Here is a 115,343-nt window from a genome sequence, read left to right on the forward strand (position 1 = left end):
TCAGGCCACAGGCGCGGGAGGCGGCTCGTCAGGCAGGGTCGGCTCGCCCGGCTCCATCGGCGGGACTTCACCGGGTTGCGGCGTGTCGGGGGTGTCTGGGTCAGGTTGACCAGGCACACCGCCAGCGTGGGCGATGTGTGGGTGCGGATGAGCCATCAGCGACCAGGCCATCACGCCGACATGGTTGGGCTGCAACACTGCCAGCTTGGCGCTGATGGAGGGATCGAGTTTCATGGGGCAGCTCCTGGATGAAGTGCGCCAGGCCTGTTGCCTGGCGAAACAGTTCACTGCATTAGAGCCTGCCCGCGGCAAGGAATTCCCTCGCCTTGTCGGCTCAGGTGCGTGGCAGAGTGACGCCGCGCTGGCCCTGGTACTTGCCGCCACGGTCCTTATAGGACACTTCACACTCTTCATCGGACTCGAGGAACAGCATCTGGGCGACGCCCTCGTTGGCGTAGATTTTCGCCGGCAAGGTGGTGGTGTTGGAGAACTCCAGGGTCACGTGGCCTTCCCACTCCGGTTCCAGCGGGGTGACGTTGACGATGATGCCGCAGCGCGCATAGGTGCTCTTGCCCAGGCAGATGGTCAGCACATTGCGCGGAATGCGGAAGTACTCGACGGTACGGGCCAGGGCGAAGGAGTTCGGCGGGATGATGCAGACATCGCTCTTGACGTCGACAAAGCTGCCGGCGTCGAAGTTTTTTGGATCGACGGTTGCCGAGTTGATGTTGGTGAACACCTTGAACTCGTCGGCGCAGCGCACATCGTAGCCGTAGCTGGAGACACCGAAGGAGATCAGCCGGTTGTCGCTCTCACCGCGCACCTGGCGCTCGACGAACGGCTCGATCATGCCGTGTTCCTGCGCCATGCGGCGAATCCACTTGTCCGATTTGATGCTCATGGCGGGTGTCCTGAAGTAACGAGGTGAAGAAATTCTGTGGCGCATCTTACCGGGCCGGGCGCCGGGTTCAAAGTTTCATCCACCTCAAGGCAGCGAATCCCCGCCCGACGGGGCTTGTAGCTACCCCACCAACACCGTCAGTCATGATTTGCGCGAAAGCTGAACAAGACCATTGGCACGTTCTGGAAAAAGGGTTAAGGTGACGCCACTGTGCTGCACGTGTCACTGAGAATATCTACCTGATGCAAGATCTCGATCAACCCATCTTCATGAATTTTCTGCCTCTTTGCACTCAGTCTCGGCCAGGGCGTTTCCTGAGCCGTAGTTAACTTTGTCCAAGGAGACAGACCATGTCCAATCGCCAAACCGGTACCGTTAAGTGGTTCAACGATGAAAAAGGCTTCGGCTTCATCACCCCACAATCCGGTGACGACCTGTTCGTACACTTCAAAGCCATCAAGGCTGACGGCTTCAAGAGCCTGAAAGAAGGCCAGCAGGTTTCTTTCATCGCTACCCGCGGTCAGAAAGGCATGCAGGCTGAAGAAGTAGAAGTTATCTAACTTCCGCTTTACAGCTTGAAAAAAGCCCCGCCCTTAACAGGCGGGGCTTTTTTATGCCCTGGATTTGGGGTTTTCGCGGGGCAAGCCCGCTCCTACGGGTAGGAGCGGGCTTGCCCCGCGATGAATACCTCAATCCTCGCTGATGGTGATGCTCGGCATCGCCGGCGCAGCCGCTTCCTGCAATACAATCCGCGCGCCCACCTGGCGAGCCAACTCCTGGTACACCATGGCAATCTGGCTTTCCGGTTCGGCAATGGCCGTCGGCTTGCCGCTGTCAGCCTGCTCGCGAATCAGCATCGACAGCGGCAACGAGGCCAGCAGTTCAACACCATATTGCGCCGCAAGCTTCTCGCCACCGCCCTCACCGAACAGATGCTCGGCATGACCACAGTTCGAGCAGATGTGCACAGCCATGTTCTCTACCACGCCCAGCACCGGGATGTTGACCTTGCGGAACATTTCGACCCCCTTCTTGGCGTCGAGCAGTGCCAGGTCCTGCGGGGTGGTAACGATCACCGAGCCTGCCACCGGCACTTTCTGCGCCAGGGTCAGCTGGATGTCACCGGTGCCCGGCGGCATGTCGATCACCAGGTAGTCGAGGTTGTCCCAGGCAGTCTGGGTGACCAGTTGCAGCAAGGCCCCGGACACCATCGGACCGCGCCAGACCATCGGCGTGTTGTCATCGGTCAGGAACGCCATCGACATCACTTCCACACCGTGGGCCTTGAGCGGCACGAACCACTTCTGGTCACGGATTTGCGGGCGAGTGCGCTCGGGGATACCGAACATCACACCCTGGCTCGGGCCGTAGATGTCCGCATCCAGAATGCCCACGCGGGCACCTTCACGCGATAGCGCCAGCGCCAGGTTGGCGGCAGTGGTGGATTTGCCCACCCCGCCCTTGCCCGACGCCACGGCAATGATGTTCTTGACGTTGGCCAGGCCCGGAATCTGGGCCTGGGCCTTGTGTTCGGCAATCACGCAGGTGATCTCGACTTTGGCCGCCGCAACACCGTCGATTCCCTCGACAGCCGTTTGCAGGACCTGCGCCCAACCATTCTTGAACAGACCGGCGGCATAACCGAGTTGCAGCTGGACATTGACCCGGTCGCCCTGGATTTCAATGGCCTGCACACAGCCGGCGCTGACCGGGTCCTGGTTCAGGTAAGGGTCGGTGTACTGGCGAAGAACGGCTTCGACGGCTGCGCGAGTGACGGCACTCATGGAGACTCCCGTGATAAAGACTGAGCAAAACAGGCGACTATGCTAACCCGCGAAACATCCATAGATACGCACATGGGGTGAAATAAATTTCCCGGCGTTTTATAGTGGCCGATCACCGTTTCATCTCAAGTAGCCGAAAAAAGTAGCCGAGCCCCCATGTCCGAGCCCCGTCAGATTCTCGTCACCAGCGCCCTGCCCTATGCCAATGGTTCGATCCACCTTGGCCATATGCTCGAGTACATCCAGACAGACATGTGGGTGCGCTTCCAGAAGCATCGCGGCAACCAGTGCGTGTATGTCTGTGCAGACGACGCCCATGGGTCGGCCATCATGCTGCGCGCCGAGAAGGAAGGCATCACCCCCGAGCAACTGATTGCCGCCGTTCAGGCAGAGCACAGCGGGGATTTCGCTGACTTCCTGGTGGATTTCGACAACTTCCACTCGACCCACGCCGAAGAAAACCGCGAGCTGTCGAGCCAGATCTACCTCAAGCTGCGTGATGCCGGGCACATTGCCACCCGCTCGATCACCCAGTACTTCGACCCGGACAAGAAAATGTTCCTGGCCGACCGTTTCATCAAGGGGACCTGCCCCAAGTGTGCCGCCGACGACCAGTACGGCGACAACTGCGAAAAATGCGGTGCCACCTACGCACCCACCGAGCTGAAGAACCCCAAGTCGGCGATTTCCGGCGCCACCCCGGTGCTCAAGGATTCCCAGCACTTCTTCTTCAAGCTGCCTGACTTCCAGGCCATGCTCCAGCAGTGGACCCGCAGCGGTACCCTGCAAGACGCCGTGGCCAACAAGATCGCCGAGTGGCTGGATGCTGGCCTGCAGGAATGGGACATCTCCCGTGACGCCCCGTACTTCGGCTTCGAGATCCCTGACGAGCCCGGCAAGTACTTCTATGTCTGGCTGGATGCGCCGATCGGCTACATGGCCAGCTTCAAGAACCTGTGTGCCCGCCGCCCGGAGCTGGACTTCGACGCGTTCTGGAACAAGGACTCCAAGGCCGAGCTGTACCACTTCATCGGCAAGGACATCGTCAACTTCCACGCCCTGTTCTGGCCTGCCATGCTCGAAGGCGCCGGCTACCGCAAGCCGACCGGCATCAACGTCCACGGCTACCTGACCGTCAACGGCTCGAAGATGTCCAAATCGCGCGGCACCTTCATCAAGGCCCGCACCTACCTGGACCATCTGTCGCCGGAATACCTGCGCTACTACTACGCGGCCAAGCTCGGTCGCGGCGTCGATGACCTGGACCTGAACCTGGAAGACTTCGTCCAGAAGGTCAACTCCGACCTGGTCGGCAAGGTGGTCAACATCGCCAGCCGCTGCGCCGGCTTCATCCACAAGGGCAATGACGGTGTGATGGTCGACGGCGACGCCGCGCCAGAGCTGACCGAAGCCTTCCTCGCCGCCGCGCCGAGCATTGCCGAAGCCTACGAAGGCCGCGACTTTGCCCGTGCCATGCGCGAGATCATGGGCCTGGCCGACCGTGCCAATGCCTGGATCGCCGACAAGGCCCCCTGGTCGCTGGCCAAGCAGGAAGGCAAGCAGGACGAAGTGCAGGCCATCTGCGCCCAAGGCATCAACCTGTTCCGCCAGCTGGTGATTTTCCTCAAGCCTGTGCTGCCGTTGCTGGCCGCCGACGCCGAGGCCTTCCTCAACGTCGCGCCACTGACCTGGGCCGATCACCAGACTCGCCTGACCAACCACAAGCTGAACCCGTTCAAGGCCCTGATGAGCCGCATCGACCCGGTCAAGGTCGAGGCCATGGTTGCAGCCTCCAAGGAAGACCTGGCTGCCAGCCAGACCAGCGTCGTGACCGGCAACGGTGAACTGGCCAAGGACCCGCTGTCGGCCGAGATCGACTTCGACACCTTCGCCGCCGTCGACCTGCGCGTAGCGCTGATCCTCAAGGCTGAAGCCGTGGAAGGCGCCGACAAGCTGCTGCGCCTGACCCTGGATATCGGTGACGAACAGCGCAATGTGTTCTCCGGCATCAAGTCGGCCTACCCGGACCCGGCCAAGCTTGAAGGTCGCCTGACCATGATGATCGCCAACCTCAAGCCGCGCAAAATGCGCTTTGGCATCTCCGAAGGCATGGTGATGGCAGCAGGCCCGGGCGGCGAAGAGATCTACCTGCTCAGCCCCGACAGCGGTGCCAAGCCAGGCCAGCGCATCAAGTAAGCCCCACGCCCCGGACGTTTGCGTCCGGGGCGTTCTCTTCCTCCCGTCATTGCCGGATAATGGCGAACAGCCCTGGCATTCGGCACCTCCATGAGCGAACTCATCCTGGCCCTGATCAGCGCCGCGCTGATCAACAACCTGGTCTTGCACCAGGCACTGGCCCTAGACCCGCTGCTACAAGCCCCGGTCGAAAGCGACCGCCGCAGGGTACATGCCCTGGGCCTGGCTACGCTGGTGCTGCTGGTTCTCACCACCAGCCTGGGTCAGTTGCTCTACCGTTATGCCCTGCAACCCTTGCAGCTGGACTACCTGCGTTTGTTTGTGTTCCTGCCCCTGTGTGTACTGCTGATCGAGCCGCTGCTCGGCTGGCTGTCACGCATGTTGCCTGCCCTGCCCTTGCGCGACCTGAGGCCGTTATTGCTGGGCAATGTGGCGCTGCTGGGCTTGACCCTGCAAGTCTCTCAAGACGGGTACGGGGTGCTGCAGACCTTGGCCTGGGGCTTGGGCGGCGGACTGGGATTCTGGCTGGCACTCGGTCTTTTCGACGACCTGCGCCAGCGTAGCGAGCATGACGGGATACCCCTGGCCTTTCGCGGCCTGCCCATCGAGCTGATCGGGGCAGGCGTAATGGCCTTGGCGTTTCTCGGCTTCAACGGATTATTTACATCATGAGTCTGATTCAACGCATCGACGCCCTGCTGCCGCAAACCCAGTGCGGGAAGTGCGGCCACCCTGGCTGCAAGCCTTATGCAGAGGGGCTGGCCAAGGGCGAAGCGATCAATAAGTGCCCACCCGGTGGTAGCGAAACCATCGCTGCGCTGGCCAGCCTGCTGCAGGTTCCGGTCGTTGCCCTGGACCCGGAGCGCGGCACCGCCCCGCCGCAAGTCGCCTACATCCGTGAAGCAGAGTGCATTGGCTGCACCAAATGCATCCAGGCCTGCCCAGTGGATGCCATCGTCGGCGCAGCCAAACTGATGCACACGGTGATCAGCGCCGAATGCACCGGCTGCGACCTGTGCGTGGCACCGTGTCCGGTGGACTGCATTGACCTGCTACCACTGACCGCCACCAGCAACATCGTGCCGATTGTCGGCGGGCTGGCCCAGGACGCCGACACCCTGGCCACGCGTACCCGCAAACGCAACCACGCCCGACGCCGCTTCGAGCTGCGCAACAGCCGCCTGGAGCGCGAAGAGGCACGCAAGCAGGCCGAGCGTGCGGCCCGCAGCCAGCGCACCGCGGTGCCAGGCACTGCCAGCCCCGGCGCGACTGCCGATGACCCGATCAAGGCCGCCATCGAACGGGTCAAGGCGCAGAAAGCTGCCGCTGCCGATGCCGCCCTGAAACAAGCCAAGATCGCCGCTGCCATGAGCCGTGCCCAGCTGAGCAAGGCACGGGCTGCCTTTGGTGCCACGCCAAACGACGCCCAGCAGGCCCAGCTGGCGGAACTGGAGCAAGCGGCCGAACACGCCCAGGCGCGCCTGCACGCCCTGCAACCGGTTACCGACCATGCCAGCCACTGATCCCAGCGAACGCCTGCGCAGCACGATGTCACTGGTGCTGCTGGCGTGCATGCCGGGTGTGCTGGCGCTGCTCTGGCAACACGGCTGGGGGATGCTGTTCAACCTTGCGCTGTGCGCAGGCTCGGCGCTGGCCAGCGAGGCCCTTTCACTCAAGCTGCAACAACGCCCGGTGCTGCCTTCGCTCAATGACGGCAGCGCCCTGGTCAGCGCCTGCCTGCTGGCCATTGCCTTGCCCGCCTACGCCCCCTGGTGGGTGCCGGTCGTCGCCACTGCAAGTGCCATTGCCCTGGGCAAGCAGCTTTACGGGGGTGTTGGCAGGAACCCGTTCAACCCGGCGATGCTCGGCTATGCCGTGGTGCTGCTCACCTTCCCGCAGACCATGACCCAATGGCCCGGCCCACAGTTGCCGGACCTGGCTTCCAGCCTGCACTCGGTGTTTGCCTGGAGCGGTACCGATCAACCCGACGCCTGGGCCCAGGCCACAGTCCTCGATACCCTGCGCAACAACCGCAGCCTGACCCTGGACGAGCTGTTCGCCAGTCATCCAGGCTTTGGACATTTCGGCGGCAAGGGTAGCGAGTGGGTCAACCTGGCGTTTCTGTTCGGCGGCTTGCTGTTGCTGCAACGCAAGGTGTTCACCTGGCATGCACCGGTTGGCCTGCTGGCGAGCCTTTTCGTCATGAGCCTGTTGTTCTGGAATGGTTCGGGCTCGGACTCCAATGGCTCACCGTTGCTGCATCTGCTCAGTGGCTCGACCATGCTGGCGGCTTTTTTCATCGCCACCGAGCCGGTCTCCGGGCCCAAGTCCGCACAGGCCCGATTGATGTTCGGGATCGGGGTTGGGGTATTGATCTACCTGATCCGGACCTGGGGCAGCTACCCCGACGGCACCGCCTTTGCCGTGCTGTTGATGAACCTCTGCGTGCCGGCGCTCGAGCGCTGGGCCGAACGTCGGCAGGCGGTGTCCCCTTGAACATGCCTGCAGCTCGCAAGTGGACACTGCTGGTGCTGATTGGCGCATTGAGCGTCGGCAGCGTCATGATCTGGCATCGCCTGGGCGCTGATGCCATCGACCAGGCGCAACAACAGCTCAAGGCGCAAACCTGGCTCAGTGTGCTGCCGCAAGCTACCTACGACAATCAGCCCTTGCAGGCGCCCCTGGCACTGGACACCGCTCCCCTCGCCCACAGCCGCTTGCTGGCAGGTTATCGCGCCACATTGGCGGGCCAGCCCAGCGCTGTGGTGCTGCACAGCCTGGCACAAGGGTATGGCGGCCCGCTTGAACTGCTGATTGCCATCGACACCCAGGGTCGCCTGATCGGCTCCAAAGTACTGCGCCAGCAAGAGACGCCGGGCCTTGGCGCCGCGCTGGCAGCGCCAGATAACCACTGGCTGCAAGGTTTCATCGGCAACAGCCGGCAGAAAACCCCCGACGCAGCCTGGGCGCTCAAGCGCGACAACGGTGAATTCGATCAGTTGGCGGGGGCTACCATCACCTCCCGCGCTGTCATTCATGCCGTACACGACGCATTGCGCTACTTCGATGAGCATCGGCAGGTGTTACTGGGAGCGCGCAGCAATGAATAGGCAATGGTTCGCCGCCGCAAGCCTGGCGCCGCTACTTGGCTCCACCCAGACGCTATACAACGCCTGCGCCATAGCCGGGTTGAGTGTGTTGGTGATCGCCCTGCATCACCTGGCAATGAGCCCACTGCGCCGCTGGCTTGACGCCCCCGGCACACTGCTTGCCAGCGTGCTGCTGGCGGCGGGGTTGACCACCTGCCTGGAGCTGGGACTTCGCACCTGGGCCCTGCCGCTGTATCTGGCGCTTGGTCCTTATCCGGCGCTGATCGCCGTACAATGCCTGGTGTTTGAACACGCCCGGGGCAACGCCGGAAATTTGCGGCAGTCAGCCACCATGTTGCTCAGCTTTGCTGCCCTGGCCATTGCGCTGGGTGCTGCCCGCGAGCTGCTGGCGCAGTGGGCAGAAATCCGCCTGGCCGCCCTGCTGCCTGGGGCGCTGATATTGATGGGCCTGCTGCTGGCCCTGTACAACCGGGTTTGCCATGGGCGAGCCCCCTCACGTCGTCAAGGAAACCTTTGACCCCATGAATGCCGCCAAACGCCTGGAAATCTTTCGCAGGCTGCACGAAGACAACCCTGACCCCAAGACAGAACTGGCCTACACCACACCGTTCGAGCTGCTGATCGCGGTGATCCTGTCAGCCCAGGCCACGGACGTGAGCGTCAACAAGGCCACGGCCAAGTTGTACCCGGTCGCCAATACCCCCGAAGCCATTTATGCGCTGGGCGTCGACGGACTGTCGGCGTACATCAAGACCATCGGGCTTTACAACAGCAAGGCCCGCAACGTTATCGAAACCTGCCGACTGTTGATTGAAAATCACGCAAGCCAGGTGCCGGAAACCCGCGAAGCGCTCGAAGCCTTGCCCGGCGTAGGTCGCAAGACTGCCAACGTGGTACTCAATACCGCCTTCCGGCAGATGGCGATGGCCGTGGACACGCATATTTTCCGGGTCAGCAACCGTACCGGCATTGCGCCCGGCAAGACGGTGCTTGAAGTCGAGAAGGCATTAATGAAGTTCGTGCCCAAGGCCTACCTGCTGGATGCGCACCATTGGTTGATCCTTCACGGGCGCTATGTTTGCCAGGCGCGCAAGCCGCGTTGCGGTAGCTGTCGGATCGAGGACCTGTGCGATTACAAGCACAAAACCTCCGACGATTGAGAAGATAGAGAAATACGCACCAGGTCGATTGAAAAAATCTTTTTTACCCGTTCAAGGATTCTCGCTATAAGGTGCGCCAAGGGCCATCTTGGCTTGGAGTGACTTATGAGCACCGATAAAGAAGACCTGGATGTAGATGAAGATTTCACGCCGGCAGAAGCCGATGACGTGGAACCCGTTGTTGAAGTGGCAAAGACCAACCTGAGCAAACGTCGCACCATCGACAATATGCTGGAAGAACGCCGGTTGAAAAAACAACTCGCCGAGTTCGACTTCGACCTCTGACACCTCTCCGTCCTCCCCTCAAACACAAAAGCCTCCGTAAAGGAGGCTTTGTCGTTCCCGGGGCATCAGACCAGGCCGTTGCGTTGAGCGAGCTCGATCAGATCCACCAGTGACCGCGCATTGAGTTTGAGCAGCAACCGGGTTTTGTAGGTGCTGACCGTCTTGTTGCTCAGGAACATGCCGTCGGCGATTTCCTTGTTGGTTTTGCCGCGGGCTAACTGCTGCAACACCATCATCTCGCGTCCGGACAGTCGCTCGACCATATCGGCTTCGGTCGCCCCGCCCAGGTTGGAGCGTACGGAATGCAGCGCCTGGTTCGGAAAGTAACTGTACCCGGACAGCACCGCCTTGATGGCACTGAGCAGCTCCGTCAGGTCCTGCTGCTTGCAGACATAGCCGGCGGCGCCAGCCTGCATGCAGCGCATTGAGAAATGTCCGGGCGCTTGCGACGTCAGCACGAGCACCTTGACCCCTGGACAGGTGGAATTGAGTCGGGCGATGACCTCAAGACCATCGAGCTTGGGGATGCCGATATCCAGAATGACGATATCCGGGCCATGCTCGCGCGCCAGTTGCAGCGCATCTACACCGTTGTCTGTCTCCGCGTTGACCTCATAGCCATGTCGCTCCATCAACATGCGTACAGCCAGGCGAATGACAGGGTGATCATCCACGATCAGCACTTTATTCATGGGCAAATCCAATTGTTTGCTGTTCGATATTTTGTCCTCGCACAATAGCCTAGTTACAGGACAAACTGTATTACGCCAATTACGGATAAATGCATACAAAGACACAACCTACAAATTCAGCAGATAATTCCTACAGATGTAACTACCGTACACGGCACCGAAGTGGAACTACCTGCACCAGAAGAGACAATTCCCCTAAGCCCCACAACAAGGTAGCAGCACTCTATATAAGAGGCTCAATCAACAATGCGCTTACCGGCGCAGGAAAAATCATCTTCACACGCTCGATAATTACCAAAACAAACAATTGCTAATTTGCAGTTACGCTTTAAAGCACAATCTTTTCCCCTGACAGAAACCCAACCCCCTACCCGGCCTGTGATGCCCATAGTACATACCCTTGAACTTGATTCAGTCGACGGGAGGAAAGGACATGAGCAGGAGCGAACCGCGAAGTCCGTTAACAATTATTGCGATTTTCGCGGGCATTATTGAGGCGTCTGCCCTGGCCTCATTGCCGTTCCTGGGGGAGGACAGTCAGGGAATCTACACTTGGTTTTTAGTCGGATTTCCGTTCTTCCTTACTGTGCTGTTCTTTCTTACCCTGAACTTCAATTACAAGTCCCTGTGCTCGCCGGACCTGCTCGAGACCGCCGCACCTACACAGTCACCGGCGGAGCCGGAGGATCCCGCCAGCCTCAATCCACAGCCAGCAGAGAACAACGCAAACAGTGTTGTCAGCCCTGCCATGCAGGCCACTGCACAAACCCCGGAACCGCGCGAACGTGATGAAATGCCGGCGACGACAGTCACCATCAGCTTAAAGGGTGCAGGCGCCCAGCAAAGACACGACGCCTTCATTGCCCAGGCACTGCGTCAGCCCAGTGCGTCTTACGACACCTGGATAATCTGCAATCTGGAAGCCGGTACGCAAACCACCCTGGTGACCCAAGTGATCAACCCATAAAAAAACCCCGGACCAGGCCGGGGTTCTTTTTGTTCAAGGCGTCGTTCAGACCAACGAGCGGCCTTTGTTTGCGGCAATACGCATGCGCAAGGCATTCAGCTTGATGAAGCCTGCAGCGTCAGCCTGGTTGTACGCGCCACCATCTTCTTCGAAGGTGGCGATATTGGCGTCGAACAACGAGTCATCGGACTTGCGACCGGTAACAATCACATTGCCCTTGTACAGTTTCAGACGGACCACGCCGTTCACGTTGACCTGCGAGGCGTCGATCATCTGCTGCAGCATCAGACGCTCCGGGCTCCACCAGTAACCGGTGTAGATCAGGCTGGCGTACTTGACCATCAGCTCATCCTTGAGGTGAGCCACTTCGCGGTCCAGAGTGATCGACTCGATCGCCCGGTGAGCGCGCAGCATGATGGTGCCGCCTGGGGTTTCGTAGCAACCACGGGACTTCATGCCGACATAACGGTTCTCGACGATGTCCAGTCGACCGATACCGTTCTCGCCGCCAATGCGGTTCAAGGTAGCCAGTACGGTGGCTGGAGTCATCTCGACGCCGTCCAGGGCGACGATGTCACCGTTGCGGTAGGTCAGTTCCAGGTAGGTTGGAACGTCCGGCGCGGTTTCTGGCGACTTGGTCCAGCGCCACATGTCTTCTTCGTGCTCGGTCCAGGTATCCTCCAGCACGCCGCCTTCATAGGAGATGTGCAGCAGGTTGGCGTCCATCGAGTACGGCGACTTCTTCTTGCCATGGCGCTCGATCGGGATGCCGTGCTTCTCGGCATAGTCCATGAGCTTCTCGCGGGACAGCAGGTCCCACTCACGCCACGGTGCAATGACCTTGACCCCTGGCTTGAGCGCATAGGCACCCAGCTCGAAACGCACCTGGTCGTTACCCTTGCCGGTGGCGCCATGGGAAATGGCGTCGGCGCCGGTTTCGTTGGCGATTTCGATCAGGCGCTTGGCGATCAGCGGACGGGCGATGGAAGTACCCAGCAGGTACTCGCCTTCATAGACGGTGTTGGCGCGGAACATCGGGAACACGAAGTCTCGGACGAACTCTTCGCGCAGGTCATCAATGTAGATTTCCTTCACGCCCATGGCCTGTGCCTTGGCGCGGGCCGGCTCGACCTCTTCGCCCTGACCCAGGTCAGCAGTGAAAGTCACCACTTCACAGTTGTAAGTATCCTGCAGCCACTTGAGAATCACCGAAGTATCAAGGCCGCCGGAATACGCCAGTACGACCTTTTTTACGTCCGCCATGCCATCACTCCACGGGGTTGTACGGAAAGCCGTCGATTCTACCGGCCTTGCAGCAAAATTTACAGTGGGGCGACAGCTTGTGACGACAAAGCGACAGGAACTGTCGAGAGCGCGACGGACGGTCGCAGCTCAGGACTTCACCGCGGGCTTGCTGGTTTCGGCCTGGGCTGCCGGCGCCTTCGTTGCCGCAGGCGTCTCGGAGGCGTTCTCCATCGGCTTTTCCACGGGCGCCACACGGTCCAGCTGGATGTTGACCCGGCGGTTACGCGCACGGTTGGCCGAGGAGCTGTTCTTGGCCAGGGGGTAGCGCTCGCCATGAAAGCGCACGGTTATCTGGTCTTCAGCAATACCGTGGGCCTTGAAGTACTCCATGACGGCCAGTGCCCGGCGCCTTGAAAGGTCGCGATTGGTCAGGCGATTGCCACTGTTGTCGGAGTGACCGTCGAGTTCGATATGGTTGACCGTGGGGTCGGCCTTCATAAAGTCCAGGATCACATCCAGACGGGCCTTGGCATTGGCGTCCAGGTCGATGCCACCGCCGGGGAAACCGACACGCGCCTGGCGTATCTGATCGAAATTCATGGGTAGCAGCTTGGCGGCGCATACCTGGTAGTCGCCGTAGGCCTTGCTGAACTTCACCGGCAACAGGCGCACTTCCATTGCCCGCCCGGCTTCGCCCGCATAATTGCGCACAACAGTGCTGCGTCCATCGAGCAAGCCGTTGATCAGGCGACTGGCCTGGCCCTGGGAGCTGGTGAAGAGCACCCCGCTGCGGGCCATGCGCACCGACCCCAGGTTGATATCCGCACGACCTGGCTGCCAGGGCGCTGCCGCGGCAAACAGGGTCGCGGAGCCGCTACCCAGTACGTTGGTGCTCGAACGCAATTGAAACGTGGCCTGTTCGCCGGCACGGCGCACGAACTCACCGCTGCCGAAATCGGCAATCGGCTGAACCAGGCGGCACTCGAACTGATCGCCTTCGACCTTCCACTCGATATTCTCCAGACGGGTCTGGAACGTGAGTGCCGTTGCGGGCAAGCAGGCAAACACACTGAGCAAGGCAAGATAACGCTGGCGCACGGGAGGCTCCACAGATTTTCACGGTATACCTGCAGGCTATCGGTCAGGTGCGGCAAAACTTGATAGAAAGTGCTCGAACCCGGCTTTTCCGGTAGCATTCAGCTTGAGTTCGACCCGCCTGGAATCCCCAATGTCCGACCGCCTGACCCTCCTGCGTCCCGATGACTGGCACATCCATCTTCGCGATGGCGCCGTGCTGCCCCATACCGTCGGCGACGTTGCGCGCACCTTTGCCCGCGCAATCATCATGCCCAACCTGGTACCTCCGGTACGCGATGCCGCCGAAGCCGGCGCTTATCGCGAGCGCATCCTCGCTGCCCGTCCGGCGGGTAGCCGCTTCGAGCCGCTGATGGTGCTGTACCTCACCGACCGTACCCAGCCCGAGGAAATCCGCGCGGCCAAGGCCACCGGTTTCGTGCATGCCGCCAAACTCTACCCGGCCGGTGCGACCACCAACTCCGACTCCGGTGTCACCAGCGTCGATAACATTTTCGCCGCTCTCGAGGCCATGGCCGAAGTCGGCATGCCGCTGCTGGTCCACGGTGAAGTAACCCGTGGCGAGGTCGACGTATTCGACCGCGAGAAACTGTTCATCGACGAACACATGCGCCGTATCGTCGAGCGTTTCCCGACCTTGAAAGTGGTCTTCGAGCACATCACCACAAGCGATGCCGTACAGTTCGTCAACGAGGCCCCGGCCAACGTTGGCGCGACCATCACCGCCCAGCACCTGCTGTACAACCGCAACCACATGCTGGTTGGCGGTATTCGCCCGCACTTCTATTGCCTGCCGATCCTCAAGCGCAACACCCACCAGGTGGCCTTGCTGGACGCCGCCACCAGCGGCAGCAGCAAGTTCTTCCTGGGCACTGATTCGGCGCCCCATGCACGTCACGCCAAGGAAGCAGCCTGCGGTTGCGCCGGCTGCTACACCGCCTATGCGGCCATCGAGCTGTACGCCGAAGCGTTCGAGCAACGCAATGCCCTGGACAAGCTCGAAGGCTTTGCCAGCAAGCACGGCCCGGACTTCTACGGCCTGGCGCGCAACACCGACACCATTACCCTGGTTCGCGAAAGCTGGACCGCCCCAAGCAGCTTGCCGTTCGGCGAGCAAACCGTTATCCCGCTGCGCGCCGGTGAGCAACTGCGCTGGCGCCTGCTGGAGGAAACTGCGTGAGTGAAGATCTGTACGATGACCAGGATGGTCCAAGCGGTGGCCCCCGCCACCCGATGGCGGAACGTTTTCGTGGTTACCTGCCGGTAGTCGTCGATGTGGAGACCGGTGGCTTCAACAGCGCCACCGATGCCCTGCTGGAAATCGCCGCGGTCACCATCGGCATGGACGAGAAAGGATTCCTGTTCCCGGAGCACACCTACTTCTTCCGCGTCGAACCGTTTGAAGGGGCGAACATCGAGCAGGCGGCACTGGAATTCACCGGTATCAAGCTTGATCACCCGTTGCGCATGGCCGTAAGCGAAGAGTCGGCCCTGACCGACATCTTCCGTGGCGTGCGCAAGGCGCTGAAGGCCAATGGCTGCAAGCGGGCGATCCTGGTCGGGCACAACAGCAGCTTCGACCTGGGCTTCCTCAATGCTGCCGTGGCGCGTCACGACATGAAACGCAACCCGTTTCATCCGTTCTCAAGCTTCGACACCGCGACCCTCGCCGGCCTCGCCTACGGCCAGACCGTACTGGCCCGTGCCTGCCAGAGCGCCGACATCGACTTCGACGGTCGTGAAGCCCACTCGGCGCGCTACGACACCGAGAAGACGGCCGAGCTGTTCTGCGGCATTGTCAATCGCTGGAAGGAAATGGGCGGCTGGCAAGACTTCAACGACTGAGCCTGCCCCTACCACCGCCCATAAAAAAACCGGCCATCAAGGCCGGTTTTTTTGTGGCTCGCTATTACAGCTTGCCAGCGTTCTCGCTCAGGTAAGCAGCAACGCCTTCAGGCGAAGCGGTCATGCCCTTGTCGCCTTTTTTCCAGTTGGCAGGGCAGACTTCGCCGTGCTCTTCGTGGAACTGCAGGGCGTCGACCAGACGCAGCAGCTCGTCCATGTTACGGCCCAGTGGCAGGTCGTTGATGATCTGCGAACGGACAACACCTTTGTCGTCGATCAGGAACGCGCCACGGAAAGCAACGCCGCCTTCGGACTCTACGTCGTAGGCCTTGGCGATTTCGTGCTTCATGTCGGCTGCCATGATGTACTGGACGTGACCGATGCCGCCGGCATTGATCGGGGTGTTGCGCCAGGCGTTGTGGGTGAAGTGCGAGTCGATCGACACGGCGATCACTTCAACGTTGCGGTCACGGAACTCGGACATGCGGTGATCCAGAGCGATCAGCTCGGACGGGCAGACGAAGGTGAAGTCCAGTGGGTAGAAGAACACCAGGCCGTACTTGCCCTTGATGGCCGAGGCCAGGTTGAAGCTGTCGACGATTTCGCCATTGCCCAGCACAGCTGGAACGGTGAAGTCCGGGGCTTGTTTGCCAACGAGTACGCTCATTCGATATCTCCTGATGGTTTGAAACACGGTGCCAGGCAAGCTCCAGCCGACCTGACCACGCAAAGACCGGCCATGATACACGGCCAGGCGCTACACGCCGAATTTCAGGCAGCCTGAAAACGGACCTGCCGTCGGTCGCCCTGGTACGCGTCTGCCTGAATGAGCTTTGACAAGCATTCTCATTAACATTAAGCTTCTTCGCATTGAGCCTTTACCAGCGATGGTCTGCCCTATGTATGTGTGTCTTTGTGTTGGTGTAACCGACGGACAGATCCGCGATGCGATCTTTGAAGGATGCTGCAGCTACAAGGAAGTCAGAGCCGCCACCAACGTGGCGAGCCAGTGTGGCAAATGTGCCTGCCTGGCCAAGCAGGTAGTGCGTGAAACCCTGACCGAATTGCAGGTCAGCCAGGCCGCACTGCCCTACCCTGTGGAATTTACCGCAGCGTAAAAACAGCCCATTTGAAGAACCGGACCCAGCGTCCGGTTTTTTTATGCCTGTAATTCAACAAGTTAGGGCTAAAACGCGGAACACAAACATTCTTATTCCGATTAATTTTCACTTATTATTCAATAACTTAGGTTTGACAGTCGAAGTTGCGAAGCTCAAACTCCTGCTTATAGGCACACTTACAGGGCAGGACCCCATCATGAAAGGCGACGTTAGCGTCATCCAGCATCTCAACAAGATCCTCGGAAACGAGCTGGTCGCAATCAACCAATACTTCCTGCATGCCCGCATGTATGAAGACTGGGGTCTGGAAAAGCTCGGCAAGCACGAATACAAAGAATCCATCGACGAAATGAAGCACGCTGACAAACTGATCAAGCGCATTCTGTTTCTCGAAGGAATTCCCAACGTCCAGGACCTGGGCAAGCTGCTGATTGGTGAACACACCAAGGAAATGCTCGAGTGCGACCTCAAGATCGAGCAAAAAGGCCTGGTGGACCTCAAGGCCGCCATCGCCCACTGTGAAACCGTTGGCGACTTCGGCAGCCGTGAAATGCTCGAAGACATCCTAGAGTCCGAGGAAGAGCACATCGACTGGCTGGAAACCCAGTTGAGCCTGATCGACAAGGTCGGTCTGGAAAACTACCTGCAATCGCAGATGGGCGAATAATCCATCCCATAAAAAAAGCCCCGCAATGCGGGGCTTTTTTTTACCAAACCTGTATTCAGGCCTTGGCCGCCTCAGCCTTGGCTGCAGCTTCCTTGATCAGGGTCTGCAGTTCGCCGTTGGCAAACATCTCAGCCATGATGTCGGAACCGCCGACCAGCTCACCGGCAACCCACAGCTGTGGGAAGGTCGGCCAGTTGGCATACTTTGGCAGGTTGGCGCGGATTTCCGGATTCTGCAGGATATCCACGTAAGCGAATTTCTCGCCGCAACCCATTACGGCTTGCGCCGCCTTGGCCGAAAAACCGCACTGCGGGGCATTCGGCGAGCCTTTCATGTAAAGCAGAATGGTGTTGTTAGCAATCTGCTCTTTGATTGTTTCGATGATATCCATGAAGCACCTCGCGGCTGAACTTTCCGACCTGGTTGTCGGCACGGTGACGCATTGTATCGGAAAGCCAAGCATGGCGCTCGGCCTTGCCGATATCAGGCCGCAACCACTTGTACCGGCACGCCATTGAGCGCCGCATTACCCGACACCGCATCGAGCTGACGTTCATCGGTCAGGTCGTTGGCGCTGGCCCCCGGCTGATGCTGCGCAATCTCCATACGCACCCCGTTACGGGCATGGCCAAAGCCATGGGGCAGGCTCACTACCCCAGGCATGATGTCTGCGCAGGCCTGCACCTCGACCTCGATGCTGCCCACCCGTGAACTGACCCGGACCCGCTGTCCGTCCTGCAATTGCCGGGCACTCAGGTCCTCGGGGTTCATGAGCAACTGATGGCGCGGCTTGCCTTTCACCAGGCGGTGATAGTTGTGCATCCAGGAGTTGTTGCTGCGCACATGTCGACGACCAATCAGCAACAGCTGCTCCGGCGCCGCCGGTTGCTGGTCGGCAAAGCGCTGCAGATCGATGAGAATCTCCGACGGCGCGGCCTGGATGCGCTGGTTGGCGGTTTTCAGGCGCGCCGTCAGATTCGGCTGCAGCGGCCCCAGGTCGACGCCGTGCGGGTGCTGGTCAAGCGTCTCCAGCGACAGGTTGAACGCCGAACCTTGACCATAGCGTCCACTGCGCAAACCAATGTCGATCATTTGCGCTGGCGGCAGGGTCGGCTTCAATGGCTTGTCGCTGAGCCTGGCGAACGCCTTGGCCAAACCCACGAAGATTTCCCAGTCATGCAGCGCCCCATCGGGCTTGGGCAGGATCGCCCGGTTGAAACGACTGACATTACGCACGGCCAAGAGATTGAACGTGGTGTCGTAGTGATCGTTCTCCAGCGCCGAGGTGGACGGCAGGATCAAGTCTGCGTAGCGGGTGGTTTCGTTGATGTAGAGGTCAATACTGAGCATGAAGTCGAGCCCATCCAGGGCGCGCTCCAACTGCCGGCCGTTGGGGGTGGACAGCACCGGATTGCCAGCGACGGTCACCAATGCGCGAACCTGTCCTTCACCTTCGCACAGCATCTCTTCGGCCAGTGCCGCCACCGGCAGTTCGCCGCCATATTCCGGCAAACCGGAAACCCGGCTCTGCCAGGCATTGAAGTGCCCACCGCCCGTGCTGGCCACCAGGTCGACCGCAGGTTGTGTGCACAAGGCGCCGCCGACCCGGTCCAGGTTACCGCTGACCAGATTGATCAGTTGCACCAGCCAGTGACAGAGCGTGCCGAACGCCTGGGTCGAGATGCCCATGCGGCCATAGCAGACCGCCTTGTCGGCGGCGGCAAAGTCACGGGCCAGTTGGCGAATGATCGCTGCATCGACACCACACAACGGTGCCATCGTTTCGGCCGTGAAGGGTGCAATCGCCTGACGCACTTCATCCAGCCCATCGACCGGCAACGCCGTCGAACGCTCCAGACCTTCACTGAACAGGGTATTGAGCAGCCCGCAGAGCAATGCCGCATCACCGCCAGGCCGAACGAACACATGCTGGTCGGCCATGGCCGCCGTTTCACTTCGACGTGGATCAACCACCACCACTTTGCCGCCACGGGCCTGGATGGCCTTCAGGCGCTTCTCGACGTCCGGCACGGTCATGATGCTGCCATTGGACGCCAGCGGGTTACCGCCCAGAATCAGCATGAAATCCGTGTGGTCGATGTCCGGAATCGGCAACAACAAACCATGGCCATACATCAGGTAGCTGGTCAGGTGATGCGGCAGCTGGTCAACCGAAGTCGCAGAAAACCGATTGCGCGTCTTGAGCAAGCCGAGAAAGTAGTTGCTGTGGGTCATCAGCCCGTAGTTGTGCACGCTGGGGTTGCCCTGGTACACCGCCACGGCGTTCTGCCCGTGGGCCTGCTGGATGGCCCAGAGCTTGTGCGCGGCCAGCTCGAACGCTTCGTCCCAGCCGATCGCCTGCCAACTGTCGCCCACGCGCTTGTGCGGCACATGCAGGCGATCAGGGTCGTTCTGGATGTCCTGCAGGGCCACCGCCTTGGGGCAGATATGGCCTCGGCTGAAACGGTCGAGAGGGTCACCCTTGATCGAGCTGATCCGCGGCCCGGTGTCCGGTTCGTGGGTGATTTCGATGGTCAGGCCACAAATGGCTTCGCACAGGTGGCAGGCACGGTGATGCACGGTCTTGTTCATGAGCACCTCTTTCGGGTGTCTGGTAATGCGCCTGACTATGAGCCTGGGGTGCGGTGACCACCAGCGAGTTTTGCCCCGTGAATCTTGCGCCATCAGGCACAGCGATTCGCTCGGGTGTTTGCAAAGCCGCCAGCGGGCAGTGTAAAACCCTAACGCAGTAATAAAAAAATCAGCCGGCCAATGGGTTACGGCACTGGCTGCGCTATAGCCGGTGAACGCCCCACTTGGTATGACGCGACATTTAATTATAGTATTGCGTCTTCCCCTAATTCGTCGCCCCGTGCGGCTTTCGCCGCAGGTCACCTCCGTTGTTTCTGAAAACCGGCACTGTTGATCTGCGGTCTGTTGCAAAAGGTAGTCAAACATGAGCGCTAGGCACTTTCTCTCCCTGATGGATTTCACTCCCGACGAACTGCTGAGTGTGATCCGTCGAGGCATCGAGCTGAAGGACCTGCGTAACCGCGGCGTACTGTTCGAGCCCCTGAAGAACCGCGTGCTGGGCATGATTTTCGAGAAATCCTCGACGCGCACCCGGCTGTCGTTCGAAGCCGGCATGATCCAGCTCGGTGGCCAGGCCATCTTCCTGTCCCCTCGCGACACCCAACTGGGCCGTGGCGAGCCGATCGGCGACTGCGCCATCGTCATGTCGCGCATGCTCGATGCGGTGATGATCCGCACCTTCGCCCACAGTACCCTGACCGAATTTGCCGCCAACTCCCGTGTACCGGTGATCAACGGCCTGTCCGATGACCTGCACCCCTGCCAGTTGCTGGCCGACATGCAGACCTTCCTTGAGCACCGCGGCTCGATCCAGGGCAAGACCGTGGCCTGGATCGGCGACGGCAACAACATGTGCAACAGCTATATAGAAGCCGCCATCCAGTTCGACTTCCAGCTGCGTATCGCCTGCCCGGCCGAATACGAGCCCAACCCGGAATTCGTCGCCAAGGCCGGTGACCGCGTGCAGATCTTCCGCGAACCCAAGGATGCCGTGCAGGGTGCCCACCTGGTGAGCACCGATGTCTGGACTTCCATGGGCCAGGAAGAGGAAACTGCACGGCGTCTGGCCTTGTTCGCGCCTTACCAGGTAACCCGCGAACTGCTCGACCTGGCAGCACCCGATGCCCTGTTCATGCACTGCCTGCCCGCCCACCGTGGCGAGGAGATCAGCCTGGACCTGCTCGACGACCCACGTTCGGTCGCCTGGGACCAGGCCGAAAACCGCTTGCATGCACAGAAGGCGCTTCTCGAATTTCTTGTTGAACCGGCCTATCACCACGCATGAGTCAGCCTTTACTGCTTAACCTGCGCAACCTCGCCTGCGGCTATGGCGAGGCGCGCATCGTCCAGAACCTCAACCTGCACCTCAACGCCGGCGACATCGGTTGCCTGCTGGGTTCCTCGGGCTGCGGCAAGACCACCACCCTGCGCGCTATCGCAGGCTTCGAGCCTGTACACGAAGGCGAGATCCAACTGGCGGGCGAAGTCATCTCCAAGGCCGGGTTCACCCTGGCACCGGAGAAGCGCCGGATCGGCATGGTGTTCCAGGACTACGCACTGTTCCCACACCTGACGGTGGCGGAAAATATTGCCTTCGGTATCGGCAAGCACCCGCAACAGCAGCAAGTGGTCGCAGAAATGCTTGAGCTGGTGAAGCTCGGCGGGCTTGGCAAGCGCTACCCCCATGAGCTCTCCGGTGGCCAGCAGCAACGTGTGGCCCTGGCCCGCGCCCTGGCACCCGAGCCGCAATTGCTGCTGCTCGACGAACCCTTCTCCAACCTCGACGTAGAGCTGCGCAGACGCCTGAGCCATGAGGTTCGCGACATTCTCAAGAGCCGTGGCACCAGCGCCATCCTGGTCACTCACGACCAGGAAGAAGCCTTTGCCGTCAGCGATCACGTCGGTGTCTTCAAAGAAGGCCGCCTGGAGCAGTGGGACACCCCCTACAACCTCTATCACGAGCCGCTGACCCCTTTCGTGGCCAGCTTCATCGGCCAGGGTTACTTCATTCGCGGTCAGCTGACCAGCCCGGAATCGGTACGTACCGAGTTGGGCGAACTGCGCGGCAACCGCGCCTACACCTTTACCCCTGGCAGTGCGGTGGACGTGCTGCTGCGTCCGGATGACATCCTTCATGCCCCGCACAGCCCCCTGAAGGCACTGATCGTGGGCAAGAGCTTCCTTGGCGCCTCCACCTTGTATCGCCTGCAACTGCCCACCGGCAGCCAGCTCGAAGCGATTTTCCCGAGCCACATCGACCATCAGGTCGGGGCCGAGGTCGGCATCGAAGTGGCGGCCGATCACCTGGTGCTGTTTGCGGTACCGGGTAGCGTTGCAGCACAGTTGCCGGTGCCGGAGAACGGCGTTCGCCGGTACAGCTCGGCGGTCTGACACGTAACAGCCATCGCGGGGCAAGCCCGCTCCTACCGTAGGAGCGGGCTTGCCCCGCGATGCTTCAGATGTCAGTCACGGGCGATCTCGGCAAATTTCGCCTGGGTGTGCTCAGCCAGCACCGCCGATGCCAGCTCCACTTCCAGCCCGCGCCTGCCAGCGCTGACGAAAATGGTTTGAAAAGATTCGGCAGAGCGATCAATGAAGGTACGCAGGCGCTTCTTCTGACCCAGCGGGCTGATGCCGCCCAACAGATAACCGGTGGAGCGCTGGGCTGCCGCCGGATCGGCCATCTCGCACTTCTTGACGCCTGCCGCGTGGGCAAGGCCTTTCAGATCGAGACTACCCACCACAGGCACAACGGCCACCAGCAACTCGCCCTTTTCACTGCTGGCCAACAGTGTCTTGAACACCCGCGCGGGCTCAAGACCGAGCTTCTCAGCCGCCTCCAAACCGTAAGAGGCCGCTTTGGGGTCGTGTTCATAACTGTGGATATGATGTTCAGCGCGAACCTTTTTCAGCAGATCCAGGGCGGGGGTCATGCAGAGCTCCAAACAAAAAGTGAATGCCATTTCGCTGGCTACTTTAGGACAAAAATCCTTCCCCCAGCCACTGTGTCACGCCTGCACGAACGCTACGCACCCGGTGAAATTCCAACACCCTGCCCAAGACCAATAGTCAGTTTATGAATACTGGTTCACTTTCGACCTTTGACATAAGCGTTTCTTGTCTATATTTTTTCGATTCTGAATATAGCCATGCCCTGATTAGGTGCATTTTCTGCAGCCAGCCCGACCGAAATGGGGATTTCTGTCGGGTTTTTGTCGAGCGCCCACTGCGACTCACAACAAAAAGAACCGAGGGAACGAATGACGACTGCTCAACGACAACCTACGCTGTCCAGCCAATGCATGGCCGAGTTTCTAGGCACCGCACTGCTGATTTTCTTCGGCACCGGCTGCGTCGCAGCCCTCAAAGTGGCCGGCGCCAGCTTTGGCCTCTGGGAGATCAGCATCATCTGGGGCGTCGGCGTGAGCATGGCGATCTACCTGACTGCCGGGGTGTCCGGCGCCCACCTGAACCCGGCAGTAAGCATTGCGCTGTGCCTTTTTGCCGGTTTCGAGAAGCACAAGCTGCCCTTCTATATCGTTGCCCAGATCGCCGGGGCCTTCTGCGCTGCCGCACTGGTCTATACGCTCTACAGCAACCTGTTCTTCGATTACGAACAAGCCCATGAAATGATTCGTGGCAGCCAGGCCAGCCTGGAGCTTGCCTCGGTATTCTCGACGTACCCGCACCCGGCGCTTTCCACCGGCCAGGCCTTTCTGGTCGAAGTGATCATCACCGCCGTGCTGATGGCGGTGATAATGGCCCTGACCGACGACAACAACGGCTTGCCGCGCGGCGCCATGGCCCCGCTGCTGATCGGCCTGCTGATCGCGGTGATCGGCAGTGCCATGGGCCCGCTGACCGGCTTTGCCATGAACCCGGCCCGGGACTTCGGTCCCAAGCTGATGACATTCCTCGCCGGATGGGGCGAAGTCGCCTTTACTGGCGGTCGTGACATTCCCTATTTCCTGATTCCGATTTTTGCGCCGATCATAGGAGCGTGCCTTGGCGCCGCCCTGTATCGCGGCGTGATCGCTCGCAACCTGCCGGTTGCCCCGAGCGAGACCGCCCAGACCGACGCCAACCCTCAGGGCAAGACCCAGGCATCCTGATGCCGCCCCGGCGAGCCAGGCTCGCCCTGCCCTGATATCTACCTTATTTGAGTGCAAGGCCAACGTTATGACAGACAGCCAGAACAAGAACTACATCATTGCCCTGGACCAGGGCACGACCAGTTCGCGGGCCATCATTTTCGATCGCGATGCCAACGTTGTAGGCACCTCGCAGCGGGAATTCGCACAGCACTACCCGCAAGCTGGCTGGGTCGAACACGACCCGATGGAAATTTTCGCCACCCAGAGCGCGACCATGGTCGAAGCCCTGGCCCAGGCTGGCCTGAGCCATGACCAGGTTGCCGCCATCGGTATCACCAACCAGCGTGAAACCACCGTGGTCTGGGACAAGGAAACCGGCCGCCCGGTGTACAACGCCATCGTCTGGCAGTGCCGACGCAGCACCGAGATCTGCGAGCAGCTCAAGCGTGACGGCCTGCAGGACTACATCCGCGAAACCACCGGCCTGGTCACCGACCCGTACTTCTCCGGCACCAAGCTCAAGTGGGTGCTGGACAACGTCGAAGGCGCCCGTGAGCGCGCCGAGCGCGGCGAACTGCTGTTCGGTACCGTCGATAGCTGGCTGATCTGGAAGTTCTCCGGCGGCAAGGTACACGTCACCGACTACACCAACGCCTCGCGCACGATGCTCTTCAACATCCATACCCTGGAGTGGGATGAGAAGATGCTCCAGGTGCTGGATATCCCTCGGCAGATGCTGCCCCAGGTGCGTAGCTCGTCCGAGGTCTATGGCCACACCAAGAGCGGCATTGCCATCGCAGGTATTGCTGGCGACCAGCAGGCTGCATTGTTCGGCCAGATGTGCGTGGAGCCGGGCCAGGCCAAGAACACCTATGGCACCGGTTGCTTCCTGCTGATGAACACTGGCGACAAGGCAGTGAAATCGTCCCACGGCCTGCTGACCACCATTGCCTGCGGCCCCCGCGGTGAAGTGGCCTACGCCCTGGAAGGTGCGGTGTTCAACGGTGGCTCCACGGTGCAGTGGCTGCGCGACGAACTGAAGATCGTCAATGACGCCCACGACACCGAGTACTTCGCCAGCAAGGTCAAGGACAGCAACGGCGTGTACCTGGTGCCAGCCTTCACCGGCCTGGGCGCGCCCTACTGGGACCCCTACGCCCGTGGCGCACTGTTCGGCCTGACCCGCGGCGTGAAAGTCGACCACATCATCCGCGCGGCCCTGGAGTCGATCGCCTTCCAGACCCGCGATGTACTCGACGCCATGCAACAGGACTGCGGTCAGCGCCTGAGCGAGCTGCGCGTGGATGGCGGCGCGGTCGCCAACAACTTCCTCATGCAGTTCCAGGCCGACATTCTCGGTACCTGTGTCGAGCGTCCACAAATGCGTGAAACCACCGCCCTGGGCGCCGCCTACCTGGCCGGTCTTGCCTGTGGTTTCTGGAGCGGCCTGGACGAGCTGCGCGGCAAAGCGATCATCGAGCGCGAGTTCACTCCGCAGCTCGAAGAGGCCCAGAAAGAGAAGCTGTATGCCGGTTGGCTGAAGGCAGTGGATCGCACCCGGGACTGGGAGCCGCACGAGGAGTAACCAGAGCCTCTTTGTGCGGCAAGCCCGCTCCTGGCGCAGGGGCGGGCTTGCCCCACGATACTGGTGGTAAGTGAAATCCTGCGGCATCATGGCGAAATTTGCCCCGGCAGCCCAGAAGGACCGCCCATGAACCTGCCCCCTCGCCAACAACAGATCCTCGAACTGGTCCGCGAACGCGGTTACGTCAGTATCGAAGAAATGGCGCAGCTATTCGTCGTCACCCCGCAAACCATCCGCCGTGATATCAACCAACTGGCCGAAGTGAACCTGCTACGCCGCTACCACGGTGGCGCAGCCTATGACTCCAGCATCGAAAACACTGCCTATGCCATGCGCGCCGATCAGATGCGCGATGAAAAGCAGCGTATTGCCGAAGCCATCGCCGCCCAGATCCCGGATCACGCCTCGCTGTTCATCAACATCGGCACCACCACCGAATCCATCGCTCGCGCCCTGCTCAATCACAACCACCTGAAAATCATCACCAACAACCTGCATGTGGCCTCGATCCTCAGCGCCAAGGACGATTTCGAGGTGCTGCTGGCAGGTGGCAACGTGCGTCGTGACGGGGGCGTGGTGGGCCAGGCCAGTGTCGATTTCATCAATCAGTTCAAAGTCGACTTTGCCCTGGTTGGCATCAGCGGTATCGACGAGGATGGCAGCCTGCTCGACTTTGACTACCAGGAAGTCCGGGTTTCCCAGGCGATCATCGCAAATGCCCGCCAGGTCATCCTCGCCGCCGACTCCAGCAAGTTCGGCCGCAACGCCATGGTGCGCCTGGGCTCGATCAGCCTGATCGACTGCCTGGTAACCGACCAGGCGCCCGTACCTGCCCTCACCCAATTGCTCAACCAATACAAGATCCGCCTGGACGTGGTCTGAGCCCTCCACCACTGCTGCCGCAATGGCGGCAGTGGAAATGTTCGTTATTTTTCATTTAATTGTCATCCGATCAGTATTTTCTATGGGAAGCGACTGGCAGCAGGCATTCCGTTGCGCTAATATTTTCGTAAATGAACATCAATGTTCAAATTCGATGTTAGAAAAGTTTAAAGGAAGCCGCCCGTGCCCCATCCCAGCCCGTCATCGCCTGCCCTTGCCGATCTCTACGACCTCGCCGTAATTGGTGGTGGCATCAATGGCGTGGGCATCGCCGCCGATGCAGCGGGACGCGGCCTGTCGGTGTTCCTTTGCGAAAAGGACGACCTTGCCAGCCACACCTCGTCCGCCAGCAGCAAGCTGATCCACGGCGGCCTGCGCTACCTGGAGCACTATGAGTTCCGCCTGGTGCGCGAAGCCCTGGCCGAGCGTGAAGTGCTGTTGGCCAAGGCACCGCATATCGTCAAGCCGATGCGCTTCGTGCTGCCTCATCGCCCGCACCTGCGTCCAGCCTGGATGATCCGCGCCGGCCTGTTCCTCTATGACAACCTGGGCAAACGCAAGCAACTGGGCGCCTCGCGCAGCCTGCGCTTCGGCCCGGGCAACCCGCTCAAGCCCAGCATCACCCGCGGTTTCGAGTATGCCGACTGCGCCGTCGATGACGCCCGCCTCGTGGTGCTCAACGCCATGGCGGCCCGCGAGAAAGGCGCGCACATCCGTACCCGCACGCGTTGCGTGAGTGCGCACCGGGTCGATGGCGTGTGGCATGTGCAGCTAGAAAATGCCGACGGCAGCCTGCAGTCGATCAAAGCCCGGGCGCTGGTCAACGCGGCCGGCCCGTGGGTGGCCAAGTTCATCCAGGACGACCTCAAACTCGATGCCCCCTATGGCATTCGCCTGATCCAGGGCAGCCACCTGATCGTGCCCAAGCTCTACGAGGGCGAGCACGCCTATATCCTGCAGAACGAAGACCAGCGGATTGTCTTCGCCATTCCCTACCTGGATCGCTTCACCCTGATCGGCACCACCGACCGTGAGTACACCGGCGACCCGGCCAAAGTGGCGATCACCGACGCCGAAACCGACTACCTGCTCAACGTGGTCAACGCGCACTTCACTCACACGCTCAGCCGCGCCGATATCCTGCATACCTTTGCCGGTGTGCGTCCGCTGTGCAATGACGAGTCCGACAACCCCTCGGCAGTGACCCGCGACTACACCCTGGCGCTCTCTGCCAGCACCGGTGAAGCACCACTGCTGTCGGTTTTCGGCGGCAAGCTGACCACCTACCGCAAGCTGGCCGAATCGGCCATGAGCGAACTGGCGCCATTCTTCACCCAGATGCGTGGCAGTTGGACCGCCACCGCGCCGCTGCCGGGTGGCGAAGCGATGACCACCACCCAAGCGCTGGCCGATGCGATCCTGGCGCGCTGCGGCTGGCTGCCGGCCGAGATTGCCAAGCGTTGGGCGCTGACCTACGGCAGCCGTGTATGGCGCGTGCTCGAAGGCGTGCAAGGCCCTGAAGACCTCGGCGATGCCATCGGCGGCGGCCTGTTCACCCGCGAGGTGGACTACCTGCGCAGCGAAGAATGGGCCATGAGCGCTGACGACATTCTCTGGCGCCGTACCAAGCTTGGCCTGTTCACCACGGCAACTGAACAACAGGCCCTGCGCGACTACCTGCAACGCCTGGAACTGCATCGCGCCGCCTGACGCCTTTAGGAGCGGGCTTGCCTCGCGATTCGCGACTCTCTGGTAGAGCGCATCGCGAGGCGCCCGCCCCACAAGCATTCGGTTTTCCGAATGCCACTCCCCGCCGCATTCGGACATCCGGACGAATCGCCCATCGCTAAACCTTCAGAAAAGATTAATACCTTTATTTTTCAGGACTTTATGATCAAAGTCAGGGCTTGGCATGAGTCATGCTCTACACTCAGTACCCGAATGCGCAAAACGCTTCATTGCAGTGTTCGCTGAACGAAGAGCCCGCCAACGGCTTCATAAAAAAAACAACGTCGAGGAAATTTTGATGCGTATCGTTCCCCACCTGTTGGGCGCAGCCGTCGCGGCTGCTTTGATCAGCATGCCAGTCACCGCCGCCGAGCTGACGGGCACCCTGAAGAAAATCAACGACTCCGGCACCATTACCCTGGGGCACCGCGACGCCTCCATTCCGTTCTCCTACATCGCCGACGCTTCGGGTAAACCCGTCGGTTACTCCCATGACATCCAGCTGGCAATCGTCGAGGCCCTGAAAAAGGACCTGAACAAGCCAGACCTGAAGGTCAAGTACAACCTCGTCACTTCCCAGACCCGCATCCCGCTGGTACAGAACGGCACCGTTGACGTCGAGTGTGGCTCGACCACCAACAACATCGAGCGCCAGCAGCAAGTGGCCTTCTCGGTCGGTATCTTCGAAGTGGGTACCCGCCTGCTGACCAAAGCCGAAGACGGCAAGCCGGAAAACGCCAAGTACAAGGACTTCCCGGACCTGGCCGGCAAGAACGTGGTCACCACCGCAGGCACCACGTCCGAGCGCATCCTCAAGTCGATGAACGCCGACAAGCAAATGAAGATGAACGTCATCTCGGCCAAGGACCACGGCGAATCCTTCCAGATGCTCGAATCCGGCCGCGCCGTGGCCTTCATGATGGACGACGCACTGCTCGCCGGCGAAATGGCCAAGGCCAAGAACCCGAAAGGCTGGGCAATCGTCGGCACCCCGCAGTCCTATGAAATCTACGGCTGCATGGTTCGCAAGGACGACGCACCGTTCAAGGAAGCGGTCGACAAGGCCATCGTGGCCCTCTACAAGTCGGGCGAGATCAACAAGATCTACGACAAGTGGTTCAACCAGCCAGTCCCGCCAAAAGGCCTGAACCTGCAATTCCCAATGAGCGACGAGCTCAAGGCGCTGATCGCCAATCCTACCGACAAAGCTGCAGACGAAAAGAAGTCCTGATCCCCAGCTAGTTAGTGTCTAACCTTTCATCCGAGGGCGTGTTACGCCCTCGGATGCTCGAAGGTGCCCGTGAAACAACTGATCTGAGGGGAGATCCCGATGAATTACAACTGGGACTGGGGCGTATTCTTCAAGTCCACCGGCGTTGGCAGCGAAACCTACCTGGACTGGTACATCACCGGCCTGGGCTGGACGATCGGCATTGCCGTTGCCGCCTGGATCATCGCATTGATGCTGGGTTCTGTACTCGGCGTCATGCGTACCGTTCCGAACCGACTGGTATCGGGTATTGCCACGGCCTACGTGGAACTCTTTCGTAACGTACCGCTGCTGGTGCAGCTGTTCATCTGGTACTTCCTGGTGCCCGACCTGCTGCCAGAAGGCCTGCAGGAGTGGTTCAAGCAAGACCTCAACCCGACCACCTCGGCATTCATCAGTGTGGTGATCTGCCTGGGCCTGTTCACCGCCGCCCGTGTCTGCGAACAAGTGCGTACCGGTATCCAGGCACTGCCCCGCGGCCAGGAAGCCGCAGCCCGCGCCATGGGTTTCAGCCTGCCGCAGATCTATTGGAACGTGCTGCTGCCGCAAGCCTACCGGATCATCATTCCGCCGCTGACCTCCGAATTCCTGAACGTGTTCAAGAATTCCTCGGTGGCCTCGCTGATCGGCCTGATGGAGTTGCTGGCACAGACCAAGCAGACCGCCGAATTCTCAGCCAACCTGTTTGAAGCCTTCACCCTGGCGACCCTGATCTACTTCACCCTGAACATGGGCCTGATGCTGCTGATGCGCATGGTCGAGAAGAAAGTCGCCGTGCCCGGCCTGATCTCCGTGGGGGGTAAATAATGGACTTCAGTGGAATCATTCCCGCCCTGCCGGGCCTGTGGAACGGCATGCTGATGACCCTGCAACTGATGGTCATGGGCGTGGTCGGCGGTATTGCGCTGGGCACCGTCCTGGCACTGATGCGGCTGTCGTCGAGCAAGCTCCTGGCAAACGTTGCCGGGGCCTACGTCAACTACTTCCGTTCCATCCCGCTGCTGCTGGTCATCACCTGGTTCTACCTGGCGGTGCCGTTCGTGCTGCGCTGGATCACCGGCGAAGACACCCCGGTCGGTGCGTTCACCTCCTGCGTCGTGGCCTTCATGATGTTCGAGGCGGCGTACTTCTGTGAAATCGTCCGTGCCGGTGTGCAGTCGATCTCCAAAGGCCAGATGGGCGCAGCCCAGGCCCTGGGCATGACCTACGGCCAGACCATGCGCCTGATCATCCTGCCCCAGGCATTTCGCAAGATGACCCCACTGCTGCTGCAGCAGAGCATCATCCTGTTCCAGGACACCTCGCTGGTCTACACCGTCGGCCTGGTGGACTTCCTCAACTCCGCACGTGCCAACGGCGACATCATCGGACGCTCGAACGAGTTCCTGGTCTTCGCCGGTATCGTGTACTTCGTCATCAGCTTCTCCGCTTCCTTCCTGGTCAAGCGTCTGCAGAAAAGGATAACCGTATGATTTCCATCAAGAACGTCAACAAGTGGTACGGCGACTTCCAGGTTCTGACCGACTGCAACACCGACGTCAAGAAAGGTGAAGTGGTGGTGGTTTGCGGCCCGTCCGGTTCCGGCAAGTCGACCCTGATCAAGTGCGTCAACGCCCTGGAGCCCTTCCAGAAGGGTGACATCATCGTCGACGGCACTTCGATCGCCGACCCCAAGACCAACCTGCCAAAACTGCGCTCGCGGGTCGGCATGGTGTTCCAGCACTTCGAGCTGTTCCCGCACCTGACCATCACCGAAAACCTGACCATTGCCCAGCGCAAGGTCCTGGGCCGCAGTGAAGCCGAAGCGACCAAGAAGGGCCTGGCCCTGCTCGATCGCGTCGGCCTGAGCAGCCAGGCGAAGAAACACCCGGGCCAGCTCTCCGGTGGCCAGCAGCAACGCGTTGCGATTGCCCGCGCACTGGCCATGGACCCGATCGTCATGCTGTTCGACGAACCGACCTCGGCCCTTGACCCGGAAATGGTCAGCGAAGTGCTGGACGTGATGGTCCAGCTGGCCAACGAAGGCATGACCATGATGTGCGTGACCCACGAAATGGGCTTCGCCCGCAAGGTCGCCAACCGCGTCATCTTCATGGACAAGGGCAACATCATCGAGGACTGCACCAAGGAAGAATTCTTCGGTGACCCGCACGCCCGCGATGAGCGTACCCAGCACTTCCTCAGCAAAATCCTGCAGCACTGAGGTGTTAATACTGCCTGTCCGGTGTACGCCGGGCAGGCAGTGCTGTTAGTTACAGGGCCACTGTGATGAAATGCGATCCCACGCTCTTTCGCCCAGCCAAGCCTGCCCTTGCCGTGAAACCCCGTTTGATCCGCCAACTGCTGATTCCACCCCTGATCATCCTGTTGATGATTGGCCTGGGTGTGGCTGGCTTCATGATCAGCGAGCACAACGGCATCCGCACCTTGAGCGAAACCGGCGAGCGCCAGCTTGAGCTGCACGCGCGCGGGGTCGAGAGCGAAATCAGCAAGTACACCTACCTGCCCAGCCTGCTGGAACTGGAAGACAGTGTCTCCAGCCTGCTGACTGAAACCGATGGCGAGAGTCGCCAGGCGGTCAACGAATACCTCGAAGGCCTGAACCGGCGCAGCCGCAGCCGGGCCATCTTCGTGCTCGACACCACCGGCCGCGTGCAGGCCACCAGCAACTGGCGCGATGTCGACAGTTTCCTCGGTGAAGACCTGTCGTTCCGTGCCTATTTCCAGGACGCCGTGCGCGGCCAGCCCGGGCGCTTCTATGGCATTGGCAGCACCAATGGCGAGCCTGGCTACTACCTGGCCCATGGCCTGGAAGAACACGGCAAGATCATTGGCGTGGCCGTGATCAAAGTGCGCCTGGAAGCGATGGAAGAACGCTGGCAGCGCGCACGCCTGGAGGCCTTCGTCAGCGACGAGAATGGCATCATCATCCTTTCCAGCGACCCGGCCCGGCGCCTCAAGTCAGTACGTCCGCTGAGCCCGGAAACCAAGGAGCGCCTGGCCCGCAGCCTGCAGTATTACTGGTGGCCGCTCAACGAGCTGCAGCCCTTGTCGCGGGAAAAATACGCCGACGGCATCGAAAAGCTGAGCTTTCCGGCCAATGCCGAACTCGGAGATGGCAGCCACGAAGTCGCCTACCTGGCCCAGACACGGCGGCTTAACGACACGCCCTGGCATTTCACCCTGCTCACACCGCTGCAAGACCTGCGCCGCGAGTCGACCATCCAGGGCATGCTGGTCGCCGTGGCGTTTGCCTTGCTGACCATCCTGCTGATTGCCTGGAACGAGCGTCGCAAGGTGATCGCCACACGCCTGGCTGCCCGCGAAGCCCTGGAAGAAGCCAACAGCCAGCTGGAGCGCAAGATTACCGAGCGCACCGCCGACCTGCGGGCCAGCAACGAACGCCTCATCGGCCAGATCCGCGAACGCCGGCATGCCGAACAAACCCTGCGCCACGCCCAGGACGAACTGGTCCAGGCCGGCAAGCTTGCCGCCATCGGCCAGATGTCCACCAGCATCGCCCATGAGCTGAACCAGCCGTTGGCAGCCTTGCGCACCCTTTCGGGCAACACCGTGCGCTTCCTTGAGCGCGGTGCCCTGGAAACCGCCAGCACCAACCTGCGCACCATGAACGACTTGATCGACCGCATGGGCCGCATTACGGCCAGCCTGCGTTCCTTCGCCCGGCGCGGCGACGACAGCGGCCAGGCATCGCTGGCCAAGGCCGTGGAGGCCAGCCTGCAAGTGCTGGGCAGCCGCATTGCAGGGTGTCACCTGAAACTGCACAGCCACTTCGATGACCAGCAACTGGCCATCGACCAGACGCGCCTCGAGCAAATCCTCGTCAACCTGATCGGCAACGCCCTCGACGCCATGGCCGCCCAACCCCTGCCCCAGCTCTGGCTGGAAGGCGAACTGCAGGGCGACAAGTACCGCCTGCGGGTGCGCGACAACGGCCACGGCATCGATGACGAAGCGCGCAAGCACCTGTTCGAGCCCTTTTTCACCACCAAACCGGGAGAGCAAGGCCTGGGCCTGGGCCTGACCCTGTCCGCCAGCCTCGCGGCCGCAGCCAAAGGCAACCTGAGTGTCGAACACCCCACCGGCGGTGGTACCGCGTTCGTCCTCACCCTGCCATTGGTCAATGCCCCCACAGAAACTGCCGAGTCCCTATGAACCAAGCGCCCCTTACCGTCCTGATTGTCGAAGACGACCCGCATGTGCTGCTCGGCTGCCAACAAGCCCTGGCGCTGGAAGACATCGCTTGCGAAGGTGTCGGCAGCGCCGAAGAGGCCCTGCAACGCATTGGTGATGACTTCGCCGGGATTGTGGTCAGTGACATCCGCCTGCCCGGCATTGATGGCCTGGAGCTGCTCGGTCGCCTCAAGGCGCGCGACAGCAGCCTGCCGGTGGTACTGATCACCGGTCACGGTGATATCGACATGGCCGTTGGCGCCATGCGCAACGGTGCCTACGACTTCATGGAAAAGCCCTTCGCCCCGGAGCGCCTGGTCGAAGTGGTGCGCCGCGCCCTGGAGCAACGCGGGCTTTCGCGGGAAGTCTTCGCGCTGCGCCGGCAACTGGCCGAGCAGAGCACCCTGGAAGGCCGGATCATCGGCCGCTCGCCGGTCATGCAGAACCTGCGCGAGTTGATTGCCAATGTGGCCGACACCTCCGCCAACGTGCTGATCGAAGGTGAGACCGGCACCGGCAAAGAGCTGGTCGCCCGTTGCCTGCACGAATTCAGCCGCCGCCAGGCGCAGCCGTTCGTGGCCCTCAATTGCGGTGGCCTGCCGGAGAACCTGTTCGAGAGCGAGATCTTCGGTCACGAGGCCAACGCGTTCACCGGTGCCGGCAAGCGCCGCATCGGCAAGATCGAACATGCCAATGGCGGCACGCTGTTCCTCGATGAAGTCGAAAGCATGCCGATCAACCTGCAAATCAAGCTGTTGCGGGTCCTGCAGGAACGCACTCTGGAACGCCTGGGGTCGAACCAGAGCATTCCCGTCGACTGCCGGGTGATCGCCGCGACCAAAGCCGATCTCGATGCCCTGGGCCAGAGTGGACAGTTTCGCAGCGACCTGTATTACCGCCTGAACGTGGTCACCCTGGAACTGCCGCCGCTACGCGAGCGCCGCGAAGACATCCTGCAGTTGTTCGAGCACTTCCTGCAGCTGGCGTCCCTGCGCTTCGATCGGGAGGTGCCGCAACTGGACAGCCAGACCCTGTCGCGGCTGATGGCCCACGATTGGCCGGGCAACGTACGTGAACTGCGCAACGTTGCCGAACGCTATGCCCTGGGCTTGCCGGCCTTCAAGAAAGCCGGTGCCACCCCCAACCAGAGCCTGGGTTTTGCCGAGGCGGTCGAAGCGTTCGAGCGCAACCTGCTCAGCGATGCCTTGCAGCGCACCGGTGGCAACCTCAGCCAGGCCAGCCAGGAGCTGGGCATGGCCAAGACCACCCTGTTCGACAAAGTGAAAAAATATGGCCTGGGATAACCCGCCGCACCAACAGGAAAGCACGTGGACCTGATACTCAAAGCCTGCCTGGGCGCAGCCGTGGTGGTGATCCTTGCCGCGCTGGCAAAAACCCGCAACTACTACATTGCGGGACTGGTCCCGCTGTTCCCGACCTTCGCCCTGATCGCCCACTACATCGTCGGCAAGGGCCGCTCGCTCGACGACCTGAAGACCACCATCCTGTTCGGCATGTGGTCGATCATTCCGTATTTCGTCTACCTGGCAGCCTTGTACTTGCTGGTCGACCGCATGCGCCTGGAGGCTTCACTGGCCCTGGCGGCCGTCGCCTGGCTGGTCGCGGCGACCGTACTGGTCAGCCTCTGGGTACGCCTGCACTAAAGCTGGGCCCAATGGCTCATGTCTTCGCGATGGGCCTTCAAGTAAGGCAGCACGGCGGCCAGCAAGGGCGCCTTGAATTGCTCCTGGAAGCGGTGCGCCAACCCCGGAATCAAGCGTAACTGGCTGCCCTGGATATGGGCGGCCAGATGCACCCCATGCATGACGGGTAGCAACGGATCGGCAGTGCCATGCACCACCAGGGTCGGCAGGCGCAGGTTGTTGAGCAGTTCGACGCGGCTCGGCTCGGCGAGAATCGCCATGATCTGGCGCTTCACGCCTTCGGGGTTGAACGCCCGGTCATAGGCCTGCGCCGCCTGCTCCAGCAATGCCTGGCGATCATCCTTGACCTGGGGACTGCCCAGTGCGGCCAGCAGGTCGGCCTGTTGCTCCAGCGCCACTTCGCGACTGGGCGCCCCGCGCCTGGCCAGCAACTGCACCAGCGCAGGGCTCGGTGCCGGCAAGCCCACAGCGCCAGAGCTGGACATGATCAACGTCAGGCTCTCCACCCGCTGCGGCGCCATTGCGGCCAGGTGCTGAGCGATCATCCCGCCCATGCTCACGCCAAGCACATGAAAACGCTCAACGCGCAGGGCATTCATCAGGCTCAGGCCATCGTCGGCCATGTCACTCAGGGTATAGGGCGCCCCCACCGACAGGCCCAGTTTGTAGCGCAGCAACTCATAGGTGAGGTTGGCGCCCGGCGGCGCCTGGTTCCAGGACGACAGGCCAACGTCGCGGTTGTCATAACGAATCACCCTGAAGCCCTGCTGGCACAGGGCGACCAGCACCTCATCGGGCCAATGGATCAATTGCCCTCCCAGGCCCATGACCAGCAACAAGGCAGGGTCCGAATCACGGCCGATGCTCTGGTAGGCCAGGCTGACCTGCGCCAGCCGTGCCTGCTGCACCGGCGCATGGACGTCACAACGCGCCGCCGTCGCAACGTGAGTGCATAAGAACAGGAAAAAAAACAAAAAAGCCCGCATGAGTGAAACACCAGAATGCAAATCCCCAGTAGAGCGCGAGTCTGATGAAATTCATTCAATCGCGCTGCCACAGTTGCGTGACAGTTTGATGAATCTGGCCCAGCGGTCACCTCACTAACTATCTACCGCCTGCCCCCACAGGATCGGCCGCCCAATGGGATTGCCACTCTCGGCATCACCCCCTTTCGGAAAGCCTTTTCATGAGCGAGCCATCTGAAACCTACGTACCGAATGCCCTTTCCCCTGTCGTACTGATCAGCGCCACCCCCTTCGACATCGAACGGTCGAACCAGGCCACCCGACGCTGGAAGCACCATTTCGACGCCTTCAATGACCTGCTTGCCCACGCACCGGGGGTGTACCAGGCGCTGCGCAGCGCGTTGCACAAGCAACTGCACACCGACCCTGATATCACTGGCCTGCGGTTTCATGCTTCAGGCACGTTCATCAATCTCATTGCACTCGCGGCATTCACCCGCCACCACCCTCGGGCAGCCGCAGAACTCGATTCACACGCTCAGGTCGTCGGCGTTGACGCCCAACACCCGATCCTGAGGCTGTCTGCGACGCAACTGATGGCCAAACTCGCCCCCCTGGAGTTGCCGGCCGTTGTCAGCCAGCACTGGCATGACTATTGGGCAGCGCGTGCCAAAGGCACTGCCGTCAGCCGACTCAGCCACGCCCGACAGCACTATCAGGGCTACCTGCGCGCAAGCCGGGACGCCACCCTGGCAAGTGCTGACGGTGATGTGCAGGCGCTCGACCCGGTCGACGATGACCACGATTCGGCAGGCTTTGACGCCTTGTTCGAGAGCCTCCTGCAGGCTCGACTCCAGGCCCTGGACCACAATCCCGGCAATGATCTTCAAACCCATGCCGAGCTTGCCCTGACCCTCGTCCACCGGGTCGATGCCAGGCAATACAGCCCGAGCGTCCTGAACACCCCGCCCACGCTCGAAAACGAAGAAGAGGAGCAGCCTCCAGGCCGCTCGTTGTTCGACTTTGGCAGCCTGGGCATCGACACGCCCTATGCCATTCGTCGGCAACAGATCAACCTGCAATACAACCTGCTCACCGCCCTGAGCGACGACAAACTGCAGGCGTTCAAGCGTGAGCACGCAGCGCTGGAGGCCGCCTGTGCCGGCGCCGAGCGGGCCATCGAGCGGTACCTTCAGGCCCCACCCCAGCCCCCCGTCGTCAGCGACGTTCTACTCAACTTCCACTATCAAGGGCTGCATGCCCATGCCCGTATCCAGCACCTGCTGGGGCAGATCAACGACGAACACCTGCGATGGGTCGAGGGTCTGGTGGGCTTTCCTGAATCCTTCCCGCCAGCCGATTCAGCGGTCATCGCCGCCCATCCGCACCTGCACCTCAAGGGTACCGACACCGTCGTGCGCGATTGCGTGGTGATCACCCTGGGTGACCCGCAGCCATCACCGGGCCTGTTGCTGTACTGGCCTGGCGATCCGGGCGGGCTGCTGCACTGCGCCAACCTGGACGAACTGGCACGCTGCTTCGACGTTACTGACTCGAGCGATCTGTCGTTGAGCCTGGTCCCGCTCAGCGGCAATGTGCTGGCGCAGGTCCTGACGTATCACCTGAGGCGCTGCGCGCCTGAGGCCCAGCCTGTCCAGGCCAGCAACGATGCGCTGGAGCGAGCTGCAGAAACACTGACGCACTCCTGGAGCGTGCCTCGCCACGCGGCCCGCGACTTTGCGTTCAAGCAGTTGCAGGAGCAGGAACACAGCGCGGCCTTGAGCCAGGTGTCCCCTCCCTGGCTGAAAGACCTGCAGGCGCCTGAACGCCTCGCCCTCAAAACCAGCACACTCGACTACATCACCGCCATGCGTCGCGCCCAGGCGCTGATCGCCCGTGACCTGCCCAACCGCGCGCTGTTCTGCCGCCAACACATCAGCACGTACCTGAGGCAGGACTTCCCCACCTACGATGGCAGCCCGATTACCCTGGACCTGCCGCAAGACACCGCCTGGAAAAAAGATGTCATCGCTGGCAGCGGTGCGCCTGGCGTACCCGTCAAACCGGTTCTGGTCGCCAGCAGGGAACGCGAAACCGTGACGCTGGAAACCCTGCTGCTGGAGCACATCGACGACAGGATAAAAGACCGCCTGCACTTCATGGCGTTGCGCCTGCAAACGGCCGACACGGCGCTTGAGCAAGCCCTGCGTGATCGCATCGACAAAGATTATCTGCTGGGCATGGCCAGCAATCTTGATCTTGCGCGGCAGTACGAAGACAAGATCCGTGCGGCCTATGCCGGCATCGACGAAGGCCCCTTCGCTCGCGAGTTCCGGCGCGAGGTACTCGGCGATCCGTTGCGCCTGATGCTGAAGATGCACTGCGCCATGGCCAAGGCTAAAGGCGATCTGGACGATAAGGCCCAGGCCATCCTGGACATCGCCATCGACGCCGACAACGCCGCAGCCTACCGACACGATGGACACGACATCCGCCTGATTCCCGCCATGCTCACCACCGGCGGTGCCGATACGAACCTGCACGGCACGGTTCTTTCTGGCGTGACCTTTATCACCGACCTGAGCAGTGGCCTCACGGTACTGTACCGCCCTGAGCATCCCACGCGCCCCCTGCGCCAATACCCCAGCCTCGAAGCGGCCCGCCTGGACCTTTACAGGCTCGGCAAGCAAACCGGCGAGATCGAGTACCTCGCCGCACGTGCCTTGCTGGGTAATCCCGACGCCCACTGCGCGCGGATGCGCGAAGCCATCAGGCTTGAGTTCGACGGCATCATTGGCCTTGGCACTGCCTGGCCCGCCACGACCTCACTTGCCCAGCACTTGCTCGATGCCCATCAGGGCCGAATGCTGGAGGCCCATCGCGCAACGTCACGCTCGAACGACCAACTGTGGCTGGAAAACTTCGCCTACCAGAGCGGCATGGTCTTCAACCACATCAAGATGGCCCTCGGCTTTTTACCGGTGATCGGCACCGTCATCGGCATCTATGACTTCTTCGAGGCCAGCGCCAAAGCCGCCAATGCACTGGTGAACGGTCAGATCGGCAGAGCACTGGATGAACTGGAATACGCGCTGCTGGCGTTCATCGACGCCGCGATGGACCTGGTGCCCGGCGCCATGGTCAATCCCGGCGCAGCCAGCCAACTCACCCGTCTGCGTCAGTGGCACCAGCTACAAGGCGGCCCTGCATCGGGCTTCAGGCCGGGGACGCCCAGTGCCAGTCAGCGACTGTCCCGTTTCGACGGCTATGAGTATCAAGCCCCCCTGTCGCTGGAGGGGATCGAACCTGGCGTCCAAGGCAAGTACCGCGGTATCTACCGGCACCCCGACGGTGACTTCATTCTGGTCGAGGACCGCCCGTACCATGTGCAGTGGCTTGAGACAGAACACACCTGGCGCCTGCGTGGGACCCCGCTCAAGACGTGGCGAAAAAATCTCGCACTGGACGAAAATGGCCAGTGGGACACCCACTTCGCACTCTACGGTGTGCACCTGCTGGGAGGTGGCGCTGGAGGGGGCCAGATCATCGGACACCTGGCCGAGCGACTGGACCCCTACTGGCCTGCGGCTATCCGCGATCAGCTTCCACGCTTTCTGGTAGACAGCGTCCATCGGCGCCGGCGCATGCTGGAATCGCAATCCCTTGTGGACGAGCGTACGTTTCAGGCGTCTGTACAACGCACGAACACTCAATACATAGCATTCTCAAGCGCAACGCCTGAAGTTCAAATGTCCTCGATACCGCAAATGAAACAACGCTTTCGTGCCGACATAGACGCGGCCAAAAGGTCATACAGCGCTTGGGACGAACGGCTGAAAGTCGAAGTCCCGGCGTTGAAACATACCTGTACCACGCAAAAATCCCGTGTGGCCCGAGCCCTGTGTAACCGGCTGATCGGCCTGATGGAACTGACAACGAGCCAAGCCCAGCACCACCTGTACCAACAACTGGCAACCTCCCTGCTGCTTGATGACCTGACCGATCTGGCGGAGCGAGCCCCATTGCTGCAGATCATGCGCAAACACGCGCTTCACGTCCTCGACAGCAAAGCTCAACTGCTCGCCCTGAAACAGGACCTCGATAGCTGGATCCCGCTCACGAGCCCTCCCCCACAGCCTTCCTTGCGAACAGGCGCTGCCGAGTTCAAGAGCAAACTGTCCGCCCTGAAAACAGCCCAGACGGATGAAAGTGCCGCGTTGCGAAACACCGTGACGGACCCCGATCAACTCATCGAAAAGGCAACTGACGTTCAGAGCCGATTCAAGGAAGGGCTACTGGCCCTCGGCGAAGCCTTCCCGCGTGCCAAACAGTACCTGAGCGAAGTCAGAGACTATGAGTTTCTCAAGCTGGCCCATCAGCTGAGGGAGCAATACCTGAATCAACTCTATTTCGTTTTTCACAACACCCGCCACCTGATGGTCGCGGCGCAGAAGTACTCCAACACCTCTGTTCTGGCCGAGTTCTACATCCGTCGACTGAGCACCATCGAAGACGAGGTGCATCAGATGCGCAGTACCTTGCTCGATCTGAAGGAAGTGTCTACCAATGCTGCCCAGCGCCGGGAAATCCATACCCAGGCCCGGCACGTCTTCCGTCAATACAAGCTCGATCTGCAAAGCACCTATGCCAGCATCCCGGAGCTGTTTGATGCCCCCCATCTGAAGATGCTGTATCAGAACCTCGACCTGCTCATCGAGCAGGCCGACAAGTCCATTCAACGCCTTCCCGGCCAACCACGGGTAAACAAAGGCGCCCATGCACCTCGATTGTTCCAGGTCGAAGATGGCAGCTTCTACATCGGCGACTATCTTCCCGCGGGGAGCACGGCGGGCGAACAGATTGTTGTGCGCAACGCCGAGGGCGGCACGGTCAGTACGTTCGAGCCGTCGGGGGACCGTTGGAGAAAGCAGGCCGCGCCGCCAGCGGTTCGTCCCCACGAACTGCGCGATCTCAAGCAGACGGCCAGGCAGCTACTGGCCGATCTGGAAAACTTCCGAAGCCGCGTCCGCAGGTACATGGGGCCCGCTACCGTGCCGGCTGATCTTGAAGACATCATGAACCTCAAGGCCGTGGAGCTGGAGAGCTGCGCCGATCGTATCGAGCTCCTTGGCGCCAGCAACGCCGACACCTCCGAGCTGCGAACCCAGGCCACCCAACTGCGGCGGCAAGGCACCCAACTGCGGATCGACCTGATCAAGCTCAGCCACCGGCCGAATGAAGGGCAGTTGATGTACTTGTACGAGCAACAACACATCGGCATCCAGGCAATAGGCGAACGGCAGCGACTCAAAGATCGTGACTTTCTTCAGGAGTATGAAGTTCGCGACCTGGCGGCGCCCAATCGCCCCGTGATGTGGTACGCCCACTTTCATTACCGTGGCCTTGAAACGCCGTTCGAGAGTTTCAGTGCGGCGCATCTCAAACGCCTGGAGGACCGCTACTTGCGCACCGACGATGTCTGGCGCGGGTCGATCAGACTCGATACCGCCAGGGCGTATTTTGCCTCCCGCTAAGAAGCAACAACGGCGAACCCCAGGGTTCGCCGTTGTTTTTTTACGCCAGCTCGCTGCGCAGCTGTCGCGCCGCCGCCACCATGTTCACCAGCGCGGCTTCCGTCTCCGGCCAGGAGCGAGTCTTAAGGCCGCAGTCAGGGTTGACCCACAGGCGTTCGGCCGGGATGCGCTTGACCGCCTTGCTCATCAACTTGACCATTTCTGCAGTGTCCGGCACCCGCGGGGAGTGGATGTCGTACACGCCAGGGCCGAGATCATTGGGGTACTCGAACGCCTCGAAGGCCTCCAACAGTTCCATGTCCGAGCGCGAGGTCTCGATGGTGATCACGTCGGCATCCATCGCCGCAATGGCCTCGATCACATCGTTGAATTCGCTGTAGCACATGTGGGTGTGTATCTGGGTTTCGTCGCGCACGCCACTTGAGCACAGGCGGAAGGCGTGCACGGCCCAGTCCAGGTACTGTTGCCATTGCGCCCGGCGCAGGGGCAAGCCTTCGCGGAACGCCGCTTCGTCGATCTGCACGATCTTGATCCCGGCCGCTTCCAGGTCCTGCACTTCGTCGCGAATGGCCAGAGCGAGTTGTTCGGCCTGGACCTTGCGCGACACATCCTCGCGCGGGAACGACCACATCAGCATGGTCACCGGCCCTGTCAGCATGCCCTTCATGACTTTGCTGGTCAGGCCCTGGGCGTACTCAATCCAGGCCACGGTCATGGCCTGCGGGCGGCTCAGGTCACCGTAGATGATCGCAGGCTTCACACAGCGCGAGCCGTAGCTCTGCACCCAGCCAAAGCGGGTAAAGATGTAGCCGTCGAGCTGCTCGGCAAAGTACTCGACCATGTCGTTGCGCTCGGCCTCGCCGTGCACCAGCACATCCAGCCCCAGACGCTCCTGGATCTGCACGGCATGGCGAATCTCGCTGTGCATGGCATCGGTGTAGTCGTTGGCCGACAGCTTGCCTTGCTTGAACGCCTGGCGAGCCAGGCGGATGGCCGACGTCTGCGGGAACGATCCGATCGTGGTGGTCGGGAACGCCGGCAGCTGCAAGCGCTGGCGCTGAGCGTCGATACGCTGGGCGAAGGCCGACTGCCGCTGGCTGTCGGCGGCAGTGACCGCCGCCAGACGCGCCTGAACCTGGGGCTTGTGGATGCGCGGCGACTCGGCACGGCTCTTCTGCACCGCGCGGCTGTTGGCCAGGGCGTTCTGGACCCGTGGCAGGTGCGGCGCATCCAGGGCCTTGGCCAGTACCGCGATTTCTTCGCACTTCTGCACGGCAAAGGCCAGCCAGCTTTTCAGCTCGGCATCCAGCTTGTCTTCGCGGGCCAGGTCCACCGGGCTGTGCAACAGCGAGCAGGAACCGGCGACCCACAGATTGGCACCGAAACGCTGGCGCGCCTGCTGCAGTTGCTCAAGGGCGGTGTCGAGGTCGCAACGCCAGACGTTGCGCCCGTTGACCACACCCAGCGACAGCACTTTGTAGGTAGGCAGGCGGTCGAGTACCGCCGGCAGTTGATCCGGGGCGCGGACCAGGTCGACGTGCAAGCCATCCACCGGCAGGCCCACGGCCAGGCCGAGGTTGTCTTCCAGGCCGCTGAAGTAGGTGGCGACCAGCTTCTTGAGCGGCGAGTACTGGAGAATGTGATAGGCACGCTCAAAGGCGTTTTTCCATTCCTGCGGCAGGTCCAGGCCCAGGATCGGCTCATCGATCTGCACCCACTCCACGCCCAGGCGGGACAGGCGGCTGAGGATTTCACCGTAGACCGGCAACAAGCGCTCCAGCAAGTCGAGCTTGTCGAACTCAGCGCCCTTGGCCTTGCCCAGCCACAAGTAGGTCAGCGGGCCGATCAGCACCGGTTTGACGGCATGCCCCAGGGCCTGGGCTTCGGCGACTTCTTCAAACAGCTGCTCCCAACTCAGCAAGAAGCGCTGGTCGGCGCTGAATTCCGGCACCAGGTAGTGATAGTTGGTGTCGAACCACTTGGTCAGCTCCTGGGCGTATTGCGCCTGGCCGTGCTCACCGCCGCAGCAGCTCGTGGTAGCACCACGGGCCATGGCGAACAGCGTGTCCAGGGTCGGCCGGCCATCGCTGTCCAGCGCGTTGGCGAAACGCTCAGGAATAGCGCCGAAGGCCAGCGAGTGGGTCAGCACCTGGTCGTACCAGGCAAAGTCGCCCACCGGCAACAACTCGATGCCGGCATCTTTCTGCAGTTGCCAGTGACGGGCCCGCAGTTCACGGCCAACCGCTTGCAGACCGGCCTGGTCGAGGTCGCCTTTCCAGTACGCCTCCTGGGCTTTTTTCAGTTCACGGTCAGCGCCAATGCGCGGAAAACCAAGGTTGTGGGCCAGTGCCATGACAATCGTGCTCCCTGTAAAAGATGGCGCTATTGTCGACAGCCAGGGCATCATGAGACAAACTCAATAAATTCGTGTTCATCTCAAAATTTATTCATGGAGCACCCCGTGCTGGAAATTCGCCACCTGAAAACCCTGCACGCCCTGCGCGAAGCCGACAGCCTGGTGGAGGCCGCCGAACGCCTGCACCTGACCCAGTCCGCCCTGTCCCACCAGTTCAAGGAACTGGAAGAGCGCCTGGGGATGCAGTTGTTCATGCGCAAGACCAAGCCGATCCGCTTCACCAGCGCCGGTCTGCGTCTGCTGCAACTGGCCGACGCCACCCTGCCGCTGCTGCGCGGCGCCGAGCGGGACATCGCCCGCCTGGCCGGCGGCACCGCCGGGCGCCTGCACATGGCCATCGAATGCCACAGCTGCTTCCAGTGGCTGATGCCGACCATCGACCAGTTCCGCGACGCCTGGCCTGAGGTCGAGCTGGACCTGGCTTCGGGCTTTGCCTTCGCCCCGCTCCCGGCCCTGGCCCGTGGCGACCTCGACCTGGTGGTGACGTCCGACCCGCTGGAGCTGACCGGCCTGACCTATGTGCCGTTGTTCACCTACGAAGCCATGCTCGCGGTGGCCAACCAGCACCCGCTCGCCAGCAAGCCCTACATCGTGCCGCAGGACCTGGCCTGCGAGACGCTGATCACCTACCCGGTGGAGCGTGACCGCCTGGATATCTTTACCCGCTTCCTGGAGCCGGCCGACGTGGAGCCTGCCCAGGTACGCACGGCCGAACTGACGGTGATGATGATGCAATTGGTGGCGAGCGGACGGGGTGTCTGCGGCATGCCGCACTGGGCATTGCACGAGTACAGCTCGCGCGGCTACGTGAAGGGCAAGCGACTGGGCGAGAAAGGTCTGTTTGCCACGCTGTACGCGGCGGTGCGCACCGACATGCTCGATGCGCCGTACATGCGCGACTTTTTGCTGACCGCCAAGGACACGTCCTTCTCCACCCTCGACGGTGTCAGCGCGGTGCGTTGAGGCTCACGCCAGTTTGCGCTGCTCCTGCACCAGGCGCAGCGCCAGCCCTGCCAGCACGAAGCCCATCACATAGCGCTGCACCATCAGCCACAGCGGATAGCGCACGAACCAGGCCGAAAGGCCTGCCGCGAACAGCGCGATCAGCAGGTTCACCGAGAAACTCACGGTGATCTGGGTCAGGCCCAGCGTCAGGCTCTGAGCCAGCAGCGAGCCATGCTCCGGGGAGATGAACTGCGGCAGGATCGAGAGGTAGAACATCGCCACCTTGGGGTTCAGCACACTGGTCAGAAAGCCCATCATCACCAGCCTGGCCGGAGAATCCGGGCTCAGCTCACGGGCCTCGAACGGCGAGCGCGCCCCCGGTTTCACCGCTTGCCAGGCCATCCACAGCAAGTAGGCGGCGCCCGCCCACTTGAGCAGGTCGTAGCCCAGCGGCACCGCCATGAACAACGCCGTCAGCCCCACTGCCGCGGCCGTCATGTGCACCAAAAAGCCGGCGACCACACCCACCAGCGAGGTGATACCGGCCATGCGGCCCTGGCAGATCGAACGCGAAATCAGGTAGATCATGTTGGGGCCGGGCGTCAGGACCATCAGCAGGGCCGCACCGGTGAACAGCAGCCAGTCTTGAACGGGGATCATGGGCATTCCTTTGCGAAGTTGGGATCAGGCAGGCTGGCTAGTTAATCGCCGGTACAGGGGCAGAATCAAGTCCCGCGTCAGCGGCGCCAGCTCGAGGGTCAGCGGCTTGCGCGCCGAGACCCACACCACCTCTTCGATCTCGGCAGCAGGCTCGACCGGGAGTGCGGTATGAACCTGAAAAAGCTCGGCCTGAACGACATAGCCTGGCTCGTTGGCAGCAGGGGCAGTGAATCGCCCCAGGTAACTGGCCTCCTGGGGGTCGATCACCAGGCCCAGTTCCTCGAACAGTTCTCGGGCCAGCGCACTGACCGGCTGCTCATCGGCCTCGATCTTGCCCCCGGGCTGCATGAACGCCTGGGTACCGCGCTTGCGTACCAGCAAGGTACGGCCCTGTGGGTCAAGCAGCAGGGCGGCGGCGATGCGGATGGTTTTGCTCATGGTGAGCCTCGTGACGGAAAAGCGCGCAAGGATCACATGTCCCGAATACCCAGACAACTCCCGCACAATCTGTACACGAGCGCTTCCCCGCCTGACGAACGCACCTTGCAACCCTGCCCGCTTGGCCGCATAAACAGGCCATGAACCTACCCGCCATGAACCACCCGGAACTGGACGCCTTCCACCCCGCCGTCCGCACCTGGTTCCAGCGTCGCTTCCCGACCGTGACCGCAGCCCAGGCCCGGGCCTGGCCACTGATTCGCCGCGGCCAGTCATTGCTGGTAGCCGCCCCCACCGGCTCGGGCAAGACCCTCACGGCGTTCCTCGCCATCCTCGATGAGCTGTTCAAGCAGGGCCTGGCCGATGGCGAGCTGCCGGACCAGACCCAGGTGGTCTATGTCTCGCCGCTCAAGGCGCTGTCCAACGATATCCAGATCAACCTGCAAGCCCCCTTGGCCGGCATCAACGAGGCCCTGGTCGGACACGGCCATGCCCCCCTGCAGATCCGCACGGCGGTGCGCAGCGGCGACACACCGCAAAAAGAACGCACGGCCATGCGCCGCAAAGCACCGCATATCCTGGTCACCACCCCGGAGTCGCTGTATGTGCTGCTGGGCTCCGAATCCGGCCGCCAAGGCCTTGCCAGCGTGCATACGGTGATTGTCGATGAGATCCATGCCCTGGCCGGCAACAAGCGCGGCAGCCACTTGAGCCTGAGCCTTGAGCGCCTGCAGGCGCTGTGCCAACGCCCGCTGCGGCGGATCGGCCTGTCGGCCACCCAGCGCCCGGTCGAACGGGTTGCGGCGTTTCTGGTGGGCAAGGAACGTGACTGCGCCCTTGTCGATATCGGCCACGCCCGTGCCCGCGACCTGGCGCTTGAAGTGCCGCCGGTGCCCTTGGGCGCGGTGATGGCGACCGATGTCTGGGGGCTGGTCTATGACCGCCTCGCGGCGCTTGCCCGGGAACACCGCACTACGCTGGTTTTCGTCAACACCCGGCGCCTGGCCGAACGCCTGACCCGTCACCTGAGCGAACGCCTGGGCCAGCATGCGGTGGCGGCGCACCACGGCAGCCTGGCCAAGGAACACCGCCTGGACGCCGAGCAGCGCCTCAAGCGCGGCGAACTGCAGGTGCTGGTCGCCACCGCCTCCCTTGAGCTCGGGATCGATATTGGTGAAGTCGAGCTGGTTTGCCAGATGGGCTCGCCCGGCTCCATTGCGGCCTTCCTGCAGCGTGTCGGTCGCGCGGGGCACCAGGTCGAGGGCACGCCCAAGGGGCGCTTGTTTCCCCTGTCCAGGGACGACCTGATCGAGTGCGCGGCCCTGCTCGATTGCGTGCGCCGGGGCGAGCTGGACCTGCTGCACATTCCCCGGGCACCGCTGGATGTACTGGCCCAACAGATCGTCGCCGAGGTCAGTTGCCAGCCCTGGGATGAACACGCGCTGTACCAGTGCCTGCGCCAGGCACTGCCCTACGCCGACCTGGACCACGCCCACTACCAGGCCCTGCTGCGCATGCTCGCCGAGGGTTTCAATGGTCGCCAGGGGGTGCGCAGCGCCTACCTTCATCGCGATGCCGTCAATGCCAGCCTGCGCGGGCGGCGCGGCAGCCAGCTGACGGCGCTGACCAGCGGCGGCACCATTCCCGACAATGCCGACTACGCGGTGCTGCTCGAACCCCAAGGGCTGAACATCGGTAGCGTGAACGAAGACTTTGCCGTGGAAAGCATCGCCGGCGATATCTTCCAGCTGGGCAATGCCTCGTACCGAATTTTGCGTGTGGAAAGCGGCAAGGTGCGAGTCGAGGACGCCAAGGGGCTGCCCCCGAGCATTCCGTTCTGGCTGGGCGAAGCCCCTGGGCGCAGCGATGAGCTGTCGTTCGGCGTGGCCCGCCTGCAAGACGAAATCGACCGACGCCTGGGCGAGTCCGGCGGCCAACTGCCCCCCCTGCTCGCCTGGCTGCAGAGCGACATCGGTCTGGCCCCGGACAGCGCCGAGCAACTGCTCGACTACCTGGCCCGCACCCGCGAAGTGCTGGGCGCCCTGCCCTCGCAGCAAACGCTGATCATGGAGCGGTTCTTCGACGAGTCCGGCGGCACCCAGTTGATCATCCATAGCCCCTTTGGCAGCCGGATCAACCGTGCCTGGGGCCTGGCGTTGCGCAAGCGCTTCTGTCGCACATTCAATTTCGAGTTGCAGGCCGCCGCCAGCGAAGACGCTATCGTGCTGTCGCTGTCGGCCAGTCACAGCTTTGCCCTGGACGAGGTGTGGCGCTACCTGCAAAGCAACAATGCCGAGTCGGTCCTGATCCAGGCCTTGCTCGATGCGCCATTGTTCGGCGTACGCTGGCGCTGGAACGCCGGCGTCGCCCTGGCCTTGCCGCGCTTTGTCGGCGGCCGCAAGGTGGCGCCGCAGATCCAGCGGATGAAAAGCGAAGACCTGATCGCCGCGGTCTTTCCCGATCAGATCGCCTGCCTGGAGAACATCGTCGGCGAGCGGCAGATACCCGATCACCCGCTGGTTGAACAAACCCTCGATGACTGCCTGCACGAGGCCATGGACAGCGAGGGTTGGCTGACCCTGCTACGGCGTATCGAACAAGGCCGGATCCGATTGATCAGCCGCGACCTGCCCGCCCCGTCGCCCCTGGCGTCGGCCATTCTCAATGCCCGCCCCTACACCTTTCTCGACGATGCGCCGCTGGAAGAACGGCGCACCCAGGCTGTGCTCAACCGACGCTGGAACGAGGTGCAAGGCAGCGACGACCTGGGTGCCCTGGACCCCGACGCCATCGCGGCGGTTGAAGCCGAAGCCTGGCCTGCGCCTACCCGCAGTGATGAAATGCATGAAGCGCTGATGAGCCTGGGCTGCATCAGCGAGCGCGAAGTCGCGGCCAATCCCGGCTGGCAAACGTGGCTTGATGAACTGGCGGGCGCAGGGCGAGCCTGTTGCCTGCAAGGGCTGTGGCTTGCCCGGGAGCGCCTGACACTGCTGCGCACGCTGTACCCGCACGCGGCGTTGATACCGGATGTTCCGGCACTGCCCGGTTTCGATCAGCCCCTGGATGCCGACACCGCGCTGGTTGAACTGCTGCGCGCACGCCTCAGTGGCTTTGGCCCACTGACCCTGGCGCAGATCGCCGCGCCCCTGCAACTGCCCATGAGCGACCTCGAACAAGCATTGGCGCGCCTGGAAGCCGAAGGCTATGTGATGCGCGGCTACTTCAGCCCCGGCACCGCGGACCTGCAATGGTGCGAACGGCACTTGCTGGCACGTATCCACCGCTACACGGTCAAGCGCCTGCGCCGGGAAATAGAGCCGGTCAGCCTGCAGGATTTCATGCGCTTTCTTTTCGACTGGCAGCACCTGAGCGCGACCACGCGCCTGCAAGGCCCCGCTGCGCTCAGCGAAGTGCTGGAACAGTTCGAGGGTTATCCCGCAGCGGCAAGTGCCTGGGAGTCCGACTTGTTGCCCAGCCGCATCAAGGACTACAACCCGACTTGGCTGGATGAAGCCTGCCGCGCCGGCAAGTTCGCGTGGGCTCGCCTGGCGCCCGGTGCAGCGGCCACCACCTTGCGCAGCACGCCACTGGTGCTGTTGCCACGTGCCCGCCTGGGGCTGTGGCGAGCGCTGAGCCCGGCACTGGAGAGCAGCGACCTGAGCCTGAAGGCGCAACGGGTGTATACGGTGCTCAGTGAACACGGCGCCTTGTTCTTCGATGAGCTGGTGCATGACGCCCACTTGCTGCCCAGCGAGCTGGAAAACGCCCTGCAGGCGTTGGTCGCCGCCGGGTTGATCAGTGCCGACAGCTTTGCCGGCCTGCGGGCGCTGATCACCCCGGCCAGCAAGCGCCAGGGGCGCAGCCACCGTCGCGGTCGCGGCCCCGCGTTCGGCGGCATGCAGGACGCCGGACGCTGGGCCCTGCTGCGCAAGGCTGCGGCGCCCGATCGCGAGGAAAGCCTGGAGCACATCGCCCGTACCTTGTTGCGCCGCTACGGCGTGATCTGCTGGCGATTGCTGGAGCGCGAGGCCGACTGGCTGCCGAGCTGGCGCGAACTGCTGCGTTGCTACCACCGCCTGGAAGCCCGTGGCGAGATTCGTGGCGGGCGCTTCATCAGTGGCCTGGCAGGCGAGCAATTCGCACTGCCCGAAGCCGTGGCGCTGCTGCGCGAAGTGCGGCGGCGCCCGCTGGACGCCAGCCTGGTGGCGCTGAGCGGCAGCGACCCGCTCAACCTGGTCGGCACCCTGCTGCCTGGGGCCCTGCACCCGGGAACCCTGCACCCGGGAACCAGAGTGCCAGCGCTCAGCAGCAATCGCCTGCTCTACCGCGACGGCGTGCCGGTGGCCAGCCTGATTGCCGGGACGGTTCACTTCGATACTGCGCTGGAGCTTGCGCAGCAGGGCGAGCTGCGGGACCGGTTGATCCGCGAACCCGGCCTATAGCGGTGAGAATGATTTTTACTCCACCCAATCGACGGCAAGGCTTCATGTTCATGGGCTGGCGCTGGCGCGTGCAACCGGGCTAAGGTCGGAAATTGTTCCAGGCCCCGAGCCTGACCGAGCCATCGAAAGGAACCCGCATGAGCCTGTCACTTCTGAGCCGCTATGCCTTTTTCGCCGCCTGTGTCCTGTTCACCCTGGCGAGCCTGCCCTTCCTGCACCATGAGTGGCTGTGGCCATTCACCCTGGCGACCGCCATCCTCAGCCTGATCGGCCTGTTCGATCTGCTGCAAAGCCGCCACGCGGTGCGGCGCAACTACCCGATCCTGGGCAACATCCGCTACCTGGTCGAAGGCATTCGCCCGGAAATCCGCCAATACCTGCTTGAGTCGGACAGCGATGCCCTGCCGTTTTCCCGGGCCCAGCGCTCGCTGGTCTACGCCCGGGCCAAGAACGAAGCCTCGGACAAGCCGTTCGGCACCCTGATCGACGTCTACCAATCGGGCTTCGAGTTCATCGGTCATTCCATGCGTCCGGCGCCCTTGAGCGACCCGACAGCCTTCCGGGTGATCGTCGGTGGCCCGCAATGCACCCAGCCGTATTCGGCTTCGGTGTTCAACATTTCGGCCATGAGCTTCGGCTCGCTCAGCGCCAATGCCATTCGCGCCCTCAACCAGGGTGCCAAGCTGGGCAATTTCGCCCATGACACCGGCGAAGGCAGCATCAGCCCCTATCACCGTGAGCATGGCGGCGACCTGACCTGGGAGCTGGGCAGTGGCTATTTTGGTTGCCGCACCGCCGATGGCCGTTTCGACCCCGAGCGCTTTGCCGAGCAAGCCCGCAGCCCGCAAGTGCGCATGATCGAGATCAAGATGAGCCAGGGTGCCAAACCCGGCCACGGCGGCATCCTGCCCAAACACAAAGTCACCCGCGAGATTGCCGAGACCCGTGGCGTGATGATGGGCGAAGACTGCATTTCACCGTCGCGCCACAGCGCCTTCTCCACCCCTGTCGAGATGATGCAGTTCATTGCCCGGTTGCGTGAGCTGTCGGGCGGCAAGCCGGTGGGCTTCAAGTTCTGCCTGGGTCACCCGTGGGAATTCATGGGCATCGCCAAGGCCATGCTGGAAACCGGCATCCTGCCGGACTTCATCGTGGTCGACGGCAAGGAAGGCGGCACCGGAGCGGCGCCGGTGGAGTTCACCGACCACATCGGCGTGCCCTTGCGCGAAGGCTTGCTGTTCGTACACAACACCCTGGTGGGCTTGAATCTGCGCGACAAGATCAAGTTGGGTGCCAGCGGCAAGATCGTCAGTGCTTTCGACATCGCCAGCGTGCTGGCCATCGGTGCCGACTGGGCCAACTCGGCGCGCGGCTTCATGTTCGCCATCGGCTGCATCCAGTCCCAGAGCTGCCACACCAACAAATGCCCGACCGGCGTCGCCACCCAGGATGCCCTGCGCCAGCGCGCCCTGGTGGTGCCGGACAAAGCCCAGCGGGTGTTCAACTTCCACCACAGCACCCTCAAGGCCCTGGCCGAAATGCTCGCCGCCGCCGGCCTCGACCACCCGTCCCAGCTGGAAGCCAAGCACCTGGTGCGACGTGTCTCGGCCACCGAGATCAAGCTGTTCTCGCAGATGCACGTATTCCTCAAGCCCGGCGAATTGCTCAGCGGACAGATCAGTGGCGAGTTCTATTCGAGGATGTGGGCGATGGCGCGGGCTGACAGTTTCGAGCCCAACAGCGAGGTTGCCGCCTGAATGTTTCGCGGGGTAGGCGCAGGCTTGCCCCGCGATGCGATGTGACAGATCGCAATCGCGGGGCAAGCCCGCTCCCACACCACAGGGTTCACATCAGGAGGCGGTACGCGCCAGCTGCGCGTTGTCGGCCTTTGGCGACAGTTTGAACACGTAGTACAGCACGGTCAGCATGACCAGGAAGGCCGGGCCGATGTACAGGGCCACGCGGGTCTCCTCGAAGTAAGCCATCAGACCCACCACCAGGATCAGGAACGCCAGCGCCAGGTACGAGCTCAGCGGCCACAGCCACATGCGGTACTTCAGGGCATCGCGTTCAGCGGTGGACAGGCCGGCGCGGAACTTGAGCTGCGCCAGCAGGATCATCACCCAGGTCCAGATCGCACCGAAGGTAGCGATTGCAGTCACCCAGACAAAGACCTTTTCCGGTACCAGATAGTTGGCCAGCACGCCCAGCAGCAAGGCGGCGATGGACAGCAGCAAGGCATTGCGCGGCACGCCGTTGCTCGAGGTGCGGGCAAAGGTGGCCGGGGCCTGGCCATTCTGCGCCAGGCTGTAGAGCATGCGCCCGGTGCTGAAGATACCGCCGTTGCACGACGACAGCGCCGCGGTGATCACCACGAAGTTGATGATGCCGGCTGCCGTCTTGATGCCCAGACGCTCGAAGGTCATCACGAACGGGCTGCCCTGGCTGCCGATTTCATTCCATGGGTAGATGGACAGGATCACGAACAGCGCGCCCACATAGAACAGCAGGATGCGCCAGAACACCGAGCCGATGGCCTGGGGAATGGTCTTTTGCGGGTTGCGCGCTTCACCGGCAGTCAGGCCGATCATTTCTACGCCCAGGTAGGCGAACATCACCATTTGCAGCGACATCAGCACGCCGGTCACGCCGTTAGGCATGAAGCCGCCGTTGCTCCACAAGTTGGAGATCCCCATGGCCACACCGTCGTTACCAAAGCCGAAGGCGATGATGCCGATGCCGCCCAGTACCATGGCAATGATGGTGACGATCTTGATCAGGGCGAACCAGAACTCGAACTCACCGAAGGCCTTGACCGCGATCAGGTTGATCGCGCCCATGCTGCCCAGGGCCGCCAGGGCCCAGATCCAGCGGGGTACGTCGGGGAACCAGATGCCCATGTAGATGGCCACTGCGGTGATTTCAGCCACGCACGTCACCAGCCACAGGAACCAGTAGTTCCAGCCGGTAAGAAAGCCCGCCAACGGGCCGAGGTAATCCTGGGCGTAACGGCTGAAGGAACCTGCGACCGGGTTGTGTACCGCCATCTCACCGAGGGCACGCATGATCACCAGGATCGCCAGACCGCCGATGATGTAAGACAGCATGATTGCCGGACCGGCCATTTCGATGGCCTTGGCCGACCCCAGGAACAGGCCGACACCGATACAGGCGCCCAGCGCCATCAGGCGAATGTGTCGCTCGCCGAGTTCTCGCTTGAGTGGGCCGCCCTGGGCGGTCTCACCATGAGAAGGATGGTTGCCGACTGGCATAGAAATACAACCTCATTTTGTTATTGGATATAGACCGTTCGTGCAGGCCTGGTACCGCCGATAGGCGGATACGCTACCTTGCCGGGTGCCACCTTGTGAGCGGCCCCGTCTGCCGATGCGTGAAGCGCCGGCAGTGCGAAAGGGGCGAGCAGTATAGAAAGGCCCCTTAAGGGCATTTCACTATAAAGAGCACGATATTTGGCGAGAACTCTCGGCAAAAACCGCATCCATGGAGGAACATTCCCCGTGCTTTCTCCAGCACCCTGAAAAAGGGCGGCTAACATAGCACCAAAACAAGGCAATACAACCTTCCACCAAAGGCGCATGCCTACGCCCTCTCAGACCATGCCTTACAGGTTCCACAAATTTTTCACCAAACCCGCTCACCGTCTAAGCTTCAGGCAAGCAAGACGAAAATAAGTAGCCGGGCTGAAAACTATGGGCGCATTGTGGCAATCGGAACCATCCAGCAAGGAAGCTCCCCCTGAATCTCTTGAAGAATCACCAGTGCCGAAAAGCCCTCGCCAGCGTCATCTGTGGTGGAGGCTGGTCTGGCTGGTGCTGCTGCTCAGCCTGATCGCCCTTGGACTGGCCATCGCCAATGAAATGCACACCTCGCGGATGCAGTCACGCGAACTCAGCCAGCTCGCCTCGACCCTGACCTACTCCCTGCAACCGGGGCCCAGCGATGCGATCATCTACCCCGGCGACGGCCCCTTCGACCAACGCCTGGGCTACAGCGCCCTGGGCGACTTCCTGCCGCGCCTGCTCAAGCGCGACTATGTCATCAGTGAGCAGGTGCATTTTTCGCCCGCACTGATGAACTACACCGAGCACGGCTTCTTCGTGCCCTACAAGGAAAAGATCCAGACCGGCCTGTCGATCACCGACTGCAAGGGTGACGTGCTCTACCAGTACCACTACCCGCAATACCTGTACCCGGACTTCGACGCGATCCCCCCGGTCATCGTCAACAGCCTGCTGTTCATCGAAAACCGTGACCTGCTCGACCCCAACGACCCCTACGCCAACCCGGCGGTGGACTGGCCACGCTTCGCCAAGGCCGCCTACAGCCAGGTGGCCAAGTACCTGGCCCTGCCCGGCCAGTCCGCCGGCGGCAGCACCCTGGCAACCCAGCTGGAAAAATACCGTCACTCGCCCGACGGCCTGACCGTGTCGGGCAGCGAGAAGATCCGCCAGATGATTTCCGCCAGCGTGCGCGCCTACCAGGGAGGGCCCGAGACCCTCGAGTCCCGCCAGCGCATCGTGCGTGATTACCTCAACAGCGTGCCGCTCTCGGCGGTGCCCGGCCACGGTGAAGTGCATGGCATGGCCGAAGGCCTGCGGGTCTGGTACGGCGCCGACTTTGCCCAGGTCAACGACATCCTGACCTCAACCGCAACCGACCCTCAAAGCATGGCGGCGCGGGGCCTGGCGCTGCGCCAGGTGCTGTCGTTGATGATTGCCCAGCGTCGGCCTTCGCACTTTTTGTCCAAAGGTCGCAACGAGCTGGCCGAACTGACCGACAGCCACATCCGCGTCCTGGCGGCCAGCAATATTGTCGACCGCCCGTTGGCCGATGCCGCGCTGGCCAGCAAGGCCACCTTCCGCGACTGGGTGGCGCAACCCACCATCGTGCCAATCGTCACCAACAAGGGCATCAGCGTGGCCCGCAGCCGCTTGTCCCTGGCCCTGGCCCGGCCGCTCTACGACCTCGACCGCCTCGACCTCTCAGCCACCAGCACCTTGCAGTCGGACCTGCAAGGGCAGGTCAGCCAGTACCTCAAGGACCTCGCCGACCCGGCCTTTGCGGAGAAAATCGGGCTGTTTGGCGAGCGCTTGCTGACCCCCACCAGCACCACCCAGGTCCGCTACAGCTTCACCTTGCTCGAACGCACCGCTAATGGCTCGCGGGTGCGAGTGCAGACCGACAGCACCGACCAGCCCTTCGACATCAATGAAGGCAGCAAGCTGGAGCTGGGTTCCACCGCCAAGCTGCGGGTGCTGACCAGCTACCTGGAAATCGTCGCCGAGCTGCACGACAAGTATGCCGATACCCCCGCCGCAGACCTGAAGAAGGTCGAGGTAGCTGAACTGGACTTCATCACCCGATGGGCCATCGACTACCTGATCCAGAATAAGGATCGCAACATCGTCGCGATGCTCGATGCAGCGCTCAACCGCAAATATTCGGCAAGCCCTGGCGAAGCGTTCTTCACCGGCGGCGGCATGCATGTGTTCAACAACTTTCGCAAGGAAGACAACGGCCGCATCCCGACGCTCAAGGACGCGCTGCGCGAGTCGATCAACCTGCCCTTCATTCGCCTGATGCGTGATCTGGTGCGCTACAGCACCTACCAGACGCCGGGCAACAGCGTGGCGCTGCTCAGGGACGACGCCGAGCCACGGCGCCAGGAGTACCTGGCGCGCTTTGCCGACAAGGAAGGCACCGACTACCTGCGCAGGTTCTGGAAAAAGTACCAGCGCAAGACTTCCCAGCAGCGCCTGGACACCTTCCTCGACAGCCTGCGGATCACCCCGATCCGCCTGGCCGCCGTGCACCGTTACCTGTTCCCCGAAGCCGACCAGGCCACCTTCAATGCCTTCGTCCAGGCGCACCTGAAAAAGGACCGGCTGGACAACAAGCGGGCGCCCAGCAAGCAAGACACGGTGACCGAGAAACGTCTGGACGACATGTACTACGCCTACGGCCCGGGCAAGTTCGACCTGCCCGACCAGGGCTTTGTCGCCAAGGTCCATCCGCTGGACCTGTGGCTGCTGGGCTACTTGCTCAAGAACCCCAGCGCCAGCTTCCAGGACGCGGTGCAAGCCAGTCAGTTCGAGCGCCAGGAAGTCTACGGCTGGCTGTTCAAGAGCAAGCACAAAGGCGCTCGCGACAGCCGTATCCGTACCCTGGTGGAAATCGAAGCCTTCCTGGATATCCATCGGCGCTGGAAGCGGGTCGGCTATCCGTTCGATCACCTGGTGCCGTCGCTGGCCACCGCCATCGGTAGCTCCGGCGACCGCCCGGCGGCCTTGGCCGAGCTGGTCGGCATCATTCAGAACGACGGCATCCGCCTGCCGGTGCTGCGTATCGACACCCTTCACTTTGCCGCCGACACGCCTTACGAAACACGTCTCGCCGGGGACCCTGACCTGGGCCAGCGGGTGCTTTCGGTAGAAGTCGCCCAAGCGCTGCGCGGGGCCCTTTCGCAAGTGGTCGATGCCGGGACCGCGCGCCGGGTGTCTGGCAGCTTCAAGCTCAACGACGGTACGCCCATGGTCATGGGTGGCAAGACCGGTACCGGTGACAACCGCCTCGAAAGCTGGGGTGCCGGTGGCCGTTTGCTGGGGTCCAAGGCCATTAACCGCACGGCGACCTTCGTGTTCTTCCTGGGCGACAACCACTTCGGCACCCTCACCGCCTTCGTACCGGGCCGGGCCGCCGAGCAGTTCAAGTTCACGTCGGCATTGCCGGTGCAGGTGCTCAAGGGCATGGCGCCGATCCTCACGCCTTACCTGCAACCGGGCAGCCACACCCTGTGCAAGGCTCCCCAAGTGGCCCAGCAGTAAGCCGATTCAACCCACCCGGGTGCATTGACTGCACCCGGGTTTTCTTTCGCCCGCCAACGTCATGAGAAATATTCTCAATCTCAACGCTTGCCTAAAGATATATCTTGAGTAATATCTGGAGATACATCTAACGCAATCGGAGATTCCCATGCGTGACCATCATGCCCACCGTGACCATGGCGAACGCCATGACGGTTTTGAACGCCGCCATGGCCGTGGCGATCGCGGCCCGCGCGTATTCGCCCCCGGCGACCTGAAACTGCTGCTGTTGTCGATGCTGGCCGAGCAGCCCTGCCACGGCTACGACCTGATCCGCCAGATCGAAACCCTGTTTGGCGGCAACTACAGCCCAAGCCCCGGCGTGATCTACCCCACCTTGACCTTTCTTGAAGAGAGCGAGCTGATCGTCGGCCAGGTCCATGGCAGCAAGAAGCTCTACAGCGTCACGCCTGCCGGTGTCACGGCCCTGGCCGAGCAGGCTGTCGCCCTGGATGGCGTGCGCATGCGCATCGAGGTCAGCAAGCGCTCGCTGTTCGGCCACGACCGTCCAGCAGAGATCCACGAAGCGGTACACAACCTGCGTCATGCCCTGCAGATGCACAGCGGCCGCTGGAACCCGGAAGAAATCGAGCGGGTGCGTACCCTGCTCAACAACACTGCCAAGGCCATCGTTGCAGGACCGGCCACGGCGCCTACGGAGAAGTCCCAATGAGTGTCAGCGAAAACACCGCGATCCATCGCGTGAACCACGAAATCAAACACCGCCGCCTGGATGTACTGAAGGTCACCGACCTGACCCCGCGCATGCGCCGCATCACCGTCGGCGGGCCGCAACTGCAAGGCTTCATCAGTGTCGGCAGTGACGATCACATCAAGCTGCTGTTCGCCACCTCGCCAGAAGAGCAAGTGGCGCTGGACAACCTCGACTTTGGCCGCGACACCTGGCGCCCGACCATGCGCGAGTACACCCCGCGCCGCATCGACCTGGCGGCTGGTGAGCTGGATATCGACTTTGTGCTGCACGGCGATGGCCCTGCCTCCACCTGGGCTGCCCAGGTGGAAGTCGGCCAGGTCCTGAACATCGCGGGCCCACGTGCCTCCATGGTGGTGCCGGATATCTTTGACAGTTACCTGCTGATCGGCGACGAAACGGCGATTCCGGCCATTGCCCGGCGCCTGGAAGAACTGCCAGCCACCCGCAAGGTACTGGCGGTGATCGAGATCGAAGACGCGCAGGAGCAACAGCCCCTGGCAAGCAAGGCCCAGGTGGAAGTGATCTGGGTGCAGCGCCATCAACAAGCGCTGCTCGACGTGGTGAAAGCGCTGACGCTGCCTGAGGGTCAGTTGTACACCTGGGTCGCGCTGGAGAAGAGCCTGACCCGCCAGGCCAAGCGTTTGTTGATCGACGAGAAAGGCGTGAAGGAAGACCTGATCAAAGCCGCCGCCTACTGGCGCCTTGATCCGAACGACGACGCGTAACACGGCACCATCAGGGTTGCGTCCTGGCCTTGGCCAGGCGCCCGCCCTGCCAATGATCCAGGCCCAGGATCAGCAGGCCGATGGCGATGAAGCCCAGCAGTATCGCCAGGGCGTTGATCAACACCTGCCCATAGCCAAGGGTCGCCACATCGATAAAGGGGTAGGGATAGACACCTATCGAATGCCCGCGCAGCAGCGCATAGGCAAAATACCCCACCGGATACAGCAGCCAGGCCAGCAGGTGCTTGATGCGCAAGGTGCCCTTGTCTACGCAGCACCACCAGTACACGACGAACAACAGCGGCATGACGTCGTGCAGCAACTCATCCGCCAGCCATTGCCAACCTTGTGGGTGCCACAGGTGACGCAATAACAGGCTGTAGGCAAGCCCGACCAGGACGATACTGGCCGCGATGCCGCCACTGACGCTGGGTGCGAGAAAAAATCGCCGCGAGGCCGACGCCCTGCCAAATGCCGCCTGCGTGAGCACCACCGCAACCAGGGTATTGCTCAGCACGGTGAAGTAACTGAAGAAGTTCACCAGGCCGCCGATCAGGCTGGCCTGCTCCTGCCAACGTACCAGCAAGACAAGGTACATCTGGATCGCCAGCGCGCTCCAGCCCAGGCATGCGGCCAGACCCATCGCGCCCCTGCGCCCGTCCATGGCGTTAGCGGCCGCGCTGCAGCTTCAGGTACAGGCGTTCGACTTTCTCCCTCGCCCAGGGGGTCTTGCGCAGGAAAGTCAGGCTCGACTTGATGCTCGGATCACTCTTGAAGCAGCGAATATCAATGCGCTGGGCCAGCCCTTCCCATTGGTAGTGCTCCACCAGCTTGGTGAGGATCTGCTCCAGGGTCACGCCATGCAGCGGATTGGGGTTGGCAGTGGTCATTGCTGTGCTCCAGTGGATCAAAAGGTGCGCACCTTAGCCCAGTCTCCCGTCGTTTACACGCAGGAACGGGCTTGCCTTGCGATCAGGCCAGTGCAGCTGTTGCCTGGATTATGGCTGATCGCGAGAAAAGCCCGCTGCCACAGATGAATAAGCAATGTTATATTGTAACAACACTATAACACTGCCAAGGACTTCTCCCCCTCATGCGCCTCTCCCCCCTTGCCGCCGCCCTCTGGCTCGTCTCTCCCTTGAGCCTGGCGGTCGAGCTTCAAACCCAGGTCATCACCGCCAACCCGCTGGGCACCGGCGAACTGGCCGCGCCGACCACCGTACTTGAAGGCGACGACCTGGCCCTGCAGCAAAAAGGCAGCCTCGGCCAGACCCTGAGCAATCAACCGGGCGTCTCTTCCACCTGGTTCGGTCCCGGCGCCAGCCGCCCGATAATCCGCGGGCTGGACGGCGACCGTATCCGCATTCTGCGCAACGGCGTCGGAGCCCTCGATGCCTCGTCACTGTCGTATGACCACGCCGTGCCTCTGGACCCGGCCACCGTGGATCGCATCGAAATCGTCCGCGGCCCGGCCGCCCTGCTCTATGGCGGCAACGCCATTGGCGGTGTGGTCAACAGCTTCGACAATCGCATCCCCACCGCGCCCATCGACGGCATTCAAGGTGCGGGCGAATTGCGCTACGGCGGCGCCGATACCACCCGCAGCAGCGCCGGCAAGCTTGAAGCCGGTGACGGCCGCTTCGCCCTGCACCTGGACGCCAACAGCCGGCAGTTCAACGACCTGCGCATTCCCGGCTATGCGCGAAGCGCCAAAGTGCGCGATGCCGACGACCCGGGCAGCCGCAACAAACTGGAAAACAGTGATGGCCGCCAGGATGGCGGTGCCGTGGGTGGTGCCTACCACTGGGATCACGGCTATGCGGGCCTTTCCTTCAGCCGCTACGACTCCAACTACGGTTCGGTGGCCGAGCCCGGCGTGCGCCTGGACATGCAGCAGGATCACTACGGCTTCGCCTCTGAACTGCGGGACCTGGAAGGCCCGTTCAGTTCGCTGAAATTCGATGTCGGCTACACCGACTACCAGCACCGCGAACTGGAGGGTGGCGACGTACACACCACCTTCAAGAACAAAGGCTACGAAGCGCGGGTCGAGGCCCGGCATCAGCCGCTGGGGCCGGTTGAGGGTGTGATTGGCGCGCAGGTCAGCCGCAACGAGTTTTCCGCCCTGGGCGAAGAAGCCTTCGTGCCGCAGACCGATACCGACACCCTGGCGCTGTTCATGCTCGAGCAGTGGCAGGCCACCGAACGCCTGAACCTGAGCCTGGGCGGACGACTGGAACACACGCGAGTGGACCCCGACAGCCAGGGCAGCGAACGCTTCGCCCACGCCGACAGCGCGGCCAGCTTCACCGCCGCCAGCCTGTCGTCCGGCGCCGTCTATGAGCTGACGCCCATCTGGTCGCTGGCGGCCACCCTGGGGTACACCGAACGCGCCCCGACCTTCTACGAGCTGTACGCCAACGGTGCCCACGTCGCCACCGGCACCTATGAAGTGGGCGACCCGAACCTGAGCAAGGAAAAAGCGATCTCCAGCGACCTGGCCCTGCGCTTTGACAACGGCGTGCACAAAGGCAGCGTCGGGGTGTTCTACAGCCACTTCCGCAATTACATCGGGCTGCTGGCCAGCGGCAACATGCGCGAGGGCCACGACCATGGCGGTGAAGATCACGATCATGACCATGACCATGACCATGATCACGACCACGCCGGCGACGTCCCCGAGTACCTGTACCGCGGTGTAGCTGCGCGCTTCTACGGCATCGAGGCCCAGGACCGCTGGCAACTGCTGCAAAACCGCTATGGCAGCTTTGCCCTGGAGTTGTCGGGCGACTACACCCGGGCCAAGAACCTGGACAGCGGCGAAGACCTGCCGCGTATCGCCCCGCTGCGCCTGAACAGTGGCTTGCTGTGGGAGCTGGACCGCTGGCAGGCGAGGGTCGATGTGCAACACGCCAGCGCCCAGCACAAAAAGCCCGCCAATGAGACCAGCACCGATGGCTACACCACCCTGGGCGCCAGCGTGGGGTATCGCTTCGAGGTCGGCCAGAGCCAGTGGCTGGCCTTCGTGCGGGGTGAAAACCTCACCGACCAGACCGTGCGCTACGCCAGCTCCATCCTGCGCGACATCGCCCCGGCACCGGGACGCAGCGTAGAAGTAGGCCTGCGCACCACCTTCTGACCGTAGGAGCGGGCTTGCCCCGCGATAGCGATGTGAGAGGCGCACCGCAATCGCGGGGCAAGCCCGCTCCTACGACGTTGCGCAACGGTGCCTTTTGCCGATTTGACTTTTTTTCTTACAAATTCAGCTATATCCTCCCCGCCGCAAGCTGAACCGCTTCAGTCAACTCCCCTGCAGCCTTATCGCCGACGATCCTCAGGACGCGGCCGACTTGCCGTTTTTTCAATAATCAAAAGATAGCGCTATCTCATGCCTCAGATTCATCGTTTCCGCTTTTCCCCCGCCACCCGGACACTGCTTTCGGGTCTGGCCATTGCCAGCCTGGCCCCTTGCGCCCAGGCTGCGGCGATGTTCGCCAGCGACTCGCCATGGATGCTTGGCGATTGGGGCGGCACCCGCACGGAGCTGGCAGAACGCGGCTACGACTTCACCCTCGGCTACACCGGCGAGATGGGCGCCAATCTCGACGGCGGTTATGACGACGATCAAACCGCACGCTACAGCGGCCAGTTCGCCCTGGGCACTCACCTGGACCTGCAGAAGATCCTCGGCTGGCACGATGCCGAGTTCCAGCTGACCGTGACCGAGCGCCACGGCAACAACATCAGCAACGACCGTATCAACGACCCGCGGGTCGGAGGCTTCACCTCGGCCCAGGAAGTCTGGGGCCGCGGTCAGACCTGGCGGCTGACGCAGATGTGGATCAAGCAGAAATACTTCGACGGCGCCCTGGATGTGAAATTCGGCCGCTTCGGCCAGGGCGAAGACTTCAACAGTTTCCCCTGCGACTTCCAGAACCTGGCGTTCTGCGGCTCCCAGGTGGGCAACTGGGCGGGTGACATCTGGTACAACTGGCCCGTCAGCCAGTGGGCCCTGCGGGTCAAGTACAACCTCACACCCGAGCTGTACGCGCAAATCGGCGCCTACGAGCAGAACCCTTCCAACCTGGATCGCGACAACGGCTTCAAGCTCAGCGGCAGCGGCACCCAGGGTGCGGTGATCCCGGTCGAACTGGTCTGGAGCCCGGCAGTCAACGGCCTGAAAGGGGAATATCGCGCCGGTTACTACTACAGTAATGCCAAGGCAACTGATGTCTACAAGGACAGCAACGACCAACCGGCAGCACTCAGCGGCCAGGCTTATCGCAGCAGCTCGAGCAAGCACGGTTTCTGGCTCGGTGCCCAGCAGCAGGTGACGTCGCAAGCGTCCGACCACTCCCGTGGCCTGAGCGTGTTCGCCAACGCCACGTTGCACGACAAGAAGACCAATGCCATCGACAACTATGTTCAGGCAGGTGTGGTGTACAAGGGGCCCTTCGATGCCCGTGCCAAGGACGACATCGGCTTCGCCCTCGCCCGCGTGCACGTCAACCCTGCCTACCGCAAGAACGCCCGGGCCATCAACGAAGCCTCAGGCATCACCGATTTCGACAATCCCGCCTACCGCCCGGTGCAGGACACCGAGTACAGCGCCGAGCTGTACTACGGCATCCACTTGGCCGACTGGCTGACCGTGCGCCCGAACCTGCAATACATCCGTCATCCCGGTGGCGTGAACCAGGTCGATGACGCGCTGATCGGCGGGATCAAGATCCAGAGCAGCTTCTAACCAGACAACTGACTGAACCGGGCCCCGGCCTGACCCCTTTTGACCTAACGGAGAACACACGATGAGCACTGATGGTGCCTTGAGTAGAACCCGCTGGCTGCCGCGCCTGATCGGCGTGCTGTTGCTGCTGATGGGCCTGGCCCTGCTGGCCGGTGGCATCAAGCTGAGCCAGCTCGGCGGCTCGCTGTATTACCTGATCGCCGGTATTGGCTTTGCCCTGTCCGGCGTCCTGCTGCTGGCCCTGCGCCGCAATGCCCTGGGCCTGTACGGCCTGGTGCTGCTGGGCAGCACCCTGTGGGCACTGTGGGAAGTCGGCCTGGACTGGTGGCAGCTGGTTCCACGCCTGGCCCTGTGGTTCGCCCTGGGCGTTGTGCTGTTGCTGCCGTGGGCGCGCCGTCCGCTGGCCGGCAACCCGTCAAAGGTCAACACCGGCCTGCTGAGCCTGGCCGTGGTGCTGTCTGGCGCCACCGCCGTGGCCAGCCAGTTCACCAACCCGGGTGAAATCCAGGGCGAGCTGGGCCGCGACACCACCGAGTTCGCCAGCAACGCACCACAGATGCCCGATGGCGAGTGGCAGGCCTATGGCCGCACCGAGTACGGCGACCGCTACTCGCCGCTGCGCCAGATCACCCCGAACAACGTGCACAAGCTTGAAGAAGCCTGGCGCATCCGTACCGGTGACCTGCCGACCGCCAACGACCCGGTGGAACTGACCAACCAGAACACCCCGCTCAAGGTCAACGGCATGCTCTATGCCTGCACCGCCCACAGCAAAGTGCTGGCCCTGGACCCGGACACCGGTGCCGAGATCTGGCGCTTCGATCCGCAGATCAAGAGCCCGGTAGGCTTCAAGGGCTTCGCCCACATGACCTGCCGTGGTGTGTCGTACTACGACGAGAACAACTACGTCAGCGTCGACGGCAGCCCGGCGCCGAAGATCAGCGATGCCGGCCAGGCCGTGGCCCGCGCCTGCCCGCGTCGCCTGTACCTGCCCACCGCTGACGCCCGTCTGATTGCACTGAACGCCGACACCGGCAAGGTGTGCGAAGGCTTCGGCAACCAGGGTGTGATCGACCTGACCACCGGCATCGGCCCGTTCACCGCCGGCGGTTACTACTCCACCTCGCCTGCGGCGATCACCCGCGAACTGGTGATCATCGGCGGCCATGTCACCGATAACGAGTCGACCAACGAACCGTCCGGCGTCATCCGCGCCTACGACGTGCACGACGGCCGCCTGGTGTGGAACTGGGACAGCAACAACCCGGACGAAACCGCGCCACTGGCCCCGGGCAAGACCTACAGCCGCAACTCGGCGAACATGTGGTCGCTGGCCAGTGTCGACGAAAAACTCGGCATGGTGTACCTGCCCCTGGGCAACCAGACCCCTGACCAGTGGGGCGCCGACCGCACCCCGGGCGCCGAGAAGTTCAGCGCCGGCATCGTCGCCCTGGACCTGACCAACGGCAAGGTGCGCTGGAACTACCAGTTCACCCACCACGACCTCTGGGACATGGACGTCGGCAGCCAGCCAACACTGATTGACCTGAAGTCCGACGATGGCGTGAAGCCTGCGCTGATCGCCCCGACCAAACAGGGCAGCCTGTACGTGCTGGACCGTCGCGACGGCACCCCGATCGTGCCGATCCGCGAAATCCCGGCCCCGCAAGGCGCCGTCGAAGGCGACCGCACTGCCCCGACCCAGGCCCGCTCGGATCTGAACCTGCTGGGTCCGGACCTGACCGAACAGGCCATGTGGGGCGCCAGCCCGTTCGACCAGATGCTCTGCCGCATCCAGTTCCGCGAGCTGCGCTACGAAGGCCAGTACACCCCGCCGTCGCTCCAGGGCAGCCTGGTCTACCCGGGTAACGTCGGCGTGTTCAACTGGGGCAGCGTGTCGGTCGACCCGGTGCGCCAGATGATGTTCACCAGCCCCAACTACATGGCGTTCGTGTCGAAGATGGTGCCCCGCGCCGACGTGGCTGCCGGCAGCAAGCGTGAAAGCGAAACCAGCGGTGTGCAGCCGAACACCGGCGCCCCGTATGCGGTGATCATGCACCCGTTCATGTCGCCCCTGGGCGTACCGTGCCAGGCCCCTGCCTGGGGCTATGTGGCCGGCATCGACCTGCTCAGCAAAAAAGTGGTGTGGAAGCACAAGAACGGCACCAGCCGTGACAGCTCGCCCATCCCTATCGGCCTGCCCATCGGCGTGCCGAGCATGGGCGGTTCCATCGTCACCGCCGGTGGCCTGGGCTTCCTGAGCGGCACCCTGGATCAGTACCTGCGTGCCTATGACACCAACACCGGCAAGGAGTTGTGGAAAGCGCGCCTGCCGGCTGGCGGCCAGGCAACCCCGATGACCTACACCGGCAAGGACGGCAAGCAGTACGTCCTGGTGACCGCCGGCGGTCACGGTTCGCTGGGCACCAAGATGGGCGACTATGTGATCGCCTACAAGTTGGCTGAGTAAACCGGCCATCGCGGGGCAAGCCCGCTCCTACGTGTAGGAGCGGGCTTGCCCCGCGATGATCCCCCGCCCCATTGAAACCTCCCCCAACCTGCCCCATCTAAGCACCATAGTCATTGACGCAGGTGCCCCATGAGCGATCAGCAGGATCTACCCGAACATCCCGGAGAAGACGCCGAAATCGAGCATCTCGAGGCCTCCGAGCACACCGGTCGGCACCTGGCCCTGCCCGGCCAGCAGCTACCCGACAAGGTCTACATCATCCCGATCCACAACCGCCCGTTCTTCCCCGCGCAAGTGTTGCCGGTGATCGTCAACGAAGAACCCTGGGCTGAAACCCTGGACCTGGTTGCCAAAAACCCTCACCACTCCCTGGCCCTGTTCTTCATGGACACCCCGCCAGACGATCACCGCCATTTCGACACCTCGGCCCTGCCGCTGTACGGCACCCTGGTCAAGGTGCATCACGCCAGCCGCGAGAACGGCAAACTGCAATTCGTCGCCCAGGGCCTGACCCGGGTCCGTATCCGCACCTGGCTCAAGCACCATCGCCCGCCGTACCTGGTCGAAGTCGAATACCCGCACCAACCGACTGAGCCGACCGACGAGGTCAAGGCCTACGGCATGGCCCTGATCAATGCGATCAAGGAGCTGCTGCCGCTCAACCCGCTATACAGCGAAGAGCTGAAGAACTACCTCAACCGCTTCAGCCCCAACGACCCGTCGCCGTTGACCGACTTCGCCGCAGCGCTGACCTCCGCTACCGGCAATCAGCTGCAGGAAGTGCTCGACTGCGTGCCCATCCTCAAGCGCATGGAAAAAGTCCTGCCGATGCTGCGCAAGGAAGTCGAGGTCGCACGCCTGCAAAACGAGATCTCTGCGGAAGTGAACCGCCAGATCGGCGAGCACCAGCGCGAGTTCTTCCTCAAGGAACAGCTCAAGGTCATCCAGCAGGAGCTTGGCCTGACCAAGGACGACCGCAGCGCCGACCTTGAGCAGTTCGAGCAGCGCCTGCAAGGCAAGACGCTGCCGGCGGCCACCAAAAAGCGCATCGATGAAGAGATGGGCAAGCTGGCGATCCTGGAAACCGGCTCGCCCGAATACGCCGTTACCCGTAACTACCTGGACTGGGCCACCGCCCTGCCCTGGGGGGTGTACGGCAAGGACAAGCTCGACCTCAAGCATGCGCGCAAGGTGCTCGACCAGCACCATGCCGGGCTCGACGACATCAAGGACCGGATCCTCGAATTCCTCGCCGTCGGTGCCTGGAAGGGCGAGATCAGCGGCTCCATCGTCTTGCTGGTGGGCCCGCCGGGCGTGGGCAAGACCAGCATCGGCAAATCCATCGCCGAGTCCCTGGGACGGCCGTTCTACCGCTTCAGCGTCGGCGGCATGCGCGACGAGGCCGAGATCAAGGGCCATCGGCGTACCTACATCGGCGCCCAGCCGGGCAAGCTGGTGCAGGCGCTCAAGGACGTGGAAGTGATGAACCCGGTCATCATGCTCGACGAGATCGACAAGATGGGCCAGAGCTATCAGGGCGACCCCGCCTCGGCGTTGCTCGAAACCCTCGACCCGGAGCAGAACATCGACTTCCTCGACCACTACCTGGACCTGCGCCTGGACCTGTCCAAAGTACTGTTCGTGTGCACCGCCAACACCCTGGACTCGATACCGGGCCCGCTGCTCGACCGTATGGAAGTGATTCGCCTGTCCGGCTACATCACCGAAGAGAAGCTGGCCATTGCCAAACGTCACCTGTGGCCCAAGCAATTGAACAAGGCCGGTGTGGCCAAGACCAGCCTGAGCATCAGTGACAGCGCCCTGCGCCTGGTGATCGAGGGCTATGCCCGCGAAGCCGGCGTGCGCCAGCTGGAAAAACAACTGGGCAAGCTGATACGCAAGGCCGTGGTGCAGTTGCTCGAAGACCCGACGAAAAAAATCAAGATCGGCCCCAAGGACCTCGAAGCCTCACTGGGCATGCCGGTGTTTCGCGCCGAACAGGTGCTGGCGGGCAAAGGCGTCATCACAGGCCTTGCCTGGACCAGCATGGGCGGCGCCACCTTGCCGATCGAGGCCACCCGCATCCACACCCTCAACCGCGGCTTCAAGCTGACCGGCAAGCTGGGCGATGTGATGAAGGAATCGGCCGAGATCGCCTACAGCTACGTCAGTGCCAACTCGAAGAAATTCGGTGGCGACCCGACCTTCTTCAACCAGGCCTTCATCCACTTGCACGTCCCCGAAGGCGCCACGCCCAAAGATGGCCCCAGCGCCGGGGTCACCATGGCCAGCGCCCTGCTGTCCCTGGCCCGCGACCAGGCGCCGAAAAAAGGCGTGGCTATGACCGGCGAGCTGACCTTGACCGGCCAGGTCCTGCCGATAGGCGGGGTACGGGAGAAAGTGATCGCGGCGCGGCGACAGAAGATCTACGAACTGATCCTGCCGGAAGCCAACCGTGGCGACTTCGAAGAGCTGCCGGACTACCTCAAGGAAGGCTTGAGCGTGCATTTCGCCAAGCGCTTCAGCGATGTAGCCAAGGTGTTGTTCTAAAACCTGCCGGCGCGGGCCTGCCCCGCGCCGGCAACCCTTTTCTTCGGTTATGCTGCGCCTTCGTCGACCTACCGGAGCCCCCATGACTGCCGCCCGACTTCTTGTTCCCCTGAGCCTTGCCTTGCTCACCGCCTGTGCCCAGCAGCCCCGCCACAGCATCGCGCTGGACGATCAGGCTGATTGCCCGGTGCAACTGCAGACCGGCCAGCAGCTCACCCTGACCCTGCCCAGCAACCCCAGCACCGGTTACCGCTGGCTGGTGCAGAACCCGGCCAACAGCATCCTGCGCAGCCTCGGCCCCGAGGTGTACAGCCATCCGGAAGATGCCGGCGTGGTCGGCAGCGCCGGGCAGTCGGTGTGGCGCTATCAGGCACAGGCCACCGGCGAAGGCCACCTGATCCTGGTCTACCAGCAACCCTGGGCACCGGAAGTGCGTCCGGTGAAGACCTTCGACTGCGCAATCACGGTGAAGTAAGCCGCGCTGGTCAGCCAGGCCATGCAACTGTCGGCCAGTTTGGCTAAAATGCCGGCCCTTTACCGTACAACGCCTGGATTGCCCCCGTGAGCAAAGAACCCGACCGCCTATTCGCCCAGCCGCTTGGCCAGGTGCCCGACTTCGCCTTCAACGAAGATGTGGTGCGGGTGTTCCCGGACATGATCAAGCGCTCGGTGCCCGGTTACCCGACCATTGTCGAGAACCTCGGCGTGCTCGCCGCCCAGTTCGCCCAGCCGAACACGGCGCTCTACGACCTGGGCAGCTCGCTCGGCGCGGTCACCCAGGCCCTGCGCCGGCATGTGCGCAGCGACGGCTGCCGGGTCATTGCGGTGGACAACTCCGCCGCCATGGTCGAGCGCTGCCGCCAGTACCTCACCGCCCAGGACTCGATGTTCCAGGAGCTGCTGCCGGTGGACGTCATCGAGGGCGATATCCTCGCCCTGGAATTTCAGCCCGCCTCGGTGGTGGCCTTGAACTTCACCCTGCAGTTCATTGCCCCCGAGCAGCGCCTGGCGCTGCTCGGCCGTATTCGCCAGTCGCTGCTGCCCGGTGGCGCGCTGATCCTTTCGGAAAAGCTGCGCTTCAATGACGCCGAGGAACATGCCCTGCTCACCGACCTGCACGTGGCGTTCAAGCGCGCCAATGGCTACAGCGAACTGGAAATCGCCCAGAAGCGCAGCGCCATCGAAAACGTGATGAAGCCCGACAGCCTCGAAGAACACCGCGAGCGTTTGCTGGCGGCCGGTTTCTCCAAGGTCGTGCCCTGGTTCCAATGCCTTAACTTTGCCTCGTTGATTGCCCTGCCATGATTGATCTGTCTCCTCTGGTCCGCCGTCTGGCGGGCACCCCCCTGGCGCAATGGTCGCAAGGCCTGCAAGCGCAACTCGACGCCAAGATGGAGAAAGGTCACGGCGACCTGGAACGCTGGCAGAACGCGCTGGATGCCTTGCCGGCGCTGGTGCCAAGCCAGGTTGACCTGGTCAATGGCCTGAACCTTGATTGCGACTGCGACCCGGACACCCGCGAACGCATGCGCCAGGCACTGATGGGCCTGTCGCCGTGGCGCAAGGGGCCGTTCGACCTGTTCGGCGTGCACGTCGATACCGAATGGCGCTCGGACTGGAAGTGGTCGCGGGTTGCCCCGCACCTGGACCTGGTGGGTAAACGCATTCTGGATGTCGGGTGCGGCAACGGCTATTACCAGTGGCGCATGCTCGGTGCGGGCGCCGACAGCGTGATCGGGGTCGACCCCAACTGGCTGTTCTTCTGCCAGTTCCAGGCCGTTCAACGCTACCTGCCCGAATTGCCGGCCTGGCACCTGCCCTTCGCCCTGGAAGACCTGCCCGCCAACCTTGAAGGTTTCGACACGGTGTTCTCCATGGGCGTGTTCTACCACCGCCGTTCACCCATCGAGCACCTGCTGGCGCTCAAGGACTGCCTGGTCAAGGGCGGCGAGCTGGTCCTCGAAACCCTGGTGGTCGAGGGTGATGAACATCAGGTGCTGGTGCCTGAAGACCGTTACGCCCAGATGCGCAATGTCTGGTTCCTGCCTTCGGTTCCGGCGCTGGAGCGCTGGTTGCGCCGTGCCGGTTTCAGCGATGTGCGTTGTGTGGATGTCAGCGTCACCAGCATTGAGGAACAGCGCAGTACCGACTGGATGCGCTATCAGTCATTGAGCGACTTCCTCGACCCGGCCGACCACAGTCGCACCATCGAAGGTTTGCCTGCCCCGCGTCGTGCGGTGTTAGTGGCGCGTAAGTAAAAGGTTCTTCCCGGAATCCCGGGGCGATGCCCTGGGCTGGGCTGTTGAGGCTGCGAGCTTATCCATTCCATGCGGCGAGGCTGCCGGCCCCTTCCGCCCTTACGGCGGCCTACGTTTCTCTTGGGAAAAGTAGGCAAAACCGCTTGCTCCTGCATACGGCCTCCTAAAGTCGCACGCTGCGGCGCCTGAACGTTCGTGCATGAAGAGCAAGAGCAGCTCCAGCCTGTGGGAGCGGGCTTGCCCCGCGATGGATCTTGAATTTTACCGACAGATCCATGCCTGCCGGTGATCCCACTTCAGCGTTGCACCTGGATGTGCATGACTCTGGGGCCTATCGCGGGGCAAGCCCGCTCCCACCGAGCCCGCTACCTGCTTGTTGGCAGTGGACGTTAATCTCGAAGATGCGTCCTCACAGGCGCCGCCCGTAACTTCGCGACTTCAGGAGGCCGAGTGGAGGGGGCTGGAGGGGGCTGGTGCGCAGCACCCTTCGGCGTAGCCGAAGTCGCGAGCCGTAGACTTGGCGCAGCAAGTCGTAGGCCGCGAAGCCCCTGGAGGACACCGGAGTGAGGGAACCCGGAGCGCAGCGTAGGGCCGTATGCAGGAGCGAGCGGTTTTGGTTCCTTTTGCCAAGACAAAAGGGACCCGCCGTAAGGGCGGAAGGGGCCGTCAGCGTCACCCCATGAAACGGATAAACCCACAACCGCAAAACCAACACCCACACCCACACCCACCCAAGAATCAGAACCCCAGAACTCCGAGAACAACCATAAAAAAAGGCGCCCAAGACGGGCGCCAAAGTTCACCTTTTCCGTTGGAGCGGGAGCTTCAAAGGTGAATAGGGCTTACTTCTTCACGACCTTTTCCTGCTCCGCCTCACGCGCCTTCGACGACGCCACGGCCTGATCCTTATCGCCGTGGACTTGCTCCTGGCTCAGGCGGAAGTTCTCCCAGAACTGCTTCGAGCGCTCCGCGCCACCTTCGGCCAGCGCGGCACTGCTACCCAGGGCCAGAACGCCCATCAGCACATACTTGATCAGGCTCATGTTGCTCACCTCGTGATTGAATTTCAGGACAGTTCAATCTTACGGAGGGCAAGCTAACGGGAAGGTGAGCCGGACATTACAGTGCTGCAAGAAACGCCCTACAAAAGCGTCAGAGGGTACTCGATGATCAAGCGCACCTCGTCCAGGTCCGACTCGAACGCCGTGGCCCGCGTCGTGGCCTGGCGCACCCGCAGTGACAGGTCCTTGAAGCTGCCGCCCTGCACCACGTACTTGGCCTCGATATCCCGCTCCCAGCGCTTCTGGTCATCCAGCGGATTGCCCTCGGCGTCACGGCGCATGTACACCGCGTTGGCGTCGGAATAGTCGATACCGCTGCCGCGTCCGTAGCGGGTCATGAAGGTCAGCCCCGGCACGCCGTAGCCGGCCATGTCGAGGTCGTAGCGCAGCATCCAGGAGCGCTCCTTGGGTGAGTTGAAGTCGCTGTACTGGATCGAGTTGTCGAGGTAGATCGAGTCGGACTGGCGCAGGTAGTCGAAGTCATCGTCACCCTGGTTGCGCTGGTGCGACACTGCCAGGGTATGGGCGCCATAGGTGAGCCCGGTGCGCACGCTCCAGATATCGTTGTCGAACGCACCCAGCAGTTGCTGGCCTTCCTCCTTGGCCTTGTAGTAATTGGCGCTGGTAAAGCCCGTGAGCTTTTCACTGATCGGGTAGCTGTAGCTGGCACCTGCGTAGTACTGGTCCCAGGCATCCTTGAGGCGACTGCTGTAGAGGCTCAGGCTCAGGTTGTCGGTGGCCTGGTAATCACCACCGAAATAGCCGAGCCAGGGTGAATCGACCGGCCCGGCGTAGAAGGTCGAAAAACCATCGCGGTTGTTGCTCGACAGCGGCTGGCTCATTGCATGCAGGCGTCCACCCTGCACGTTCAGCCCCTCGAAGCTGGTGTTTTCCAGGGTCCAGCCGGTGAAGCTCTCCGGCAACAGGCGCGAGTCGCCAAAGTGCACCACGGGGGTGGCCGGGAAGACATCGCCGTATTTGATCTGGGTATCGAACAGACGGGCCTTGAGGGCGCCGCCCAGTTTGCTGAAGTTGCTTGCCGTGTGGCCTTCGCTGTCGACTGGGAGCATGTCGAACGAGCTGCGCCCGCCACTGCGGCCATCACCGCTGTCGAGCTTGAGCGCCAGCATGGCATGGGCATCCAGACCAAAGCCGACGGTACCCTGGGTGTAGCCCGACTCGAAGCGGGCGATAAACGCCTGGGCCCAGGCTTCGGCATAACCGGCCTTGCCGGTGGGTGACTGCTCGCCTTTGCGGTAGTCGCGATTGAAGTAGAAATTGCGGCTGAGCACGCTCAGGCTGCTGTCCTCGATAAAGCCTTCGGGCTGCGTGGCTGCCTGGCTGACGGTACAACTGGCCAAGGCCAGCACGCCGGTGACACAGGCTGTGGTTTTATTCCCCATCTTCATCTCCTGATTGTTGGCAGTACGACGCACGACGGCCGCTGATGCGGCCGCCGTGGGTATCCTGACAAGGGCTGAATAACCCGAAGATGAGCGTGAAATTACAGTTTCGTCACCTCACCGCTGCCCTCCTCTTCGTCCTTGCGGTGGGCACGGTAGTAGAGCGCCGGGAGCACCAGCAGGGTCAGCGCGGTGGACGACAGAATCCCGCCGATCACCACGGTTGCCAGGGGGCGCTGGACCTCTGCACCGGTGCCCGTGGCCAAGGCCATGGGGATAAAGCCCAGAGAAGCCACCAGAGCGGTCATCAGCACCGGACGCAACCGCGTCAATGCGCCTTCATCAATGGCCTTGCGCAGCGAGTAGCCTTGTTCGCGCAGGCCGCGGATGAAGGCAATCATTACCAGGCCGTTGAGCACCGCCACACCCGACAGGGCAATGAACCCGACCCCCGCGGAAATCGACAGCGGAATATCACGCAGCCACAGCGCCACCACGCCGCCCGTCAAGGCAAAGGGAATACCGGTGAACACCAGCAGGCCGTCCTTGAGGTTGTTGAACATCATGAACAGCAACCCGAACACCAGCAGCAACGCCACCGGCACCACCACCTGGAGGCGCTGCGCAGCCGATTGCAATTGCTCGAACTGCCCGCCCCAGCGAATCCAGTACCCCGCCGGAATGCTGACCTGGCTGTCGATGCGCGTACCGGCCTCTTCCACGAACGAGCCGATATCACGGCCACGCACGTTGGCGCTGACCACCACCAGGCGCTTGCCGTCCTCGCGGCTGATCTGGTTGGGGCCCTGGACCAGTTGCAGGCTGGCGACGTCGGCCAGGGTGATGAAACCGATCTGGCCATTGCCTGCGGTACCGGCCGGCACCGGGATCAACAGTTGCGAGAGGCCGTCGATGTGGGTACGCAGGTTGTCGGCCAGGCGCACCACCATGTCGAAGCGGCGGTCGCCTTCGTACAGGGTCCCGGCCTGACGGCCGCCCACGGCCACGGCGATGGTGTCCTGCACATCACCGACATTGAGCCCGTAGCGCGCCGCCCTGTCGCGGTCCACATCGATGGTCAGCACCGGCAAGCCCGAGGTCTGTTCGACCTTGACCTCCGACGCCCCCGGCACCGCCTGCAGCGCTGCGGCAATCTGCGCGGCGGTGCGGTTGAGCTGGGCCATGTCATCGCCAAAGACCTTCACCGCCACATCGCTGCGCACCCCGGAAATCAGCTCGTTGAAACGTAGCTGGATGGGTTGCGACAACTCGTAGTTGCTGCCCGGCACCCGTGCACTGGCGCGCTGGATATCGGCGATCAGTTGCTCGCGCGACTTGCCCGGGTCTGGCCATTGGTCCTGGGGCTTGAGCATCACATAGCTGTCGGAAATGTTCGGCGGCATCGGGTCGGAGGCGATCTCGGCCGTGCCGGTCCGGGCGAACACCCGCTCCACTTCCGGCACCTGGCTAAGCACACTCTGCTCCAGGCGTTGCTGCATCGCGACCGACTCGCTGAGGCTGGTGCCAGGCACGCGCAGTGCCTGCAGGGCAAAGTCCCCCTCGCTCAGGCTCGGCACGAACTCGCTGCCCATGCGGCTGGCCAATACCCCGGACAGCACCACCATCACGCCCGCCAGCGTAAACGCCAGGGTGCGATGGCCCATCACCCACTGCAGCAGCGGCGCGTAACCGCGCTTGGCGCTACGCATCAGCAGGTTTTCGTCTTCCTTGACCTTGCCGGTCACGAACAGGGCGATCGCGGCCGGCACGAAGGTCACCGACAGCAGCATGGCGCCGAGCAAGGCGATCACCACGGTGAAGGCCATGGGGTGGAACATCTTGCCCTCGACACCGCTCAGGGCAAAGATCGGCAGGTACACCACCATGATGATCAACTGCCCGTAGATCAGTGGGCGGCGCGCTTCGCGGGCGGCATTGAAGACTTCATGGAAGCGCTCGGAGCGGGTCAACAGTCGGCCGTGATGCTGCTGGGCATGGGCCAGGCGACGGATGGCGTTCTCGACGATCACCACCGCCCCGTCGACGATGATGCCGAAGTCCAGGGCCCCCAGGCTCATCAGGTTGGCGCTGACCTTGTTGCTGAACATACCGGTGAAGGTAAACAGCATCGACAGCGGAATGATCATGGCGGTGATCAGCGCAGCGCGGATGTTGCCCAGGAACAGGAACAGAATCACGATCACCAGGATCGCGCCTTCGATGAGGTTCTTCTTCACCGTGGCGATGGCCTTGTCGACCAGGTTGGTGCGGTCGTACACCGTCACCGCGCTGACGCCAGCGGGCAGCGAGCGGTTGATCTCCACCAGCTTCTGCGCCACCGCCAGGGACACCGTGCGGCTGTTTTCGCCGATCAGCATGAACACCGTGCCGAGCACCACTTCACGGCCGTTCTCGGTGGCCGCGCCGCTGCGCAGTTCGCGGCCGATGCCCACCTCGGCGACATTGCGCACGCGGATCGGCGTACCGTCGACGTTGGCCAGCACGATGTTGGCAATGTCCTCGATACCGGCCAGTTGGCCCGGTGCACGAATCAGCAGTTGCTCGCCCCGCCGCTCGATATAGCCGGCACCGACGTTGGCATTGTTGCGTTCAAGGGCCGTTAGCAGATCGCCCAGGGTCAGCTTGTAGGAGGCCAGCCGTTTCGGGTCAGGCGCGATCTGGTACTCCTTGGCAAAACCACCAATGGTGTTGATCTCTGCCACCCCGCGCACGTTGCGCAGCTGCGGCTTGATGATCCAGTCCTGGATTTCGCGCAAATCGGTGGGCGTGTAGGGGCTGCCGTCAGGCTTGCGCGCATCGTCGGCGGCTTCCACGGTCCACAGGAAAATCTCGCCAAGGCCGGTGGAGATCGGGCCCATGGCGGCCTCCACACCGTCGGGCAGTTGACCGCGGGCTTGCTGCAGACGCTCGTTGACCAGTTGGCGGGCAAAGAACAGGTCGGTGCCTTCCTCGAAAATCACCGTCACCTGTGACAGTCCCGAGCGCGACAGTGAGCGGGTCTGCTCAAGGCCCGGCAAGCCGGCCATGGCAGTCTCGATGGCGAAGGTGATGCGCTGCTCGGTTTCAAGTGGCGAGAAACCCGCGGCCTGCGTGTTGATCTGCACCTGGACGTTGGTGATATCCGGCACGGCATCGATCGGCAGCTTCTGGTAGCTGGCCACACCCAGCCCCGCCATCAGCAGCACCGCCAGCAGCACCATCAGGCGCTGCTCGATGGCAAATTGAATAAGGCGTTCAAACATGAGGGGTACTCGCGCAGGTCAGTGGACGTGCTCGGCGCTGGCTTTGCCCAGCTCCGACTTGAGGACGAAACTGCCCGCTGCCGCGACCTGCTGGCCGACCTGCAAGCCCTTGCGGACTTCGACATAGCCATTGGCGCTGGCGCCCAGTTCCACCGGCTGGGCAACAAAACCTTCGCCGGTGCGGACGAACACCGTGGATTGTTCTTCGAGGGTCTGGATCGCCTGGTCCGGCACGCTGAGCGCAACCGCCAGGGTTTCGGTCGGCACCTGCACCGCCACGAACAAGCCCGGGCGCCAGGCACCACGCGGGTTGTCGAGGGTGACGCGGACGCTGGCAGTACGGGTCTGCTCACCGAGCAGGCTGCCGACATGGCTGATGCGCCCCTCGACCTGCTCACCCAGTTCACTGGCGACGATGTTCACCGGCATGCCGCTGCGCACCTTGCCCAGGTCCCGTGGTGCTACCCCAAAAGTTGCCCAGACCCGTGACAGGTCGGACAGGGTAAAGGCTGCGCTGGTCTCGTTGACCACCTCGCCCGGCACCAGGTGTTTCTCGACAATCTGCCCGGCGAACGGGGCGCGCAGTTCATAGCGATTGCCGCCCGCCAGCACCGTGGTGCCGCTCAGCGCGCTGATCTTCTGCCGGGCATTGGCCTGGGCAATCTCGGCCTCTTGCAGGGCCTGGCGGGCTTGCAGATAGTCCTGCTCGGCAGAAATGCCTTCTTGCCACAGGTCTTTCTCGCGCTGATAGGTGTTGCGCGCCAGTTCCAGGCGCCGTTGGCTGGCCGCCAGCTCGCTGCGCTGCTCGGAAATCTGCGGGCTGGCGATCACCGCCAGCAGCTCGCCGGCCTTGACCTGCTGACCGAGCACCACGGCCACCGACTCCACCACCCCGGCCGCCCTGGGCACCATGTGGGCGGTACGGTCTTCATCGAAACGGATCTCGCCGGGCAGCGACAGCGTGCGCTGCAATTGCCGGGGGCCGACCGGGGCCAGTTCGATGCCGGCCAGGTCGATCTGCTCCTGGCTGAGGGCGATGACGCCCTCTTCTTCCCCGTGGCCTTTCTCGCCACCTGCCGATTCACCCTGCCCGGATTCGCCATGCCCGGCCTCGCCGTGTTCGTGTTCGTCTTCGGCATGCCCCCCTTCTGCTTCGGCGTGATCGTGGGCAGACGCTGACGCCTCCAGCGCAGGGCCGCTCTGGCGTGCCAGCAGCACACCCAGCCCCAGGCCCAGCAACAAGGCTGCGACCAGCAGCGTCGTGGACTTCTTGTTCATGCAGACTCCTTAGCACTCACCGCCCAGGCGGCGACAATCAAAGATGGGAAACGGGGCTTAACGACCGGCCAGGCTCAAGTCGCCATAAATGCGCTCCAGACGTACCCGCGCATCGCTGCGCAGAGCCTGGGCCTGCAAGTACTGCAAGCGCGCCGCGACGAGGGTGCGCTGGGCATCGAGTACATCGAGAAAAGCGAACTTGCCGCGCTCGAAGCCGCGGGTGGCGGCGTCCAGCGCCTGTTGCGCCGAAGGCAGGATCGAGCGATCGAACGACTCCACCTCCTGCTCGGCAGTCCCCCACTGCGCCAGGGCCTGGATCACTTCACTGCGCAAACGCAGTTCGGCACCGTTGCGCTGGTCGCGGGCCTGGTCGGCGCGGCGGGCCGCCGACAGAACGTTGCCCTGGTTACGGTCGAACAGCGGAATCGGCATCGACACGCCCACCACGTTGATACGCTCGCGGTCGGTTTCGCTGTATTGGCTGCCCACGCTCACGGTCAGGTCGGGGATGCGCTGGGTGCGCGCCAGGTCCAGTGCGGCTTCGCGCTGGTCGATCTGCAGCCGGGCCAGACGCAGGTCGGGCGTGTGCTCCAGGCGGTCAAGCAATTGGCTGCGGCTGGGCACGACAGCGTCATCGTCATCCAGGCTTTCGACCCGGCTGAAGCGAGCCATGGGCGCCCCCGTCGCGGCGGCCAATTGCTGGTAGGCCACGGTCAGCGCTTGTTCGGCACGGGCTTTTTCCAGGCGGATTTCAGACACCTGCACCTGGGCACGGGTGGCCTCCACCGGCGAGGCGCTGCCAGCCTTGACCCGCCCCTGCACCACGCGCAGGCCGCGTTCACTCAGTTGCAGGGATTGCTCAGCCAGCTGCAGGCCTTCCTGGGCCTGCACGGCCGCCTGGAAGGCGCCGATCACTTCGGCGCGCAGCACATTGCGCTGGCGTTCAAGCTCAAGCGCTGCAAGCTCGGCATCACGCCCGGCCACGTTCAGGCGGGCACCGCGCTTGCCGCCCAGCTCGAACATCTGGCTGACACTGACGGTGGTGGTCTGTGAGCCGTCGCGGGTGTCTTCCATCTCCCACCCCACCTCCGGGTTGGGCAACACACCGGCCTGGCGCCGTTGGCCTTCGGCGATGTCGATTTCCCAGCGGGCCGCCGCCAGCTCAGGGTTGTTGGCCTGGGCTGTCTGCAGGGCATTGCCGAGGGTCAGTACGTTGTCTTGGGACGCTGCCAGTGCCAGCGAGGGCAAGGCCAGCAGCATCAGCATCAGCAGCATGCGGCCACGGCCTGTGCCGGGCCGGTCCAGGGAGAAAAGCATGGCAGGCTCCTGCGCCTTGTTCGGAGCCCGCACTGTAGTAATCGGGATTTATCCCCAAGATGACTCGAAAATTACAAATCTGTTATCCAGCCGACGCCGCCAGGCAGATGACTTAGTATCCGCCGCTCGACGCCTTTTCAGCCCTTGACCTTACAGCCGCTTCAGGGTTGAGAATCACCGCTTTTTACACCACCGAGTCATCCCATGCGTTTACTGATCATCGAGGACGAGCTTCGTACCGCCGACTACCTGCAACAGGGACTGAGCGAAAACGGTTACATCGTCGATTGCGCCCACACTGGCGCCGACGGCCTGCACCTGGCCCGCCAGCAGGCCTATGACCTGATCATTCTCGACGTCAACCTGCCTGAGCTCGACGGCTGGACCGTACTGCAGCGCCTGCGTGCCGACTCCAGCACGCGCATCATGATGCTCACGGCCCACGGCAAGCTCTCGGACCGGGTCAAAGGCCTGGACCTGGGCGCTGACGACTACCTGCTCAAACCCTTCGAGTTTCCCGAGCTGCTCGCCCGTATCCGCAGCCTGCTGCGCCGCAACGATCAGTCGCTGCAGCCGAGCACCCTGAAAGTCGCCGACCTTGAGCTGGACCCGGGTCGTCATCGCGCCTACCGCAGCGGCCAGCGCATCGACCTGACCGCCAAGGAGTTTGCGCTGCTTCACCTGCTGATGCGCCAGAGCGGCGAAGTGCTGTCGCGTACCCAGATCATTTCGCTGGTGTGGGACATGAACTTCGATTGCGACACCAACGTGGTGGAAGTCTCGATCCGCCGCTTGCGCGCCAAGATCGACGACCCGTTCGACGACAAGCTGATCCATACCCTGCGCGGCGTTGGCTACGTGCTTGAGGCCCGCGAATGAGGCCGACGCGGCTATCGCTGCGCCTGGGCCTGAGTGTGATCCTGATGGGCGCGGCATTGGTGCTGCTGCTGGCCTGCCTGGCGGTGCTGGCCCTGGACCACGAACTGGACAGCCGTGCGCGCAAGAGCCTGACGGCAAAGATGGGCCAGATCGAACACAGTCTGAGCATTGATCTGAAGGCCGACGATCTGCAGACGCGCGCCCACCCGCTGCTGGATGTGGTCATGGGCCATGACAACCTGAGCCTGAGCGTGATCGCCCTGACCGGCCGGCACTCGGCCTTGCTGACCCTGGGGCCGGGCCTTGATGCCGACAGGCTGCTGCGCATCCACAGCGACGAACACCTGACCTTCAGTCAATGGCAGGACAGCAATGACGATCAACTGCTGACCGCCTCGCGCTTGATGCACCTGCAGGACGGTACCGAGGTGCGGGTGCTGCTTACCGTCAATCGTGCCGATGACAACAGCCTGCTCCAGGCCTATTTGCGCTCGACCCTGTGGACCTTGCCGCTGCTGCTGCTGTTGATCGGCTTTGTCGCCTGGAAGCTGGTGCAGCGCGGCCTGACCCCGTTGCGCCGGTTTCGGCGGATCGCCGAGCAGGTGTCGGCCCAGCAACTGACCTTGCGCCTGCCTGAAACGGGATTGCCGCAAGAACTCAGTGATCTCGCCGGCAGCATGAACGTGATGCTCGACCGCATCGACGGCGGTGTGCAGCGCCTGTCGCAGTTCTCCGACGACCTGGCCCACGAGCTGCGTACGCCGATCAGTAACCTGATGGGCAAGGCCCAGGTGACCCTGGCCCGGGAGCGGCCGGTCGAGCAGTACAAGGAAGTGCTGGAAACCAGCATCGAAGAACTGACCCGCCTGAACCGGATCATCACCGACATGTTGTTTCTGGCCCAGGTCAGCCAACCGCAGACCCAGGTGCCGCTCAAGCCGGTGAGCCTGGCCGATGAAGTCACGCGGGTGAGCGAACTGTTCGAATTCAGCGCCGAGCAAAAAGGCATCGCCTTGCGCCAACAGGGATGGGGGACGGTCATGGGCGATCGCTTGATGGTGCAGCGGGCGCTGTCCAATTTGCTGAGCAATGCCATTCGCCACAGCCCCTCGGGGCATCCGGTTGATATCGGAATCGAGCGCTGTGGCGATGCGGTCTGTTTGTGGGTCGAGAACCAGGGTCCCGGGATTGCCCAGGAGCATTTGCCGCACCTGTTCGAGCGTTTCTATCGTGCAGGCTCGGGGCGTTCGCGACTTGAAGGCGGTACGGGGCTGGGGTTGGCGATCGTGAAGTCGATCATGCAGGTGCATCGAGGGGAAGTAGAGGTGCGTAGCGAATTGAATGGCGTGACGCGTTTCAGCCTGGTGTTTCCAGACTGAAACGCACGTGTGGGGCGGACTTGCTGTGGGAGCGGGCTTGCCCCGCGATGCGATGTCACTGACAGATCGCCATCGCGGGGCAAGCCCGCTCCTACAAGGGGTTAGCCGCGGCTGGCGGCCATGATCAGCGCTTTCATCTCGGCAACTGCCGACTTGAAGCCGACGAACAGCGCATGCGCCACCAGCGCATGGCCGATGTTCAGTTCGTTGATGCCTTTGATCGCCGCCACCGCTTCGACGTTGTGATAGTGCAGGCCATGGCCGGCATTGACGATCAGGCCCTGGGCCAGGCCAAAGGCCACGCCGTCGGCAACGCGCTTGAGCTCTTCGGCCACCTCGGTCGGGGTGTGCGCATCGGCATAGCGACCGGTATGCAGTTCAATGGCCGGGGCACCCACACGGCGCGATGCTTCGATCTGGCGCTCGTCGGCGTCGATGAACAGGGACACTTCCGAACCCATGCGCGACAGGCGTTCAACGGCCGCCTTGATCCGCGCTTCCTGGCCAGCCACGTCCAGGCCACCTTCGGTGGTCAGTTCCTGACGGGTTTCCGGTACCAGGCAGATGTGCGCCGGGCGAATGCGCTCGGCGAACGCCATCATTTCTTCGGTCACGCCCATTTCAAAGTTCATGCGCGTCTGCAACACGTCCTTGAGCACCAGTACGTCGCGCTCCTGGATATGCCGACGGTCTTCACGCAGGTGAACGGTAATGCCATCGGCGCCCGCCTCTTCGGCATCCAGCGCGGCCTTGACCGGGTCCGGGTAGCGCGTGCCGCGCGCCTGGCGCAGGGTCGCCACGTGGTCGATGTTCACGCCAAGCAGCATACGGTTGCTTTGAGTCACGAAGAGGCTCTCCTGAAAATTGAGCCTCACAGCATACGACGTGCTCAGCGCTTGCGAAACAGTTCGCGACTGACCAATGGCCGACCGCCGAGGTGAACCGCCAACGCCTGGCGCATCAAGCGCTTGGCGGCGCCCAGGGCGCCGGGTACGTCCCAGTCGGCATTGGCCATGGCCGCAAGCTCGGCACCGCTGAACAAACCGGGTTGCAGCAGATAGACACGCTCAAGCCCGGCATCCACCTGCAAGCGGTACAGACCGTCGATGGCCAGGGGGTCACCGTTGACGTCCTGGTCCAGGGCAAAGCCGTAGCCAAGCTCATCCAGCAGGCGCCATTCAAAGGCGCGCAGCAGCGGCTCCAGCGGCCGCCCGACACCCAAAGCCTGCAAGGTGGCGGCATACTGCTCGAACACGACTGGATTGGGATCTTCGGCGGGCAACAGGCGAATCAACAATTCGTTGAGGTACAGACCGCTGAACAACGCATCGCCATGCAGCCAGGCCGCCGTGCCGACGCTGTCCAGGCGACCGACGGTCTTGAGCTCGCCACGACCGCGAAACTCGACTTCAAGGGGCACGAAGGGACGTACCTGGCTGCCGCCCTTGCCACGGGCACGGCGCATCACTGCGCGCAGGCGCCCTTGCGGGGTGAGGAAATCAACCAGCGCACTGGTTTCACGGTAGGCCCGGCTGTGCAGCACGTAGGCCGGTTGGCCAACTGGCAGATCCATGAGCGGCGCTTCAGAAAAGGTTCGACCCGGCGGCGGACGCCACCGGGCCTGAAGGGATCAGAGGTCACCGTAGCCCAGCGAACGCAGGGCGCGTTCGTCGTCGGACCAGCCACCCTTGACCTTGACCCAGAGGTTGAGCATGACCTTGGCGTCGAACAGCACTTCCATATCCTTGCGCGCCTCGGAGCCGATGCGCTTGATCCGCTCGCCCTTGTCGCCAATGATGATCTTCTTCTGGCCGTCACGCTCGACCAGGATCAGCGCATGAATGTGCAGGATCTTGCCCTGCTGCTTGAACTCTTCGATCTCGACGGTGATCTGGTACGGCAGCTCCGCACCCAGTTGGCGCATGATCTTTTCGCGCACCAGTTCAGCAGCGAGGAAGCGGCTGCTGCGGTCGGTGATCTGGTCTTCCGGGAAGAAGTGGTCGTTTTCCGGCAGGTGCTTGGCGATCAGGCCTTCGAGGGCTTCGAGGTTGTGCCCCTGCTGTGCGGAAATCGGTACGATCTCGGCGTTTGGCAGTTGCTCCTGCAGCCATTGCAGGTGCGGGATCAGGTCGGCTTTCTCTTCGATCCGGTCGGTCTTGTTGATCGCCAGTATCACCGGGCCCTGCACATACTGCACACGCTCCAGCACCAGCTGGTCTTCGTCGGTCCACTTGGTGCGGTCGACCACGAAGATCACCACGTCGACGTCCTTGAGGGCGGCCGAGGCGGTTTTGTTCATGTAGCGGTTGAGCGCCTTTTCGTTGCTCTTGTGCATACCCGGGGTATCGACGTAGATAGCCTGGATGTCACCCTCGGTCTTGATACCGAGCATGTTGTGGCGGGTGGTCTGCGGCTTGCGCGAGGTGATCGCCAGCTTCTGGCCAAGGATATGGTTGAGCAGGGTCGACTTGCCCACGTTCGGGCGGCCGACAATGGCAACATAGCCGCAGCGGGTAGTATTCGTATCAGTCATTGCCATTCTCCACGCCCAAGGCGATCAGTGCTGCGGCGGCCGCCACTTGCTCGGCGATACGCCGGCTAACACCCTGCCCTCGGCTTTTTTCAGTCAAAAGGGTCACTTCGCATTCGACGAAAAACGTCCGGCAATGGGGTTCACCTTGAATATCCACCACTTCGTATCGCGGCAGTTCGCAGGCCCGCGACTGCAGGAATTCCTGCAGACGGGTCTTCGGATCTTTGTTGGTATCGACCAGGGTCAGGCTCTCGAACTCACCGGTCAGCCAGGCCAGCACGCGCTCGCGGGCGGTCTGCATGTCCGAGTCCAGGTAGATGGCGCCAATCAACGCCTCCAGAGCGTCGGCCAGGATCGACTCGCGACGGAAGCCACCGCTCTTCAGCTCACCGGAACCCAGGCGCAGGTACTCGCCCAGGTCGAAACCACGGGCCAGCACAGCCAGGGTCTCGCCCTTGACCAGACGTGCACGCAAGCGTGACAGCTGGCCTTCCCGTGCTTGAGGGAAGCGCTCGAACAGCGCCTCGCCGGCGACGAAGTTGAGGATCGCATCGCCGAGGAACTCGAGGCGTTCATTGTTGCGACCGGCAAAACTGCGGTGCGTGAGGGCCAGCAGCATCAGCTCCTGGTTCTTGAAGGTGTAGCCGAGCTGGCGCTCGAGGCGGCTCAAGGAAACGCTCACAGTGTACCCACGCGCTGTTCGTGGTCGAGGTAGTGGCCAGGCGCCTGGGCGCAAGGCTCGCACATTTGTTCGTACAGGGCCGCCATCGGGGCCGCTGCCGTCGGATTCAACGCTTTGTTCAAATCAACATCCTGAAAGACAGTTTGGCTCATGCCCACCGGCGCCGGCGGCCCAGTTGGATCGCTAGATCCCTGAACAAGCCTATGCCAGAAATGCATTCGGCGCTGTCCCAGGACAGCGCCGTTGTGGTGTTACTTGATCAGGCCCACTCGCGAAAGGTTCGGGAAGTGGCTGAGTTTGGGCTCTGGCCAGCTCATCCAGACCGCGAAGGCCTTGCCGACGATATTCTGGTCCGGGACCATGCCATGCAGCGCCTTGGGAATATTGGGGTCATCCCAGTAACGGCTGTCGTTGGAGTTGTCGCGGTTGTCGCCCATCATGAAGTAGTGACCGGCCGGGACTGTCCATTGCTGGTCAGGCGGCATGCGGTAACGGCTCATTTCCTTGCGGATCATGTGTTCGGTTTCACCGAGCTTTTCCTTGTACAGTTCGGCACTGCCCAGGGTGCCCGGCTCGGTGCCGACCAGTTGTTCGGCAATCGGCTGACCGTTGACGAACAGCTTCTTGTCGCTGGTGTAGCGGATCTGATCGCCCGGCAGGCCAACCACACGCTTGATGTAGTTGACGTTCGGGTCGCTCGGATAGCGGAACACCATCACATCGCCACGCTGTGGATCACCGATCTCGATGACCTTCTTGTCGATCACCGGCAGGCGAATCCCGTAGGAGAACTTGTTCACCAGGATGAAATCGCCCACTTCCAGGGTCGGCTTCATCGATCCCGACGGGATTTGGAAAGGCTCGACCAGGAACGAACGCAGCACCAGGACAATGAACAGCACCGGGAAGAACGACTTACCGTACTCGACCAGCAACGGTTCCTTGTTCAACTGCTCGACCACTGCCATTTCGGGCTGGCGGACGCTGCCCTGATAGTTGGCGATCGCCGAACGCCGGCGAGGCGCCAGGAACAGCAGATCGACCAGGGCCAACAGACCGCAGACGGCAACGGCGATGACTAGCAACAGCGGGAAATTTAGCGACATAGGACCTAACTATCCAACCTGAGCACGGCGAGGAAGGCTTCTTGTGGAATCTCCACGTTACCGACCTGTTTCATGCGTTTCTTACCGGCCTTCTGCTTTTCCAAAAGCTTGCGCTTACGGCTCACGTCACCACCGTAGCATTTGGCCAGTACGTTCTTTCTGAGCGCCTTGACAGTGGTTCGCGCCACAATCTGCCCGCCAATGGCGGCCTGGATTGCCACGTCGAACATCTGCCGAGGAATCAGTTCCTTCATCTTCTCAGTCAATGCGCGGCCCTTGTAGTGCGCATTGTCGCGGTGAACGATCAGCGCCAGGGCGTCGACCTTGTCACCGTTGATCAGTACATCGAGCTTGACCAGATTGGCCGACTGGTAGCGGTCGAAATGGTAGTCCAGCGAAGCATAGCCGCGGCTGGTGGATTTCAGGCGGTCGAAGAAGTCCAGTACCACTTCGTTCATCGGCAGGTCGTAGCGCACCTGCACCTGCGAACCGAGGAACTGCATGTCGCGCTGTACGCCACGCTTCTCGATGCACAGGGTGATGACGTTGCCCAGGTGCTCTTGTGGCACCAGGATGGTGGCGGCGACGATTGGCTCGCGGAAGTCTTCGACGGCGGATACGTCCGGCAGCTTCGACGGGTTATCGACGTAGATGGTCTCGCCGGTCTTGAGCTTGACCTCGAAGATTACGCTTGGCGCGGTGGTGATCAGGTCCAGGTCGTATTCGCGCTCCAGGCGCTCCTGGATGATCTCCATGTGCAGCATGCCAAGGAAGCCACAACGGAAACCGAAGCCCAGTGCATCGGAGCTTTCCGGCTGGTACTGCAGCGACGAGTCGTTCAGGGTCAGCTTCTGCAATGCATCACGAAAATCTTCGAAATCATCGGAACTGACCGGGAACAGGCCGGCGTAAACCTGAGGCTGAATGCGTTTGAAACCTGGCAGCACCTCGACCTCGGGAGTCGAGTTCAGGGTCAGGGTGTCGCCCACTGGCGCCCCGTGAATGTCCTTGATGCTGGCGATGATGAAGCCTACTTCACCGGCTTTCAGGTCTGCAGTCTGGGTGTGCTTGGGGGTGAATACACCGACGCTGTCGACCAGGTGCACCTTGCCGGTGGACTTGACCAGAATCTTGTCGCCTTTCTTCACCCGGCCGTGACGCACACGCACCAGGGACACGACGCCCAGGTAGTTGTCGAACCAGGAGTCGATGATCAGCGCCTGCAGGGGCGCCTCGATGTCACCTGTTGGCGCAGGGATGGTGTGCACCAGGCGCTCGAGCACCTCGTCCACGCCCATGCCGCTCTTGGCGCTGCAGGCCACGGCGTCGGTGGCGTCAATGCCGATGATCTTCTCGATCTCGTCCTTGACCTTGTCTGGATCTGCCTGGGGCAGGTCCATCTTGTTCAGTACCGGCATGACCTCAAGGCCCTGCTCGATGGCGGTGTAGCAGTTGGCGACCGATTGAGCCTCTACGCCCTGGCCGGCATCGACCACCAGCAGCGCACCTTCACAGGCCGCCAGCGAGCGGCTGACTTCGTAGGTGAAGTCAACGTGGCCGGGGGTATCAATGAAGTTCAGCTGATAGGTTTTGCCGTCCTGCGCCTTGTAGTGCAGGGTGACACTGTGGGCCTTGATGGTGATACCGCGCTCACGCTCCAGGTCCATGGAATCGAGTACCTGGGCTTCCATCTCACGCGCGGTCAAGCCGCCGCACATCTGGATGAAACGGTCCGCCAGGGTCGACTTGCCATGGTCAATGTGGGCGATGATGGAGAAATTGCGGATATGACTCAAATCACTCACGGGTCAACACTCAAAAAGGCTGCGGGACGAACGCCCACCGAAAAATAGCCGGGAATTGTACCTGAAGCTGAAGGGATATGGGAGATTCCGTATTACCCATCGCGACTGCAGGAACGGGCTTGCCCCGCGATAAATTGTTACCCCTACGGAAAAAGGGCGGCTTGCGCCGCCCTTCTCCTTTCAGTCCAGCTTATTCAGCCAGCTTGAAGGTAATGAAGCTTGCGCGGCCCTGACGCAGCACGCGCATCGACACCGAACGGTTCTTCGGCAGTTCCTTGGCGATTTCGGTGAACTGCTTGGCGTTCAGGATCGCCTGGTTGTTCAGGTGGCTGATGACATCACCTGGACGCAGGCCAATCAAGGCCGCAGGGCCGTCCTGGACTTCCTTGATCACCACGCCGCCCTTGAGCTCAAGGGTCTTTTTCTGCTCGGCGGTCAGGTCGGAAACCGAGACACCCAGGCGGTTGCTGCTGCGTTCCACACCACCGGAAGCGTTGGTGGTGATATCGGCGTCATCATCAGGCAGTGCACCGATGGTGACATCCAGGTTCTGGCGCTTGCCGTTGCGGATGATCTCCAGCTTGGCCTTGGCACCGTCCTTCAGGCCACCGACCAGGTGCGGCAGGTCGGCCGACATGACGATCGGCTGACCGTTCATGCTCAGGATCACGTCACCCACTTGCAGGCCACCCTTGGCTGCCGGGCCATCTTCAAGCACCTGGGCTACCAGGGCACCGGAAGGCTTGTCCAGGCCAAAGGATTCAGCCAGGTCCTTGTTGACCTCCTGGATCACCACGCCCAGCCAGCCGCGGCTGACCTTGCCGTCTTTCTTGAGCTGGTTGGATACATCCAGCGCCACGTCGATCGGGATGGCGAACGACAGGCCCATGAAGCCACCGGAACGCGTGAAGATCTGCGAGTTGATACCCACCACCTCGCCGTTCATGTTGAACAGCGGGCCACCGGAGTTACCGGGGTTAATCGCAACGTCGGTCTGGATGAACGGTACATAGGTGTCGTTGGGCAGGGTACGGCCCTTGGCGCTGACGATACCTTTGGTCACCGAGTGGTCGAAACCGAACGGCGAGCCGATCGCCAGCACCCACTCACCCACTTTCAGCTTGCTGGAGTCGCCCAGCTTGACGGTTGGCAGGTTCTTGCCTTCGACCTTGAGCAAGGCCACGTCGGTACGCGGGTCAGTGCCGACCAGCTTGGCTTGCAGTTCGCTGCGATCGGACAGGCGGACGATGATTTCGTCAGCGTCGGCAACCACATGGTTGTTGGTCAGTACATAGCCATCGTCGGAGATGATGAAGCCCGAACCCAGGGATTGCGCTTCACGCTGGCGGTCACCGCGTGGCGAGCGTGGGTTTTGAGGCATGTTGCGCTCGAAGAACTCGCGGAACATCGGTGGCAGGCCTTCAAGGTCTGGCATCTCACCCGTCGCGTACTTGCGTTCCGGCAGCTTCTGCTTTGTCGAGATGTTCACTACAGCCGGCGAAGCCTGCTCGACCAGGGTGGTGAAGTCCGGCAGGGCTTCAGCCTGGGCGGTGACCACCTGACCGAGCATGAACACGGCGGCGAACAACGATAGGTAGGTTTTCAAGCGTGGTATTGACATACGGCTCCCGTCACATCGAGCGTGGTTAGCAGTAGGGCCCTGCAGACGCAGGAAAGGCCAGACCCCGAAAGGACTGACCTATAGAAAAATTCTGGAATATTTGCAAACTGCAAAGCTTGCCAATCATGTCAGCCAAGGAATCCTCGACCCGTCAGCATACGTGCGGTTCATTTCTGTGCCTGAGTGTCCTGAGATCGCATCGACAATGCAATCCGCTCGGCAGTACCGATCGGGATTTCGCCCACCACCGTGACCATGACTTCGCCCTTGGGCGTGGTCAGGCGTCGCGAAACCGCAACGGTAGGGCCCAGCTGGGTGCGGACGTCGATTGCCGAACTTGTTCCCAGTGCTTCGATAAAGACCGAGAACCGCGCCAGGCCATCATCGTACATCAGGTTGCTGACCGTGCCCTTGTCTTGTGGGTCCTTGCGCACCGAGCTACCAATCAGCTCAAAGCCTGGCGGCAGCCAGTCGGAACGCCAGCCGGTGGCCGGCTGTGTCGCTTGTTCGGCCACCTGGGTGACCGGTTTGCACAGATCGCTCGCCTTGAGCTCATCTTCGCTTGGCGCCTGGTCGGTTACCAGTCGGGTGAACTGGAATCGCTCCAGCAAGCGCCCCTTGTCATCGAGCATCAGCGACTTCAATGGCAAGCCGGTCTGGCGATCAAGGTGCAGCTCGAATGCGTAGCGGTGTTGATCTCGAGGGCTGAGGGTAACAATCACCGCTTCACGGTCTGCCACCCGGGATTTGCCGGCGACCCCGAGGTCATACCAGCTCATCAGTTTCAGAGGATCGAGTACTCGCGCTGTGGACTCTGGCGAATTACTCACGCCAGGCGCCAAGGTTCCGCTCACGCACTGGGTATGCCCGTCGACACGCACGACTTCCTGGGCCGAGCCATCGAGCTGTAACAACCGCTCGCTGACCTTGCCGTCCTGGACACGATGCCAGATGTCGTGGGTGGAGAAGCTGCCGTTACGCTCGTAAACGAAAGTACCTTGATAACTCTGCTGCTGCTCGGCTTGCGCCAGCTTCTTGAGCCAGTCACTCGCTTGCGGCGAGGAGTTGGCAGCGAGGGCCGGCAGTGAGAGCCAGCCACCCAACAACAGCGGTATGAGAGGTAGCGCGCGCATGATCCTCCTTACTCAGCGATTTTCCAGGCTTGCCGCACGGGCATAAGGCAGAGCGCTCTCGGTTCCCTTGAGTGCTGCTTCCTGAGCATGCTGGCGCAGATAGCCGGGCAGACGCTGGTCGTGCCAGCCGGATTGCCCCTGCAGGACGCCGTTGGCCATCGGGCCTGGCTGTTCTGCACTTTCACTATAGCCTGCCAGCACGGCAGGGCCTTGAACCTGTGGCACGCTCAGTCCCTGCTGGGCAGGTTGCTGGGCAGCCAGTTGGGCGCCGCTGATTTCGTCCTGGTTGTACAAGCGTACACCGGCCAGCACGGCAACAGTGACCGAAGCGGCCACAGCCAGGCGACCCAGGCTGCGCCATGGACCACGGTTGACCTTGACTGGCGTGGCTTCGTCAGCCAGCGCAGCAGAAACGGCAGAGGCGATGTCCAGTTGTGGCAGCACCAGTTCCTTGTGCATTGCCGCACGGGCAACCTGGTAACGCGACCAGGTGGCACGGGTTTCGGCGTCGTCGACGGCGTTCAATACCCGACGTAATTCCAGTTCGTCCGCTTCGTTATCCATCACCGCGGACAGCGATTCCTGCAAAGCTTCACGACTCATGGCGGTTCCTCTCTTGGCTGTCGCCGCTGTCTCAGGTTTCCTGCAACAACGGCTGCAGGGCTTTGTCTATGGCCTCCCGAGCGCGGAAGATTCGAGAGCGCACGGTACCCACCGGACACTGCATGACGCTCGCAATGTCCTCGTAACTCAGACCATCGAATTCACGTAAAGTTAACGCCGTACGTAAATCTTCTGGCAGTTGCTGAATAGTCCGATGGACGGTGCCTTCGATCTCATCCCGCAACAACGCGCGCTCTGGAGACTCAAGATCCTTGAGGCCGTGGTCGCCGTCGTAGAACTCCGCATCCTCGGAGCTCACATCGCTGTCCGGTGGCCGCCGACCGCGGGACACCAGATAGTTCTTTGCCGTGTTGATGGCAATGCGGTACAGCCAGGTGTAGAAGGCACTGTCGCCGCGAAAATTACCCAGCGCCCGGTAAGCTTTGATGAAAGCTTCCTGCGCCACGTCCTGCGCTTCATGGGTGTCGTGTACAAAACGCACGATCAACCCGAGAATCTTGTGCTGATACTTCAGCACCAACAGATCGAACGCTCGCCTGTCGCCACGCTGCACGCGCTCGACAAGCTGCTGATCCTCTTCCTGGGTTAGCATGAACACTCCTCGGTGATCTTGAAGGAGCGTTGCGTCAAGCGTCGTTCAGGCTTGCAACCATAGACTCGGGCTTTGCGCAAAAGTTCTCCCCTCCAAGCAAGTTTCCTGCGGCCCTTGGTCGGCTCGCACGAAAAACGCAGCGCGGTCACGGCCGGCTGCGTCGATAATCGGGTCTCGAATACGCCGACAGCGCCGAGTGACCAGCTACTGCCATGCGTCGCCGCGGCATTGTGGCGTGCGGACAACCTTCTATGGATATCCACACCGCGTGGAAAGTTCCAAAAAAGCCGTTGGAGCCACGCAAGCGCCATTGGAAATCAGGGCCTTGGGGCTGCTATAAAGGCAACCGGTCCAGATTCACGATAGTTTCACAATGCCATACGCGCCTGACTATTGTGCCGATCCCCCCCTTCAGATACTAGTGTCCTGACATGAGCCAACAATTCCAACATGATGTCCTCGTGATCGGCAGCGGCGCTGCTGGTCTGAGCCTGGCGCTGACCCTCCCCGACCACCTGCGCATTGCCGTACTCAGCAAGGGCGACCTGTCCAACGGTTCGACCTTCTGGGCCCAGGGCGGGGTCGCGGCAGTGCTGGATGACACCGACACGGTGCAATCCCACGTCGAGGACACGCTCAATGCAGGCGGCGGTCTGTGCCATGAAGATGCAGTGCGCTTCACCGTTGAGCATAGTCGCGAGTCGATCCAGTGGTTGATCGACCAGGGCGTACCGTTTACGCGAGATGAACATGCCAGTGTCGACGACGGCGGTTTCGAGTTTCACCTGACCCGCGAAGGTGGCCACAGCCATCGGCGTATCATTCATGCCGCCGACGCCACCGGCGCGGCAATCTTCACCACCTTGCTCAGCCAGGCGCGCCAGCGTCCGAACATCGAGTTGCTGGAGCAGCGGGTCGCGGTCGACCTGATCACCGAGCGGCGCCTGGGCATGGACGGCGACCGTTGCCTGGGCGCTTATGTACTCAATCGCAACACCGGCGAAGTCGATACCTATGGCGCCCGTTTCACCGTGCTGGCCACGGGCGGTGCGGCCAAGGTCTACCTGTACACCAGCAACCCCGACGGGGCCTGCGGCGATGGCATCGCCATGGCCTGGCGCGCCGGGTGCCGGGTGGCCAACCTAGAATTCAACCAGTTCCACCCCACCTGCCTGTACCACCCCCAGGCCAAGAGTTTCCTGATCACCGAGGCCCTGCGCGGCGAAGGCGCCCTGCTCAGGCTGCCCAATGGTGAACGCTTCATGCCGCGCTTCGATCCGCGTGAAGAGCTGGCACCGCGCGATGTCGTCGCCCGTGCCATCGACCACGAGATGAAGCGCCTGGGCGTGGACTGCGTGTACCTGGATATCAGCCACAAGCCGGCCGACTTCATCAAGAGCCACTTCCCCACCGTGTATGAACGCTGCCTGACCTTCGGCATCGACATCACCCGCCAACCGATCCCGGTAGTACCCGCTGCCCACTACACCTGCGGCGGCGTGATGGTGGACGATCACGGCCATACCGACGTACCCGGCCTCTACGCCATCGGTGAAACCAGCTTCACCGGCCTGCACGGCGCCAATCGCATGGCCAGCAACTCGCTGCTCGAATGCTTCGTCTACGGTCGTGCCGCGGCCACCGACATCGAGGCGCATCTGGACCAAATTACAATGCCCAGGGCGCTTCCCTGCTGGGATGCAAGCCAGGTCACCGATTCGGATGAAGACGTGATCATTGCGCACAACTGGGATGAGCTGCGGCGGTTCATGTGGGACTACGTGGGGATCGTGCGTACCAGCAAGCGCCTGCAGCGCGCCGAACACCGGGTGCGCCTGCTGCTGGACGAGATCGACGAGTTCTACAGCAACTACAAGGTCAGCCGCGACCTGATCGAGCTGCGCAACCTGGCCCAGGTGGCCGAGCTCATGATCCGCAGCGCCATGCAACGCAAGGAAAGCCGCGGCCTGCACTACACCCTGGATTACCCGGGCATGCTCGCCGAGGCCCGCGACACTATTCTGCAGCCGCCCACCTACGCCGACTGAACTTCAGCCGCACGCGCAGGCGCCGGTGTTGCACCGGCTCCAGCGCGTCATGTGCGATGCACAGGCCCTCGTTCCAATACCGCCCCTTGCGGCGGTAGCGCAGCACAACCAAGCCCGGCAAGGCCAGGCTGTCGGGGCGCAATTGAACCGGCTGCCAGCCCTGCGCTCGACTGTAGAGCTGCCAACCTTCAGGGGTTCGGCGCAAGCCACTGATGGCGTGGGGATGGCTGAGCAGGATACGTCGGGGAATCATCCAGCCCGCATGCAGCAGGCAACACACACTCCCCAGCAGCTTCACCCACCACGGGACTTGCAGAAGACTCAGCGCCAGCAGGGCCAGCAGCAGGCTGGCCAGATAGGCCGCCAGCAAGACCCTGGAGCCTTGCCAGCGACACTCGAACCGATCACTTGGGCTGGACACGGTCCAGGATGATGCGAACCATGCGCTGCAGCTCCGGATCTTCGGACTCGCTGCGTTCCATGAACCAGCCAAACATGTCCTGGTCTTCGCAGCTCAGCAAGCGCTTGTACAGGTCACGATCTTCCTGGCTCAGGGTCGGATAGACGTCCTTGCTGAAAGGGACCAGCAGTACGTCGAGCTCGAGCATGCCACGGCGGCTGTGCCAAAAGAGCCGGTTGAGTTCAGTTTGTTCGACCATGAAGCCCTCCTAAAATAGGCCGCCAGTATACAGAGGCCACGCCCGAGGGACACGAGACGTTGGTCCGGACCTGTGAGCAAATAATGACAGAGGGCAGTACTCAACTACCTATTTTGCCGACAGCGCTCTATCATGGGACCCAGTCTTACTACCCTGCGATGACCCATGGCCGATTCTGCTTTTTTCTGCACCCTTTCCCACGAAGGCGTCCTCGCCGTCCGCGGCTCGGACGCCGGCAAGTTCCTGCAAGGCCAACTGACCTGCAACCTCAATTACCTCAATGAGAGCACCAGCAGCCTGGGCGCACGCTGCATGGTCAAGGGCCGCATGCAGTCGAGCTTTCGCATCCTGCCCGAGGCCGACGGCTTTCTGCTGGCAATGACCCGCGAGCTGCTTGAGCCACAATTGGCCGACCTGAAAAAGTACGCCGTGTTCTCCAAGGCCAAACTGACCGACGACAGCGACGCCTGGGTTCGCTTTGGCCTCAGCAACGGTGACGCCGCCCTGCAGGCGCTGGGACTGGAAGTACCGGCGCAGGTCGACGGAGTAACGCGCCACGACGGCCTGATCGCCGTTGTCGCGTCCACCGGGCGCATTGAGCTGTGGGTTCCTGCCCAGCAAGCAGAAGCCGTGCAGGCGCAGCTGGCCGCACACCTGGCGCAAGGCACGCTCAACGATTGGCTGCTGGGGCAGATTCGCGCAGGCATCGGCCAGGTCATGGCCCAGACCCGCGAGCTGTTCATCCCGCAGATGATCAACCTGCAAGCCGTCGGCGGCGTCAGCTTCAAGAAGGGTTGCTACACCGGCCAGGAAATCGTCGCGCGCATGCAGTACCTGGGCAAGCTCAAGCGTCGCCAGTACCGCGTGGCCCTGGCCGGCGATCAACCGCCAGCGCCGGGTACCGAGATTTTCTCGCCTACCCACAACTCCTCGGTCGGTGAAGTGGTACTGGCTGCCCGCGCCGCTGAAGGCTGCGAGCTGCTGGCGGTACTGACTGCCGACGCGGTCGAAGACAACAACCTGCACCTGGGCAGCGCCGACGGCCCCGGCCTTGCGCTGCTGTCGCTCCCCTACGAACTGGATCGCGACCGCGAGATCCAGCGCTGAAACACCCCAGCCCCGGCACTTGGCTACCGGGGCATTTCTTGAATTGCGTTAGAGAATCACCATGAACAAGCTGGCCGAGATGGTCCAGGCCCAGTTGCTGGCCGCCATCGACAACGATGACCTGGTGCTGCCGACGTTGCCGGAGGTAGCCTTGAGCATCCGCGAGGCCGCAGAAGACACCGAGATCAGCGTCAGCACCCTGAGCAAAGTCATTGGCCGCGATGCCGCCTTGTCGGCGCGCCTGATCAAAGTAGTGAACAGCCCGCTGCTGCGCGCCACCGTCGAAGTGACCGACCTGCAAACGGCCATCACCCGCCTGGGCATCAACTACAGCTGCAACCTGGCCATCGGCCTGGTCATCGAGCAGATCTTCCATGCCCGCTCCGAGGTCGTGGAGCGGAAAATGCGCGAAACCTGGGCGACCAGCCTGGAAGTGGCGGGCATCAGCTACGAACTCTGCCAGCGCCATACCCAGCTCAAGCCGGATCAAGGCGCCCTGGCCGGCCTGGTTCACCAGATTGGCGTATTGCCGATCCTGATTTACGCCGAAGAGCACAACGAGCTGTTGTCCGACCCCGTGTGCCTGAACTATGTGATCGACCAGATCCATCCAGCCTTGGGCGACAAGATTCTCGGCACCTGGGAGTTCCCCGAGCAATTGGTCAAGCTGCCCGGACGGGTCCACGACCTGGACCGCTGCAGCGAGCGGGTCGACTATGTGGATATCGTCCAGATCGCCCGCGCCCTGAGCCAGGGCACCAGCAAGACCCGCCCCCTGGCCGCCCTGCCGGCCTACCGCCACCTGGGCCTGCCCACCGGCACCGAACTGGTCGCCAGCGACCTGCTCAATGCCCGCAGCATGTTCCGTTAGTCGACCGTAAAACTGACCCGCACCTTCAAGCCGCCCCGCTCGCCGTCATGCAGGCTGATCTGCGCCAGGTGCGCGCGGCAGATCTCGCCGACAATCGCCAGGCCCAGGCCAGTGCCTTGGGCACTACGCCGATAGAAACGCTCGAACACCCGCTCGCGCTCGCTTTCGGGGATGCCTGGGCCATCGTCCTCGACTTCCAGAATGCCCGGTGCGCTCACTCGCAGGATCACGTTGCCGTCCTTGGGTGTATGGGCCAGGGCGTTGTCCACCAGGTTGCTGAGCAATTCATTGAGCAAGGTCGGTTCCCCGCGCACCTGCACGGACTCTTCGGCCTCCAGCGCCAGTGCCACGCCCCGGGCATGGGCCAGCGGCGCCATGGCCATGCCCAGCTCGCGGGCCAGCTGGCTCAGGTCAAGCACTTGCGCACCGCCCTCGGCAATGGCCCGCGCGCCATTCTCCACCCGGGCAAGGGATAGCAACTGATTGGCCAGGTGAGTCAGGCGATCCGTGCCCTGGGCGGCAGATTCCAGCGTGTCACGCCAGACCTGCGGCTCGCTGGAGCGTAGCCCCAGTTCAACGCGGGCTTTGAGGGCCGCCAGTGGGGTGCGCAACTCGTGAGCGGCTTCAGCGATGAACTGGGCCTGGCGCTCGAACTGCCCGCGCAGGCGTTCGGTGAAATGGTTCAAGGCCCGCACCAGCGGGCTCAATTCACGCTGCACCTCGACCGCTGGCAATGCCCGCAGATCGTCGGGCTGGCGCTCTTCCACAGCGCGGCGCAAGCGCTCCAGCGGACGTAGCGCGGCGCTGACCGCGAACCACACCATCATCAATGCCCCCAGCGCCAGCATGCCCAGGCGCAGCAGGGTGTCGGCCATCAGCCCGCGCGCCATGCGCACGCGCGCTTCTTCCGTCTCGGCCACGCGGATCTCGGCCATGCCGTTCATGTTCGGTTCGCTGACGGGTTTGAGCAGGCTCACCACCCGCACGTCCTGGCCCAGGTAGCGGGCGTCGTAGAAGCGCGCCAGGGCCGGGTAGTCGTCGGTGCGTGGCGTGCCCGGCGGTGGCGCTGGCAGGTTCTCGTACCCGGAGATCAGGCGCTGGTGGATGTCGTTGACCTGGTAGTAGATACGCCCGGCGCTGTCATAGGCGAAGGTGTCCAGTGCCACGTAGGGCACGTCGGCACTGAGCGTGCCATCGCGCTGGGACAAGCCCGCCGCGATGGTGCGGGCCGAGGCCAGCAAGGTACGGTCGTAGGCCGTGTCGGCGGCCTCCCGGCCGTTCCAGTAGGCGCTCAGGCCGCTGGCCAGCATCAGCACCACCAGCAGGATCGCCAGGTTCCAGACCAGCCGTCCACGCAGGCTGCCGCTATCCAGCATCGCGGTGCTCGAGCAGGTAGCCGAGCCCCCTGAAGGTGACGATGGCCACGGCATGCCCATCGAGCTTCTTGCGCAGCCGATGGACGTAGATCTCGATGGCATCGGCGCTGGCTTCTTCATCCAGGCCGAACACCTGGGCCGCCAGTTGCTCTTTGCTCATCACCCGCCCCGGACGGGCGATCATGGCTTCAAGCACGGCCTGCTCGCGGGAGGTCAGGGTCAGTAGCTCATCGCCCAGGGTGAAGCGCCGGGTATCCAGGTCGTACACCAGCGGGCCGCAGCGTTGCTGGCGCTCACCGCCGAGCACGCTGCGGCGCAGCAAGGCCTTGACCCGCGCCTCGAGCTCGGTCAGTTCAAATGGCTTGGCCAGGTAGTCATCGGCGCCCAGATTCAGGCCGTGGACCCGGTCCTTCACGTCGCTGCGCGCGGTCAGCATCAGCACCGGCAAGGTTTTGCCGCGGGCGCGCAAACGCGCCAGCACCTCGAAGCCGTCCATGCGCGGCAGCCCCACATCGAGCACGGCCACGGCGTACTCCTCACTGGCCAGGGCCAGGTCGGCGGCCACGCCATCGTGCAGCACATCAACGGTCAAGCCGGTGCTCTTGAGGGCCTGGGCCACGCTTTCTGCCAGCTGCAGATGGTCTTCGACGAGCAGCACACGCATCGATTTCTCCCAGGTAAGTCACGGTCAATGGCGCGGAGTGTACAGCCGACAGCTCGCCTGTGAAGCCTTCGCAACGATGAAAAGCTGCTGAAAGGTTAGCGAAAGGTTCAGCCCCTAGCATCCTCTCACGGCTCACTCTGCTTGCCGTACAACCGAGCCTTCAGGCTCGAACTAATAAGAACAATAACGGAGTCACTCGACCATGCTGTCCATGCAGCCACAGGCGTATACGCCTATTCGCCGCCTACCTTCCCGCCAGACTGCAGTTGCCAGCGCCCTCGCCCTTGTCGGCGTCGCCCCGCTCAGCCAAGCCGCCTTCTTCGAAGACAGCAAGGCCACCTTTGAAACCCGCAACATGTACTTCAATCGCGACTTTCGCGACGGCACCAGTGCCCAGCAGTCCAAGCGTGACGAGTGGGCCCAGGGCTTCATGCTCAATTTCGAGTCAGGCTACACCGACGGCACCGTAGGCTTTGGCCTCGACGCCCTGGGGATGCTCGGTATCAAGCTAGACTCCAGCCCCGACCGCACCGGCAGCGGCCTGCTCCCGACCCACGATGACGGGCGCGCCGCCGACGAGTACTCCAAACTCGGCCTGACCGGCAAAGTGAAGATCTCGGAAACCGAATTGAAAATCGGCACCCTGATGCCGGAGCTGCCCACCCTGCAGCCCAACGACGGCCGCATCCTGCCGCAGACTTTCGAGGGCGGCCTGCTGACCTCCGGCGAAATCAAAAACCTGACGTTTACCGGCGGGCGCCTGGAAAAGGCCAAGGACCGCGACAGCACCGACAACCAGGACATTGCCCTGAACAACAAGAACGGTCGCTTCCTGGGCACCGTTGCCGGCAACCATTTCGACATGGCCGGCCTGGACTACAAATTCACCGACAAGATCACCGGCAGCTACCACTGGGCCCAGCTCGATGATGTCTACCGCCAGCACTTCGTCGGCATGATCGCCAGCCAGCCGTGGGGCCCCGGTACGTTCGGCGCTGATTTGCGCATGGCCTTGAGCGATGACCAGGGCCAGGCCCGCGGCGGCAACATCGACAACACCGCGCTCAACGGCATGCTCAGCTACAGCCTCATCGGCCACAAATTCAGTGCCGGTTACCAACACCTCTCCGGCGACACGGCCTTCCCGTATGTCGATGGCGCCGACCCGTACCTGGTCAACTTCGTCCAGATCAACGACTTCGCCGGTGCCGACGAGCGCTCCTGGCAAGCCCGCTACGACTATGACTTCGCCAAACTGGGCATTCCCGGCCTGACCTTCATGACCCGCTACATCAACGGCGATAATGTCAGCCTGGCCGATGGCGGTGAGGGCAAAGAGTGGGAACGCAACACCGAGTTCAAATATGTGGTGCAAAGTGGCGCCCTGAAAAACGTCGCCGTGCGCCTGCGCAACGCCACCTTCCGTTCCAACTTCGCCCGCGATGCCGACGAAGTGCGACTGCTGGTGAGTTACAGCCTTGCGCTGTGGTAGTCCCCGATAACAATAATGCCAACGGAGATAGACGATGACCTTTGCACTGCGCCGTATTGCCCTCGCCACTGCCTGCCTGATGCTTGCCGGCCAAGCCGGGGCGGGTGAACCCAAGCGTCCTGAATGTATCGCCCCCGCCTCCCCCGGCGGCGGCTTCGACCTGACCTGCAAACTGGTGCAAAGCGCCCTGGTCAACGAGAAGATCCTCAGCAAACCCATGCGCGTGACCTACATGCCCGGTGGTGTCGGCGCGGTGGCCTACAACGCGGTGGTGGCCCAGCGCCCTGCCGATGGCGGCACCCTGGTGGCCTGGTCGAGCGGCTCGCTGCTGAACCTGGCCCAGGGCAAGTTCGGTCGCTTCGACGAAAACGCCGTGCGCTGGCTGGCGGCCGTGGGCACCAGCTACGGCGCCATCGCCGTGAAAAACGACTCGCCGTACAAAACCCTCGATGACCTGGTCGCCGCGCTGAAAAAAGACCCGAGCAAAGTGGTGATCGGCTCCGGCGGTACCGTCGGCAGCCAGGACTGGATGCAGACCGCCTTGATCGCCAAGGCCGCCGGCATCAACCCGCGCGACCTGCGCTACGTTGCCCTCGAAGGGGGCGGCGAGATTGCCACGGCGTTGCTCGGCGGGCACATCCAGGTGGGCAGTACCGACATCTCCGACTCCATGCCGCACATCCAGAGCGGCGACATGCGCCTGCTTGCTGTGTTCACCGAAAAGCGCCTGGACGAGCCGGAAATGAAGGACATCCCGACCGCCAAAGAGCAAGGCTACGACATCGTCTGGCCGGTGGTGAGGGGCTTCTACCTGGGGCCGAAAGTCACCGATGAAGAGTATGACTGGTGGAAAGCCTCGTTCGACAAGCTGCTGGCTTCCGAAGACTTCGCCACGTTGCGCGACCAGCGCGAACTGTTCCCCTTCGCGATGACCGGCGCCGAGCTGGACACCTACGTGAAGAAGCAGGTGGCCGACTATAAGGCCCTGGCCAAGGAATTCGGGCTGATTCAGTAAGTTTCCGAACCTTTCCGACAGCATCGCGGGGCAAGCCCGCTCCTACCGTAGGAGCGGGCTTGCCCCGCGAAAAGAGGATTCCCCAATGATCCTGCAACGCGTCTTCGCCTTGACGCTGCTGGCCGCCTGCGCGGCGCTGGCAGTCATGGCCTGGCCCTATCAGGCCGCCTTTTCCTATGAACCCGTCGGCCCCCGTGCCTTCCCGCTGTTGATGCTCGCCCTGATGGGCGCCGGCCTGCTCTATCTCGCCATCCGCCCCACCGCCATCGTGCGCAAGGACGACGAGCCGGAGCTTGACCGCGCCACCCTGCGCAAGGTCGCCCTGTGCGTGCTCCTGCTGCTGGTCTTCGCCTCCACGTTCGAGCCCCTGGGCTTCATTGTCAGCAGCATCCTGATCGGCGTGCCGATGGCCCGCCTGTACGGCGGTCGCTGGATGGCGAGCGTGGTGATCATCAGCCTGATGAGCCTGGGCCTGTACTGGCTGTTCGACCGTGTAATGGAAGTCCCACTGCCCCTTGGCGTGCTCGCCGTACTGGAGAACTGACATGGATACGCTTGGTTATCTCGGCCAGGGCTTCGGCGTCGCGCTGAGCCCTTACAACCTGGTCACCGCCCTGTGCGGCACCCTCATCGGCACCGTGGTCGGCTTGCTGCCGGGCCTGGGCCCGATCAACGGCGTGGCACTGCTGATCCCCATCGCCTTCGCCCTGGGCCTGCCCCCCGAGTCCGCATTGATCCTGCTGGCGGCGGTGTACCTGGGGTGCGAATACGGCGGCCGGATCAGCTCGATCCTGCTCAACATTCCCGGCGAAGCCTCCACGGTGATGACCACCCTGGATGGCTACCCCATGGCCCGCAAAGGCCTGGCGGGCGTGGCCCTGTCGCTGTCGGCCTGGAGCTCGTTCATCGGCGCGTTCATCGCCACCTGCGGCATGGTGCTGTTTGCCCCGCTGCTGGCTAAATGGGCCATCGCCTTCGGGCCCGCGGAATATTTCGTGCTGATGGTCTTTGCGATTATCTGTCTGGGCGGCATGGCCGGTGACAGACCACTCAAGACCTTTATCGCCGCGTTGATCGGCCTGTTCCTGTCAGGCGTCGGCATTGACGCCAACAGCGGCGTATACCGCTTCACCGGTGACAGCGTGCACCTGGCCGATGGCATTCAGTTCGTCGTGCTGGTACTGGGCCTGTTCTCCATCAGCGAAATCCTGTTGCTGCTGGAAAAGACCCACCACGGCCACCAGGCGGTGAAAGCCACCGGGCGCATGATGTTCAACCTCAAGGAAGCGGCCTCGGTGTTCGTGGTGAACATCCGCTGCGGCGTACTGGGTTTCATCATGGGGGTATTGCCGGGTGCCGGTGCGACCCTGGCCAGTGCCGTGGCCTACATGACCGAAAAGAAACTGGCCGGTGCCAGCAGCAAGTTCGGCCAGGGTGACAAGCGCGGCCTGGCGGCGCCTGAAACCGCCATCGGCGCCTCCTGCTGCGGCGCCCTGGTGCCGATGCTGACCCTCGGCGTTCCAGGTTCAGGCACCACCGCGGTGATGATCGGCGCCCTGACCCTGTACAACATCACCCCCGGCCCGCTGTTGTTCCAGCAGCAACCCGACATCGTCTGGGGCCTGATCGCCTCGCTGTTCATCGCCAACGTCATGCTGTTGATCCTGAACATTCCGATGGTGCGCATCTTCACCCGGATCCTCTCCATTCCGAACTGGACCCTGGTGCCGGTCATCGCCATCATCACCGCGATCGGTGTGTATGCGGTGCATGCCACCACCTTCGACCTGTTCCTGATGATCGGCATCGGCATCTTCGGCTACATCCTGCGCAAGCTGGACTTCCCGCTGTCGCCGCTGCTGCTGGGCTTCATCCTGGGCGGGCTGATGGAGCAGAACCTGCGCCGGGCGCTGTCGATCTCCAACGGCGGCCTTGAGATTCTCTGGGCCAGCCCGATCAGCGTGACTGTCTGGGCACTGACTGCCGTCATGCTGGCCCTGCCGATCGTGCGTATCCTGCGCAAGCGCAGCCTCCAGCGTCGTGCCCTGGCCGATGTCTGATGGCGCACTGAAACTGTACTGGGTCACCGGCCTGGTCGGCCTGGCAGGCGGGTATCTCGCCAGCCTGGTGGGCTGGCCGCTGCCGTGGATGGTCGGCTCGTTGCTGGCGATCATCCTCGTGCGCTGCCTGACACCCTGGCAACTGACCGAGATTCCTGGCGGGCGTAAATGTGGCCAGTGGATCATCGGCATCGGCATCGGCCTGCACTTCACCCCGGCGGTGATCGAGCAGGTGGCCAGCAACTTTGGCCTGATCTTCTGCGGGGCGTTGATCACCAGTGTCTCCAGCGTGGTGGGGATCTGGTTGCTGCGCCGCACCGGTGAAGACCGGGCCACGGCGTTCTTCTCCAGCATGCCGGGCGGCTCCGGGGAGATGGTCAACCTCGGGGCGCGCAACGGCGCGGTACTCAGCCAGGTCGCTGCGGCCCAGAGCCTGCGGGTGCTCGCAGTGGTGCTGTGCGTACCGGCGGTGTTCAAGTACCTGCTCGGCGATGGCGTGGCAATCACCCATGCCGGCAGTGTCAATTGGGGCTGGCTGGCCGTGATTTGCCCGCTGGGCATCGTGCTGGCGATGGTCTGGCAACGCATGAAACAACCCAATCCCTGGTTGTTCGGCCCGTTGCTGGTGGCTGCGGTTGCCAGTGTCGGCGCCGACTTGCAGATTGCCCTGCCCGATGGCGCCAGCCAGATCGGCCAGTGGTTGATCGGCAGCGGCCTGGGGTGTCACTTCAATCGTGCGTTCTTTCGGCGGGCGCCGTCGTTCCTGGGCAGGACCCTGGTTGCCACGGCCCTGAGCATGCTGATCGCTGCCGCTGCGGCCTGGGTCTTGAGCCACCTGACCCAGCTGGACTTGCGCTCGTTGACCCTGGGCATGATGCCCGGCGGTATTGCGGAAATGAGCCTGACCGCCGAAACCCTGCAACTCTCGGTACCCCTGGTGACCGCCCTGCAGGTGATGCGCTTGCTGTTTGTGCTGTTTCTGGCCGAACCCTTGTTCCGCCACTGGCATGCCGAGCGCAGTACCCAGCCGGACTGACACAAAAAAAGGAAGCCTCGGCTTCCTTTTTCTGTCCCGCAACCCTCACAACGGCGGCAATGCCCATTCCACCGGCGCCAGACCGTGCTGCTCGAGAAACTTGTTGGTACGGCTGAAATGCCCGCACCCCAGGAAGCCGCGATAGGCCGACAACGGTGACGGGTGGACCGACTTGAGCACCAGGTGCTTGGTGGCATCAATGAGTTTGGCCTTGCTCTGGGCGTGGGCGCCCCACAGCAGGAACACCGTATTGGGCTGGTGCTCGCTAACCACTTCAATGACCCGATCGGTAAAGAATTCCCAACCTTTCTTGGCATGGGAGGCGGCATTGGCACGCTCGACCGTCATGGTCGTGTTGAGCAGCAGTACGCCCTGCTCGGCCCAGCTTTGCAGGTAGCCATGCCGGGGAATCTCGATGTTCAGGTCGCGTTGCAGCTCTTTATAGATATTGACCAGCGACGGCGGCGTCGGGATGCCCGGTTGCACCGAAAAGCACAGGCCATGCGCCTGACCCGGGCCGTGGTACGGGTCCTGCCCGAGGATCACCACCTTCACCTGGTCCAGCGGCGTGGAGTTGAGCGCATTGAAAATCATCGGGCCAGGGGGGTAGATCTCTTTGCCGGCCGCGTATTCCTGGCGCAGGAACTCGCGCAGTTGCTGCATGTAGGGCTGGTCGAACTCGGCGCGCAGCGCTTCTTTCCAGCTGGGTTCGAGTTTGATGCGATCGTCGTCAGTCATGGGGCCATCCGTAAACAATGGCGCGACACTAGGAAAGCTGCCGGGGCTTGTCAATCGTTCCGACCGGCGACCGGCACGATCACCAGCAACGACCATACTTGTGCGGATCAGATGAGTGAGGCCGCCCATGCTTGTACAGTGCGAAGAACAGACCGGCGTCGATGGTGCCCGTCTCGGCATCGTTACCCTCAACAGCGAGAAGGCCCTCAACGCCCTGTCGCTGCCCATGATCGAGGTGATCGACCAGCAATTGGCCGACTGGGCCGACAACCCGGAAGTCGTCTGCGTGCTGCTGCGCGGCGCCGGGGCCAAGGCCTTCTGTGCCGGTGGCGATGTGCGCAGCCTGGTGCAGGCGTGTCGTGATCATCCCGGGGAGGTTCCATCGCTGGCCACGCGTTTTTTCGCCGCCGAGTATCGCCTGGACTACCGCCTGCACACCTACCCAAAACCCTTGTTGTGCTGGGGACACGGCCATGTGCTCGGTGGCGGCATGGGATTGCTCCAGGGCGCCCGCGTGCGCATCGTCACCCCCAGCAGCCGCCTGGCCATGCCTGAGATCAGCATCGGCCTGTACCCGGATGTCGGCGCCAGCTGGTTTCTGTCGCGCATGCCCGGCAAGCTCGGCCTGTTCCTGGGGTTGACCGGCGCCCCCCTCAATGCCCGCGATGCGCTGGATCTGGACCTGGCCGATCGCCTGCTGGGGGAAAACCAGCAGGAAGAACTGATCGACGACCTGCTGCAACTGAACTGGCAGGAGCAAACCGCCCTGCAACTGAACAGCCTGCTCAAGGCCCAGCAACAGCGGGCCCGGGCCGACATGCCCGAAGCCCAGTGGCTGCCCCGGCGGGAAAAAATTGATGCGTTGCTCGATGTCGCCGATCCGGTCTGCGCCTGGCGGGCGATCGTGCAACTGCGCAACAGCAGCGACCCGCTACTGGCCAAGGCCGCGCAGACCTTGCAGGAAGGCTGCCCGCTGACAGCGCACCTGGTCTGGGAGCAGATTCAGCGCGCACGGCACCTGTCACTGGCCCAGGTGTTCCAGATGGAGTACGCCATGAGCCTGAACTGCTGCCGGCACCCCGAGTTCAGCGAAGGTGTGCGGGCGCGTCTGATCGACAAGGACCAGAAGCCGCACTGGCACTGGCCGGACATCGCCAAGGTGCCAGCGCCGGTCATCAGGGCGCACTTTGCCAAAGTGTGGGAAGGCCGCCATCCGCTGGCCGACCTCAGCTGAACAGCCTAGCGGTGCCAGTTGCGGTCATAGCGACCGTCGCGGTTGCGATCATGGCGTGAGGGGGCTTGCCGGTAACGGTCATACCCACGGCCCGGATAGGACTTGTAGTAGTGCTCAGGCGCCGAACGGTAGTAGTGCGGTGTCGAGCGGTAATAGTGGGGAGCCGGGCGGTAGTACTGCGGCGGCGCCGAGTAATAGCGCTGCTGCGGCACAACGTAGTAGCCACGGTTGTAGGGGTAGGCTGGCCGGTAGTATCCCGGATAGCCATAGCGGTCGGCGGTGTAGATTTCGGTGCGGTGGTAGTAGCCATTTCCTCCATAGGGAACACACGCGGCGGTCAGCGAACTCAGCACTGCAATCAGCAAAAGTCGGCGATACATGGCGGCCTCCCGGACCGCTGAACTGCACATCCCAGCGGCGCTGGTCGGCGTCGATCGGCAAGCGTTCATCGACACAGAATAAGACCGTGCAAAGCGGATCCGGTGCCCGTGCCGCAATAATTTGATACAACGCCGATAACCTCAAATTTTGTCCAGTTATTTTCCGGCCACACCACTAGAATGAACGCCACTGGCCTAGATCAAGGGAATGTCATGCCGTCTCGCTCCGCCCTGTTTTCGCAGCGCTCGCTGATTCTGACCTTGCTGCTGTTGCTTGGCTGCGGATTTCTGGCCACCTCCCTGATCAGCTATTTCGCCTCGCGCAGCGCCATTCGCGACAACATCGTCAACACCGAACTGCCGCTGACCTCCGATACCGTGTACTCCGAAATCCAGAAGGATCTGGTTCGGCCCATCCTGATTTCCTCGATGATGGCCCACGACACCTTCCTGCGTGACTGGGCCCTGGAAGGCGAACAGGACCCGCAGCAACTGTCCCGCTACCTGAACGAGATCATGGGCCAGTACCGCGCCTACACCGCCTTTTTTGTCTCCAGCCGCACAGGCAACTACTACCAGGCGCAAAAAGGCGTCCTCAAGCAGATCGACCCCAAGGATTCTCGCGATGCCTGGTACTGGCGCGTGCTGAAGCTGACCGAACCCTATGAAATCAACGTCGACCTGGACATGGCCAACCAGGACAGGCTCACGGTGTTCATTAACTACCGTATGTTCGACTACGACGGCAACTTCATCGGGGTCACCGGTATCGGGCTCACGGTCGAAGCCGTGGTGCGCCTGATCGACGACTACCAGCAGCGTTACCAACGCCAGGTGTATTTTGTCGACCCCAAGGGGCAGGTGGTACTGACTGGCTCCAACGGCGGCCCCCACGGTGCCCGGGCCGGTCAGTCACTCAGCGAACTGGTCGGCTTGCGCGATTTGCTGCAGCAAATGCCAGAGCCGGTCAGCGGCAGCCATGAGTACCGCAATGACGCAGGGCGCAGTCACTTCCTCAACATCCGCCTGGTGCCTGAACTGAACTGGTACCTGTTCGTCGACAAACGCGAAGATGGCGCACTGGACAACGTGCGTCAGTCGCTTTACCTGAACCTGGCGATCTGCACCATCATTGGCCTGGTGGTGCTGTCGCTGCTCAACGCCATGGTCAAGCGCCATCAAGACAGCATCGAAGCCCTGGCGACGCTCGACAGCCTGACCGGCCTGCCCAACCGCCGGGGCTTCGACCTCCTGGCAGCGCAGGCCATGCAGGAATCCCGGCGTGAGCCCAACCCATTGGTGGCGCTGTTGATCGACCTCGACCACTTCAAGGCACTCAACGACACCCACGGCCACCTGGCCGGCGACGAAGTGCTGCGCCAGTTCGCCCAGGTGCTGGAGAACTGCCTGCGCCAGGCAGACATCATCTGCCGCTGGGGCGGTGAGGAGTTCATCGTTCTGCTCAAGGACACCGACGGCGTGCGCGCCCAGGAAATCGCCGAAAAGATCCGCCAGCGTACCGAGGAACTGGCCTTCTCCTTCGCCGGCAATCCGATCAGACTGACCACCAGCATTGGCTTGAGCACCCTGCAGCGCGAAGATACCCTGCACAGTCTGATCGCCCGCGCCGACCATGCGCTGTACCGTGCCAAACAAAGCGGACGCAATCGCGTCTGCACCGAGATGCCCAGGTCCGACAATGAGTGACCCCCAACACTGCCCTGCCTGCGGCGCCAGCAACCGCTGCAGCCTGGCCGACCCGCGCACTGCCGCCACGGCCTGCTGGTGCTACGGCGTCAGCATCGACCCCAAGGTGCTCGAAGCCTTGCCCGCCGAGTTGCGCAACAAGGCCTGCCTGTGCCCCGCCTGCGCCCAGGTGCTGGAACAACTGGACGCAGCAAAAGCAGCCCGCGACCGTTAAACTGCCACGCCCGGACCCTGGCCTTGTATGCGTCTCGATCGTTTCCTCAGCAACCTGCCCTGCTTCAACCGCCAGCAAGTACGCCTGCTGCTGGTGCAGCGGCGCGTGCGCGTGGACGGCTACTGCGTGAGCGACCCGCACCTGGAAGTCCGCGAGTTCAGCCGCATCGAGGTGGACGACCAGCTGTTGCAGGCCGGGCGCCCGGCCCGTTACCTGATGCTGCACAAGCCCCAGGGCTGCGTCAGCGCCACCCAGGACCCGGAACACCCCACCGTGCTGGACCTGATCGACGAAGCGGACACCCATGATCTGCACATTGCCGGGCGCCTGGACTACAACACCACTGGCCTGATGCTGCTGACCAACGATGGCCAATGGTCGCGGCGACTGACCCAACCGAAAACCAAACTGCCCAAGGTCTACTACGTCGAGACCGAACAGGTGATCGAACCCCGTTACATCGACACCTTCGCCCAGGGCTTGTACTTCGCCTTCGAAGACCTCACCACCTTGCCCGCCGAACTGACGCTGATCGGCCCGCGCAGCGCCCGCCTGAGCATCGTTGAAGGCCGCTACCACCAGGTCAAGCGCATGTTCGGCCACTTCAACAACAAGGTGCTGCGCCTGCACCGCGAGCGCATGGGCCCGCTCACCCTCGACCCAGGCTTGCGCCCTGGCGAGTACCGAGCGCTCTATCCCGAAGAAATCCAGGCGATTTGAGCCGGCGACCGCCTGGCGGAAAGATGCCGTCAATTTCCCCAAAGGCACTTGCGGGTTAGTTCGCTGCCTGCTTGAATCCAATCGTCGGTCTGCATGTGACTTGTCAGTCACGCCCGTAGTCCAAGACACCTTTTTGCTGGCTACCGGGGCCTCGATGCACCGGAGTCCGGCAGATTGCCCACCTAGAACAATACCCGTCGACCAGGCGTTACAGGATCGACAAGGGCCCTCGGTTTCTCTTCAAGGCGCATGCCTACCTGTCATAAAGAACGCGCATCCTTGCATGTGCGAACACCCTTTTTGCGCCAGGAGTCGACGACATGAGGCCAGAAATTGCTGTGCTTGATATACAAGGTCAGTATCGGGTTTACACGGAGTTCTATCGCGCAGAGGGCGCCGAGAAAACGATCATCCTGATCAATGGGTCGTTGGCCACGACGGCCTCCTTTGCCCAGACGGTGCGCAGCCTGCACCCGCAATTCAACGTGGTGCTCTACGATCAGCCCTACGCCGGCAAGTCCAAGGCGTACAATCGCCATGAGCGGCTGCTGACCAAGGAAACCGAAGGGCAGATCCTGCTGGAGCTGATCGACCACTTCGCCGCCGACCACGTCATGTCGTTCTCCTGGGGCGGCGCCTGCACCTTGCTGGCCCTGGCACACAAGCCGCGGCGTATCCAGAAGGCGGTGGTCAGTTCGTTCTCGCCGGTGATCAACGAACCGATGCGCGACTACCTGGAAAAGGGCTGCCAGTACCTCAGCACCTGCGACCGCTACAACGTCGGCAACCTGGTCAACGACACCATCGGCAAACACCTGCCGTCGCTGTTCAAGCGCTTCAACTACCGGCATGTGAGCAGCCTGGACAATCACGAGTATGCGCAGATGCACTTTCACATCAACCAGGTGCTCGACCACGACCTGGACAACGCCCTGCGCTCGGCCCGTGTGATCGACATCCCGGTTCTGTTCATGAACGGTGAGTGGGACGAATACACCACCATCGATGACGCCCGGCAGTTCAGCCATCACGTGCGCAACAGCCACTTCAGCGAAATCCGCGCGGCCGGCCACTTCCTCGACATGGAACACAAAGCGGCCAGCAACCAGACGCGCGATGCCCTGCTGGGCTTCCTCAAGCCGGCAGCCGTTCGTGAACCTCGTGTCCGCTACCAGTACGGCCAGGAGCACCATGCACTGGCGATCTGAAACCCCTGGTCGGCGGTAGCGCAACCTCCTGCATCAGCGGCCCGTTGGGGCAGAAGGAAGATGCAAGACCTTGCGCTAGCGGCCGCCGACCCCAGCCTTTTTTCCGGGCAAGGCTTCAAATCGCAGTGCGCTTCTGGTACAACGTCTGGCCTGAAAGCGGGTGTCGTATAATGGCATTACTCCAGCTTCCCAAGCTGATAACGAGGGTTCGATTCCCTTCACCCGCTCCAGTTTCCCCAACGTTTCAGCCCACCTGAAACGCAGGCTTCCCAGACGAAGACCTGGCTGCATGTTTCTCCGGCCCAAGGCCAATCCCCTCCCCCGAATCTGCTGACCTTTCAATCCCAGCACGCCCATCCCGGGCCGAACAACGCTGTCTTTTGATCTGGCGCGCTGCTGCGTCGGGCCAAGGTGCGCTTTAATGTCCGGTACTGCGCATTTTCGTCACATCGCGAAACACTCGAAAGGACCCGTTCATGTTTCTCTCTCGCTGGCTCCCGGGCCTTTCCAATCTGCTGCATTACCGCCGCGAATGGTTTCATGCCGATCTGCAGGCTGGCCTGTCGGTGGCGGCCATCCAGATTCCGATTGCCATTGCCTATGCACAGATCGTCGGCCTGCCGCCGCAATACGGCCTGTACGCCTGCATCCTGCCGATGATGGTCTATGCCCTGATCGGCAGTTCGCGGCAGTTGATGGTGGGGCCGGATGCGGCCACCTGCGCCATGGTCGCCGGCGCCATCGCGCCACTGGCCATGGGTGACCCACAGCGGCTGGCGCAGTTGTCGGTGATCATCACGGTGCTGGTGGGCTTGATGCTGATCGGCGCCGGGGTGGCGCGGGCCGGGTTCATCGCGAGCTTCTTCTCCCGGCCCATCCTGATCGGCTACTTGAACGGTATCGGCTTGAGCCTGCTGGCCGGGCAACTGGGCAAGGTGCTGGGGTTTCGGATCGAGGGTGACGGTTTCATCCTGAGCCTGATCAACCTGCTGCAACGCCTGGGCGAGATCAAGTGGCTGACCCTGAGCATCGGCCTTGCCGGGCTGGCCTTGCTGATCTGGCTGCCGCGACGCTACCCGCGCCTGCCCTCGGCGCTGGTGACCGTGGTACTGGCGACCCTGATCGTCGGCTTGTTCGGCCTGGACCGTTACGGGGTGGCGGTGCTTGGCCCCGTGCCGGCAGGTATCCCGCAACTGGCCTGGCCACAAACCAACCTGGCGGAGATGAAGAGCCTGCTGCGTGATGCCCTGGGTATCGCCACGGTGAGTTTTTGCAGTGCCATGCTCACCGCCCGCAGTTTCGCCGCCCGCCATGGCTACGCGATCAACGCCAACCATGAATTCCTCGCCCTCGGGGTGACCAACATCGCCGCCGGGGTCTCCCAGGGCTTTGCCATCAGCGGTGCCGACTCACGCACAGCCGTCAATGACATGGTCGGTGGCAAAAGCCAGCTGGTGGGGATTATCGCCGCCCTAGTGATTGCCGTGATCCTGCTGTTCTTCACCGCGCCCATGGCCTGGATTCCGCAGGCAGCCCTGGGCGCCGTGCTGCTGATGGCCGGCTGGGGCCTGATCGATGTGAAATCCCTGGGGCGGATCTACAAGCTCAGCCGTTTCGAGTTCTGGTTATGCGTGCTCACCACCGTCGGCGTGCTGGGTGTCGGCGTGCTACCGGGCATCATCATCGCCGTGACCCTGGCCATCCTGCGCCTGCTGTACAGCATCTACCAGCCTACCGATGCGGTACTGGGCTGGGTGCCGGGCATCGAAGGTCAGGTCGATATCCGCCGGCACAAGGATGCGCGGACGGTCCAAGGCCTGGTGGTGTATCGCTTCGACGACGCGATCCTGTTCTTCAATGCCGACTACTTCAAGATGCGCCTGCTGGAGGCGGTGCAGCGCGAAGACGAACCACGGGCGGTGCTGTTCGACGCCGAGGCCGTCAGCTCCATTGATGTCAGCGGGATATCGGCATTGCGGGAGGTGCGCGACACGCTCAACGCCCGCGGCATCCACTTCGGCATCGCCCGGGCCCAGGGGCGCTTCCTGCGCATGCTGGTGCGTTCGGGTATTGCCCGGGAGATGGAGGACGGGATGTTGTTCGGCTCGGTGCGCTCGGGGATCCGGGCCTATCGGGTGTGGCGTAACCGGATGCGCAAGGAAGCGGTGGCGCAGTGACCGCGAAACAAACCCGCTCCTGCCGGTAGGAGCGGGCTTGCCCCGCGATACGATCACCCTGGCTGACACACCTTCGGCATCTCCCCCGCCTTGCCGATCAACGCAATCAACCCACACGGCAAGCTCCCCCGCCATTGCAGGTAATCATGCCCGGCCGGGTATTCCACCTGAGTCACCGCGTACCCCTTGGCCAGCAGTACATCGCGCATGTGCCGGTTGGTGTCGAGGATCTTCGGCCCTTCAAACAGGCCGGACTGCAAGTAGAAGCGCAGGGGCTGCTTGGGCGCTTTCACGTATTCGCGGGTCAGCCAGCCCGGCTCTTCACCGTCCCTGCCCCACCAGTACGAGCCTGACATGCTCAGCACATTGCCAAACCACTCCGGGTGCTTCAGGCCCATGTAGGCAGACGCCAACCCGCCATAACTGGAACCCGCCACCACGGTGCGCGAAGCGTCGGCGCGCAGACCACGCGCCTTGGCCCAGGGCATCAGTTCTTCGGCCATGAAGCGGGCGAACTGCGGATTGGGCGGCAGCTCCTGCTGGCGACTGAGATCGCTCGGGTTGGCGATGATCAGCGCGGCAGTTGCGGGGATCAGGCCATCGGCAATCAGGTTGTCGAGCAGGGTCGGGGTCGGCACCTGGCGGGTGTAGGCATGGGCATCGAACAGCACCAGCAGTCCTTGCCCCGGTGCGCCGGCTATCCAGCCGGCCGGGCGATACAGGTACACGTCACGTTCATTACCCAGCAGATGGCTGCCGAGTACCTGACGCTCCACGGTGCCACGGGCCACATCCTGGCGCTCAGCCACCCAGGGCTGCGCCGGCGCATCGGGCAGCTCCAGGCGCGAGCGTGAAAGCCACGGATCACCGCTGCTGTCGGCAAAGGCGTCGGGATTGAGTGGATCGCGGCGGGTGGTGGCCAGTATCACCCGGCGGTCGTTGGACGGTGGCACATCGGCCGCCATCTGGTAGCTCAGGCGCGCGCTGGACGGCACTTCATAGCTGCGAAACCAAACGTCGCTATCGCCCAGGCGCTGCAACTCATCGTGGTTGCCCGAAGGCGCACCGAACACCCGAACGTTGTGCTGGGCACCGCGCCACAGGAACGTCACCAGGCTGTACCCCGGCTTGTCGACCAGGGCTTCGACCAACGGCGTTCCTTGCGCTTCGCGCGCCGCCCAGAACGCCTGCGTACCGAGCCCCTGAAGCAGCTGTTGCTGCAACTGGCGCATCAGCGGACTTTGCAGCGCAGGCCGGGTGACCTTCTGCTCAGCCACACTGACCACCTGACTCAGGCTCAGCGCGTAATCCGCCTTTGGCCGGGTCGCCAAGGGCTCGGCATGCAGACGAAAGTCGCCGCTGGCTGGCGCAATGAACATGAAGTCCCGCGGCTGATCCTGGCCATCGACCAACACCCGCACCGACTGCCCCTGCGCATCGAGCAGGCGCAGGCTGATATCGCCGTCCACCCGTCCGCGCACAAAGTCTCCCTGCTGCAGCCGCAGCGTCCAGTCAGGCTGCTGCGCCTGGGCGACGCTGCCCTTCACCGTCTGCCCGGGCATCAGCGAGGTCGTGGCCACCGCACTGTTCATCGCCAGGGCCAGCAGCAGCCCGCAGCCCCATGGGTTGATTCCATTCATAGCCACCTCAGAAGTCGATGCTGGCGGAGAGTTTCAAGGTGCGCGGTTCGCTCACCGTGGCGTAGCCGTCGTTGAACACCCCGGCCCAGTAGGCACGGTTCTCGACGTTTTCAAGGCTTGCGCGCAGCACCACGTCCTTGCTCAGGATGCGCGTGCTGTAGCGACCGCCCAGGTCGTAGCGGGTCCACTGCGGGATCTTCAGATCGTTGGCGCTATCGAGGTACTGCGAGCTGCTGTGAATGCCCAGGGCCGTCAGGGTCAGGCCCTCGATCCAGGGGGTGTCCCACTCGGCGCCCAGGTTGGCCGACCAGGCCGGCACGCCGCGAGCGGTGTTGCCATCGAAGGTGCCGTTGGCGGTGCGAGTCAGTTCGGCGCGGGTGTAGGTCACGCCGCCGAGCAGGCGCACGGTCGGGGTCAGCGAACCGAACAGGTTCCACTCGACGCCGCGGTTACGCTGCTCGCCATCATCGGTGTACCGATTGCTGGCGCTGTCGAGCATCATGCTCGGCTTCTCGATCTGGAACAGGCTCAAGGTGTGGGTGAAATCGCCCAGGTCCCACTTGACCCCCGCCTCCACCTGCTTGGCCTTGTAGGGGGCGAACTGCTCGCCATAGTTGGCAGCACTCAGGTCGGTGACCATGCCGCCCTGAGTCAGGCCTTCGATGTAGTTGGCGTAGAGCGAGACCGGTGCATCCCAGGGCTTGAGCACAAGGCCCAGGGCAGGTGTCAGGGCACGTTCGTCATAGGCGGGATTGCTCAGCTTCTGGCGTACCCGCTGGGAGCGCACACCCAGGGTCAGCAAGACCCTGTCGTCGGCAAAGCCCAGGGTGTCGGCCAGCGAGAAACTGGACAGTGTGTTGTCGCCGGTCTTGTCGCTGGCGCCGAGATCGCCAGCGATGATCGGCTTGCCGGGGTGATAGATGTTGGTCACGTATTTGGGACTGGTGACCGTGGCGGCTCGGCCGATGTCCTGGTGCAGCAGCGTGGTGCTCAGCACCACCTGGTGATTGACCGTGCCGGTGACGAAGTTGCCCCGTACCCCGGCCTCGGTGGACAGGCTGTGGGTGTACCCGGCCTGGTTGTAGGTTTCGCCGCTGGCATCGCCATTGCTGTTGGTGACGATGACGCGGGTGCCGTTGAGAAAGCCCTTGTAGCGGGTACGGGCGCTGCCGACGCTGGCAAACGCGGTCCAGTCGTCGTTCAGGTCATACTCGCCGCGCAGGATCACCGCCTTGCTGATCTGCTTGGCCGAAATCCCCTTGAGGATGTTGGTGTCCGGCTTGGGCGCCTTGGTCACCGAGCCCAGGCGACTGAAACCCGCCATCATCGGGCTGCCGTTGTCCATTTTCTCGTGGCTTTCGTAGGCATCGAGCTCAACCTTCCAGCCATCGCCGCGGTAGTCCATGCCCAGCGAGGCCAGGGTGCGGTCCTTGGACTGCTCATCGACGCCGGTGTCACCGCTGCCGTACACCCCATTGAAACGAATTCCGAAGCG

97 protein-coding genes, 1 tRNA gene and 1 pseudogene (1 of these 99 only partly in view) are annotated in these 115,343 nt (G+C 62.5%); 58 read left to right on the top strand and 41 right to left on the bottom strand.

What is annotated here, in order from left to right; translation table 11 throughout:
* A complete protein-coding gene (locus U9R80_RS21595; RefSeq protein WP_301841293.1) occupies positions 1-234 on the bottom strand; it encodes a hypothetical protein in 234 nt (77 codons plus the stop codon).
* A 100-nt stretch (positions 235-334) separates the two neighbouring features.
* On the bottom strand, positions 335-901 hold the full coding sequence (gene dcd, locus U9R80_RS21600) for a dCTP deaminase (protein ID WP_028943496.1): 567 nt from the start codon (positions 899-901) through the stop codon (positions 335-337).
* A gap of 350 nt (positions 902-1,251) precedes the next feature.
* Here dcd and U9R80_RS21605 point away from each other — a divergent pair, with 350 nt between their 5' ends.
* Entirely contained in the window at positions 1,252-1,461 is a 210-nt protein-coding gene (locus U9R80_RS21605; RefSeq protein WP_028943495.1) for a cold-shock protein, read from the top strand.
* 129 nt (positions 1,462-1,590) lie between these two features.
* Here U9R80_RS21605 and apbC read toward each other — a convergent pair whose 3' ends face one another.
* Complete coding sequence (gene apbC / locus U9R80_RS21610; protein ID WP_301841291.1) at positions 1,591-2,685, bottom strand: iron-sulfur cluster carrier protein ApbC; 1,095 nt, start codon at positions 2,683-2,685, stop codon at positions 1,591-1,593.
* Positions 2,686-2,841: 156 nt separating this feature from the next.
* Here apbC and metG point away from each other — a divergent pair, with 156 nt between their 5' ends.
* The 8 genes and pseudogenes from metG to U9R80_RS21650 all read left to right on the top strand — a co-directional run bounded on the left by metG (position 2,842) and on the right by U9R80_RS21650 (position 9,436).
* Positions 2,842-4,881, top strand: a complete 2,040-nt coding sequence (metG, locus tag U9R80_RS21615) for a methionine--tRNA ligase (protein WP_301841288.1) — start codon at positions 2,842-2,844, stop codon at positions 4,879-4,881.
* 90 nt (positions 4,882-4,971) lie between these two features.
* Positions 4,972-5,553, top strand: coding sequence for an Rnf-Nqr domain containing protein (locus U9R80_RS21620; protein ID WP_301841287.1), 582 nt, complete (start codon positions 4,972-4,974; stop codon positions 5,551-5,553).
* Positions 5,550-6,380, top strand: a pseudogene (gene rsxB, locus U9R80_RS21625) (electron transport complex subunit RsxB); the annotation flags it as partial. The gene U9R80_RS21620 and the pseudogene rsxB, both read left to right, overlap by 4 nt.
* 10 nt (positions 6,381-6,390) lie before the next feature.
* Entirely contained in the window at positions 6,391-7,377 is a 987-nt protein-coding gene (locus U9R80_RS21630) for an RnfABCDGE type electron transport complex subunit D (RefSeq protein WP_301841286.1), read from the top strand.
* A gap of 2 nt (positions 7,378-7,379) precedes the next feature.
* Positions 7,380-7,991 (top strand): RnfABCDGE type electron transport complex subunit G, encoded by a 612-nt coding sequence (locus U9R80_RS21635; RefSeq protein ID WP_301841284.1) that lies wholly within the window; start codon positions 7,380-7,382, stop codon positions 7,989-7,991.
* Entirely contained in the window at positions 7,984-8,508 is a 525-nt protein-coding gene (locus tag U9R80_RS21640; protein ID WP_301841282.1) for an Rnf-Nqr domain containing protein, read from the top strand. Before U9R80_RS21635 ends, U9R80_RS21640 begins: the two co-directional genes overlap by 8 nt.
* Before the next feature lie 4 nt (positions 8,509-8,512).
* The gene (gene nth, locus U9R80_RS21645) at positions 8,513-9,151 is read left to right on the top strand and encodes an endonuclease III (RefSeq protein ID WP_301841279.1); all 639 of its coding nucleotides are present in this window, start codon (positions 8,513-8,515) and stop codon (positions 9,149-9,151) included.
* Positions 9,152-9,256: 105 nt separating this feature from the next.
* Positions 9,257-9,436, top strand: a complete 180-nt coding sequence (locus U9R80_RS21650) for a PA3496 family putative envelope integrity protein (protein WP_301841278.1) — start codon at positions 9,257-9,259, stop codon at positions 9,434-9,436.
* Positions 9,437-9,501: 65 nt separating this feature from the next.
* Here the strand turns inward: U9R80_RS21650 and U9R80_RS21655 are convergent, their stop codons facing one another.
* A complete protein-coding gene (locus U9R80_RS21655; protein ID WP_301841277.1) occupies positions 9,502-10,128 on the bottom strand; it encodes a response regulator transcription factor in 627 nt (208 codons plus the stop codon).
* 433 nt (positions 10,129-10,561) lie between these two features.
* On the opposite strand from U9R80_RS21655, the gene U9R80_RS21660 reads away from it, so the two are divergent.
* Positions 10,562-11,095, top strand: a complete 534-nt coding sequence (locus U9R80_RS21660) for a hypothetical protein (RefSeq protein ID WP_301841275.1) — start codon at positions 10,562-10,564, stop codon at positions 11,093-11,095.
* 45 nt (positions 11,096-11,140) lie between these two features.
* Here U9R80_RS21660 and U9R80_RS21665 read toward each other — a convergent pair whose 3' ends face one another.
* Both U9R80_RS21665 and U9R80_RS21670 read right to left on the bottom strand, forming a co-directional pair.
* On the bottom strand, positions 11,141-12,358 hold the full coding sequence (locus tag U9R80_RS21665; protein WP_301841274.1) for an argininosuccinate synthase: 1,218 nt from the start codon (positions 12,356-12,358) through the stop codon (positions 11,141-11,143).
* Between the two features lie 129 nt (positions 12,359-12,487).
* Positions 12,488-13,438, bottom strand: a complete 951-nt coding sequence (locus U9R80_RS21670) for a flagellar protein MotY (RefSeq protein ID WP_301841273.1) — start codon at positions 13,436-13,438, stop codon at positions 12,488-12,490.
* Between the two features lie 130 nt (positions 13,439-13,568).
* Here U9R80_RS21670 and pyrC point away from each other — a divergent pair, with 130 nt between their 5' ends.
* Positions 13,569-14,615 (top strand): dihydroorotase, encoded by a 1,047-nt coding sequence (gene pyrC, locus U9R80_RS21675; protein ID WP_301841272.1) that lies wholly within the window; start codon positions 13,569-13,571, stop codon positions 14,613-14,615.
* Positions 14,612-15,280, top strand: a complete 669-nt coding sequence (gene rnt, locus U9R80_RS21680) for a ribonuclease T (RefSeq protein ID WP_274295447.1) — start codon at positions 14,612-14,614, stop codon at positions 15,278-15,280. Before pyrC ends, rnt begins: the two co-directional genes overlap by 4 nt.
* A 64-nt stretch (positions 15,281-15,344) precedes the next feature.
* On the opposite strand, the gene U9R80_RS21685 is transcribed toward rnt, so the two are convergent.
* Positions 15,345-15,947, bottom strand: a complete 603-nt coding sequence (locus U9R80_RS21685) for a peroxiredoxin (RefSeq protein WP_274115224.1) — start codon at positions 15,945-15,947, stop codon at positions 15,345-15,347.
* Between the two features lie 232 nt (positions 15,948-16,179).
* On the opposite strand from U9R80_RS21685, the gene U9R80_RS21690 reads away from it, so the two are divergent.
* Entirely contained in the window at positions 16,180-16,398 is a 219-nt protein-coding gene (locus U9R80_RS21690) for a bacterioferritin-associated ferredoxin (protein ID WP_095064234.1), read from the top strand.
* Between the two features lie 199 nt (positions 16,399-16,597).
* Positions 16,598-17,068, top strand: coding sequence for a bacterioferritin (bfr, locus tag U9R80_RS21695; protein WP_028943478.1), 471 nt, complete (start codon positions 16,598-16,600; stop codon positions 17,066-17,068).
* A gap of 55 nt (positions 17,069-17,123) precedes the next feature.
* Here the strand turns inward: bfr and grxD are convergent, their stop codons facing one another.
* Together grxD and U9R80_RS21705 are read right to left on the bottom strand one after the other, a co-directional pair.
* Positions 17,124-17,459, bottom strand: coding sequence for a Grx4 family monothiol glutaredoxin (gene grxD / locus U9R80_RS21700; RefSeq protein WP_028943477.1), 336 nt, complete (start codon positions 17,457-17,459; stop codon positions 17,124-17,126).
* A gap of 92 nt (positions 17,460-17,551) precedes the next feature.
* A complete protein-coding gene (locus U9R80_RS21705; RefSeq protein ID WP_301841267.1) occupies positions 17,552-19,660 on the bottom strand; it encodes a molybdopterin oxidoreductase family protein in 2,109 nt (702 codons plus the stop codon).
* A 364-nt stretch (positions 19,661-20,024) separates the two neighbouring features.
* Between U9R80_RS21705 and argF the strand changes: the two genes are divergently transcribed.
* Both argF and U9R80_RS21715 read left to right on the top strand, forming a co-directional pair.
* A complete protein-coding gene (gene argF / locus U9R80_RS21710; RefSeq protein ID WP_301841266.1) occupies positions 20,025-20,945 on the top strand; it encodes an ornithine carbamoyltransferase in 921 nt (306 codons plus the stop codon).
* Entirely contained in the window at positions 20,942-22,051 is a 1,110-nt protein-coding gene (locus tag U9R80_RS21715; RefSeq protein ID WP_301841265.1) for an ABC transporter ATP-binding protein, read from the top strand. The genes argF and U9R80_RS21715 overlap by 4 nt, the downstream gene beginning before the upstream one ends.
* Before the next feature lie 71 nt (positions 22,052-22,122).
* On the opposite strand, the gene ybaK is transcribed toward U9R80_RS21715, so the two are convergent.
* Entirely contained in the window at positions 22,123-22,593 is a 471-nt protein-coding gene (gene ybaK, locus U9R80_RS21720; protein ID WP_301841264.1) for a Cys-tRNA(Pro) deacylase, read from the bottom strand.
* Positions 22,594-22,920: 327 nt separating this feature from the next.
* Here ybaK and U9R80_RS21725 point away from each other — a divergent pair, with 327 nt between their 5' ends.
* The 11 genes from U9R80_RS21725 to U9R80_RS21775 all read left to right on the top strand — a co-directional run bounded on the left by U9R80_RS21725 (position 22,921) and on the right by U9R80_RS21775 (position 35,077).
* Positions 22,921-23,772 (top strand): MIP/aquaporin family protein, encoded by an 852-nt coding sequence (locus U9R80_RS21725; protein WP_301841263.1) that lies wholly within the window; start codon positions 22,921-22,923, stop codon positions 23,770-23,772.
* A 67-nt stretch (positions 23,773-23,839) separates the two neighbouring features.
* The gene (gene glpK, locus U9R80_RS21730; RefSeq protein WP_301841262.1) at positions 23,840-25,339 is read left to right on the top strand and encodes a glycerol kinase GlpK; all 1,500 of its coding nucleotides are present in this window, start codon (positions 23,840-23,842) and stop codon (positions 25,337-25,339) included.
* 126 nt (positions 25,340-25,465) lie between these two features.
* Positions 25,466-26,221 (top strand): DeoR/GlpR family transcriptional regulator, encoded by a 756-nt coding sequence (locus U9R80_RS21735; RefSeq protein WP_028943470.1) that lies wholly within the window; start codon positions 25,466-25,468, stop codon positions 26,219-26,221.
* 183 nt (positions 26,222-26,404) lie between these two features.
* Positions 26,405-27,931, top strand: a complete 1,527-nt coding sequence (gene glpD, locus U9R80_RS21740) for a glycerol-3-phosphate dehydrogenase (RefSeq protein WP_301841261.1) — start codon at positions 26,405-26,407, stop codon at positions 27,929-27,931.
* Between the two features lie 316 nt (positions 27,932-28,247).
* A complete protein-coding gene (locus U9R80_RS21745) occupies positions 28,248-29,180 on the top strand; it encodes a glutamate/aspartate ABC transporter substrate-binding protein (protein WP_301841260.1) in 933 nt (310 codons plus the stop codon).
* Between the two features lie 99 nt (positions 29,181-29,279).
* Positions 29,280-30,026, top strand: a complete 747-nt coding sequence (locus U9R80_RS21750) for an amino acid ABC transporter permease (RefSeq protein ID WP_301841259.1) — start codon at positions 29,280-29,282, stop codon at positions 30,024-30,026.
* Entirely contained in the window at positions 30,023-30,691 is a 669-nt protein-coding gene (locus U9R80_RS21755; protein WP_301841370.1) for an amino acid ABC transporter permease, read from the top strand. Before U9R80_RS21750 ends, U9R80_RS21755 begins: the two co-directional genes overlap by 4 nt.
* A complete protein-coding gene (locus tag U9R80_RS21760) occupies positions 30,688-31,422 on the top strand; it encodes an amino acid ABC transporter ATP-binding protein (protein WP_301841258.1) in 735 nt (244 codons plus the stop codon). Before U9R80_RS21755 ends, U9R80_RS21760 begins: the two co-directional genes overlap by 4 nt.
* A 65-nt stretch (positions 31,423-31,487) precedes the next feature.
* On the top strand, positions 31,488-33,395 hold the full coding sequence (locus U9R80_RS21765; protein ID WP_301841256.1) for a sensor histidine kinase: 1,908 nt from the start codon (positions 31,488-31,490) through the stop codon (positions 33,393-33,395).
* Positions 33,396-33,442: 47 nt separating this feature from the next.
* The gene (locus tag U9R80_RS21770; RefSeq protein ID WP_324805255.1) at positions 33,443-34,717 is read left to right on the top strand and encodes a sigma-54-dependent transcriptional regulator; all 1,275 of its coding nucleotides are present in this window, start codon (positions 33,443-33,445) and stop codon (positions 34,715-34,717) included.
* 33 nt (positions 34,718-34,750) lie between these two features.
* Positions 34,751-35,077, top strand: coding sequence for a GlpM family protein (locus U9R80_RS21775; protein ID WP_274115392.1), 327 nt, complete (start codon positions 34,751-34,753; stop codon positions 35,075-35,077).
* Here the strand turns inward: U9R80_RS21775 and U9R80_RS21780 are convergent.
* Positions 35,074-36,063 carry an alpha/beta fold hydrolase gene (locus tag U9R80_RS21780; protein ID WP_301841252.1) on the bottom strand — a complete coding sequence of 330 codons (990 nt, stop codon included), beginning with the start codon at positions 36,061-36,063 and terminating at the stop codon, positions 35,074-35,076. The genes U9R80_RS21775 and U9R80_RS21780 overlap by 4 nt on opposite strands.
* A 200-nt stretch (positions 36,064-36,263) precedes the next feature.
* On the opposite strand from U9R80_RS21780, the gene U9R80_RS21785 reads away from it, so the two are divergent.
* Positions 36,264-41,576, top strand: coding sequence for a hypothetical protein (locus U9R80_RS21785; protein ID WP_301841250.1), 5,313 nt, complete (start codon positions 36,264-36,266; stop codon positions 41,574-41,576).
* A gap of 40 nt (positions 41,577-41,616) precedes the next feature.
* On the opposite strand, the gene metE is transcribed toward U9R80_RS21785, so the two are convergent.
* The gene (metE, locus tag U9R80_RS21790; protein WP_301841248.1) at positions 41,617-43,929 is read right to left on the bottom strand and encodes a 5-methyltetrahydropteroyltriglutamate--homocysteine S-methyltransferase; all 2,313 of its coding nucleotides are present in this window, start codon (positions 43,927-43,929) and stop codon (positions 41,617-41,619) included.
* A gap of 108 nt (positions 43,930-44,037) precedes the next feature.
* Between metE and metR the strand changes: the two genes are divergently transcribed.
* The gene (gene metR / locus U9R80_RS21795; protein ID WP_301841247.1) at positions 44,038-44,955 is read left to right on the top strand and encodes a transcriptional regulator MetR; all 918 of its coding nucleotides are present in this window, start codon (positions 44,038-44,040) and stop codon (positions 44,953-44,955) included.
* 3 nt (positions 44,956-44,958) lie between these two features.
* On the opposite strand, the gene U9R80_RS21800 is transcribed toward metR, so the two are convergent.
* Positions 44,959-45,597, bottom strand: a complete 639-nt coding sequence (locus tag U9R80_RS21800; RefSeq protein ID WP_301841245.1) for a LysE family translocator — start codon at positions 45,595-45,597, stop codon at positions 44,959-44,961.
* Positions 45,598-45,621: 24 nt separating this feature from the next.
* The gene (locus U9R80_RS21805) at positions 45,622-46,035 is read right to left on the bottom strand and encodes an NUDIX hydrolase (RefSeq protein WP_301841244.1); all 414 of its coding nucleotides are present in this window, start codon (positions 46,033-46,035) and stop codon (positions 45,622-45,624) included.
* A 140-nt stretch (positions 46,036-46,175) separates the two neighbouring features.
* Here U9R80_RS21805 and U9R80_RS21810 point away from each other — a divergent pair, with 140 nt between their 5' ends.
* Positions 46,176-50,477 (top strand): DNA glycosylase AlkZ-like family protein, encoded by a 4,302-nt coding sequence (locus U9R80_RS21810; protein ID WP_301841243.1) that lies wholly within the window; start codon positions 46,176-46,178, stop codon positions 50,475-50,477.
* Positions 50,478-50,614: 137 nt separating this feature from the next.
* Positions 50,615-52,234 carry an FMN-binding glutamate synthase family protein gene (locus tag U9R80_RS21815; protein WP_301841241.1) on the top strand — a complete coding sequence of 540 codons (1,620 nt, stop codon included), beginning with the start codon at positions 50,615-50,617 and terminating at the stop codon, positions 52,232-52,234.
* Between the two features lie 93 nt (positions 52,235-52,327).
* Here U9R80_RS21815 and U9R80_RS21820 read toward each other — a convergent pair whose 3' ends face one another.
* The gene (locus tag U9R80_RS21820) at positions 52,328-53,749 is read right to left on the bottom strand and encodes an amino acid permease (RefSeq protein WP_301841238.1); all 1,422 of its coding nucleotides are present in this window, start codon (positions 53,747-53,749) and stop codon (positions 52,328-52,330) included.
* A gap of 438 nt (positions 53,750-54,187) precedes the next feature.
* On the opposite strand from U9R80_RS21820, the gene U9R80_RS21825 reads away from it, so the two are divergent.
* The 3 genes from U9R80_RS21825 to U9R80_RS21835 all read left to right on the top strand — a co-directional run bounded on the left by U9R80_RS21825 (position 54,188) and on the right by U9R80_RS21835 (position 58,801).
* Complete coding sequence (locus tag U9R80_RS21825) at positions 54,188-57,322, top strand: transglycosylase domain-containing protein (protein WP_301841237.1); 3,135 nt, start codon at positions 54,188-54,190, stop codon at positions 57,320-57,322.
* A 148-nt stretch (positions 57,323-57,470) separates the two neighbouring features.
* Positions 57,471-58,034 (top strand): PadR family transcriptional regulator, encoded by a 564-nt coding sequence (locus tag U9R80_RS21830; RefSeq protein ID WP_301841236.1) that lies wholly within the window; start codon positions 57,471-57,473, stop codon positions 58,032-58,034.
* Positions 58,031-58,801 (top strand): siderophore-interacting protein, encoded by a 771-nt coding sequence (locus U9R80_RS21835; protein WP_301841235.1) that lies wholly within the window; start codon positions 58,031-58,033, stop codon positions 58,799-58,801. The genes U9R80_RS21830 and U9R80_RS21835 overlap by 4 nt, the downstream gene beginning before the upstream one ends.
* 10 nt (positions 58,802-58,811) lie before the next feature.
* Here the strand turns inward: U9R80_RS21835 and U9R80_RS21840 are convergent, their stop codons facing one another.
* On the bottom strand, positions 58,812-59,444 hold the full coding sequence (locus tag U9R80_RS21840; protein ID WP_301841234.1) for a Pr6Pr family membrane protein: 633 nt from the start codon (positions 59,442-59,444) through the stop codon (positions 58,812-58,814).
* A 25-nt stretch (positions 59,445-59,469) separates the two neighbouring features.
* On the bottom strand, positions 59,470-59,691 hold the full coding sequence (locus U9R80_RS21845) for a VF530 family protein (RefSeq protein ID WP_301841233.1): 222 nt from the start codon (positions 59,689-59,691) through the stop codon (positions 59,470-59,472).
* A gap of 203 nt (positions 59,692-59,894) precedes the next feature.
* Here U9R80_RS21845 and U9R80_RS21850 point away from each other — a divergent pair, with 203 nt between their 5' ends.
* The 7 genes from U9R80_RS21850 (at position 59,895) to cmoB (ending at position 70,826) form a co-directional block, all read left to right on the top strand.
* The gene (locus U9R80_RS21850; RefSeq protein ID WP_301841232.1) at positions 59,895-61,940 is read left to right on the top strand and encodes a TonB-dependent receptor; all 2,046 of its coding nucleotides are present in this window, start codon (positions 59,895-59,897) and stop codon (positions 61,938-61,940) included.
* Positions 61,941-62,189: 249 nt separating this feature from the next.
* Positions 62,190-63,548, top strand: coding sequence for a carbohydrate porin (locus U9R80_RS21855; RefSeq protein ID WP_301841231.1), 1,359 nt, complete (start codon positions 62,190-62,192; stop codon positions 63,546-63,548).
* Positions 63,549-63,609: 61 nt separating this feature from the next.
* Complete coding sequence (locus U9R80_RS21860) at positions 63,610-66,018, top strand: glucose/quinate/shikimate family membrane-bound PQQ-dependent dehydrogenase (protein ID WP_301841230.1); 2,409 nt, start codon at positions 63,610-63,612, stop codon at positions 66,016-66,018.
* Between the two features lie 129 nt (positions 66,019-66,147).
* Positions 66,148-68,568, top strand: coding sequence for an endopeptidase La (gene lon / locus U9R80_RS21865; protein WP_301841229.1), 2,421 nt, complete (start codon positions 66,148-66,150; stop codon positions 68,566-68,568).
* 82 nt (positions 68,569-68,650) lie between these two features.
* Positions 68,651-69,043, top strand: coding sequence for a protease inhibitor I42 family protein (locus tag U9R80_RS21870; RefSeq protein WP_301841228.1), 393 nt, complete (start codon positions 68,651-68,653; stop codon positions 69,041-69,043).
* An 86-nt stretch (positions 69,044-69,129) separates the two neighbouring features.
* A complete protein-coding gene (cmoA, locus tag U9R80_RS21875) occupies positions 69,130-69,873 on the top strand; it encodes a carboxy-S-adenosyl-L-methionine synthase CmoA (protein WP_301841227.1) in 744 nt (247 codons plus the stop codon).
* Positions 69,870-70,826: a tRNA 5-methoxyuridine(34)/uridine 5-oxyacetic acid(34) synthase CmoB gene (gene cmoB / locus U9R80_RS21880; RefSeq protein WP_301841226.1), complete on the top strand. Its 957-nt coding sequence runs from the start codon at positions 69,870-69,872 to the stop codon at positions 70,824-70,826. The genes cmoA and cmoB overlap by 4 nt, the downstream gene beginning before the upstream one ends.
* Positions 70,827-71,668: 842 nt before the next feature.
* On the opposite strand, the gene U9R80_RS21885 is transcribed toward cmoB, so the two are convergent.
* The 5 genes from U9R80_RS21885 to U9R80_RS21905 all read right to left on the bottom strand — a co-directional run bounded on the left by U9R80_RS21885 (position 71,669) and on the right by U9R80_RS21905 (position 79,148).
* Entirely contained in the window at positions 71,669-71,869 is a 201-nt protein-coding gene (locus tag U9R80_RS21885) for a hypothetical protein (RefSeq protein WP_301841225.1), read from the bottom strand.
* A gap of 98 nt (positions 71,870-71,967) precedes the next feature.
* Positions 71,968-73,290: an OprD family porin gene (locus U9R80_RS21890; protein ID WP_442964920.1), complete on the bottom strand. Its 1,323-nt coding sequence runs from the start codon at positions 73,288-73,290 to the stop codon at positions 71,968-71,970.
* A gap of 101 nt (positions 73,291-73,391) precedes the next feature.
* Positions 73,392-76,553 (bottom strand): CusA/CzcA family heavy metal efflux RND transporter, encoded by a 3,162-nt coding sequence (locus U9R80_RS21895; RefSeq protein ID WP_301841224.1) that lies wholly within the window; start codon positions 76,551-76,553, stop codon positions 73,392-73,394.
* An 18-nt stretch (positions 76,554-76,571) separates the two neighbouring features.
* The gene (locus U9R80_RS21900; protein WP_301841223.1) at positions 76,572-77,831 is read right to left on the bottom strand and encodes an efflux RND transporter periplasmic adaptor subunit; all 1,260 of its coding nucleotides are present in this window, start codon (positions 77,829-77,831) and stop codon (positions 76,572-76,574) included.
* A gap of 57 nt (positions 77,832-77,888) precedes the next feature.
* Positions 77,889-79,148, bottom strand: coding sequence for a TolC family protein (locus tag U9R80_RS21905; protein ID WP_442964921.1), 1,260 nt, complete (start codon positions 79,146-79,148; stop codon positions 77,889-77,891).
* A 204-nt stretch (positions 79,149-79,352) separates the two neighbouring features.
* On the opposite strand from U9R80_RS21905, the gene U9R80_RS21910 reads away from it, so the two are divergent.
* A complete protein-coding gene (locus U9R80_RS21910; protein WP_301841222.1) occupies positions 79,353-80,027 on the top strand; it encodes a heavy metal response regulator transcription factor in 675 nt (224 codons plus the stop codon).
* Entirely contained in the window at positions 80,024-81,406 is a 1,383-nt protein-coding gene (locus tag U9R80_RS21915) for a heavy metal sensor histidine kinase (protein WP_301841221.1), read from the top strand. The genes U9R80_RS21910 and U9R80_RS21915 overlap by 4 nt, the downstream gene beginning before the upstream one ends.
* 101 nt (positions 81,407-81,507) lie before the next feature.
* On the opposite strand, the gene pdxJ is transcribed toward U9R80_RS21915, so the two are convergent.
* The 11 genes from pdxJ to rpoE form a co-directional block, all read right to left on the bottom strand.
* Positions 81,508-82,233, bottom strand: coding sequence for a pyridoxine 5'-phosphate synthase (pdxJ, locus tag U9R80_RS21920; RefSeq protein ID WP_442964988.1), 726 nt, complete (start codon positions 82,231-82,233; stop codon positions 81,508-81,510).
* Between the two features lie 62 nt (positions 82,234-82,295).
* Positions 82,296-82,979 carry a DNA repair protein RecO gene (recO, locus tag U9R80_RS21925; protein WP_301841219.1) on the bottom strand — a complete coding sequence of 228 codons (684 nt, stop codon included), beginning with the start codon at positions 82,977-82,979 and terminating at the stop codon, positions 82,296-82,298.
* 57 nt (positions 82,980-83,036) lie between these two features.
* Positions 83,037-83,939, bottom strand: a complete 903-nt coding sequence (gene era / locus U9R80_RS21930; protein WP_028943431.1) for a GTPase Era — start codon at positions 83,937-83,939, stop codon at positions 83,037-83,039.
* Complete coding sequence (rnc, locus tag U9R80_RS21935) at positions 83,932-84,621, bottom strand: ribonuclease III (protein ID WP_028943430.1); 690 nt, start codon at positions 84,619-84,621, stop codon at positions 83,932-83,934. Before rnc ends, era begins: the two co-directional genes overlap by 8 nt.
* Positions 84,618-84,743 carry a hypothetical protein gene (locus tag U9R80_RS21940; protein WP_301841218.1) on the bottom strand — a complete coding sequence of 42 codons (126 nt, stop codon included), beginning with the start codon at positions 84,741-84,743 and terminating at the stop codon, positions 84,618-84,620. Before U9R80_RS21940 ends, rnc begins: the two co-directional genes overlap by 4 nt.
* Positions 84,744-84,872: 129 nt before the next feature.
* Positions 84,873-85,727 (bottom strand): signal peptidase I, encoded by an 855-nt coding sequence (lepB, locus tag U9R80_RS21945; RefSeq protein WP_301841217.1) that lies wholly within the window; start codon positions 85,725-85,727, stop codon positions 84,873-84,875.
* A gap of 5 nt (positions 85,728-85,732) precedes the next feature.
* Positions 85,733-87,532 (bottom strand): translation elongation factor 4, encoded by a 1,800-nt coding sequence (gene lepA / locus U9R80_RS21950; protein ID WP_028943428.1) that lies wholly within the window; start codon positions 87,530-87,532, stop codon positions 85,733-85,735.
* Between the two features lie 190 nt (positions 87,533-87,722).
* The gene (locus U9R80_RS21955) at positions 87,723-89,102 is read right to left on the bottom strand and encodes a DegQ family serine endoprotease (protein WP_301841366.1); all 1,380 of its coding nucleotides are present in this window, start codon (positions 89,100-89,102) and stop codon (positions 87,723-87,725) included.
* Between the two features lie 218 nt (positions 89,103-89,320).
* Positions 89,321-90,286, bottom strand: a complete 966-nt coding sequence (locus U9R80_RS21960; RefSeq protein WP_301841215.1) for a MucB/RseB C-terminal domain-containing protein — start codon at positions 90,284-90,286, stop codon at positions 89,321-89,323.
* 12 nt (positions 90,287-90,298) lie between these two features.
* Positions 90,299-90,889 (bottom strand): sigma-E factor negative regulatory protein, encoded by a 591-nt coding sequence (locus U9R80_RS21965; protein ID WP_301841213.1) that lies wholly within the window; start codon positions 90,887-90,889, stop codon positions 90,299-90,301.
* Between the two features lie 31 nt (positions 90,890-90,920).
* Positions 90,921-91,502: an RNA polymerase sigma factor RpoE gene (gene rpoE / locus U9R80_RS21970; protein WP_010220971.1), complete on the bottom strand. Its 582-nt coding sequence runs from the start codon at positions 91,500-91,502 to the stop codon at positions 90,921-90,923.
* A gap of 431 nt (positions 91,503-91,933) precedes the next feature.
* On the opposite strand from rpoE, the gene nadB reads away from it, so the two are divergent.
* On the top strand, positions 91,934-93,550 hold the full coding sequence (gene nadB / locus U9R80_RS21975) for an L-aspartate oxidase (RefSeq protein WP_301841206.1): 1,617 nt from the start codon (positions 91,934-91,936) through the stop codon (positions 93,548-93,550).
* On the opposite strand, the gene U9R80_RS21980 is transcribed toward nadB, so the two are convergent.
* Together U9R80_RS21980 and U9R80_RS21985 are read right to left on the bottom strand one after the other, a co-directional pair.
* A complete protein-coding gene (locus U9R80_RS21980; protein WP_301841205.1) occupies positions 93,519-93,971 on the bottom strand; it encodes a protein YgfX in 453 nt (150 codons plus the stop codon). The genes nadB and U9R80_RS21980 overlap by 32 nt on opposite strands.
* Positions 93,955-94,209, bottom strand: a complete 255-nt coding sequence (locus tag U9R80_RS21985) for an FAD assembly factor SdhE (RefSeq protein WP_028943422.1) — start codon at positions 94,207-94,209, stop codon at positions 93,955-93,957. The genes U9R80_RS21980 and U9R80_RS21985 overlap by 17 nt, the downstream gene beginning before the upstream one ends.
* Before the next feature lie 165 nt (positions 94,210-94,374).
* Here U9R80_RS21985 and ygfZ point away from each other — a divergent pair, with 165 nt between their 5' ends.
* Both ygfZ and U9R80_RS21995 read left to right on the top strand, forming a co-directional pair.
* Entirely contained in the window at positions 94,375-95,316 is a 942-nt protein-coding gene (gene ygfZ / locus U9R80_RS21990) for a CAF17-like 4Fe-4S cluster assembly/insertion protein YgfZ (protein ID WP_301841204.1), read from the top strand.
* A gap of 61 nt (positions 95,317-95,377) precedes the next feature.
* Positions 95,378-96,187, top strand: coding sequence for an HDOD domain-containing protein (locus U9R80_RS21995; protein ID WP_301841203.1), 810 nt, complete (start codon positions 95,378-95,380; stop codon positions 96,185-96,187).
* Here the strand turns inward: U9R80_RS21995 and U9R80_RS22000 are convergent.
* Entirely contained in the window at positions 96,184-97,563 is a 1,380-nt protein-coding gene (locus tag U9R80_RS22000) for a sensor histidine kinase (protein WP_301841202.1), read from the bottom strand. The two genes, U9R80_RS21995 and U9R80_RS22000, sit on opposite strands and share 4 nt — an antisense overlap.
* The gene (locus U9R80_RS22005; protein ID WP_301841201.1) at positions 97,553-98,227 is read right to left on the bottom strand and encodes a response regulator; all 675 of its coding nucleotides are present in this window, start codon (positions 98,225-98,227) and stop codon (positions 97,553-97,555) included. The genes U9R80_RS22000 and U9R80_RS22005 overlap by 11 nt, the downstream gene beginning before the upstream one ends.
* A gap of 202 nt (positions 98,228-98,429) precedes the next feature.
* Here U9R80_RS22005 and U9R80_RS22010 point away from each other — a divergent pair, with 202 nt between their 5' ends.
* From U9R80_RS22010 to U9R80_RS22030, 5 genes are all read left to right on the top strand, one after another.
* A complete protein-coding gene (locus U9R80_RS22010) occupies positions 98,430-99,719 on the top strand; it encodes an OprD family porin (protein WP_301841200.1) in 1,290 nt (429 codons plus the stop codon).
* Positions 99,720-99,753: 34 nt separating this feature from the next.
* Entirely contained in the window at positions 99,754-100,734 is a 981-nt protein-coding gene (locus tag U9R80_RS22015) for a Bug family tripartite tricarboxylate transporter substrate binding protein (protein WP_301841199.1), read from the top strand.
* Positions 100,735-100,819: 85 nt separating this feature from the next.
* Positions 100,820-101,278 carry a tripartite tricarboxylate transporter TctB family protein gene (locus U9R80_RS22020; protein ID WP_301841198.1) on the top strand — a complete coding sequence of 153 codons (459 nt, stop codon included), beginning with the start codon at positions 100,820-100,822 and terminating at the stop codon, positions 101,276-101,278.
* Between the two features lies 1 nt (position 101,279).
* Positions 101,280-102,794: a tripartite tricarboxylate transporter permease gene (locus U9R80_RS22025; RefSeq protein WP_301841196.1), complete on the top strand. Its 1,515-nt coding sequence runs from the start codon at positions 101,280-101,282 to the stop codon at positions 102,792-102,794.
* Complete coding sequence (locus U9R80_RS22030; RefSeq protein WP_301841195.1) at positions 102,787-103,830, top strand: AbrB family transcriptional regulator; 1,044 nt, start codon at positions 102,787-102,789, stop codon at positions 103,828-103,830. The genes U9R80_RS22025 and U9R80_RS22030 overlap by 8 nt, the downstream gene beginning before the upstream one ends.
* A gap of 45 nt (positions 103,831-103,875) precedes the next feature.
* Here U9R80_RS22030 and ung read toward each other — a convergent pair whose 3' ends face one another.
* Positions 103,876-104,568 carry a uracil-DNA glycosylase gene (gene ung / locus U9R80_RS22035; RefSeq protein WP_301841194.1) on the bottom strand — a complete coding sequence of 231 codons (693 nt, stop codon included), beginning with the start codon at positions 104,566-104,568 and terminating at the stop codon, positions 103,876-103,878.
* A 127-nt stretch (positions 104,569-104,695) separates the two neighbouring features.
* Here ung and U9R80_RS22040 point away from each other — a divergent pair, with 127 nt between their 5' ends.
* Entirely contained in the window at positions 104,696-105,802 is a 1,107-nt protein-coding gene (locus U9R80_RS22040) for an enoyl-CoA hydratase/isomerase family protein (protein WP_301841193.1), read from the top strand.
* A gap of 5 nt (positions 105,803-105,807) precedes the next feature.
* Here U9R80_RS22040 and U9R80_RS22045 read toward each other — a convergent pair whose 3' ends face one another.
* Positions 105,808-106,182, bottom strand: a complete 375-nt coding sequence (locus U9R80_RS22045; RefSeq protein WP_301841191.1) for a hypothetical protein — start codon at positions 106,180-106,182, stop codon at positions 105,808-105,810.
* A gap of 213 nt (positions 106,183-106,395) precedes the next feature.
* On the opposite strand from U9R80_RS22045, the gene U9R80_RS22050 reads away from it, so the two are divergent.
* From U9R80_RS22050 to U9R80_RS22075, 6 genes are all read left to right on the top strand, one after another.
* Complete coding sequence (locus tag U9R80_RS22050) at positions 106,396-107,889, top strand: sensor domain-containing diguanylate cyclase (protein ID WP_301841190.1); 1,494 nt, start codon at positions 106,396-106,398, stop codon at positions 107,887-107,889.
* A complete protein-coding gene (locus tag U9R80_RS22055; RefSeq protein WP_301841188.1) occupies positions 107,882-108,103 on the top strand; it encodes a cysteine-rich CWC family protein in 222 nt (73 codons plus the stop codon). The genes U9R80_RS22050 and U9R80_RS22055 overlap by 8 nt, the downstream gene beginning before the upstream one ends.
* A 27-nt stretch (positions 108,104-108,130) precedes the next feature.
* Positions 108,131-108,823 carry a pseudouridine synthase gene (locus U9R80_RS22060; protein WP_301841187.1) on the top strand — a complete coding sequence of 231 codons (693 nt, stop codon included), beginning with the start codon at positions 108,131-108,133 and terminating at the stop codon, positions 108,821-108,823.
* A 320-nt stretch (positions 108,824-109,143) separates the two neighbouring features.
* On the top strand, positions 109,144-110,031 hold the full coding sequence (locus U9R80_RS22065) for an alpha/beta fold hydrolase (protein ID WP_301841186.1): 888 nt from the start codon (positions 109,144-109,146) through the stop codon (positions 110,029-110,031).
* Positions 110,032-110,187: 156 nt separating this feature from the next.
* Positions 110,188-110,261: transfer RNA gene (locus U9R80_RS22070), tRNA-Gly, on the top strand.
* 246 nt (positions 110,262-110,507) lie between these two features.
* Positions 110,508-112,208 carry a SulP family inorganic anion transporter gene (locus tag U9R80_RS22075; RefSeq protein ID WP_301841185.1) on the top strand — a complete coding sequence of 567 codons (1,701 nt, stop codon included), beginning with the start codon at positions 110,508-110,510 and terminating at the stop codon, positions 112,206-112,208.
* A gap of 53 nt (positions 112,209-112,261) precedes the next feature.
* On the opposite strand, the gene U9R80_RS22080 is transcribed toward U9R80_RS22075, so the two are convergent.
* Both U9R80_RS22080 and U9R80_RS22085 read right to left on the bottom strand, forming a co-directional pair.
* Positions 112,262-113,848, bottom strand: a complete 1,587-nt coding sequence (locus U9R80_RS22080) for an alpha/beta hydrolase-fold protein (RefSeq protein ID WP_301841184.1) — start codon at positions 113,846-113,848, stop codon at positions 112,262-112,264.
* A gap of 7 nt (positions 113,849-113,855) precedes the next feature.
* Positions 113,856-115,343: the 3' portion of a TonB-dependent receptor gene (locus tag U9R80_RS22085; protein ID WP_301841183.1), read on the bottom strand. The gene runs 933 nt beyond the window's last position; the window shows 1,488 of its 2,421 coding nt (coding positions 934-2,421); its start codon lies beyond the right edge, outside the window; its stop codon occupies positions 113,856-113,858.

Source organism: Pseudomonas sp. JQ170C, assembly GCF_035581345.1.
In the GTDB taxonomy this organism is placed as follows: Bacteria; Pseudomonadota; Gammaproteobacteria; order Pseudomonadales; family Pseudomonadaceae; genus Aquipseudomonas.

Bases quoted from the DNA above. Each gene is read 5' to 3' on its own strand.
- U9R80_RS21690 (WP_095064234.1), top strand. From the start codon at position 16,180: ATGTATGTGTGTCTTTGTGTTGGTGTAACCGACGGACAGATCCGCGAT.
- U9R80_RS21840 (WP_301841234.1), bottom strand. From the start codon at position 59,444: ATGGGTCTGGCCGCATGCCTGGGCTGGAGCGCGCTGGCGATCCAGATG.
- apbC (WP_301841291.1), bottom strand. From the start codon at position 2,685: ATGAGTGCCGTCACTCGCGCAGCCGTCGAAGCCGTTCTTCGCCAGTAC.
- U9R80_RS22040 (WP_301841193.1), top strand. From the start codon at position 104,696: ATGCTTGTACAGTGCGAAGAACAGACCGGCGTCGATGGTGCCCGTCTC.
- U9R80_RS21745 (WP_301841260.1), top strand. From the start codon at position 28,248: ATGCGTATCGTTCCCCACCTGTTGGGCGCAGCCGTCGCGGCTGCTTTG.
- U9R80_RS21915 (WP_301841221.1), top strand. From the start codon at position 80,024: ATGAGGCCGACGCGGCTATCGCTGCGCCTGGGCCTGAGTGTGATCCTG.
- U9R80_RS21910 (WP_301841222.1), top strand. From the start codon at position 79,353: ATGCGTTTACTGATCATCGAGGACGAGCTTCGTACCGCCGACTACCTG.
- U9R80_RS21725 (WP_301841263.1), top strand. From the start codon at position 22,921: ATGACGACTGCTCAACGACAACCTACGCTGTCCAGCCAATGCATGGCC.
- U9R80_RS21660 (WP_301841275.1), top strand. From the start codon at position 10,562: ATGAGCAGGAGCGAACCGCGAAGTCCGTTAACAATTATTGCGATTTTC.
- lon (WP_301841229.1), top strand. From the start codon at position 66,148: ATGAGCGATCAGCAGGATCTACCCGAACATCCCGGAGAAGACGCCGAA.
- argF (WP_301841266.1), top strand. From the start codon at position 20,025: ATGAGCGCTAGGCACTTTCTCTCCCTGATGGATTTCACTCCCGACGAA.
- metE (WP_301841248.1), bottom strand. From the start codon at position 43,929: ATGGCACTGGCCCACAACCTTGGTTTTCCGCGCATTGGCGCTGACCGT.
- nth (WP_301841279.1), top strand. From the start codon at position 8,513: ATGAATGCCGCCAAACGCCTGGAAATCTTTCGCAGGCTGCACGAAGAC.
- U9R80_RS22015 (WP_301841199.1), top strand. From the start codon at position 99,754: ATGACCTTTGCACTGCGCCGTATTGCCCTCGCCACTGCCTGCCTGATG.
- cmoB (WP_301841226.1), top strand. From the start codon at position 69,870: ATGATTGATCTGTCTCCTCTGGTCCGCCGTCTGGCGGGCACCCCCCTG.
- U9R80_RS22075 (WP_301841185.1), top strand. From the start codon at position 110,508: ATGTTTCTCTCTCGCTGGCTCCCGGGCCTTTCCAATCTGCTGCATTAC.
- U9R80_RS21960 (WP_301841215.1), bottom strand. From the start codon at position 90,286: ATGCGCGCGCTACCTCTCATACCGCTGTTGTTGGGTGGCTGGCTCTCA.
- U9R80_RS21685 (WP_274115224.1), bottom strand. From the start codon at position 15,947: ATGAGCGTACTCGTTGGCAAACAAGCCCCGGACTTCACCGTTCCAGCT.
- U9R80_RS21885 (WP_301841225.1), bottom strand. From the start codon at position 71,869: ATGAGCCTGATCAAGTATGTGCTGATGGGCGTTCTGGCCCTGGGTAGC.
- U9R80_RS21955 (WP_301841366.1), bottom strand. From the start codon at position 89,102: ATGCTCGGTCAGGTGGTCACCGCCCAGGCTGAAGCCCTGCCGGACTTC.
- U9R80_RS21830 (WP_301841236.1), top strand. From the start codon at position 57,471: ATGCGTGACCATCATGCCCACCGTGACCATGGCGAACGCCATGACGGT.
- nadB (WP_301841206.1), top strand. From the start codon at position 91,934: ATGAGCCAACAATTCCAACATGATGTCCTCGTGATCGGCAGCGGCGCT.
- U9R80_RS22060 (WP_301841187.1), top strand. From the start codon at position 108,131: ATGCGTCTCGATCGTTTCCTCAGCAACCTGCCCTGCTTCAACCGCCAG.
- U9R80_RS21780 (WP_301841252.1), bottom strand. From the start codon at position 36,063: ATGCGGGCTTTTTTGTTTTTTTTCCTGTTCTTATGCACTCACGTTGCG.
- U9R80_RS21820 (WP_301841238.1), bottom strand. From the start codon at position 53,749: ATGCCAGTCGGCAACCATCCTTCTCATGGTGAGACCGCCCAGGGCGGC.
- U9R80_RS22010 (WP_301841200.1), top strand. From the start codon at position 98,430: ATGCTGTCCATGCAGCCACAGGCGTATACGCCTATTCGCCGCCTACCT.
- U9R80_RS21635 (WP_301841284.1), top strand. From the start codon at position 7,380: ATGCCTGCAGCTCGCAAGTGGACACTGCTGGTGCTGATTGGCGCATTG.
- ygfZ (WP_301841204.1), top strand. From the start codon at position 94,375: ATGGCCGATTCTGCTTTTTTCTGCACCCTTTCCCACGAAGGCGTCCTC.
- U9R80_RS21850 (WP_301841232.1), top strand. From the start codon at position 59,895: ATGCGCCTCTCCCCCCTTGCCGCCGCCCTCTGGCTCGTCTCTCCCTTG.
- U9R80_RS22065 (WP_301841186.1), top strand. From the start codon at position 109,144: ATGAGGCCAGAAATTGCTGTGCTTGATATACAAGGTCAGTATCGGGTT.
- U9R80_RS21735 (WP_028943470.1), top strand. From the start codon at position 25,466: ATGAACCTGCCCCCTCGCCAACAACAGATCCTCGAACTGGTCCGCGAA.
- U9R80_RS21715 (WP_301841265.1), top strand. From the start codon at position 20,942: ATGAGTCAGCCTTTACTGCTTAACCTGCGCAACCTCGCCTGCGGCTAT.
- U9R80_RS21995 (WP_301841203.1), top strand. From the start codon at position 95,378: ATGAACAAGCTGGCCGAGATGGTCCAGGCCCAGTTGCTGGCCGCCATC.
- U9R80_RS21760 (WP_301841258.1), top strand. From the start codon at position 30,688: ATGATTTCCATCAAGAACGTCAACAAGTGGTACGGCGACTTCCAGGTT.
- U9R80_RS22005 (WP_301841201.1), bottom strand. From the start codon at position 98,227: ATGCGTGTGCTGCTCGTCGAAGACCATCTGCAGCTGGCAGAAAGCGTG.
- U9R80_RS21810 (WP_301841243.1), top strand. From the start codon at position 46,176: ATGAACCTACCCGCCATGAACCACCCGGAACTGGACGCCTTCCACCCC.
- U9R80_RS21815 (WP_301841241.1), top strand. From the start codon at position 50,615: ATGAGCCTGTCACTTCTGAGCCGCTATGCCTTTTTCGCCGCCTGTGTC.
- bfr (WP_028943478.1), top strand. From the start codon at position 16,598: ATGAAAGGCGACGTTAGCGTCATCCAGCATCTCAACAAGATCCTCGGA.
- U9R80_RS21750 (WP_301841259.1), top strand. From the start codon at position 29,280: ATGAATTACAACTGGGACTGGGGCGTATTCTTCAAGTCCACCGGCGTT.
- U9R80_RS21845 (WP_301841233.1), bottom strand. From the start codon at position 59,691: ATGACCACTGCCAACCCCAATCCGCTGCATGGCGTGACCCTGGAGCAG.
- U9R80_RS22080 (WP_301841184.1), bottom strand. From the start codon at position 113,848: ATGAATGGAATCAACCCATGGGGCTGCGGGCTGCTGCTGGCCCTGGCG.
- U9R80_RS21855 (WP_301841231.1), top strand. From the start codon at position 62,190: ATGCCTCAGATTCATCGTTTCCGCTTTTCCCCCGCCACCCGGACACTG.
- U9R80_RS22000 (WP_301841202.1), bottom strand. From the start codon at position 97,563: ATGCTGGATAGCGGCAGCCTGCGTGGACGGCTGGTCTGGAACCTGGCG.
- U9R80_RS22050 (WP_301841190.1), top strand. From the start codon at position 106,396: ATGCCGTCTCGCTCCGCCCTGTTTTCGCAGCGCTCGCTGATTCTGACC.
- rpoE (WP_010220971.1), bottom strand. From the start codon at position 91,502: ATGCTAACCCAGGAAGAGGATCAGCAGCTTGTCGAGCGCGTGCAGCGT.
- U9R80_RS22055 (WP_301841188.1), top strand. From the start codon at position 107,882: ATGAGTGACCCCCAACACTGCCCTGCCTGCGGCGCCAGCAACCGCTGC.
- U9R80_RS22045 (WP_301841191.1), bottom strand. From the start codon at position 106,182: ATGTATCGCCGACTTTTGCTGATTGCAGTGCTGAGTTCGCTGACCGCC.
- U9R80_RS21900 (WP_301841223.1), bottom strand. From the start codon at position 77,831: ATGAACAAGAAGTCCACGACGCTGCTGGTCGCAGCCTTGTTGCTGGGC.
- U9R80_RS21800 (WP_301841245.1), bottom strand. From the start codon at position 45,597: ATGATCCCCGTTCAAGACTGGCTGCTGTTCACCGGTGCGGCCCTGCTG.
- U9R80_RS21640 (WP_301841282.1), top strand. From the start codon at position 7,984: ATGAATAGGCAATGGTTCGCCGCCGCAAGCCTGGCGCCGCTACTTGGC.
- lepB (WP_301841217.1), bottom strand. From the start codon at position 85,727: ATGTCGCTAAATTTCCCGCTGTTGCTAGTCATCGCCGTTGCCGTCTGC.
- U9R80_RS21650 (WP_301841278.1), top strand. From the start codon at position 9,257: ATGAGCACCGATAAAGAAGACCTGGATGTAGATGAAGATTTCACGCCG.
- U9R80_RS21595 (WP_301841293.1), bottom strand. From the start codon at position 234: ATGAAACTCGATCCCTCCATCAGCGCCAAGCTGGCAGTGTTGCAGCCC.
- U9R80_RS21895 (WP_301841224.1), bottom strand. From the start codon at position 76,553: ATGTTTGAACGCCTTATTCAATTTGCCATCGAGCAGCGCCTGATGGTG.
- dcd (WP_028943496.1), bottom strand. From the start codon at position 901: ATGAGCATCAAATCGGACAAGTGGATTCGCCGCATGGCGCAGGAACAC.
- U9R80_RS21985 (WP_028943422.1), bottom strand. From the start codon at position 94,209: ATGGTCGAACAAACTGAACTCAACCGGCTCTTTTGGCACAGCCGCCGT.
- U9R80_RS21705 (WP_301841267.1), bottom strand. From the start codon at position 19,660: ATGAACAAGACCGTGCATCACCGTGCCTGCCACCTGTGCGAAGCCATT.
- U9R80_RS21890 (WP_442964920.1), bottom strand. From the start codon at position 73,290: ATGGGGAATAAAACCACAGCCTGTGTCACCGGCGTGCTGGCCTTGGCC.
- metG (WP_301841288.1), top strand. From the start codon at position 2,842: ATGTCCGAGCCCCGTCAGATTCTCGTCACCAGCGCCCTGCCCTATGCC.
- U9R80_RS21835 (WP_301841235.1), top strand. From the start codon at position 58,031: ATGAGTGTCAGCGAAAACACCGCGATCCATCGCGTGAACCACGAAATC.
- U9R80_RS21825 (WP_301841237.1), top strand. From the start codon at position 54,188: ATGGGCGCATTGTGGCAATCGGAACCATCCAGCAAGGAAGCTCCCCCT.
- era (WP_028943431.1), bottom strand. From the start codon at position 83,939: ATGACTGATACGAATACTACCCGCTGCGGCTATGTTGCCATTGTCGGC.
- U9R80_RS21605 (WP_028943495.1), top strand. From the start codon at position 1,252: ATGTCCAATCGCCAAACCGGTACCGTTAAGTGGTTCAACGATGAAAAA.
- ung (WP_301841194.1), bottom strand. From the start codon at position 104,568: ATGACTGACGACGATCGCATCAAACTCGAACCCAGCTGGAAAGAAGCG.
- U9R80_RS21630 (WP_301841286.1), top strand. From the start codon at position 6,391: ATGCCAGCCACTGATCCCAGCGAACGCCTGCGCAGCACGATGTCACTG.
- pyrC (WP_301841272.1), top strand. From the start codon at position 13,569: ATGTCCGACCGCCTGACCCTCCTGCGTCCCGATGACTGGCACATCCAT.
- U9R80_RS21620 (WP_301841287.1), top strand. From the start codon at position 4,972: ATGAGCGAACTCATCCTGGCCCTGATCAGCGCCGCGCTGATCAACAAC.
- U9R80_RS21860 (WP_301841230.1), top strand. From the start codon at position 63,610: ATGAGCACTGATGGTGCCTTGAGTAGAACCCGCTGGCTGCCGCGCCTG.
- U9R80_RS21870 (WP_301841228.1), top strand. From the start codon at position 68,651: ATGACTGCCGCCCGACTTCTTGTTCCCCTGAGCCTTGCCTTGCTCACC.
- U9R80_RS21655 (WP_301841277.1), bottom strand. From the start codon at position 10,128: ATGAATAAAGTGCTGATCGTGGATGATCACCCTGTCATTCGCCTGGCT.
- U9R80_RS21905 (WP_442964921.1), bottom strand. From the start codon at position 79,148: ATGCTTTTCTCCCTGGACCGGCCCGGCACAGGCCGTGGCCGCATGCTG.
- U9R80_RS21765 (WP_301841256.1), top strand. From the start codon at position 31,488: ATGAAATGCGATCCCACGCTCTTTCGCCCAGCCAAGCCTGCCCTTGCC.
- recO (WP_301841219.1), bottom strand. From the start codon at position 82,979: ATGGATCTGCCAGTTGGCCAACCGGCCTACGTGCTGCACAGCCGGGCC.
- U9R80_RS22020 (WP_301841198.1), top strand. From the start codon at position 100,820: ATGATCCTGCAACGCGTCTTCGCCTTGACGCTGCTGGCCGCCTGCGCG.
- U9R80_RS22025 (WP_301841196.1), top strand. From the start codon at position 101,280: ATGGATACGCTTGGTTATCTCGGCCAGGGCTTCGGCGTCGCGCTGAGC.
- ybaK (WP_301841264.1), bottom strand. From the start codon at position 22,593: ATGACCCCCGCCCTGGATCTGCTGAAAAAGGTTCGCGCTGAACATCAT.
- U9R80_RS21665 (WP_301841274.1), bottom strand. From the start codon at position 12,358: ATGGCGGACGTAAAAAAGGTCGTACTGGCGTATTCCGGCGGCCTTGAT.
- U9R80_RS21805 (WP_301841244.1), bottom strand. From the start codon at position 46,035: ATGAGCAAAACCATCCGCATCGCCGCCGCCCTGCTGCTTGACCCACAG.
- pdxJ (WP_442964988.1), bottom strand. From the start codon at position 82,233: ATGCTGCTTGGCGTGAACATCGACCACGTGGCGACCCTGCGCCAGGCG.
- U9R80_RS22030 (WP_301841195.1), top strand. From the start codon at position 102,787: ATGTCTGATGGCGCACTGAAACTGTACTGGGTCACCGGCCTGGTCGGC.
- U9R80_RS21965 (WP_301841213.1), bottom strand. From the start codon at position 90,889: ATGAGTCGTGAAGCTTTGCAGGAATCGCTGTCCGCGGTGATGGATAAC.
- grxD (WP_028943477.1), bottom strand. From the start codon at position 17,459: ATGGATATCATCGAAACAATCAAAGAGCAGATTGCTAACAACACCATT.
- glpK (WP_301841262.1), top strand. From the start codon at position 23,840: ATGACAGACAGCCAGAACAAGAACTACATCATTGCCCTGGACCAGGGC.
- U9R80_RS21785 (WP_301841250.1), top strand. From the start codon at position 36,264: ATGAGCGAGCCATCTGAAACCTACGTACCGAATGCCCTTTCCCCTGTC.